This window comes from Dendronalium sp. ChiSLP03b (genome assembly GCF_034531165.2).
GTDB lineage: Bacteria > Cyanobacteriota > Cyanobacteriia > Cyanobacteriales > Nostocaceae > Dendronalium > Dendronalium minutum.
The window spans coordinates 57,672-157,782 of the sequence record NZ_JAVRBR020000122.1 but is presented as its reverse complement, the minus strand read 5'-3'; the positions used below and the strand labels follow the sequence as shown (position 1 = coordinate 157,782).

Annotated in this window: 77 protein-coding genes, 1 tRNA gene and 2 pseudogenes; 32 read left to right on the top strand and 48 right to left on the bottom strand. The window is 43.2% G+C overall.

Features of this window, described 5'->3' with window-relative positions; translation table 11 throughout:
- Positions 1-304: 304 nt before the first annotated feature.
- Positions 305-898: an ACP phosphodiesterase gene (locus tag RMY31_RS28150; RefSeq protein ID WP_322657539.1), complete on the bottom strand. Its 594-nt coding sequence runs from the start codon at positions 896-898 to the stop codon at positions 305-307.
- A gap of 164 nt (positions 899-1,062) precedes the next feature.
- Here RMY31_RS28150 and RMY31_RS28145 point away from each other — a divergent pair, with 164 nt between their 5' ends.
- Both RMY31_RS28145 and RMY31_RS28140 read left to right on the top strand, forming a co-directional pair.
- A complete protein-coding gene (locus RMY31_RS28145; protein WP_322657538.1) occupies positions 1,063-1,782 on the top strand; it encodes a rhomboid family intramembrane serine protease in 720 nt (239 codons plus the stop codon).
- Positions 1,783-1,909: 127 nt separating this feature from the next.
- A complete protein-coding gene (locus RMY31_RS28140) occupies positions 1,910-2,584 on the top strand; it encodes a rhomboid family intramembrane serine protease (RefSeq protein WP_322657537.1) in 675 nt (224 codons plus the stop codon).
- A gap of 62 nt (positions 2,585-2,646) precedes the next feature.
- On the opposite strand, the gene rsmG is transcribed toward RMY31_RS28140, so the two are convergent.
- The gene (gene rsmG / locus RMY31_RS28135) at positions 2,647-3,396 is read right to left on the bottom strand and encodes a 16S rRNA (guanine(527)-N(7))-methyltransferase RsmG (protein WP_322657536.1); all 750 of its coding nucleotides are present in this window, start codon (positions 3,394-3,396) and stop codon (positions 2,647-2,649) included.
- 84 nt (positions 3,397-3,480) lie between these two features.
- Positions 3,481-4,155 (bottom strand): ABC transporter ATP-binding protein, encoded by a 675-nt coding sequence (locus tag RMY31_RS28130; protein ID WP_322657535.1) that lies wholly within the window; start codon positions 4,153-4,155, stop codon positions 3,481-3,483.
- Between the two features lie 323 nt (positions 4,156-4,478).
- Here RMY31_RS28130 and RMY31_RS28125 point away from each other — a divergent pair, with 323 nt between their 5' ends.
- From RMY31_RS28125 to RMY31_RS28115, 3 genes are all read left to right on the top strand, one after another.
- Positions 4,479-5,420, top strand: coding sequence for a Sll0314/Alr1548 family TPR repeat-containing protein (locus tag RMY31_RS28125; RefSeq protein ID WP_322657534.1), 942 nt, complete (start codon positions 4,479-4,481; stop codon positions 5,418-5,420).
- Positions 5,421-5,543: 123 nt separating this feature from the next.
- Positions 5,544-5,996 (top strand): DUF3531 family protein, encoded by a 453-nt coding sequence (locus RMY31_RS28120; RefSeq protein ID WP_322657533.1) that lies wholly within the window; start codon positions 5,544-5,546, stop codon positions 5,994-5,996.
- 8 nt (positions 5,997-6,004) lie between these two features.
- Positions 6,005-6,436: an NUDIX hydrolase gene (locus RMY31_RS28115; protein WP_322657532.1), complete on the top strand. Its 432-nt coding sequence runs from the start codon at positions 6,005-6,007 to the stop codon at positions 6,434-6,436.
- A 38-nt stretch (positions 6,437-6,474) separates the two neighbouring features.
- Here RMY31_RS28115 and RMY31_RS28110 read toward each other — a convergent pair whose 3' ends face one another.
- On the bottom strand, positions 6,475-6,714 hold the full coding sequence (locus RMY31_RS28110) for a hypothetical protein (protein WP_322657531.1): 240 nt from the start codon (positions 6,712-6,714) through the stop codon (positions 6,475-6,477).
- Positions 6,715-6,909: 195 nt separating this feature from the next.
- On the opposite strand from RMY31_RS28110, the gene RMY31_RS28105 reads away from it, so the two are divergent.
- The gene (locus RMY31_RS28105; protein ID WP_322657530.1) at positions 6,910-8,364 is read left to right on the top strand and encodes a DUF3370 domain-containing protein; all 1,455 of its coding nucleotides are present in this window, start codon (positions 6,910-6,912) and stop codon (positions 8,362-8,364) included.
- A 60-nt stretch (positions 8,365-8,424) separates the two neighbouring features.
- Here the strand turns inward: RMY31_RS28105 and RMY31_RS28100 are convergent, their stop codons facing one another.
- From RMY31_RS28100 to RMY31_RS28075, 6 genes are all read right to left on the bottom strand, one after another.
- A complete protein-coding gene (locus tag RMY31_RS28100; protein WP_322657529.1) occupies positions 8,425-8,730 on the bottom strand; it encodes a DUF4090 family protein in 306 nt (101 codons plus the stop codon).
- A gap of 160 nt (positions 8,731-8,890) precedes the next feature.
- Positions 8,891-10,657 carry a sensor histidine kinase gene (locus RMY31_RS28095; RefSeq protein ID WP_322657528.1) on the bottom strand — a complete coding sequence of 589 codons (1,767 nt, stop codon included), beginning with the start codon at positions 10,655-10,657 and terminating at the stop codon, positions 8,891-8,893.
- A complete protein-coding gene (gene phnD / locus RMY31_RS28090) occupies positions 10,654-11,661 on the bottom strand; it encodes a phosphate/phosphite/phosphonate ABC transporter substrate-binding protein (RefSeq protein ID WP_322657527.1) in 1,008 nt (335 codons plus the stop codon). Before phnD ends, RMY31_RS28095 begins: the two co-directional genes overlap by 4 nt.
- Positions 11,662-11,954: 293 nt before the next feature.
- Entirely contained in the window at positions 11,955-14,666 is a 2,712-nt protein-coding gene (locus tag RMY31_RS28085) for a PAS domain S-box protein (protein WP_322657526.1), read from the bottom strand.
- 584 nt (positions 14,667-15,250) lie between these two features.
- Positions 15,251-16,438 (bottom strand): DNA double-strand break repair nuclease NurA, encoded by a 1,188-nt coding sequence (locus RMY31_RS28080; protein ID WP_322657525.1) that lies wholly within the window; start codon positions 16,436-16,438, stop codon positions 15,251-15,253.
- A 62-nt stretch (positions 16,439-16,500) separates the two neighbouring features.
- The gene (locus tag RMY31_RS28075) at positions 16,501-17,283 is read right to left on the bottom strand and encodes an HAD family hydrolase (RefSeq protein ID WP_322657524.1); all 783 of its coding nucleotides are present in this window, start codon (positions 17,281-17,283) and stop codon (positions 16,501-16,503) included.
- A gap of 134 nt (positions 17,284-17,417) precedes the next feature.
- Between RMY31_RS28075 and RMY31_RS28070 the strand changes: the two genes are divergently transcribed.
- Positions 17,418-17,921 carry a hypothetical protein gene (locus tag RMY31_RS28070; protein WP_322657523.1) on the top strand — a complete coding sequence of 168 codons (504 nt, stop codon included), beginning with the start codon at positions 17,418-17,420 and terminating at the stop codon, positions 17,919-17,921.
- A 7-nt stretch (positions 17,922-17,928) separates the two neighbouring features.
- On the opposite strand, the gene RMY31_RS28065 is transcribed toward RMY31_RS28070, so the two are convergent.
- A complete protein-coding gene (locus tag RMY31_RS28065; protein ID WP_322657522.1) occupies positions 17,929-18,774 on the bottom strand; it encodes a metal ABC transporter permease in 846 nt (281 codons plus the stop codon).
- A gap of 383 nt (positions 18,775-19,157) precedes the next feature.
- Positions 19,158-19,970, bottom strand: coding sequence for a metal ABC transporter ATP-binding protein (locus tag RMY31_RS28060; protein ID WP_322657521.1), 813 nt, complete (start codon positions 19,968-19,970; stop codon positions 19,158-19,160).
- Positions 19,971-20,068: 98 nt separating this feature from the next.
- Here RMY31_RS28060 and RMY31_RS28055 point away from each other — a divergent pair, with 98 nt between their 5' ends.
- From RMY31_RS28055 to RMY31_RS28040, 4 genes are all read left to right on the top strand, one after another.
- Positions 20,069-21,046 (top strand): metal ABC transporter substrate-binding protein, encoded by a 978-nt coding sequence (locus RMY31_RS28055; protein WP_322657520.1) that lies wholly within the window; start codon positions 20,069-20,071, stop codon positions 21,044-21,046.
- Positions 21,047-21,269: 223 nt separating this feature from the next.
- Positions 21,270-21,614: a hypothetical protein gene (locus RMY31_RS28050; protein ID WP_322657519.1), complete on the top strand. Its 345-nt coding sequence runs from the start codon at positions 21,270-21,272 to the stop codon at positions 21,612-21,614.
- 209 nt (positions 21,615-21,823) lie between these two features.
- Positions 21,824-22,564 carry a hypothetical protein gene (locus RMY31_RS28045; RefSeq protein ID WP_322657518.1) on the top strand — a complete coding sequence of 247 codons (741 nt, stop codon included), beginning with the start codon at positions 21,824-21,826 and terminating at the stop codon, positions 22,562-22,564.
- Positions 22,565-22,586: 22 nt separating this feature from the next.
- Positions 22,587-23,249: a prolyl oligopeptidase family serine peptidase gene (locus tag RMY31_RS28040; protein ID WP_322657516.1), complete on the top strand. Its 663-nt coding sequence runs from the start codon at positions 22,587-22,589 to the stop codon at positions 23,247-23,249.
- Positions 23,250-23,388: 139 nt separating this feature from the next.
- On the opposite strand, the gene RMY31_RS28035 is transcribed toward RMY31_RS28040, so the two are convergent.
- Positions 23,389-23,598, bottom strand: coding sequence for a hypothetical protein (locus tag RMY31_RS28035; RefSeq protein WP_322657515.1), 210 nt, complete (start codon positions 23,596-23,598; stop codon positions 23,389-23,391).
- Positions 23,599-23,867: 269 nt separating this feature from the next.
- Here RMY31_RS28035 and RMY31_RS28030 point away from each other — a divergent pair, with 269 nt between their 5' ends.
- The 3 genes from RMY31_RS28030 to RMY31_RS28020 are packed head-to-tail and all read left to right on the top strand — an operon-like array spanning position 23,868 to position 25,204.
- A complete protein-coding gene (locus RMY31_RS28030) occupies positions 23,868-24,740 on the top strand; it encodes an S-methyl-5'-thioadenosine phosphorylase (RefSeq protein WP_322657514.1) in 873 nt (290 codons plus the stop codon).
- 19 nt (positions 24,741-24,759) lie between these two features.
- The gene (locus RMY31_RS28025) at positions 24,760-24,999 is read left to right on the top strand and encodes a hypothetical protein (RefSeq protein ID WP_322657513.1); all 240 of its coding nucleotides are present in this window, start codon (positions 24,760-24,762) and stop codon (positions 24,997-24,999) included.
- A 13-nt stretch (positions 25,000-25,012) separates the two neighbouring features.
- Entirely contained in the window at positions 25,013-25,204 is a 192-nt protein-coding gene (locus tag RMY31_RS28020; protein WP_322657512.1) for a hypothetical protein, read from the top strand.
- Between the two features lie 36 nt (positions 25,205-25,240).
- Here the strand turns inward: RMY31_RS28020 and RMY31_RS28015 are convergent, their stop codons facing one another.
- Together RMY31_RS28015 and sat are read right to left on the bottom strand one after the other, a co-directional pair.
- Positions 25,241-27,391, bottom strand: a complete 2,151-nt coding sequence (locus RMY31_RS28015; RefSeq protein WP_322657511.1) for a caspase family protein — start codon at positions 27,389-27,391, stop codon at positions 25,241-25,243.
- A gap of 99 nt (positions 27,392-27,490) precedes the next feature.
- Positions 27,491-28,669 (bottom strand): sulfate adenylyltransferase, encoded by a 1,179-nt coding sequence (gene sat, locus RMY31_RS28010; RefSeq protein WP_322657510.1) that lies wholly within the window; start codon positions 28,667-28,669, stop codon positions 27,491-27,493.
- 948 nt (positions 28,670-29,617) lie between these two features.
- Here sat and RMY31_RS28005 point away from each other — a divergent pair.
- From RMY31_RS28005 to RMY31_RS27985, 5 genes are all read left to right on the top strand, one after another.
- On the top strand, positions 29,618-30,082 hold the full coding sequence (locus RMY31_RS28005; protein ID WP_322657509.1) for a hypothetical protein: 465 nt from the start codon (positions 29,618-29,620) through the stop codon (positions 30,080-30,082).
- A gap of 97 nt (positions 30,083-30,179) precedes the next feature.
- Positions 30,180-30,761 carry a thioredoxin family protein gene (locus RMY31_RS28000; RefSeq protein ID WP_322657508.1) on the top strand — a complete coding sequence of 194 codons (582 nt, stop codon included), beginning with the start codon at positions 30,180-30,182 and terminating at the stop codon, positions 30,759-30,761.
- Positions 30,762-30,882: 121 nt separating this feature from the next.
- Positions 30,883-31,095 (top strand): hypothetical protein, encoded by a 213-nt coding sequence (locus RMY31_RS27995; protein ID WP_322657507.1) that lies wholly within the window; start codon positions 30,883-30,885, stop codon positions 31,093-31,095.
- Between the two features lie 470 nt (positions 31,096-31,565).
- The gene (locus tag RMY31_RS27990; RefSeq protein ID WP_322657506.1) at positions 31,566-32,135 is read left to right on the top strand and encodes a retropepsin-like aspartic protease; all 570 of its coding nucleotides are present in this window, start codon (positions 31,566-31,568) and stop codon (positions 32,133-32,135) included.
- Positions 32,136-32,342: 207 nt separating this feature from the next.
- Entirely contained in the window at positions 32,343-33,671 is a 1,329-nt protein-coding gene (locus RMY31_RS27985; RefSeq protein WP_322657505.1) for an Nramp family divalent metal transporter, read from the top strand.
- A gap of 43 nt (positions 33,672-33,714) precedes the next feature.
- Here RMY31_RS27985 and RMY31_RS27980 read toward each other — a convergent pair whose 3' ends face one another.
- The 4 genes and pseudogenes from RMY31_RS27980 to RMY31_RS27965 form a co-directional block, all read right to left on the bottom strand.
- A complete protein-coding gene (locus RMY31_RS27980; protein ID WP_322657504.1) occupies positions 33,715-34,233 on the bottom strand; it encodes a low molecular weight protein-tyrosine-phosphatase in 519 nt (172 codons plus the stop codon).
- A 24-nt stretch (positions 34,234-34,257) separates the two neighbouring features.
- Positions 34,258-34,479: pseudogene (locus RMY31_RS27975) on the bottom strand (cupin domain-containing protein); the annotation flags it as partial.
- Positions 34,480-34,530: 51 nt separating this feature from the next.
- Positions 34,531-34,797, bottom strand: a pseudogene (locus RMY31_RS27970) (cupin domain-containing protein); the annotation flags it as partial.
- 23 nt (positions 34,798-34,820) lie between these two features.
- On the bottom strand, positions 34,821-35,393 hold the full coding sequence (locus tag RMY31_RS27965; protein WP_322657503.1) for a hypothetical protein: 573 nt from the start codon (positions 35,391-35,393) through the stop codon (positions 34,821-34,823).
- An 814-nt stretch (positions 35,394-36,207) separates the two neighbouring features.
- On the opposite strand from RMY31_RS27965, the gene RMY31_RS27960 reads away from it, so the two are divergent.
- The gene (locus RMY31_RS27960) at positions 36,208-36,675 is read left to right on the top strand and encodes a hypothetical protein (RefSeq protein ID WP_322657501.1); all 468 of its coding nucleotides are present in this window, start codon (positions 36,208-36,210) and stop codon (positions 36,673-36,675) included.
- Positions 36,676-36,770: 95 nt separating this feature from the next.
- On the opposite strand, the gene RMY31_RS27955 is transcribed toward RMY31_RS27960, so the two are convergent.
- The 4 genes from RMY31_RS27955 to RMY31_RS27940 all read right to left on the bottom strand — a co-directional run bounded on the left by RMY31_RS27955 (position 36,771) and on the right by RMY31_RS27940 (position 40,887).
- Entirely contained in the window at positions 36,771-37,868 is a 1,098-nt protein-coding gene (locus RMY31_RS27955) for a Gfo/Idh/MocA family oxidoreductase (RefSeq protein ID WP_322657500.1), read from the bottom strand.
- A gap of 60 nt (positions 37,869-37,928) precedes the next feature.
- Positions 37,929-38,393 (bottom strand): DUF4870 domain-containing protein, encoded by a 465-nt coding sequence (locus RMY31_RS27950; RefSeq protein WP_322657544.1) that lies wholly within the window; start codon positions 38,391-38,393, stop codon positions 37,929-37,931.
- 74 nt (positions 38,394-38,467) lie between these two features.
- Complete coding sequence (locus tag RMY31_RS27945) at positions 38,468-39,622, bottom strand: DUF1822 family protein (RefSeq protein ID WP_322657499.1); 1,155 nt, start codon at positions 39,620-39,622, stop codon at positions 38,468-38,470.
- 89 nt (positions 39,623-39,711) lie between these two features.
- Positions 39,712-40,887 carry a sigma-70 family RNA polymerase sigma factor gene (locus RMY31_RS27940; RefSeq protein ID WP_322657498.1) on the bottom strand — a complete coding sequence of 392 codons (1,176 nt, stop codon included), beginning with the start codon at positions 40,885-40,887 and terminating at the stop codon, positions 39,712-39,714.
- Positions 40,888-40,968: 81 nt separating this feature from the next.
- Here RMY31_RS27940 and RMY31_RS27935 point away from each other — a divergent pair, with 81 nt between their 5' ends.
- The 3 genes from RMY31_RS27935 (at position 40,969) to RMY31_RS27925 (ending at position 43,538) form a co-directional block, all read left to right on the top strand.
- Positions 40,969-41,760 (top strand): hypothetical protein, encoded by a 792-nt coding sequence (locus tag RMY31_RS27935; RefSeq protein ID WP_322657497.1) that lies wholly within the window; start codon positions 40,969-40,971, stop codon positions 41,758-41,760.
- Positions 41,761-42,070: 310 nt separating this feature from the next.
- On the top strand, positions 42,071-42,547 hold the full coding sequence (locus RMY31_RS27930) for a hypothetical protein (RefSeq protein ID WP_322657496.1): 477 nt from the start codon (positions 42,071-42,073) through the stop codon (positions 42,545-42,547).
- 178 nt (positions 42,548-42,725) lie between these two features.
- Positions 42,726-43,538 (top strand): TlyA family RNA methyltransferase, encoded by an 813-nt coding sequence (locus tag RMY31_RS27925; protein ID WP_322657495.1) that lies wholly within the window; start codon positions 42,726-42,728, stop codon positions 43,536-43,538.
- On the opposite strand, the gene RMY31_RS27920 is transcribed toward RMY31_RS27925, so the two are convergent.
- The 3 genes from RMY31_RS27920 to RMY31_RS27910 form a co-directional block, all read right to left on the bottom strand.
- Entirely contained in the window at positions 43,535-43,801 is a 267-nt protein-coding gene (locus RMY31_RS27920; protein WP_322657493.1) for a Calvin cycle protein CP12, read from the bottom strand. The genes RMY31_RS27925 and RMY31_RS27920 overlap by 4 nt on opposite strands.
- Before the next feature lie 285 nt (positions 43,802-44,086).
- Complete coding sequence (locus tag RMY31_RS27915; protein WP_322657492.1) at positions 44,087-45,442, bottom strand: GTP-binding protein; 1,356 nt, start codon at positions 45,440-45,442, stop codon at positions 44,087-44,089.
- 71 nt (positions 45,443-45,513) lie between these two features.
- The gene (locus RMY31_RS27910) at positions 45,514-46,854 is read right to left on the bottom strand and encodes an ATP-binding protein (protein WP_322657490.1); all 1,341 of its coding nucleotides are present in this window, start codon (positions 46,852-46,854) and stop codon (positions 45,514-45,516) included.
- 544 nt (positions 46,855-47,398) lie between these two features.
- On the opposite strand from RMY31_RS27910, the gene RMY31_RS27905 reads away from it, so the two are divergent.
- Entirely contained in the window at positions 47,399-47,932 is a 534-nt protein-coding gene (locus RMY31_RS27905) for a hypothetical protein (RefSeq protein WP_322657489.1), read from the top strand.
- A 513-nt stretch (positions 47,933-48,445) separates the two neighbouring features.
- Here the strand turns inward: RMY31_RS27905 and RMY31_RS27900 are convergent.
- Positions 48,446-49,234 (bottom strand): DUF4157 domain-containing protein, encoded by a 789-nt coding sequence (locus RMY31_RS27900; protein ID WP_322657488.1) that lies wholly within the window; start codon positions 49,232-49,234, stop codon positions 48,446-48,448.
- Positions 49,235-49,839: 605 nt separating this feature from the next.
- Between RMY31_RS27900 and RMY31_RS27895 the strand changes: the two genes are divergently transcribed.
- Complete coding sequence (locus RMY31_RS27895) at positions 49,840-50,244, top strand: hypothetical protein (RefSeq protein ID WP_322657487.1); 405 nt, start codon at positions 49,840-49,842, stop codon at positions 50,242-50,244.
- A 5-nt stretch (positions 50,245-50,249) separates the two neighbouring features.
- On the opposite strand, the gene RMY31_RS27890 is transcribed toward RMY31_RS27895, so the two are convergent.
- The 19 genes from RMY31_RS27890 to RMY31_RS27800 all read right to left on the bottom strand — a co-directional run bounded on the left by RMY31_RS27890 (position 50,250) and on the right by RMY31_RS27800 (position 82,514).
- Positions 50,250-51,338, bottom strand: coding sequence for a YbjN domain-containing protein (locus RMY31_RS27890; RefSeq protein WP_322657486.1), 1,089 nt, complete (start codon positions 51,336-51,338; stop codon positions 50,250-50,252).
- A 103-nt stretch (positions 51,339-51,441) separates the two neighbouring features.
- Complete coding sequence (locus RMY31_RS27885) at positions 51,442-54,942, bottom strand: DUF4157 domain-containing protein (protein WP_322657485.1); 3,501 nt, start codon at positions 54,940-54,942, stop codon at positions 51,442-51,444.
- Positions 54,943-55,092: 150 nt separating this feature from the next.
- Positions 55,093-56,694, bottom strand: a complete 1,602-nt coding sequence (locus RMY31_RS27880) for a DUF4157 domain-containing protein (RefSeq protein ID WP_322657484.1) — start codon at positions 56,692-56,694, stop codon at positions 55,093-55,095.
- A 48-nt stretch (positions 56,695-56,742) separates the two neighbouring features.
- On the bottom strand, positions 56,743-58,869 hold the full coding sequence (locus tag RMY31_RS27875; protein ID WP_322657483.1) for a contractile injection system tape measure protein: 2,127 nt from the start codon (positions 58,867-58,869) through the stop codon (positions 56,743-56,745).
- A 191-nt stretch (positions 58,870-59,060) separates the two neighbouring features.
- Positions 59,061-64,586, bottom strand: coding sequence for a hypothetical protein (locus RMY31_RS27870; protein ID WP_322657481.1), 5,526 nt, complete (start codon positions 64,584-64,586; stop codon positions 59,061-59,063).
- Positions 64,579-68,610, bottom strand: a complete 4,032-nt coding sequence (locus RMY31_RS27865) for a hypothetical protein (protein WP_322657480.1) — start codon at positions 68,608-68,610, stop codon at positions 64,579-64,581. Before RMY31_RS27865 ends, RMY31_RS27870 begins: the two co-directional genes overlap by 8 nt.
- A gap of 143 nt (positions 68,611-68,753) precedes the next feature.
- Positions 68,754-69,242, bottom strand: coding sequence for a carbohydrate-binding protein (locus tag RMY31_RS27860; protein WP_322657479.1), 489 nt, complete (start codon positions 69,240-69,242; stop codon positions 68,754-68,756).
- A 341-nt stretch (positions 69,243-69,583) separates the two neighbouring features.
- Complete coding sequence (locus RMY31_RS27855; protein WP_322657478.1) at positions 69,584-73,300, bottom strand: hypothetical protein; 3,717 nt, start codon at positions 73,298-73,300, stop codon at positions 69,584-69,586.
- Positions 73,301-73,473: 173 nt separating this feature from the next.
- Positions 73,474-73,926, bottom strand: a complete 453-nt coding sequence (locus tag RMY31_RS27850) for a GPW/gp25 family protein (protein ID WP_322657477.1) — start codon at positions 73,924-73,926, stop codon at positions 73,474-73,476.
- A gap of 1 nt (position 73,927) precedes the next feature.
- Positions 73,928-74,230 carry a PAAR domain-containing protein gene (locus tag RMY31_RS27845; RefSeq protein WP_322657476.1) on the bottom strand — a complete coding sequence of 101 codons (303 nt, stop codon included), beginning with the start codon at positions 74,228-74,230 and terminating at the stop codon, positions 73,928-73,930.
- A gap of 189 nt (positions 74,231-74,419) precedes the next feature.
- Positions 74,420-76,195 (bottom strand): type VI secretion system tip protein VgrG, encoded by a 1,776-nt coding sequence (gene vgrG / locus RMY31_RS27840; protein ID WP_322657475.1) that lies wholly within the window; start codon positions 76,193-76,195, stop codon positions 74,420-74,422.
- On the bottom strand, positions 76,192-76,899 hold the full coding sequence (locus RMY31_RS27835; protein ID WP_322657474.1) for a LysM peptidoglycan-binding domain-containing protein: 708 nt from the start codon (positions 76,897-76,899) through the stop codon (positions 76,192-76,194). Before RMY31_RS27835 ends, vgrG begins: the two co-directional genes overlap by 4 nt.
- Positions 76,900-76,902: 3 nt before the next feature.
- The gene (locus tag RMY31_RS27830; protein WP_322657473.1) at positions 76,903-77,070 is read right to left on the bottom strand and encodes a DUF5908 family protein; all 168 of its coding nucleotides are present in this window, start codon (positions 77,068-77,070) and stop codon (positions 76,903-76,905) included.
- Positions 77,071-77,277: 207 nt separating this feature from the next.
- On the bottom strand, positions 77,278-77,757 hold the full coding sequence (locus RMY31_RS27825) for a phage tail protein (RefSeq protein ID WP_322657472.1): 480 nt from the start codon (positions 77,755-77,757) through the stop codon (positions 77,278-77,280).
- 117 nt (positions 77,758-77,874) lie between these two features.
- On the bottom strand, positions 77,875-78,306 hold the full coding sequence (locus RMY31_RS27820; RefSeq protein ID WP_322657471.1) for a phage tail protein: 432 nt from the start codon (positions 78,304-78,306) through the stop codon (positions 77,875-77,877).
- A 182-nt stretch (positions 78,307-78,488) separates the two neighbouring features.
- Positions 78,489-79,958 (bottom strand): phage tail sheath family protein, encoded by a 1,470-nt coding sequence (locus tag RMY31_RS27815; protein WP_322657470.1) that lies wholly within the window; start codon positions 79,956-79,958, stop codon positions 78,489-78,491.
- A 28-nt stretch (positions 79,959-79,986) separates the two neighbouring features.
- Complete coding sequence (locus RMY31_RS27810) at positions 79,987-81,177, bottom strand: hypothetical protein (protein ID WP_322657469.1); 1,191 nt, start codon at positions 81,175-81,177, stop codon at positions 79,987-79,989.
- A 14-nt stretch (positions 81,178-81,191) separates the two neighbouring features.
- Positions 81,192-81,770 carry a DUF4255 domain-containing protein gene (locus RMY31_RS27805; protein WP_409878633.1) on the bottom strand — a complete coding sequence of 193 codons (579 nt, stop codon included), beginning with the start codon at positions 81,768-81,770 and terminating at the stop codon, positions 81,192-81,194.
- 670 nt (positions 81,771-82,440) lie between these two features.
- Positions 82,441-82,514: transfer RNA gene (locus RMY31_RS27800), tRNA-Pro, on the bottom strand.
- Positions 82,515-82,650: 136 nt separating this feature from the next.
- Between RMY31_RS27800 and lipA the strand changes: the two genes are divergently transcribed.
- The 5 genes from lipA to RMY31_RS27775 all read left to right on the top strand — a co-directional run bounded on the left by lipA (position 82,651) and on the right by RMY31_RS27775 (position 87,326).
- A complete protein-coding gene (lipA, locus tag RMY31_RS27795; protein WP_322657467.1) occupies positions 82,651-83,559 on the top strand; it encodes a lipoyl synthase in 909 nt (302 codons plus the stop codon).
- A gap of 32 nt (positions 83,560-83,591) precedes the next feature.
- A complete protein-coding gene (locus RMY31_RS27790; RefSeq protein ID WP_322657543.1) occupies positions 83,592-84,518 on the top strand; it encodes an NAD(P)H-dependent glycerol-3-phosphate dehydrogenase in 927 nt (308 codons plus the stop codon).
- A 690-nt stretch (positions 84,519-85,208) separates the two neighbouring features.
- Positions 85,209-86,459: an RNA polymerase sigma factor SigC gene (gene sigC / locus RMY31_RS27785; protein WP_322657466.1), complete on the top strand. Its 1,251-nt coding sequence runs from the start codon at positions 85,209-85,211 to the stop codon at positions 86,457-86,459.
- A 2-nt stretch (positions 86,460-86,461) separates the two neighbouring features.
- The gene (locus tag RMY31_RS27780; RefSeq protein WP_322657465.1) at positions 86,462-86,584 is read left to right on the top strand and encodes a hypothetical protein; all 123 of its coding nucleotides are present in this window, start codon (positions 86,462-86,464) and stop codon (positions 86,582-86,584) included.
- 286 nt (positions 86,585-86,870) lie between these two features.
- A complete protein-coding gene (locus RMY31_RS27775) occupies positions 86,871-87,326 on the top strand; it encodes a Fur family transcriptional regulator (RefSeq protein ID WP_322657464.1) in 456 nt (151 codons plus the stop codon).
- A gap of 125 nt (positions 87,327-87,451) precedes the next feature.
- On the opposite strand, the gene RMY31_RS27770 is transcribed toward RMY31_RS27775, so the two are convergent.
- Positions 87,452-88,636, bottom strand: coding sequence for a peptidoglycan-binding protein (locus RMY31_RS27770; RefSeq protein WP_322657463.1), 1,185 nt, complete (start codon positions 88,634-88,636; stop codon positions 87,452-87,454).
- A gap of 22 nt (positions 88,637-88,658) precedes the next feature.
- The gene (gene cobN / locus RMY31_RS27765) at positions 88,659-92,672 is read right to left on the bottom strand and encodes a cobaltochelatase subunit CobN (protein WP_322657462.1); all 4,014 of its coding nucleotides are present in this window, start codon (positions 92,670-92,672) and stop codon (positions 88,659-88,661) included.
- Between the two features lie 136 nt (positions 92,673-92,808).
- Here cobN and RMY31_RS27760 point away from each other — a divergent pair, with 136 nt between their 5' ends.
- Positions 92,809-94,818: a GAF domain-containing sensor histidine kinase gene (locus RMY31_RS27760; RefSeq protein WP_322657461.1), complete on the top strand. Its 2,010-nt coding sequence runs from the start codon at positions 92,809-92,811 to the stop codon at positions 94,816-94,818.
- A gap of 212 nt (positions 94,819-95,030) precedes the next feature.
- Entirely contained in the window at positions 95,031-97,439 is a 2,409-nt protein-coding gene (locus tag RMY31_RS27755) for a GH116 family glycosyl hydrolase (RefSeq protein ID WP_322657460.1), read from the top strand.
- The last annotated feature ends 2,672 nt before the right edge of the window (positions 97,440-100,111 follow it).

Sequence of the window (100,111 nt, the reverse complement as noted above, 5' to 3'; positions counted from 1 at the left end):
CACCATATATTTTGGTCTTGTTCTCTACAATAAATATCTCAAACCCTTATTTGCTCATATAGACTAGTTGATTCGCAATGCTTGCATTTGCACCCTAAAAGCTAGTCACATAAAGGCTTTGATAGTTATTGGAAATGTCTATTAGTTTTAGATGGTGATACAGAACTACCCTCTAACAAGATAGCTCGTGTTCTGTTTTAGATTCACTCCTGTGTTCGCAGACTCACATCTTGCACCTATACAACTAAACCAAAAACAAGCTTACTCATAGCACATAAATCTAAGATTAAAAGAGGAAGATTAACTAGGCGAGATACCAATTATGCACATGAGAAAATAATTCTGGAAAGAATTCTTGAAAATCATCTTCAAGCGCATCATAGTGGGTTATTAGTTCACTGACAGCCTCGGTTAGTGTGAAAGACCTGTTCAATTTTTTTGATAGCCGCTTTGATATCCTTCCTAAAGTATTTTCTACACCTATCACATTACGATAAGAACCCAACCAGTCTTCAGTTGCCACGCGATTAATTACTTCACTAACGATCGCGGGTATCTGGCCTTGATAAGCTTGAAACGACTCGTAAATCTCTGCTGTAAATTCATCAAGAGTCACATTAGAATAATCAGACCAATTCTTCGCCAGGAAGTGGTCGTAAAAAACATCTACTAGTACTCCAGAAAATCGCCTGTAGTTTAAGTCAATGCGCTCTTTAGAGCGTTGCACAATTATGTGAGCGTCTGTAAATCGATCAATTACTTGATGGCATTCAATTCCTCGCTGGAGATGAGAATTTAATGTCCGGCGAGCTGATCCCTTAACAATGTCGGCTAGGAGATTACCTAACCTACTCTCAACATTAGGTTCAGACAAAAACAAGTGGGCGAGCCAGTTCATTGGTTAAATACAAAATTACCTGGAGCTTTGTCTATAACTTAGTAAAGCGATCGCACATCTTAAGTACCATTGGAATGAACCCAAATCTATCCACGAGGTAGAAGTAAATACTAGCAGAATTCAGTACTTTGGGGCTGGAGTCTTAAAAATCAGGAAAAACGCCCGTGGTTCCAATTAGAGATGATAATCCCATCACAATCACGCCTTATGTGACCTATGGACTGATTGCTGCTAATGTCCTAGCTTTTATTTATGAAGCAAGTCTTCCCCCGCAAGCATTGAATGGGTTTTTACATCTTACAGCTGTAGTCCCCCGAGAACTCAGCCTCAGCTTTGCTGGTGTTTCTATTAATCAACCAGTACCAGAGTGGGCAACATTAATTACCTCCCAATTTTTGCACGGTGGTTTGTTGCACCTAGCTGGTAACATGTTGTTTCTCTGGATTTTTGGTAACAACGTTGAAGATAAGTTAGGTCATGCCAAATTTTTGCTTTTCTATTTGAGTTGTGGTGTTTTGGCATCTTTAACCCAATGGTACTTTGCCCAAAATTCTAACATTCCTTCCTTGGGGGCGAGTGGTGCGATCGCTGGTGTCATGGGAGCATATATTCTCCGTTTTCCTTTAGCTGAAATTCTCGGTGTAGTACCTTTGGGGATCTTCTTCCCTACTTTCCGCGTCCCCGCATATTTCTTTCTAGGGTTTTGGTTTCTCCAGCAGGCTTTTTACGGAGTTGCTAGTCTAGAAACACCTACTAATATCGGTATGGAAAGCGGTGGTATCGCTTACTGGGCACATGCAGGCGGCTTCCTTTTTGGAGCGATTCTTGGACCGTTGTTGGGTTTATTTAGCGATAAAACTCAAGAAGAATCTTGGTATAAATAATTTTTTGGGGTATCACGAGAGCTTGCCTGATAGCTGTTTGATTTCAAGAGTGAATTGACGTAAAACTCATTAGCTACCAGCCACACAAGCTATATTGCAGTTAGTGGATAATTAGCAAAAAACACCTGTGTTTCCCCTTTACGACGAAAACCCGACGCGAATCACCCCGTATTTCACTTACGGGTTGATTGGAATGAACATTCTAGTTTTTCTTCATGAAGTTAGTCTGTCAAATAGACAGTTAGAGCAGTTTTTCCAGCTTTATGCGGTAGTACCAGAACAGTTAACCACTAACTTAGCCGGCGAGTGGACAACATTATTTACATCGCAATTTTTACATGGCGGTTGGTGGCATTTAATATCGAATATGGTATTTCTCTGGGTCTTTGGCAACAATATTGAAGAACGCTTGGGTCATTTCAAATATTTGATTTTTTATTTAGCGTGTGGTGCTTTAGCGGCCTTGTGCCAGTGGTTTATTGGTATGTATTCGGAAATTCCTTCTTTAGGTGCGAGTGGTGCGATTTCTGGAGTTTTGGGTGCGTATATTATTCGCTTCCCTCACGCCAGAATCACGACCCTAATTTTCTTGGGTTTTTTCGCAACTACAATCAGCGTTCCGGCAATGTTAATGATCGGGATTTTCTTTGTCCAGAATGTTATATCCGGTCTAGCCAGCCTGCAAGCAGCCGCCAATATGAGTGTGGAAGCAGGTGGAGTAGCTTACTGGGCACATATAGGTGGTTTTGTTTTTGGGATGATTCTCGCTCCTTTGTTTGGGTTGTTTAGGCGCGACTATTAGAAAAGGGACAAGGGGGGATAAAGAGAATAACTACTGACTCCAAACTCCAAACTCCCCTTTTGTCACAGTGGCTTTTGAGTGGGTATCCCAGCAGGACGGGGAAACTTAGCGGGGGTAATTTCTACCTTACGTAAGTACAAACAGTGACGGATGCTTGTGCTTAGAGGAGTGCTGAATCTTTCGATTGATTCAACAACGCCACCTAGCTGAGTAACAGCATTTTGTAAAGAAGTTGTTTCCTCTTCTGTCCAATTACCACGGTAGATGACAGCTAAACCACCTTGTTTGAGTAATGGTAGGGCATATTCTGCACATACAGAAGCTGCTCCGACAGCGCGGATGAGAGCAAGGTCGTAGGTTTGTCGGCACTGGGATTGCTGTCCTATTTCTTCGGCTCTACCAACAATAGTTTTTGCATTGGTTAAAGCAAGTTCAGTTAATACTTTTTCCAGAAAAGTAATTTTTTTCTTAGTTGAATCCATCAGTGTAATTTTGCAATTGGGTACAACAATTCCTACTGGAACACCTGGAAAACCTGCACCTGTGCCAATATCAATTGCAGACGCACCCTCTTGAAGAGACGGGATAAATTGCCCCTGTGGCGCAATTCCTCGTAAAGAATCCCAAAGATGTTTTTCCCAAAACTCTTGTGGGTCAGTGATGCGAGTTAAATTCAACTGACGATTCCCTTTTAGGATTAACTCATAAAGCTGCTGGAATTGTACCTGTTGTTGGCTATTTGGTTGCCAATTTAGAGTTTGTTGCCATATTTCTGCCATTTCCGGCAGTAGGGGAGTGGTGAAGTTAGTCATAAGTGAGGAGTCAGAAGTCAGTTGTCAGTAGTTAATACTTATTTCTCTTATTCTCCGCGTCATTGCGTCTCCCCTGCTCCCCTCTCATACTGCCGGTTGCGGTTCTTTAACTTTAGCTACTAGTAATGCTGGATCGACTGATTTTAATTCTCCATGATTGAGTGTCCAGCAACTATCTGCGATCGCCAATAAATCCCCAGCATCGTGTGTCACCACCAACAGCGTCCAATCTTGTTTCAGTTTCGCCAATAAGCTTACTAGTTGCCGGCGCATTGACCAATCTAATCCGGCTGTCGGTTCATCCAATAGCAATAAATTGGGCTGGCGAATCAATTGCACTGCCAAGGCTAAACGTCGCTGCTGACCACCACTCAAAGCATAAGGTGCTGCCGAGAGAGATAAATGTTCTAATCCCACTTCAGTTAGTGCCTGTCTGACTCGTTCTGACCCTAACTCAGGATGCCCCAAACGCAATTCTTCTAAAATCGTACCACCGCAAAAGTGCCGTTCTGGAAACTGAAACACCAACCCAGCTAATTGTTGTAGCTGCTCGGCGATGAGTGCTTGTTCTCGCCAGAAGACTCCACCAGAGGTTGGTTCGGCTAATCCAGATAAAATTTCTAGTAAGGTACTTTTGCCAGAACCACTAGGGCCAATAATTAGGCCCAGTTGTTGGGGTGCTAGTTCCAGATTAATTGATTTGAGAATTGCTGTTGGGCAGGCTGTCGGATGATAAATCAGATTTCTGAGATAGAGCATTTGTTAAGATTACCAAATAATTGGCGAAGAACTGAATTAACTACTATTAACTACACTGAGAGCAACTTGGAAATTCTGCAAAGATTTACAGCGCATTATCTGCGTTCAAACCTTAATCTAGCACCAAGAATTATCCTTCTTTTTCCATTGTGGCAGACTACCCTTTAACAATAGCTACAACAATTATGGGAACTTGAAAAAATTACTGAAGTCAACCTGTATAGAATATTTTGGCTAGAACCAACACAAGTTAGACTTAACCATTTTTTGCATTTTAAGTAACGCATACAACTATTACAACCGCAATTATTCTGAGGGTAACAATGTCTAAATGGTTTTCTAATCCTCAATCAATGGTGTTTACCAGACTTGCTGGAAAGGTTGGTCAGGCAACTTTTGCAGTTGCGATCGCACTGAATTTATCGGTAAATCCATCTCTGGCTGGCGATCCGTTTCGGACTAGCGAACCTCATCAAATTGGTGACAAGACAGAAGCAGCTTTTAAGGCAATTTTTGAACAAGGGGATTATCCAGCAGCAGAGCGTTATCTCAAAGAAGCATTATCCCGCGAACCAGATGAACCTCTAGCCTATGCTATGAGGGCATCCTTGGCATATATGAAAAAAGATATGCCTGCATTAGACAATTACAGCAAGAAAACCCTAGAAACCGGACAAAAGCTGATTGCTAGTGACGAATTGCGTGGAAATTTATACACTGCTGTCGGTTATTTTTTTGAGGGAGCGGTAATTCTCACTCGTGAAGGTACAGTCAAAGGTGCGCCACAAGCTTTAAGTCGGCTACGGCAAGTCTATCAATATTTAGATAAAGCAGAAGCAATTTCTCCTAAAGATCCAGAATTGAATTTACTCAAGGGTTATATGGATTTGATGCTAGCTGTCAGTCTACCTTTTGCTAATCCTGATGAAGCGATCGCACGCTTAGAGACAAATGCTGCTCCTCAATATTTAGCGAATCGAGGTATTGCTATTGCTTATCGAGATTTAAAACAGTACTCTCAAGCGTTAGATTATACCAACCGTGCTTTACAGGCAACATCTAATAACCCAGAACTTTATTATCTCAAGGCTCAAATCCTCAAAGAACAAGGGCAAAAAGAAAATAGCCAGCAACTAATTCAAGAAGCGATCGCTAATTTTGACAAAGCCTTGAGTAAAAAATCCCAACTCCCATCTGGTTTGGTAAAACAAATACAGAGTGAACGCGGCGGTGCTGTTAATCGCCTTGCTGAGGTGGGAAGGTAGGGGATTAGGGATTGGGGATTGGGGACTGGGTATTGCTTATCCCCCTTGTCCCCCTCATCTACCTCATGCCCTTACTACTCTAAAATTGGTTGTAAGCAACACAAACTTTCATATTTGACTGCAATGCACATTCAGTTCCGTGAGTTTAATCCTTTTGATGTCTGGATTTGGGTGAAGTTCAGTACTGTTCCTTCTGGACGTGAAAAGCAATATGTAGAAGAGGTTTTTAATTCCTGGTTTTATCTGGGCAAGTTGGGTGCATTTAATGCTGAAAATCTCCAAGTGCAGGAAACCGGACTCGATATCAGCTACATGGATTATGACCCCCAAGGATATGATAAAAGCTTGCTTGCGCTGATGCACAACATGGGTGAGTTTGAATATGAGGGACAGTGGGCGCGTTGTTGGTTTGACTTGGGAACCAGTGATGCGATCGCCCTTGATATTCTAATCAACGCCTTGACTCAGATCGGTGAGGAATATGTCACTATTGAAGATTTGTACATTGGCGGCGAAAATGAAGATTGGCCTGTCGAGGACAGTGACAGTCGGTCTTACTCTATTTACGATAATTAGTTTTAACAATGAACAAACCAGGCGAAATTCGAGTGTTAGTCTTGGGCCTGATTCGGGATGGCGATCGGATTTTTGTTTCTGAAGGGTACGACCCAGTAAAGCAAGATACTTTTTATCGGGCTTTAGGTGGTGGCGTTGACTTTGGCGAAACCAGCCGCGACGCTTTAGCAAGAGAATTCCAAGAAGAGATTCAGGCAGACTTAACGAATATTCGCTATTTGGGTTGTATCGAAAATCTGTTTATATTCAATGGTAGGCAAGGTCACGAAATTATTCAACTTTATCAATGCGACTTTGCCGAACCCAAGTTTTATCAATTGGAAAGCTTAATGTTTTCTGAGTCTGTAAACCATCACCATAAAGCATTGTGGATAAATATTTCTCGCTTTAAATCTGGGGAATTAAGATTAGTACCAGAAGTTTTTTTTGAATATTTGTAAATTTATGATTGTAAATTTATTATTACAAATTAGTTAAACTACTCATATCTATTCTTTTTAGATTTAATTACTTTAACAACAACATCATCATGTTCTTGACCTTCTATAATATCTTTTAAATAAATTTGCCTTTCACTGTATTGAAGATGGATTCTCCATCCGGATATTTTATCTATATCGGCGCGGTATATTGCTTGTTTAATACCTGTCACTTTATGAAGTCTTGTTTTAGGGAAAGTTCTGGTTTCGTGGCACTCATTATCTTCTAATTCAGCCACAGATTTAGTCATTTTCAGAAATATAATTATAGCCTTAGGGTAAGCCAATTTGAGTACATCAATTAGTTACTACAAGAATGGCAATATCAGCAGATAGAAAGCGCTCGCTCCACGATCAATCTGCAATTTACTTCTATGAAATTGTAGTTATAATGGGTCAACTTTGACACTAAAGCTTCCTTAAAAATTAAATTTATGTCAGCTAAACTAGCATCGCCTGTATTCATACTTTTATTAGGACTTGCTATTACCCAAAGCATTGGATGCACAAGTTTCAACTCACATCGTCCTAGTGATAATTCAGCAGTTGCCCAAACTTCACCGAAGCCAGCACCCCAAGAGATTGTGCAACCTGGGGAAGTACGCGCTTTACCTGGAAAGTTGGATACCATACCTGTTTTCAACAGCAACAGTCCAGAATGGATAAAAACTGAGGGTATTCTACTTTCTACCTTTCCGCCAAATGGTAAAAAATTTCCAGCAGCGCACCTCAATTTTGCTTTTCAAGGACGCTTTGACTTATTTGCCCACCACTATACCCACACTCCTAAAGATTTACAAACACTTTACTTAGGTGTAATTCTGCAAAACCCTGGTAAAAAACCTGTGACAGTAGATGTGTTACAAGCGGCGAGTTATTTGATGCAAGATGCACCCTTTGTCACCTTACCTCCTTATATTGAAAATAATGATGGTAAGACTTACTCAGGGCCAGGCGATCGCGCTGCTGGCGATGTACTTAGAGGTGTCCGTCAAGCTGATTTTCCGGCAAAGCTAGTAATTCCCGCCGGACAAAGCCGTATGTTACTAAATCATCCGATTCCAGTGCGAAATCTGGAAAAGCCAGTAAATGGTCGGTCTAGCTTTATACGGTTGCGTAGTAGCGGCAAAGTTTACACAGCTAGTTTGGCAATGTTTGCTAAGAAAAATCCTAATGGTAGCGAGATGCCGGACGGCACGCTTCGCGATCGCGCTCCCACTCTTGCAGAATGGCAAGCTTTACTGAATACTGGCAACTTCGCCGGGCCGCGAGATAAAACGCCAACACCGCCAAACGCTACTAGTGGGGCATTAATTTATGGACGTGTAGCTGGTGTTTCTCAAGGTTCTCAATGGCAAGCAACGCTGGTGGATAACTCTAAAGCCACAATAACAATTCCTCAGCGTGGCAAAGGTATTTCTTATACTTTAGATACTTTGCGGGGTGGTCAATTGGGTACTGAACAAATCCAGACGGCGAAGATGTTGGTACGCTATGCCGATACAGCATACGAAGCCCACGGTAACTATGGTGTAGAATACGATCTCAGCCTACCTTTAAGCAATCCTACCAACCAAACCCAAACTGTTACCGTTACCCTAGAAACACCTCTGAAGGAAAATAAGTTATCTCAAGGTGGTGTACGTTTTCGTAAACCATCCCTCGATTTTCCATTTTTCCGAGGCACAGTACGGTTACGTTATATTAACGACCAAGGACAACAAAAGACTCGCTACGTGCATTTATGGCACAGAACTGGTCAAGTTTTAGACCCTTTGTTGCAGGTTGTAATGCCACCCTCAACTCAGCGTCAGGTGCAGGTAGATTTTATTTATCCACCAGATTCCACACCACCTCAAGTCCTGACTGTCAGAACTTTGGAAAAGTGAATAATAAAACGTTAGGAGTAGAGACGCGATTAATCGTGTCTCTACTCCTGACTTCTAACTTTATTTGCCGCTGTAAAAAAAGGCTATTTCTTTGTCTTTGAGGGGTGCAAAACCTGCTTCTTCCAGCAGTTTATCGAGTTCTGGTTGGGGAATGTGCTTTGCACCAATTCGCACAATACGCGATCGCATAGTATTGGAAACACCGCTGCGTTGTCTATTTGCTTCCAATGCCATGACTCTGTTATATAACTCTAGCTTTGCAGATGGAATTGGAGTACCATCAAAATCTATTCCTTGGGCGATCGCTTCATCAATAGCATCAGCACCTTTAGTTGTGGAATCTACTTGGTTCGTTTCAGCAGGCATGGCAATTTTCTCTTATGTGCTACAGGTAAATTTTACCAGTTCCTCTTTCATGCATATTGCTTAGTTAGCCGCCGTCTTGAAGCTTTTCATCGATAGCGCAGTGAAGCGCGAGTCCTCACGCCAAGGGTAAATTTTTCATTGGGGCTGCCTTCTACTGAGTTTAGGCGATCGCCCGTAGCTTTTCCGATGCAGTTTTAAATACTACCTGTTTTTGCTCCTGTCGCAAGGGAATCTCAATCCAAAATTCAGATCCTTTTCCCAATTCTGACTCACACCGCAGTACTCCGCAGTGTTTCTGCACAACAATCTGATAGCTAACCGACAAACCTAGCCCTGTTCCCTGACCGACAGGTTTAGTAGTAAAGAAAGGGTCAAATAACTTCTGCTTAACCTCTTCGGTCATACCAGGGCCATTGTCAGCGATTCGCACTACTACTCGATTATTGCTAGCAACTTGGGTATGAATCAGAATCTGCGGTTTAGCCAAGAGTCGATAGTCGATAGTCGATAGTTCAGAATTGTTGACTTTTGACTGTTCTAAGATATCAATCGCATTATTAATAATGTTCAGAAACACTTGATTTAACTGCCCTGGATAGCACTCTACCAAAGGCAGCTGGCCATACTCTTTAATAATTTCAATATTGGAACACTCTGGTTTTACTTTCAGTCGATTCTGCAAAATTAATAGCGTACTATCAATGCCCTCATGAATATTTACCTCTTTCATGTCTGCTTCATCCAGACGAGAGAAACTGCGTAAAGACAAAACAATCTGCTGAATTCGCACAGATCCGATTTTCATGGAACTGAGGATTTTCGGTAGATCGTCCAACAGAAACTCCAAGTCAATGTCCTCCAACTTTTCTTCAATCTTCTCTCCGGGATTGGGGAATTGTTCTTGGTATAAGTGTACTAGCTCTAGCAGTTCTTGGGTATATTTATGGGTGTGAGTGATATTACCGTGGATAAAATTTATAGGATTATTAATTTCATGTGCTATCCCCGCCACCAGTTGACCCAAGCTAGACATTTTCTCGGTTTGAATCAGTTGAGCTTGAGTGCTTTGGAGTTCTTTAAAAGTTTTTTGTAGTTCTGCCTCTGCCTGTTTGCGTTCAGAAATTTCCACCTCCAGACGTTGGTTCATCTGTGTTAATTCAGTGTTCTTCAGCAATGTTTCACGAGATTGGGCTAGTTTTACTGCCATGTGGTTAAATGCTTGAGCAAGGTCTTCAACTTCATCCCCCGTCCGAATATCGAGACGATAGTCTAAGTTTCCTGCGGCAATTTCTGCGGTTCCTACCTGTAAGTTCTGCAAAGACTTGAGCATTGGCCGCCAAATCACCATAAACTTACCAATAAATAAAATTAAAATTATTTGCACAACTATAAAAGAGATAATTCTCTGCACCTGATAGAGACTTTGCAACTGATCTTCAATCACGAGGCGCTGTTGATTATTACGTTCAATCAGCTTGTTGAGGAACAACTCAATATCTCTACTAAACGAATTTATGGCTCTGAAAGACTGTTGAGAATCTTCTAGATAGGTTTTACTAGAATTCAAGTTGGTTAGTTGAGTTGCTATCTGGCTCAGAAACTCGTGACGGCGACGAATCACCGAAATTTCTGGAGCTTCTGGGAGCAAATGTTCTAACTGATTAAGCGAGTCTAGAAACTGTTTTGTAGAGTTGACCCTACCTGCATCCTCACTCTTAAGTAGGACAGCATCTTTAAGTTCAATAATTTCAGACTTCAAAGCATTTTCTGCTGCTAGAGCAACTTTGACAGTTTCAGTGCTTTGATTGACTTTCTCACGAATAATCTGTCTAATCTGCTGAACAACTACAGTATTGCCAATGAGAACAGCTACTATGAGTCCGACAGATACAGTCGCACCTGTGAAAAACTTTGTAGATATTTTCATTGTGACGTAATAGAACTTAATTTGATATTTTTGCGGAGTCGCTGAATAGGAGCGTAATCTGAAGGGATAACCAGGGTGTACCCTGTTGACTCGATTCCCATAATATCCTCAATGCCATCTGGGCTACTAATAAAAGCCTGCTTCAACTCTAGGATGACTTCAGGAGGTAGTTTCTGAGATACTACTATTGGGGAATTAGGTATGGGAGCAGATTCCCACAAAACTCTGGAGTTTTCAGGTGTTAGCTTGCCGCTTTTTTGCCGCTTCAGGTAAGAGGAAACATTAGTCGCCGCAGCATCAACGATCCCATCTTCTAGTGCTGCCAAACTCTTGCTATGGCTGCCAGCATAGAGGACTTGAGCAAAATCCTGCTGGGAATCAATACCAATTTGATTGAAAGTCGCCACTGGCATTAAATACCCGGAGGTTGATGATTTGTCCACAAAAGCTATGCGTCTGCCTTTAAGGTCTTTCAAGGTTTTGATAGGACTGTCTTGTTTAACGATAATGCAGGCCCGATACCAAGGTTGTCGCGTATCTATATCGATCGCAGCAACTAATGGTTCAACTTTAGCACCCCGGTCTACCGCCTCAAGATAGGCCAAAGGCGACAAATAAGCCATATCGAGCTTACCCTTTACTAGCCAGTCAATGATTTCCTCGTAATCCTTGGCAATCTGGAAATCAAAAGAAGTTACGCTCATCGATTGTACTCTCTGTGTTCCCGAAGTTCGCCCGGAGGGAATCCCTCCTTGTCTCTCTTGCCTTCCTTGTCCCCCCAAGATATTTGGTGGCGATTCGTTATCAATGCGTTGCCCAAAAGACCTCTCCAAGTATTCTTTTAGAGGTTTAATCATCTGTTCTTGCTCTGTTAGAGTTTGCGTAGGTAGCACGCCAATTTTTAAAGTAGATAAACGATATTTGCTACTAGTCGAGGTACTATCTGCAAGAGTCTGAGAATGACCAGCTACCTTTCCAGTGCAGCCTGTGCCCACCAATACCATAACCACTGCTAAATACAAAACTCTGTTTTTACTGAATGAGCAATGTTTAGGGATCAACCTCTGTGTGTCTACGCATTTATCCATAAAATTATGCAAATTATAGATAGCCCAAAAATACCGAGTCTATAGACTCGGTTAAATATATATTTCCCAAAAAAATGTGAAGGTAACAGTTGCAAGTGTAAATACAACTTTTTAGGTAATTTCAAGGTTTGAATAAGAATTCAGTAGTCAGAATCAAGAGCGTGGAGGATTTAGATTTAGTCCCACGAATTCTGTATTTTTATTTAATTTCATTTTACTGGAATCTTAATAAAAAATTCTGTACCTTTTCCTATTTCTGATAGACATTTCAAAGTGCCACTGTGTTTTTCTACGATAATTTGATAGCTAATTGAGAGTCCTAAACCTGTTCCTTTACCCACGGGCTTAGTGGTGAAAAATGGGTCGAATAAACGCGTTATAACTTCTTCTGTCATCCCATAACCGTTATCAGCAATCCGAATTAAGACAAAATTGTTATCTAATTCAGTACTAATCCGAATTTGGGGTTTATCAATTGTCAATTGTTTGTTATCTATTTTTTTATTGAACGTTGACTCTTCTAAAGCGTCAATTGCATTAGTCAGAATATTCATAAATACCTGATTAAGCTGCCCAGGATAACAATCGACTAAAGGTAAGTTTCCGTATTCTTTAATGAAAGATATACCAATTCCATGCCCGTTATCTTTCCATCGATGATGCAAAATCAGCAAAGTATTCTCAATTCCTTCGTGAATGTTAACTAACTTTTTCTCTGCTTCATCAAGGCGAGAAAAGTTTCGCAGACTAAGAACAATTTCACGAATACGATTAGTACCCATCTTCATTGATGACAGAATTTTCGATAAGTCATCAATAATAAAATCTAAGTCAATTCCTTCAGAAAATTCTTGAATTTTTATTGTTGGATTAGGGTAGTCTTCTTGATAGAGTTGTACAAGGTTTAGCAATTCTTGAAAATATTCGTTAGCATAAGTTAAGTTGCCATGAATAAAGTTAACTGGATTGTTGATTTCATGGGCAACTCCAGCTACTAATTGTCCTAAACTAGACATTTTTTCGTGCTGAATCAGTTGAGATTGAGTTTGCTGTAACTTATACAATGCTTCAGTGAGTTTTTCTGCGTGGGTTTGAGCGGCTAGCGTTGCAGCACGACTTTGAGTATAAAGTTGGGCATGATCGATCGCGATCGCCAGTTGATCGCTAACAGCTTGCAGTAGTCCAATGTCACTGTTACTCCAAATTCGTTCGCCACTGCAATGACTGCAAACAATTGCCCCAAATTCCTCAGAATGGCTTTTAACTGGAAGTAACAGCCAAGAAGTAATGTCAAATTCACTTAGGAGTGCTTGCATATTTTGATCGATCTGGGACTCCCTGTTAATATCATCAATACAAACTAGCTCTTGACTAACAAGGGTTTCTCTCAAAAAATCATTGTTTTGCAGCGGAATATTACCTAACATAGTGGGTAAATTATGTTTCCGTGCTTCATGAGTGATAGCAAGGCGGGGTTGAGATGAATGGGGCAAGTACTGAAGGAAATAGCAGCGGTCAACTTGCAATAGGCTGCGGATTTCATTGACGGCAGTTTCCAAGATAGTATCGAGGTCAAGGGAACTGCGAATTTGGCTTGCTAAACCCAGTAATAAAGCTTCTCGACGGCTGAGGAGTTCTTCTCTGGCCCAGATGCGGTCGATGGCAACGGCAATATTGTTAGCAATCCAGTTTAATAAGTTATGAGTCGGTTCGGTAAATAATTGTTTGCTAAACAAAGCTACAATGCCGATTAATTGTTGCTCTACAATCAATGGATAGGCAGAAAACAAAAAATTTGAGAATGTGGCATTGAGTAATTCTTGTGGATTATTAATTCTGACTTCTTCATTTAAAATAGCTTGATGATTGTTAGTCATCACACCAATAAATTTGTTGGCTAAAACCATGTGATGAGGGAAATCTTGAGTATTACTCAAAGCATTACAAGTTACATCCGTGCAATGAACGCCAGCTTGCAATTGTAGCTGATTTGTTTGTCGCTCGAAAGTCCAAATACAAACAAAAGCAACCTCCAAGTACTGCGATATAGTATTTGTACAATGTTGGAGAATTTCTGGCAGCGTACCACTTTGAGATAAAGCTAAACTGACTTCTGCACTCAAGATTGATAGGCGCGATCGCTCTAATAAAGCTAACTCTGAAAGCTTACGCTGAGTAATATCTGTACGAATTGCTACATATTGTTCGGGTTTTCCATTGGAACCCAACAGTGGGGTAATGAGAGTGTCCACCCAATAAAAAGAACCGTCTTTAGCTTTATTTTTTATTTCTCCTTTCCAGATTTTTCCTTGAGCAATAGTTTGCCACAATTTTCTAAAAAATTCTTGGGAATGATAACCAGAATTAATAATACGATGATCTTGCCCTAAAAGTTCTTCTCTTGAATATTGAGAAACTTCACAAAAGAGGTCATTAGCATAGGTTATCCTCCCTTTTATATCAGTTATAGCTACTAGTGAATGAGCATTTAAAGCAAATTTAAAAGCTTCTAAGTCACGGATAGAATTTTGTAATGTTATCTCATTTTCTTTCTTTAAAGTGATATCACGAGCTACTGCATAAAATAACTTCTCTTCAAGAAACGGAGTCGCATTCCATGATAACCATTTGTAGGAGCCATCCCGACAAAGATAGCGGTTTTCAAAACAAATCGCATCTATAGAATTTGTCACGTTTTGGGCTGCTAAAAGAGTAGCTTCGCGGTCTTCGGGATGAACAAATTCGATAAATAGTTTGCCAATCAATTCTTGAGTTGACCAACCTAGTATTTTTGTCCATGCAGGGTTCAAATCTAGAAAATAACCATCAAAATTAGCTATAAAAAGCAAATCTAGGGAAAGTGAGAAAAATCGAGAGTATTTTTCTTCCACTTGCTTGTACTCATCAATAGCTTGTTTCATAAATTTTTGGTTTACCAAACCTTTTTGATAGGTGTTAGCGGTATACGTTAAAATGTCTTCGCCGCTCGAACAAGCATCCCCATAAAATTATCTCAAGCTCAATATCCAGCCAATCTACTTTCACGGTCTGTTCGGGATACGAATAAATACGTAATTACCTGAATATATAGAGATGAGAAATATTGTTGGTTTACTCAATTCTCTACATAATCTACATAAATATAGATTTCCCTAAAAAACTGTAAAGTAAACGTTTATCTTGAAAATTTAAGATAAGAAGTGTTACATAAAATGAATTATTAGAGAGTTTTACTAATTCACTGTCTTATTCAGTGAAAGTGCTTACTTAAAAAATTTAGTGATTATTAAAATATATGTATACTTAAAGTTGAGACTATATGTTTTAGCTGTAATTTAGATAAAAATTCATCATTTAATAAATATCACTAAATGAAATTTGAAAATTTATATATAGCAGTCTTATTGCAGTTATGAAAAAAATGATTGGTAGCTGTTGACTGTAACTATTAACAGTTAACAACCTGAATACAAGATTTCACAGTTCATTTAGAACTACAGTTTATTTAAGCAATACTCCCCCGCTTCCGGGCTTCCTTATAGGAAGTTCCCACATTTCTCAAACCTGCTTTAATCATTTGTCTTTCCAAGAGAGCAAAGAAACGCGCTTTATCTCCACCTCTCACTACTGCTTGATTATGCGCTTCCGCGATCGCTACAGGATAGCCATATCCTTTTTGTACCTGTGCTAGCATTAGTCCCATTGCGCTATCGAACATCGCTGCATTCTCAGCTACCCATGCAGGAACTTCTATGCGGGCAATTTCGGTACCAACGTGGACATAGCAAAAGTAGATGGTTTGATCGCCATAGAGTTCCAAAATTCGGGCATTACTGCGCCATAGAGGGCCGCGTTGTCCTGGTTTGAGTTGGGTTGCCCAAAGGGCAGTATCTCGCAAAGGTTCAAAAACTTTACAAGGAACTTTTTCTAGCTGATTCGGGCAAAAACTCAGACAGTCTGGTACTGGATGGGTACAAGCTAATAGACGTAAAAAGTTCATGCCTTCAACGTTGCGGGAAGCGCTAAGATAGCCCATCAAAGGAATTTGAGCATCACGCATCTGCTGCCAAGCTTCCAGAACAGGGGGTAAGATGCGATCGCGTGCATCAATAGGTAACTGTTCTAAAAACCAGTAAATTAAAGAACCATCCACCATTGCCAGGGTGGGGATATCTTTCTCGGAGGGGGAAAAGGAAGAACATGCAAGTTCTGCTAACACCGTTGCTTCACTGGCGGTACGCCGGAAACTCATCCATTCTTCAGTTCTAATTCCCCACTGCCGAGACATGTATAAATCTTCTGGGCGATAAAATACTTCTGGCAAACTATCGAGTAAGGGGTGGCGATTTTGTCCGTAGTGTAAGACGACTCTGCCAATGTTCAGGAGATAACAGTAAGCAATTTCGTGGTGATTGGGGGCAATTTGCGAACCGTCGGTAGCGATGACGGTATGTATTTTAGGGGGAACTGGAATCTCAATGCAGGTTTCTAGTGGCTCAATGGGGGTAGCATTGGCAAAGAGAATGCGATCGCGCCATTTTTCCTGGCGATCGATTAAATCTTGTTGAGATTTGTAAGCATTTTTTAGATGTTGTTGCGCCAATTCTAAACGCTGGCGACTGGCAGCAGCTTCTAAAGTAAGATGCTGACTTAAACCTTGCATTTGTCGCGCTAGTTTTGTCAGGTCAAGCATATATATGAGTGCTGAGTTAACAGTGAGGAGTTATTTTATTTAACTCCTCATGCCTTAGTCAATTAAAGCCAAGCAGAAAAGTTTTTGGCAAACTGAGAAAGTGTTAATAGCTGAATTCGTGGGTCATTTTGGGCAGCTTTCCTTTCTGCTTGGGTATTATAGCCCCAATCTGCCAGAAATAGTTTTACGTCTTCAAGGTCTGTTTGCTGTTGGACTAACTGCAATGTTTTGAGTCTATCTTCTACAAACCATAAACTTACAGGGTTTTCTGCTGCCTGGATTAATTCTCGCAGAATTTCGTATTTGGGGCGCTTGACTTCTTTACCAAAGATTGCTGCTGGTGGTAAATTAACTCCTTCTTGTTGTAATAACTGTTCCACAAACCGCCCCTCTTTAGTCGTGATAATGTATAACTTGATTTCACTATCAATAGTCGCCTTAATTTTTTCCACCACTCCTGGATAAAATCTATGCAGACTTAGCCAACCATCTAAATCTGTGGTAATCCATTTGTCCCTCAGGTTATCTAGTTTTGCAGCAATTTCTCTTGCCTGTAATTTATTGTCTAACAAAATTTGTGGGGCAATAGTTACCCATTCCTGAAGAATCTTTTCGTCAGGAATTCCATCTACTAACGCTTCGATCAAAACGGGCATTTCCCAACCTGTTTCAATTACAGGTCGCAAGCGATAGAATCTCAAAGCTAAATCATCTGGTGGGGTGTCGTTAGCAGGCGACCAAATTTGACAGTAGGCGCGCCATGCTACCTCAAAATATTCAATTAGTCCGTCGCAAATCACTCCATCAAAGTCTAGGGCTAAAATTCTGGGACTACTTGCTATCATTGTTTTGAGGATGAAAACTGCTTTTGTCAGCTTACTCGATACTAGAATTAATTTTTGTATAAAAATATATTAACATGTCAGTTTTAGGAATAAATATTATGAGCTATATTTTGAAAAATCTCATTTAGAGTAATATGCGATCGCAACACGAACCACAGGTTTTTTCTGCTGTAATTAAACATTCACAGATGGAAGGAGAATTTCTCCATGAAATGTCGAATAATTATCTGATAAATAAAACTTCTTTGAAGGATATCACTTGGGAAAATCTTTGTATTCCAGAAATGTTAATTTATGGAATGAGGATTACAGGTTTTCCTAGTTTGCAAAAAGAGACTTACGAGAATTGGATCTCGATGAACAATCAAACTTATTTATTAACTCCATTTATTACAAATCCTCAAGTAACTCTGATTTCTGAGGAAGAGTTTGACAAACTTGGAGACAAGTCTGGTTATGGATGGTCTATTTTTTATACTTTGAGTCGCCCAGGCTTTTCTCAGGATTTTTCCCAGGCATTAATTCAAATAACTGCCCATTGCCCAGCAGGGCCACCCCAATATGGGAGTTTGCTATATTTGGAAAGCACTGGCGAACAATGGGAAGTCAAGTCATCTTATGGGTTGTACAATCAATAGAAAAAATCTATTTCTGATTTACACTTGGAATCAAAACTCCATGTTTGGGACTAAATAGTAATGCCAGCAAAAATAATCCCGATACAACTAACACGATCGCAGGGCCAGAGGGCAAATTATAAAAGTAGCTGAGGTACATACCACTGATACTAGAGAAAACGCCAATTACTGCACCTAAAATCATGACTTGGTGCAAGCGTTTAACTAATAGATAAGCAGTTGCTCCTGGTGTAATTAAAAGTGATAATACAAGGATGACACCTACAGCTTTCATGCTGGCAACAATCGTTAAAGCAATCAGTAACATTAATCCAAAGTTAAGGCGATTAACCGGCAAACCCGCAGCTTGAGCGCCCAAAGGGTCAAAGGTGTAAAATAAAAGCTCTTTGTATATTAAAACAACGACTATTAAAACAACAGCAGCAATGATGGCGGTGTCGCGCACTTCGTCAACGGTAACGCCGAGAATATTGCCGAAAAGAAAGTGATTCAGGTCTATTTTGTTATCCTTTTGAATAACAGTAATGAGAGTAATACCAAGGGCAAAGAATGCTGAGAAAACTATGCCCATTGCTGCATCTTCTTTAATTGGCGATCGCGTTCTAATCCAAGCGATCGCCATTGTACTGAAAACCCCTGCAATAAATGCCCCAACAAAGATATTCGCCCCCAGCATAAAGGCGATCGCTAATCCTGGTAAAACCGAGTGACTAATAGCATCACCTAGCAATGCTAGTCGCTGCACCATCAAATAGCTGCCCACAACTGCACACAACAAACCGACTAAAATCGCAATCACAAGCGATCGCTGCATGAAACCGTACTGCAACGGTTCAATTAATGCTTGGAACATAAGGATTTATTTATACGAACCGCGAAGGAAGATGAGGGAGACGCAGAGACACGAAGAGAAGTTGCGTGCAAAGAGAAATCGCCATAGCGTAGCATTAGCGAGTCTTCTCCCAAGGGAAGACGCTACGCTTTCCGAGCGTCGGAGGGTTTCCCTCCAAGCGAACTTCTCCTATGGTCGACGCTGCGCGAACGGAGGACGCGGGGACACGGTGAGACAGCGCTGCGAGAGGGTTTCCCTCCGGAGCCACTTCTGTGCGGGGGTTCCCCCCGTTGAAGAAAGTGGCATCAGGCGACTGCGTTAGCGAGCTTGCGAGTGTCACCCGAAGACACGGGGAATAGCCATTCACTCTTGCCTATTGCCTTCTAGCAACTGACAACTGACTCTTACGCCGCATCAGAATAGTACATTACTTTACCACTATAAGCAGAATACAAGTTCTGTTCTGTGAGTACTTGTTGCCGCGAACCTGTAGCAATTAATTCGCGATTTAGTAATATTAAATCATCAAAGTGGGTAATTGATTCGCCTAAATCGTGGTTAACAACTAGCACGATTTTGTTGTCGGCGGCGAGTTCATGGAAAACTTCAAAAATCACTGATTGGGTTTTCTGATCGATGCCCACTAATGGTTCATCAAAGCAGAAAATTTCTGCTTGCTGCGCTAAAGCACGGGCTAAAAATACCCGTTGTTGCTGTCCTCCTGAAAGTTGTCCGATGGGGCGATCGCGATATTCTATCATTCCCACCCTTTCTAAGGCGTTTTTTGCTACCTGGCGGCTAACTCCTGAGAAGCTACGCAACCAACCTGTTTTCTTTACCCGTCCCATCATCACCACATCCCAGACTGTGGCGGGGTATGTCCAGTCAATTTGGCTGCGCTGTGGTACGTAGGCAACTTTCTCTAGTTGCTGCATCAAAGGTTTTCCCTGGTATAGCACATTACCGCTACTAAGGGGAACCAAGCCTAGCATCGCTTTCATCAGCGTACTTTTACCAGCACCATTGGGGCCAAAAATACCGATTAGTCGTCCTGGGTTGACGATACAGTTAACGTCCCTTAAGGCTTCTTGTGTACGATAGTGTACCCCTACATGGGCAATATTAATGCTTGCAGTTGTTGCTACTGGGCTGTCTCTGTGAGGATAAACCCGATCCAAGCTGGAATTCGCTTCTAAGGAAAAGTTAACGGCTCTCATGGTGCTATTTGTGGGAGGACAAGGTAAATAATGAAAAGAATATGAGAATAATGTACCCTAAAAAATGAGAAAAATATGAAAATAACTGTAACAAGTCTATGAGAGGAATTACTCAGTCAAAAGCTAGATATAGCTGGCAGGCTTTGGTTGTAGTTTTATTAGGACTTTGGATAGGTGGATGTACTAAAGTAGACTCTAACAGTACCTCTCGGGCGAGGGATGGCAAGCCGCGAGTAGTTGCAACTAGCACCATCCTTGCTGATTTGACTGAAGAGGTAGGGGGAGACGAAATTCAGGTAATTGGAATTCTCAAACCTGGAACCGATCCCCATGTTTACGAACCTGTACCAGCAGACAGTCGGGTTTTGGAAGAAGCCAACTTGATTTTGTATAACGGCTACAATTTGGAACCGGGAATAATTAAGTTAATGAAAGCCTCTGGTGGAAAGGCGCGGCAGTTAGCAATAGGGGAAGTAGTTAAACCTTTGCAACTTGATAAAGGCAAAGGCGAAGTGGTGCCAGATCCGCACGTTTGGGGTAGTGCAGAAAATGCGATCGCCATGGTAAATGCGATACGAGATGCTTTGATTGAGTTATCACCTGAAGATAAAGAGGAATTTACCCAAAAAGCATTGCAACTTACTAAAGAATTAAAACAGTTGCATAGCTGGACTATTCAACAAATTCAAACTATTCCCGCAGATAAACGCAAACTTGTGACAACGCACGATGCCTTTCAATATTATGGACGAGCTTACGGGATAGCGATCGCAGGTACTTTAATTGGCATCAGTACCGAAGAACAACCCAGCGCGCAAACAGTACAGCGATTGGTAGAGTCAATTAAAAAAATAGGAGTTCCGGCAATTTTTGCTGAAACTACAATTAACCCAGCTTTAATTAAAACTGTTGCCCAAGAAGCAGGGGTAACATTAGCACCACGTCAACTATACTCTGATTCAATTGGTGCAAAGGGGAGTGATGGAGATTCTTATATCAAAATGATAGAGGCAAACACCCGCACCATTGTAGAAGCATTAGGGGGTAAATATACACCGTTTCAACCAAATAAATAAATCCCGTCTCAGCCTTAGTGAATGATAGATTTATTGTTTATTAGACCATATTAGTTATTTCTCAGGAAAGAGGTTGTATGGAAATTTTCTAAATTAATATATAACTTTAGGCATGGAAATTGTATTTTAATCGCAAACTACCTCCAGAGAAAGAACGCTTTGCAGCTTGAATTTTCTAGATTGGAGGTTAGTAAATGCATAGATTTTAATTTCTGGAATAGCCATGACTAAAGAAATAGAAAAACAAAATAATCAACCAGACACTCATCAACCAGTCAGTAAAGATTGGGATTCCCAAGATGAGCCAAATGTTAAAGAGAGAAACTTAACAGCAAATCCAGGCGATCGCATTCACGAGAAATCAGAATCTGTCGAAGAAAAAGCTAAACAAGTTGCTGTAGATTCACCAGACATTACAGGCGACCACATTACAGTGCCAACTTACTTCGTCGTGGATGAACCCGATGGTGAAAAGAAAGCATTACACCATGTCAAAGATGCTGAAGAGATTTCTGATGTAATTCGGGAAGCACGAGTTGACGAAAATGGCAACCGGATTTGGTGGTAGTTTCTGCACTAGTGCAAGCAGGCAGAAAGACAGAAAGGTGAGAATATCAGCCTTTGCATAATTTATAGCCGCATAAGTACTTTTGCTATGCTTGCGCTAGTTAAGTAGAGACGTAATGGATTGCGTCTCTACATTGATACCCTCAGTTCCATTTGCTGAAAACTAAATATCCTGGCAATAAATTTAGTCAACTAATTTGAGGGTACATAATGATAGTAAATATCACCGCCGCCAAAGACTTAGGTGATTGGAATACACAAGAAATTAAAAATAAAATTTTAGAGATAGTTACAGGACGAAATGTAGAATCCCTAAAAGATAAAGTACATTTTTATCAAACCGAATTAGCACTATATTTTAAAGAATTAACTCGACGCAACCCCTTTCCAAATGTTCGCGAACAACTGCCAATTGTCGTTGGAGTTTGGATACCAATATGGTCTACCATACCTTTTCAGGATATTGTGCCAGGGAGGTTACAAGAGCAGTCTTACCAAATCTTTCATGACGATGGTTACTATGCCAATATTGCCCGCTATGCACCAGGACATCAGTCTGCTGTATGGCGAAGGTTTGCATCGAAACTACCAGCTTTCGACCTAATGGTGATGCAAAAATATTCTATTCGAGATGAGAATTGGTACATTCAGAATGTAGGCATATTTCAAGCATTGGTAAACAGAGAAAAAGCACTGACAATTGATGAGGCTGACGAGTGGTTTACAGCCATAGTCAAATCTAAATTTCAGCAACATGAGGAAAAAATAGACCTCAAGAGAGAACTCCAATTAAACAAGATAGACAGAAATACTGCCAAAAAATTTGAAAAAGCCTATTTAAACACCCCTGTTCTAGAGCATCTATATATAGATAATGACTTTCGATTAGTCAAGAGTCAACGCGAAGTTAAACAGCGACCGAGTTATACAATTGCTGTTCGCAAACGTTGAACTCACAAAATTTGTTAACATTATGCACTCAACACAAGAAAAAGTTACTAGTACTGGTACTTACAATTACTTGCTGTTTTTACCCGATGTCTTACGACAAGACACTTCGTATCAACACATCGAAGCAAAACAGCAGCTTTTACCAGCGATCGTATTTTTACACGGTGCTGGTGAGCGTGGCTCGAACTTAGAAGACGTGAAACGGCAGGGTCTCGCCAAGATTGCAGAGGAACAGCCAAATTTTCCTTTTATTGTCATCTCTCCTCAATGTCCACTAAGTCAGTCTTGGTCAGTAGAACGGTTGAGTCCGCTTTTAGATGAGGCGATCGCTTCTTATCCTATCGATCGCGATCGCATTTACCTGACAGGCTTAAGTATGGGTGGATACGGAACATGGCGTTGGGCAGCAGCTGAACCAGAACGCTTTGCAGCGATCGCGCCTATCTGCGGTGGTGACAATCCAATGAAAGCACGTAACTTGCAAAATCTTCCTGTGTGGGCATTCCACGGAGCACAAGATCGGGTTGTCCCCTTAAGAGAATCTGAAATTATGGTTTCCGCACTAAAAGATTGTGGCGGTAACGTGAAGTTTACAGTTTACCCTGAAGCTGGTCACGATTCATGGACGCAGACATACAATAATCCAGAGTTGTATGAATGGTTTTTACAGCATCGGCGGCAGTAGACTGTGGGTTAAAATATTTTTCTTTATTGGAATCGCACTAATTTACATCAGAATCTTTAGCTGTATTAGCGTTTATTTCATTCTGCATTTTTGCAATTTCATTGCTTATCTCCTCTAGTGAAAATTCTGTATTACCTGTTCATTGCCTAAGCCTTTGATATGCCTCATCTAGTGGATAATGCCTTACTTCCATTTTTCCATCTGAACCACTGAGTCCATTGATTTTGTCAGTAAATAACACGGTTTTCAACTCAGCTTCTAACTGCTCGATAGTTGGCAAATTTCCTTGTAATGGCTCTGGTAAAGTATCTTTTAACTGATATGCCGAAACACCGATTGGCTTATTCATATCTCGCAAACAAACAGTAAATTCGTATCAGAGTTTGTTGATACTAAATCTATGTTAAAAAGGCTCAACGCGAGATTTGCATTCCTTCCTGTTTCTCTTGTAACAGTTGCGATCGTAAGTTTGATAGAACCAGCCATGGCTGTTAATTTAGGAGCCGCCCAAAATTAGCGAATTCCTTCATGCAACACCAATATCAGATTCTGACGTTGCATATACTCTCCTTTTCGGTAAAATAACTTGGCAACTCAGAAAGGAACAGATTCAGGCTCATGGCTCAAGCTAATATTGGGATTATTGGTGGCAGTGGTCTATACAAAATGGATGCCCTCAAAGATATAGAAGCGGTGCAAGTCCAGACACCTTTTGGTATGCCTTCTGATGCTTTGATTTTGGGGACTTTAGATGGGACACGAGTAGCTTTTTTAGCACGTCATGGTCGCAATCATACTTTATTGCCTTCTGAGTTACCATTTCGTGCCAACATTTATGCGATGAAGCAACTAGGTGTGGAGTATTTAATCTCAGCTAGTGCTGTGGGTTCCTTGAAGGAAGAAGCTAAACCACTAGATATGGTGGTGCCAGATCAATTTATTGACAGGACGAAAAATCGAGTTTCGACCTTTTTCGGTGAAGGAATTGTAGCTCACATCGCTTTTGGCGAACCGATTTGTAAAAATTTGTCTGGAGTGCTTGCAGATGCGATCGCTTCTCTCAATTTACCAGAAGTTACTCTGCATCGCGGTGGCACATATGTGTGCATGGAAGGCCCAGCATTTTCCACTAAGGCGGAATCAAATCTTTACCGCAGTTGGGGTGCAACGATTATTGGCATGACGAATTTACCAGAGGCAAAGCTGGCTAGGGAAGCAGAAATTGCCTATGCAACTTTAGCACTGGTGACTGATTACGATTGCTGGCATCCCGACCACGATAGTGTCACGGTAGAGATGGTGATTGGTAATTTGCAGCGAAATGCAGTTAATGCTCAAAAGGTAATTCAAGAAACTGTGCGGCGGTTGAGTGAAAATCCACCGCACAGTGATGCTCATTCGGCGTTGAATTATGCAATTTTGACGCAGTTGGATAAAGCACCAGCCGCCACGAAGGAGAAGCTGGGGTTGTTGTTGCAGAAGTATTTGTAGACTTGCTCATAACTAGGCGATGAGCGAGTACATTACACCCAACGGTAGAATACCGACAAGACACGCAAAAGAAAGCCTTCTGCGTCATGGTTTTCAAGAGCTATTTGACCTTGTTGACGACATTATTGAAAATTATTCACGCAGGACTACTCAAAGTGATGGTGCTACAGTTTACATCCAGCGCACAAGAGGAAAAACAACAGAGTATAACATTGTGATTGAGGGGGAAGAAGGAATAGTTACTGGACTGTTGAAGTAGACACGCTAGTGGCTTGTCGCAAACATTGCCTCACGATGGAGAATTTAGCATTAGGTTTATGGTCAATGTTGGTCAAACCAATGTTGAAGTTAGTCGAACCTATGTTGGTGGTGAATCAGTGGTGACACTAGAAAATATTCAAAGTTTTATTTCATCACTTCAGGGGGTATTGAGAGAATTAGGTTGTAGTCAGGCTGTATTTTAAAAGGTAAATCAAAGCGGATTCCTATAAATTCTGTTTTTACATCACTTGAAAACTAAAGCTGAGACTTGCCCAATTATTCACATCTAATACATAAGATTCAGCTACTGTGCCGTTCATTTCAACTTTGGCTGCACTGACGTTATCCAAGTCTTGCAGCAAAGCTTGGGCAATTTCTAAGGGGTTTACTAAAGGCCCAATGGGCTGTTGTTCTCCTGTAGGATATTTAGCAGTTTCTAAGGCTTTGAGAGTTTCGCTAAAAGGGGAGGTGCTGAAGATGAGTTGGTGTTCGCAGTCATAAGCTGGGCCTGAAATCATCCATTCAGATCCAGTAATACTTTGTGGTAAGGTGAGGGTTTCACCGGGGGCGATAACTACTTGTTTGAGTAAAGGTTTAGTTTCTGAATTGTTTGGCTCTTGGGGAGTCTGCCAAGGGTAAAAGGCGATCGCTGTCCTGTTGTTCTTCAATCCCACCAAGATTAAATATACTGGGCGATCGCCATTATTCTGCACTCGATACTGCATCCGACTACCGATAGGCAGAATCGGAGTGCTGAGTGATTTTTGAGATTTTTTAGTTGTAGTTCCAGCGTCAAGAGTTCGCAATGTTTCGCGTTGTATCACCACACGAGGCGATATGCCGCTAATTATCTCTAGGGTTCCTTTGACTTGCAAGTGGGAAGAACCTTCATTCTCTGTGAGTCCCCATAACTTTGCTGCTAACAGGCTGGGAAATTTTGGCGCTAACCGCTGTACTGCCACTTTCACTGCTTCTCCAACCTCCCCAGCAGTATTAAAAATTAGCTCACCGCTCAAAGTAAACAAACCATAGCGACTAGGAGTTTGTGGTAGTTTGCCAAACACGTAATCAGCGGATTGTTCTTTCGCTACTACAGTAGAAACGCGGGCAATTCCAGCAAAAGCACTTGTTGCGTCTACCCGCTCAATTCTTTCGAGTCCAGTGTCTAGGGCAACTATTAAATTAATATTTCTGGGTAACACCCGAACTGCTTCTTGGCATTGTCCAATCTGTGGGGGACTTGCACCTTCAACTCTGGAAATTTCGGCTTTCGCTGTTAACCCAGTACGCGATCGCAATACTAACTGCTCTCCTGTCAATAAAGTAAGTCGAGAATTAACTCCATAGTATTCCAGCACTTTTGGAGGTAGTCCTCCCAACCACAGATTAGCTGTTCTTCCTTCTTCTTCAATTGCTATTACCGCTCCTTCTGAGCCAACGCCGTTGTCTAAGAATAGGGAGGTTACAGGTAATGTCTCTACTTCCTGTTGATTTTTCTTAGTAGTTAATAAACCTGGCTGCTGTTTGCTACCCAGCTTGTACATCGAACTTCCCACATGGGATAGGCTAACTTGAATTGTCGTTGCTGGGGTGGTTTCCCAAAGATATTGCGTTAAGGCGTAGGTAAATAATCCGGCACTAAAACCCGAAAATAGTACTTCCCTGGCGAACTGCTTCGATTTTGAAGTAGCGTATAGCACAAGAGGAGTGTTGAGGAAATTCTGAGTTTTGAGTTGTTGGAGAAAATCGAGTTCTGTTGCTGTTAGCTGAACTGCTAGAAGTTCTGGACGGGCACGAATTTTCAATCCTGTTAGCTGGACTGTGCTAAGAGCATGATAGCTGGTATCTAATATTGCTGTAATGCGGTCAGTGGAGAGCGATCGCAACAAGAGCAGTAGAGTTTCTTCTAATAAATAATTGACTATGTTCTCGTCTTGATTTTCATTGGCTGGAATCAAAGCGTTTTGCAGCGTATCTGGCGATTTTTCTAGCTGGATGCGAGTACCGTAGCCGCTGAAGTGGAAGACAACTACATCACCAGATTTAGCTTGCTTGCCCAGATGATCCAAAAAAGCCGCCTCAATGAATTCCCTACTAGCTTGTTCCTCGGTTAAGGTCAGGATATCTGAGGCTTGGAAGCCAAACCGATGAATCAACAGTTCTCTTTGTAGTTCTACATCGGTTAGACAGCCACTCAAAGATGGACTTTTTTGGTATTGATTGATGCCTACTAGTAATGCTAATTTGCGCGGGCTGGGTTGTGCTAAAGCTTGGTAATAGCGTAGGCTTTGCCCGCCGAAGGCATCGCCCAAAGTCAACCATTCAGCCTCAGTTACACCCAACACCGCGAGGATCGAGCCAATCCGTTGTAAAAAAGTCCGACGCTTCATAATTAGCCATCAGTTCTCAGCCCATCAGCTAACAGCTTAAAGGGCTGAAGTCTGTAGTGTAAAGTTAAAATTTATACTTTTTGCAATTAACAAGTTACCTTAGGCCAAGACTGGTATTTGCATTGCCCGCGCCAGTTCTGCCGCCACTTCCGGACGGGAAAATTCTGGTGGAGGTAACTCACCACGACGCAGCATTTCTCTAACTTTTGTTCCTGACAGGTGAATGCGCTCCTCTGGTTTGCTGGGACTCGTTTTAGTTGTCGCCATTTGTTTAGTGCGCGTGCAGTAGAAAGCGTGTTCAAATTTCATCGGCACGATCCCTAATTCAGCAGGCTCAAACTCATCAAAGATGTATTGAGCATCGTAAGTGCCGTAGTAGTTACCAACGCCAGCATGATCGCGTCCGACAATAAAGTGAGTACAACCGTAATTCTTGCGGACTAAAGCATGAAAAATTGCCTCACGAGGCCCAGCATAACGCATTGCCGAGGGATTAATTGCCAAAATCACCCGGTCATGGGGATAGTAGTGTTCCAGCAAAATTTCATAGCAGCGCATCCGTACATCGGCGGGAATGTCATCATCTTTCGTAGCCCCTACTAATGGGTGCAAAAATAAAGCATCCACTGTTTCCAAAGCGCACTTTTGGATATATTCATGGGCGCGATGGATGGGGTTACGAGTTTGGAAACCAACAATGGTTTTCCAGCCATTTTCGCGAAATATCTGCCGTGAGGCAGCTGGATCTATTTGGTAAGCAGGAAACTGAGGATGGGGATTGCGTTGCAATAACCAGATATCACCAGCAAGGTGTACAGAACCTTGGTTATAAACTACTTGCACGCCAGGATGGTTAGCGTCATCGGTGCGGTAGACATTGATTGCTTCGCGAGTCTTGTCGTAGTGATACTTTTGCGTGAGTTGTAAAACTCCAATAAACCGACCTGTGGGGTTATCTAGACGGATCGAGCCGCCTTCCTTGAGGGAGGAAGCTACTTCTTCTGCTACCGAAAGTGTAATCGGAATTGACCACACAAGACCGTTAGCCAACCGCATTTCTGTAACCACGCGATCGTAGTCTGCTTGGTTCATAAAACCCGTGAGTGGACTAAAACCGCCGATCGCAATCATTTCTAAATCAGAAACCGCTCGCTCATCAAGTTGCAGTCGTGGCAAAAAATCGGCTTTTGAGAGAAATTCTTCCCTTTGTTCGGGCGTGGCGATGCGATTAACTAACTGTCCACCGTGCGGTGCAATGGCATCTAGATGGTGACTCAACGTAATCCCCTCTTCTGTTTGCGTTAACTGCTATTGTTTCAGACTATGTACTAACTTATCAAAATGCTGGTACGGAGAGAAAAAATAGTTTGAAAAATAGTGTCAATTCAACCTACCACAATATTTACCTAAGAACTGCTTTCAGTGCTTTGTAATTCTAGATCTACTAATTGGGAAGAATAATGAGTTCAAAAGCTAACTTTTGGAGGTTGCAAGTGCTATCTTATCTACGTGTGCTAGCTTCAGGTTTACTGATACCACTGAGAGGATGTTTGAAAAGTCCTTTTGTTGGTAGCAAAACGTTTTAGATCCCTCTAAATCCACGACACTTGCTTCAACGCGGGCAACCCGCGCAACGCAGTGTCTCCCATTAAAAAGGGGGACTTTAAGAAGCTTTCCCCCCTTTTTAAGGGAGGCTAGGGGGGATCGACACGTGCCTAAAATCACAGCCAACCACTTTTCAAACAACCTCTGAGAGCAATTCGTCAATTAGTCAAGTTTTCGATCGAACAGCAATGCCAAGTAGACGGATTAAGACATTCTAAATATTAGACTTAACTTATACAACCAAGGGCTGTGTTGTGATACTTTAGAACAATTCAATCAAGCTCTATCTTATTTTTAAATAATTCAAGACTTGAAACAGTAAGGGACTATTATCAGTAGTAGTATGAGTATTTTGCATTGTATTGTTCAATATTAAAATGCTTTATCAGATTATCAAAAAATGCTCTTTATTTATATTCAATTTGTAGCTCATAAAATATCATTTATTTACAGACATAATGCGACAGCTTCAGAATGCTATAAAGAAGCATTATGTATAGTGAATAAAGCTGGCGATCGCTGTTCCAAAAATATAGATTTAACAGAGTAAAAATCTGACTAGCTATTTATTTAAAGATTAACAAAACTAGTTCATGATTCATTTACACCTTCACCCCAAGCATGTTTAATCCCATAGATTACGCTGATGAACAAATGGACTCAAAACAGGAAAATGAGTTACTGAAGTGGGTTCGTCAACTTGATGACGAGCATAAATTTACCTTTGTTTGGCGCGTGTTAAACGCAAATCCTTGGAAAGGATGCGAATTAGCCAAGCGATCGCAACTCAAACCCATTTTTTTGGAAGCGATCCTTGAAAAAGGACTTGTTTACGGTGATGCAAGTTCAGTGGAATGGTGGATTAAAGCAGTTTTGCCCGGTTTAGGCCATAGACGAGTACTTGAGATTATCAAAGCTCATATAGACGTTGCTCCATTGTGTCTATATAAAACGCTGTATTGGTTACCTTGGTTATACCGTAATCAATCGAAACAACTTAAAAATGAGATACTGGCGCCTCAAGTAGAATTCAATAAAAAATACCCAAACTATCAACCACGTAGAAGTATAGGAACTCATGCCTAAGACATCAAAGTTACGTTAATTTATGGAAATTTTAGTGATATGTTGAAAATATACAGATAACAAAAATCGTTTTCGGAGTCAACATATAGGGTGAATCATGGCTTTAACAACTTCAACTATGTTGCCGTTAGGCACTAAAGCACCAGATTTTAATCTACCAGAAGTAGTATCTGGAAAGACAACTTCACTTGCTACTTTTGCAGATAAAAAAGCACTATTGGTAATGTTCATTTGTCGGCATTGCCCATTTGTAAAGCACGTCCAACAAGAATTAGTGCATCTAGGAAAAGATTATTTCACAAGTGATTTAGCGATCGTTGCCATCAGTGCTAATGATGCCAAGAATTACCCAGATGATGCGCCAGAGTCGTTAAAGGCATTTGCCACAGAACTAGGGTTTACTTTTACCTTATGCTATGACGAAACTCAGGAGACAGCAAAAGCTTACACAGCAGCTTGCACTCCTGATTTTTTTGTATTTAATGAGGAACGAAAACTCGTCTATCGCGGACAATTGGATGATAGTCGTCCTAGTAATGGTAAACCCGTAACGGGTGCAGATTTACGCGCTGCTATTGACGCAGTTTTGGCGGATAAACCCGTGACAGATGAACAAAAGCCGAGTGTTGGTTGCAATATTAAGTGGAAACCAGAGAACGCACCCAGTTATTTTGGTTGATATTATATCTGTTTTGAAATGGGTGTAGGGGTGTGGGGGTGTGAGGGTATCAGGGTAAGACATTTTCATGCCCTCGTTGTAGGCAATCCCCATTGGTGTCGGGAGCATCCCACTTTTTTGTATGTCATTGCGAGCGTTAGCGTCTCGTACCCCTGCGGCAAAGCAAGCTACGCGCAGCGTCTGCAACACGAAAAGCGAAGTAATCGCCAAATCCTCCAACTACGAGCGAGTCTATGCGATTGCTACTCTGCGAGAAGGCTCTGCTTACGTCGTTTCTCCTCTCTACGAGACGCTACGCGAACGCAATGACAGCTATTCTCTCATTGCAAAATAAAAACTGGAATGTACCAATTGGTGTCTAGCTTGAAAAAGTTCTGAGTGCTTAGGAATTAGCACTTTTAAGGCAGATTGGAAAGGTTACAACAGAATTTCGAGAATCTTTGCAAGCTGTTAGGTAGTTTCCTCATATCTTTACCCAATCTTCAATTTATCAATTGGTGATTACAGTTAGTATGTATTCAGTAAGACGTAATTTTATAATATGAAATTAGCTAAAAGCATAATAAACATCTATTAGTAAATATATTAAGAAGACAAAAGCTCGATAGATAGATTATCCACAATAAAGATATAAATAAGATTTACCGCATTATCAATGGGGGCACTTGAACATTTATCTGGTGAATAGTAAGTCTATTAATATTTATGTTTTTATCTTATTAATGTGAGTTAGTATCCCGTTTTAATACCAGTTAGGTTAATTTTTCCTTATCAACATTAATAAATTTTGGAGAACAACAAAACATGATAGATGCTTGGAGGCGTTGGATTACGATCGGTAATTTAGGTTTGATAGCGGTAATACCAACGCTGATATTTTTAGCATTTCCCCATCGGGCAAATGCTGAAGATCCAGGAGCATGTTTCATGGTAACCTCCTCTGGTAGAACCATTGAATTGCCAAAGCTTTGTGGTGTTACAAAGATATCTTCAGAACCTTCAGATAAGACAGTTTTTCGGGTTCCAATCAAACGCCGCCTTGGTAGAACTCCTGTAATTGATGTCACCTTCAATGATAAAAAAACCTTTGAGATGATTGTAGATACAGGTGCAACTGGCACTGTCATTACTCAGATTATGGCAAATACGCTTGAACTCCAAGCAACAGGTATAATGAAAGCCCAAATTGCTGATGGTAGTCAAGTACAATTTCTTACTGCTAATATAAAATCTATGGCAGCGGGCGGAGTTGTAGCCAATAATCTGCAAGTGGGAATTGCCCCAAAAGCAGCTATTGGATTACTAGGTCACGATTTTTTTGGCAACTACAACATCACAATTCTAGAAACAGAAGTGGAATTTCACCATCGCTAGATTTTGACTTTATCCAGCAATAAATTTGCAGTTTCTCAAGATTGAATCTTGTATATTTAGGTAGTATTAGAGACGCACCATGGTGCGTCTCTAATAGTTTATTTAACTGGATTTTCACAGACATCAAATTTAAGGTTTGCTGAGGATGAGAATAATATGAAAAAATAAATTATGAAAAAAATATGAAAGTATTAAACGGCAAAACAAATGACTCCCCCAGAAAACAGACCTAGCTTACCAGAGGTTCACCGCAGTATTAGAATTCCCAATAGCAGCAGCTTTTGGCGCAAGATGCTGGCTTATGCAGGACCAGGGTATTTGGTTTCAGTTGGATACATGGACCCTGGAAACTGGGCAACAGATATCGCTGGAGGGTCAAAGTTTGGATACACCCTGTTAACAGTAATCTTGCTGTCGAACTTGATGGCAATATTACTGCAATCTTTGTGTGTACGTTTGGGAGTTGCTACAGGGCGAGATTTAGCGCAGGCTTGTCAGGACTATTTCAGCCGAAGAGTAAGCTTTTGTTTGTGGGTACTGTGTGAGATTGCGATCGCAGCTTGTGACTTGGCAGAACTACTGGGAAGTGCGATCGCCCTACAACTTTTATTCGGTATTCCCTTGATATGGGGTGTGTGTATCACTGCGCTAGATGTCCTGCTATTGCTATTCCTGCAAAATAAAGGCTTTCGTTATACAGAAGCCTTGGTAACAATGCTAGTGGCAACTGTAGGCATCTGTTTTACAGCAGAAATTCTGTTTTCTCGACCTGATATGGGGGGGATTTTGTTGGGATATCTGCCCAAAAGAGAAATTTTACAGAATCCAGAAATGCTCTACATCGCTATCGGCATTTTAGGGGCAACAGTGATGCCTCACAACTTATATTTACATTCATCTATTGTGCAAACCCGTGATTGGCAACCTAATACTGAAAAAAGATGGGAAGCAATTAAGTTTGGCACAATTGATTCAACTTTTGCTTTGTCATTAGCACTGTTTATCAACTCAGCGATTTTAATTGTGTCTGCTGCAACATTTCATTTTTCTGGCAATCAGAATGTTGCAGAAATTCAAGATGCTTATAAATTACTTTCACCATTGTTAGGAGTTAGTGCTGCTAGTGCTATTTTTGGCATCGCCTTACTTGCTTCTGGGCAAAGTTCAACACTGACTGCGACTTTGGCAGGACAAATTGTTATGGAAGGTTTTTTGCAATTTCGCCTTCCTTCTTGGTTACGCCGTTTAGTAACGCGTCTGCTTGCCATCATCCCAGCGTTGATTACAATCATTCTTTTTGGTGAAAATAGTACAAGCAGCCTCATAATTCTCAGTCAAGTTATCCTCAGCTTACAGTTACCTTTTGCAGTGATTCCATTGGTGATATTTACGAGTAATCGTCGCTTGATGGGTGAGTTTGTTAATCCCGTGTGGTTAAAATTTTTAGCTTGGTTAGTTGCTATTGTTATTGTTGGCTTAAATGCTTGGTTACTATTACAAAGTCTTTTGGGATGGCTGTTACAAGTTCACAGTTAAAATGCAGGAACAGATTCTTGGCAATCCAACTTCGTGTTGCAAGTTATGAAGAGGTGAAACTATGAACCATCTCAAACGAACTAAGAACTTGTTGTTCGATAATATGTTTTAACAACCCCGCAGATGCATCGATTAACAAATCGATGACTAAATTAAATCCTTCTGAACCACCGTAATAAGGATCTGGAACTTCTTCAACAGTAAATTTTGATGTAAATTCACACATCAATCGAACTTTATGATGGTATTGTCCTGTCGTATCTAAACTTAAGATATCATCGTAATTTTCTTTATCCATTGCTAATATCAAGTCAAAGTTCTCAAAATCCAATGAATGGAACTGACGAGAACATCCTTGTAAAGACATGTTTAACTTTTCCATAGCAGCGGAATTCATGCGTTGGTCAGGTGGTTCACCAACATGGTCGCTACACGTACCAGCAGAGTCACAAATAATTTGGTCGCTCAAATTATTTCGCTCAATCAAATATCTCATAATATTCTCTGCTGAGGGTGAACGGCATATGTTTCCTAAGCACACGAACAACAACTTATAAGTCATAAATATTGTTTGAATATTGTTTGATTAATCGGAGTAGCAGTAGTGGATTTTTACATTACTCTTTACTTGCCAAGTGCAAGCTACACCAGCATGAAATGTAACCAAATCGCCTTTGTGAATGTGTACTGGTTCTCCCCAAATAGGATTTACCAAAACTTCGCCTTCAAGAAAGTAACAGAGTTTATCTGCATCGTATATTTGTGCCAACTCAGATACTTCTGTTGTCCAAATAGGATAGTTAAAAATATCTAAATCTTTGAGTTCATCCTCACTTGGTTTCTGATTTACTTGAATTGCATAACAATAATGCTTTTTAATATCGCTTTTTACATACCAAGTACAAGATAAACCAGCAGCAAAAGTTACTAAATCACCTGCTCCAATCGTGACTGGAGCGCCTGAATCTGGAGTGACGATCACCTCTCCTTCCAGAAAATAGCACATTTCAGCTACTTCATAAAATGCTGGAAACTTTGATGGCTCTTTCATCCAAATAGGCCATCTATATACATCTAATTTATCAAGTTCTGTTTGAGTAGCTTGACGCTCAACTTTAATCTCCATACTCTCTTTCCCTTATCCAAAAATTATTCCTTTACACCATTTGTTCCATTGCTTGAAAAAACTACTTGTTTGACTGGTAGTTCGTATCTTTCTTCTCGGTCAAATTGTGTACTCTTATCCCAGATGTTAGTTTTACATTCCCAGTCGAACTGCAACATCAAACGTTTTAAAGGAAAATAGACCGGACAAATATCAGGCTTAAATATGGAGTCAGTGTTGCAAGCACAGCAAACAAACAAAAGCGATTCACGCTTGAAAGCATAATCCAAAAGAATGTTACATACATTCTTAAAATTGTTTCCGCTCATGCAACCGCTATCTGCAATAATGAGTCTCGAATATCTATCTAATATATCTTGACTAATTTCTAATTTAAATTCACTAACAAGAGGTATTTTGACAACCTCGATTGGTAAAGGTTTCCCTTTCCTCGACAACTTGTGTGACAAGTTAACTGCTAATATACCTGAGTATTCAGCACTTAACTGCAATATCCCTGTATTATCATTAATAAAATTTTTCTCTCTAATCTCAGCAATTATCCAATCTATAATCGCCTCTTCCCATTCTCTTGAAATTCTGAGTTGATTTGACATTACTGACACTTGTATCATTTATCTTTTTTTAAGATTCTAAAAATCATCCTAAATTTAATCTATTCCTAAAGATATCTATCTTAAGAGGTATTCGGTTATTACTGAGCATTTTATATTACATTCGTAGATGGTATAAAAAAACTCAAGTTCAAAGCATAATATAATAATTTTTTTATGCGCTTATATCTATAACATTGCGTATTGACTCTAATAAATTATCAAAGTTAATATTTACTACGAATATTTACGTAAATATTATGTATTTTATTTTTTTAATTACTTACGAAAAGGAAAAGTAGTTAATCATAACTTTATATGTACTGATGTAAAATATACATAGTTTATGTTTTGTTTTGTAACATTTTCCATATCTAAGTTATAGATGTAAACTCTTAGCTCAACTTTATCTCAATCATTTTTGCTGACTACGAATTATTAAAGGTTTTCCACGATCATCAGCAGCACTTTTTGCAATGTTGGTAATTTCACCGATATTTAAAAAGTTGAGAGCCTTTAAATACAAGGGTTGTAGAGCTTGATCTAACACTCAAATAAAAGACAAAACCCCACGTATAAGGTGGGGTCGATTAATTAGGGTCTCTTATTTAATACAATTGTACTATAGATATTCGTGGATGGCAAGCGATCGCCCGTATTATCTCGTAAGTGTTTACTCGGTTCTTGCCAAGATGAAGAATGCGTACAATTAACCTTAGCTTTAAAGTAAAGTGGCTAAAATTGCGACAACAGTCCTGTGAAATAATTGAGTTACGAATATTACAGTCAGGTCAAACTAGCAACCACTTTTTGAGATATGCTAACAAAAAACTTAGTTTCATCATTAACACTAGGTATAGCATTAACAGCAATACCTGTAGTGCCATCTTATGGCTTGGAAACGAACGCGCCGAACTTGTATCAGCTGCAAGGGCAGAATGTTAACGTCACTTACTCAACAACAAGCTTTGATGGTACGCCTCGCTTCAACTATCAAGATCAGCAACGGACATTGCAATTTGTGGGAGATCAGATCCGTACTACGGATTCAGAAATTGGGACGCTGGTAACGGTGACTCTTTATAAGACAAGAGATAATGGCTATGTCACCTTTAGCTTGCTCTTACCCCCTGTGAATCTTGAACAAAGCAACGAGTCCAAAATTGTAACTAAAGGCATTACAACTTTGAACCGTTTTTCTAAGATTTATGAATCTAACCAAGGCCAAACAAAGTTTTACACAGTAACTCCTTTAGCTGGTACAGCTCAAGCCGTAGCTTTTTAAGCACCAAATGATTCAATAGTGCTGAGTTCTGTTTTACTCAGTACTCATTGCTCAGCACTGCAATGACTACTGCCTCCTGACTCCCTTTTCTGCTACTAGCTTTCAAGGTAAGAGTCCAAGCTGGGTACATCTACCCAACTGGTGGTTTCGTGGGATTTATGGGATAAATCCATCAATAGCTGAGAATAAACTCCTTGTTGCAACGATGGTACTGTTTGTTGCTGGCTTTCAATTCCCTTTACCCATTGGTCTATTACACGGATAAATGCAGAAATACGTCCGTCAGTATAATGTTGGGGAAACATCAATCGATTGGGTATTTCAATTTCTGTCAGCGGTTTACCTAGCTGGGAACCCCAAACACGAAATCCATGTATGTAATCTTTTTGATTTTCACTGCCTAAAACTAAAGTACCGCGATCGCCATACACTTCTACCCAGTGCGTCCTAGATGCCTGAACAACAGCGCTGATGGTAACTTGACAAGGTGTTCCGTCTGCCAATTCCAGCGACAGCAGACAGTTGTCATCAGTATCCACTGGTTTTAATTCGCCGCTAGCAGGATCGACTCGTGCAGAGATAGCAGTACTCAAATAAGCGTTTAATCTGCGTACTGGTCCGAATAGCCAGTAAATGTAATCAAAGGCGTGGGAACCCAACGAACCCAATGCACCGCCTCCCTTATCTTGGGAAGAATACCAGTTCCAAGGACGGGAAGTATCTGCGCGCGAAGAACCTAACCAATCAATTCTAATTAGACGCAATTTTCCCACATAGTCTGCTGACAAAAGTTCCGAAAATAATTGCCATCCTGGCACAAAACGAAATTCAAAATCTACAGTGGCGATCGCACCTTTATCTTTCGCTAATTGATACAGTTCTTTAGCCTCACATGCATTGAGAGTTACGGGTTTTTCTAGTAATAAATGTTTGCCAGCTTGCAGCACTGTTTTTGCCATTTCATAGTGCAAAAATGGTGGTGTAGAAATGCTGACTGCTTGTACTTCTGGTATGCTAACAATATCTGCAATTGTGTCGCGGGCGTAGAGAATATTATTAGCTGCTGCTATTGCCTTGGCTTTATTGATATCTCGATGATAAACCGCAACTACCTCGGTCAGAGGATGTGCTTGAAATCCAGGAATATGGACTTTTTGACCAAATCCCGTGCCAGCGATCGCCACACCAATCATATCATTTTTACTCCTGTACTGATTGTAATTATTACCTTACCCAAAAAAGTTAATTGTTTTTTATGACAAAAATCGTATTGTCAAAGGATAACGATAATGTTCTCCTTTGTACGCCTTTTTAGCAGCAAAAATTCCTAACAATGATTGGAATAACATTAATATTACAATTAGCCACATCCAAACTAATAATAAACTATTTAGAATTGTTTTTATATCTACTGCACCATTAGTAATCACTGCGATACCAAAGCTAGCTAAAACTATTACTAAAGATATAACTATTAGAATTAAAATATAAAAAGTCAATGAGATTTGAAAATTTAAAGATTCTTTGCCTTGAAAATCAATCCAGGGATATTTAGATTTTTTGAATCGCCAAATCAACAGTGGTGCTATAATATTCAGCGGCAAATACAGAGGAATACCAAGAAATACCAAAGAAAACAACAATATCCACGCTAATAAAGCCGAGATATGACACAACATTGCCCATATACGCATTTGTTGTTTGTGTTTTTTTCTCATGACTTTTATTTTGCGGTGGATTTCATAGAATGGTTCCTTAACCACACTATATGTAAACCAGATAAATACAAAGCTTAAAATTTGAGAATTTCTCGGTCATAATTCTCCGGAAGAGGTTCTATTTCCCAGACTATGCCTTCTCCTGCTTCTAAGGCAACTTCTACGTAAAGTTGTTCTACAGCAGTTGTGGCGATATCTTCGTTGTTAGGGAAAGGCTGTAAATCTTCGGTGAGTAGTCTTAGTTTAAAACCACCAGGAATGGCTGCACCTACAGTAGTGTTATGCAACTCAAAGCGCCAATATCGTGCGTCTGGGTTACCTTGTGGTGTAATTAGCAGTTCGTATGATTGACCTGCGATCGCCAACTGTCGTGATAGAGTTACCCCTGGTTGTATTTCTTCTACACTCCGCGCCCCAGCAGCACTCAATTGCAGATTCAATCGTCCCCAACCGATAGCTTCCGCAATTCCAGAAACACCACTTTGCAACCATTCAATAACCGATCGCTGTTCTGGTAATCCCAAACGTCGTTCGTATAAGCTTTGCCGCCAGCCGCCATGTTCGATTAATCCCCCCCACAATTGAAAAGGGATAGCCAAGCGAGGGCTAATGATTTCCGACTTTCCCAGGCGGACAATTAGGTTTTGTGCTTGTTCTTGTGGTAGTCTCGGCATCTGGGGAATTGTGGCGCGTGTAGGTTCATCGGTACAAAATTCCCGTGCCACAGCTAACACACTGATGTCAGCGATAAGATCGGTAGCATCCAGGGAATAAGTGCGATCGCCTGCATCATAATTGCCCTTAGTTTTAAGTTGTGCGTGGGTACAGTAGCCCCAAACCCTGACATAGCCTTCATCTGGTTCTACTTGCACTGCTAAGTAATAATCGCCAGCCCAACTAGATAAATCTACCCATTCTTGGGGGACGCGTAATTCACTTAAATCAATAGTTTCACTGGGAACCAAGATAAATCTAGTTGCGTCTAGTGTGATTGCGGTTCCACTCACCAGTTCCCAAAAACTGGGTAAAGCAGTGGTAGTCGGCCAAACCTTTGCTTGGGGTGTGAAATCCTCTTTTAACCAAGGCAAAACAGCACTCAGGCAAAGTTCATTTAAATAAGCTTGATAAGTAGAAGTGGGATTAGAAAAAGATTGACTTTGGTTTTGTGTAGCTGCGGGGATTTCTAAAATCAAGTTTGTTGCAGCAAAACTAAGTATGGTGTTAATCATAGGGGTTACTCCGGGGAATTCTGTTTTTGGGGCAACCAGGGACTTCTATTCCCCGGCAAAACAGACGCGAACATCTGTTCTAGCATACGTTAGTGAGGAGATACACTATAGTAATTGTGCAGCCATTCCTCCATCACAGTACTCATACTTGTAAGTAGGTCTGATGTAACTGCAATATGCAGAGTGTCTTGACTCCAAGTAGCTAAAGATTTTAGTAAAGTTTCCCTGGCTTTTGTGAGTCGCCGCGAAACAGTATATTGTTTCATGTCTAATTGGTTGGCAATTGAGTCCTGATTTAAATTTTGAGTATAGTAAAGTTGCAAAATTTGTTGTACTTGCGGTTCTAATTGGGCGATCGCAGCAGCTAAGATTTTGTTAATATCAGCTTGTTGAGTGGTTCTGGTTTGTTCTTCTTCTTGGGCGACAATTTCATGAATCAGGGATTGTTGTTCTGTTCCTGGTAGATTATCTAGTAACTCCCAAGAATCATCTCCACCTTTAGACACATTTAAAGAATCTGGGCTGGGATAAAGATACTTGCGTATAGCTTTAGCCGCATTTAGCAGCCACTTTTCTAAAATTTGGGGATTAGTTGGCTGAGGGCTTTGGGAATTGTAAGCTTTCGCGATCGCTTCCCAAGTCTCACTGTCTGGCCCTGAAAGTTGGCGAGAGTTACTAACTTTGGTTGGCACATATAAGGTTTTGAAACAGTTCCAAGCAATAACGTAAGCATTAATAGTGTCTGACGATAAGCCAGTATCCTCTAAAGACTCTATCAAACGTTTCCCAGAGATTTTCCGCAACAGACTCCAATCAGTACAGATATCAACTTCGTGACGTTGGCGTAAAGTTTCACGAATAACACTCCCAAAAATGATGCTGGCGTAGTTTTTTAAGCTACTGCCTTGATTGGGATTAAAACCTTTGAGGACTTTATCAACTTGGGCGATCGCGATTTGAAAACAGTCTGATAGCTTGTACTGCGTACTCACGAAGCTAGAAACAGTTTTTTGAGATGTCCAATAGCAGGATTCTTGCAGATAAGCGGCAAGATGTTGCTTAGCCAGGAATTTATTTTCAGGAGTTAGCCAAAACTTATACCAGTATAATGCCCAAAAAGATTCAGAAGTTTCTTTTGGCGTGTGATTGAGACAACTTTGGATACTGCGCCGCAATCTCGATTCCGTCGCCCAATAGCCGAAGCGATCGCTATCAAATTGTACAAAAGTGGAAAAAATTTCAATAATGTTTTGCCGAGGTTGCATAAAAAATAAAAAGCCAACTTATAGGGAAAGTACAGGCATTTTTAAACGCCTGCACAAACTTTACTACAAGGAATGAGAACCATGCTTCGGCTAACAATGAAATCTTTCACACTAGGGAGTATGGTAGCCTTATCTACTGCAACTAGTGTTTTTGCCCAAGTACCCGTACTCCAAAATTTGCAGTTGGTACAAGCACCAAGTTTTAACTGTGGACCACATGTGCGTACTTATGTTGTCAAACCGCTTGATAACCGTAGAGGATTTGGTATCCGTTGCGTCAAATTCAGTGAAGGTAGACCGGGACAAACTAGGATTCCCAGATTAGCATGGTACGGCGAAGGCAACTGGGGCGGTGCAACCTACCGCCATGTTGGTCAGGCTATTTACAGAGGTTCTAACCTCGTCGGTTTCGCTTCTGATATTCATGGTAACGGCGAAGACATTAACAATAACTTCCCCGGAAATCTGAAGATACAAGTTCTCGGTTCAAAAATTCGTGTGACTGGTGCATGGAATGAAGAATGGCAATTAGTGAACGCGACTAACTATAATCCTTTGCCTAGACCGCGGACTTGTGGTGGATATTTCGATGAATACAAAGTTTCTGACCTCACAGGAAGTCGTAGAGGCAATGGCTTACGTTGCGTTCTGACTGTTGGGCCAAAAAACACCACTTGGTTTGGCAATGGTAACTGGGAAGGTTCCACGTATTCTCACATAGGAACCCGTTCTTTTAATGGTTACGGTGCCGGCGATGTTTGTGGCGCTGGTTTCGGCCCCATTTGTAACACATTTGGTTGGGGTTCATTGAAGTTAAATTCTGTTCCTGGTGGGTTTGATGTGACAGGTGCTTGGAGTGAAAAGTGGCGTTGAGCAGAAGGTGATACCAATTCGTAATTCGTAATTCGTAATTCGTAATTAAGAAAGTCCCATTTAGTCTAAGTTTCTGGGTTTGGATCTGTATCATTATTTTTGGGAAATGGTATGAGTCCAGCGCTGCGGGAGGGTTTCCCTCCGCAGGTGACTGGCGAACCCGAAGGGCAGAAGGCTTTTTTGTTAAGCACTATCAAAGCAGACTAATACAGTTATCGATTTTTCAAAAAATATCAGGGATTCACTTACTAAGTATTTAATTAACAACTACAAAGCCAAAAACAATTACTACTAATGGAGTGTTACTAAAATGTTGAAACGTTCTTTGACTCTTGCTGCTGCTAGTGCAGCTTTAACTGCCGCTTTAGTTAGTCCTGCTATGGCTGCACCCGCTGATTTTATTGGTACTTGGGTGAATAAAGATGCCAATACTCGTGGTGTAACTCGTTTGGTAATCACCTCCGCTGGTGGCAATAAATTAAATATTCAAGTATTTGGTCAATGCCATCCTACAGATTGTGATTGGGGAACCACATCATTAGTTACCTATGGTCTTAATGTCCAAGACTCTAACCATAAATATGCAACAGCTAACTACAATAAAAGTTTCGCCAATTCTTTCTTAACATTTTCCAGCACTGGCACAGAAGTAATGTTGCAAGGTTATACCCAGTTTGTAGATAATAGCGGGCGGCAAAATTACTACTCTCGTGAATACTTTCAACGGACACCAAGAGTGAGAGTACCTGCGGATATTCGTACATTGCCTATTAGCCCAATTAGATAAAACGGAACAGAAGAGTAATTTATCGCAAGCTGGATGCAACTAAATATAAAATATACTCTGAGTTTGTAGTTAGAGCTTTAGCCCTTTTTTTTAGCGCTAAAACGCTCACTACAAACTTTCATTTATTTACGTAACATTAAAAACAGGAAAATAGATTAATATAATGGCTGGTTAATTAGTGAAACAACGACTCGATACACTCTTGGTAGAATTAAATTTATGTTCTTCTCGCGCCTTGGCACAACGACTGATTCAAGCGGGAGAAGTAATAGTTAATCAACAGGTAATTGATAAACCTGGTACAGAAGTTGATATTTCAGCTCAAATAAATATTAAGGAGCGATCGCCTTTTGTTTCTCGAGGCGGTGAGAAACTCTCCAAAGCGTTAAAATTCTTCGCTATTCCCACAGCCGGACGCATCTGCTTAGATGGCGGCATTTCTACTGGTGGCTTTACCGATTGTTTGCTGCAAGCTGGGGTAAAGCTAGTTTATGGTATTGATGTTGGTTACGGACAAGTTGACTGGCGGTTGCGAAACGATCCGCGTGTAGTTTTGCGAGAACGTACCAATTTACGCCATCTCACACCCGATGATTTGTATAGTGAGAGCGATCCTATTCCCGATCTGGCGGTGGTGGATGTATCGTTTATTTCCTTAACCAAGATTTTGCCTGCTTTATGGCATCTAACTCAAGCTAACCGAGAAGCAGTGTTGCTAGTCAAACCACAGTTTGAAGTAGGCAAATCTCGTGTAGGCAAAAAAGGTGTTGTGCGCGACCCTAACGACCAAGCTGATACCATTTTCCAGGTGTTGCAAACTGCTTGCGAATTAGGATGGAAATACAAAGGCTTAACTTGGTCGCCAATTACTGGCCCTGCCGGTAATATTGAATATCTCTTGTGGTTAGGAATGGAAAGTGAAACACCACCGCCAGATTTGGAGATGATTCAACAAATCACAAAATCAGCAATTGCTGATTTGCGAGATTAAACGTCGTAGATTAGGCACTCTACTGCTTCTGGATGCATTGTACAATAGTTATCTAAAGAAGTTTTGTGTTGTGTTGCTTGCTTTTTATGTGATTTTTCAGCTTGCAATTCTTCTACGATATCCCAAGCTACAGCGCAACCAGCAGAATTACTACCATTGATATCGCAGGTTTCACGAGCTTCAGCGATCGCTTCAACGATCGCTTCCTCGATAGTTTTAGTCCCGGAGTTAACAGCAGCTTGAACTAAGTCTAGGGTTGTCATGAGATTTTGGCCTTTGTTTTACATTGATTCTGAGCTTCTAAAACTTGAGAAAGCTCACTCTTTATTAGTGTAGATACGCTTCTCAAAAGAGCGTGGTGGTGAACACCGTCCACTTTAATGATGAAGTCCGAAGTCTGAAATTTTAACCTCTAGCCTTCATCTTTATATCCTTTCCTCAATGTTGCATCTCAAACCAGGAATGTAGGGCAATTATCAGGAGAATTTGATAGAAATTGATAAACTCTCACGAACAGTAACAATGAGGAAAACAATTTTTATTTATTCTCAATACTTTATTCCTAATTCTTGTTGCAACCGATACAGAATTGTATTTCGATCGACCTGAGAGAGAATTTCAGCAATCACGGTACTAGCACCTAATTGTCCCCAAGTGCAGCCTTTTTCTAGATAAACTTGGGCGGCTTTACCTACAGAGTACGCCCCATAACCTGCGATACCTGCTTGAGCGATCGCACTGCCAGCGTAAGCAGTAATATTAGTAGGATTTTCACCACTGACTAAAGCAACTGTACTTTTGCCCAAACCTAACAGGAAACTACTACCTAATTCTCCCAGCAGTAAGCCACCGGAACTCAATAAAATTGTTTTTAAAATCTTACTGGCTTCATAGCTAGTCATAGGCAACCCATACAACCTTGCCAAAGAACGAATTAAAGCTAAATCCGCCACAGTTCCACCGAGGATATCTAAGAAAGCAACGGGATTTAGCCCTACTGCCAAAGCTTTGTATTTAGTAAATTGCCAGATGATGTCTTCGGCTTCTTGTTCGCGTAGATCGATGGTTTTTTGCGCGATCGCCGCCTCTGCTTCCCGCGCTTGGATGAGTGCATTTAAGGCAAGAAGCGATCGCCCCTCCCGATTGAGAATATTTAAAATTGTTTGCTGGAGTTCGTCTATTTGGGTGGGTGGCGTTTCCCATTCGTAACTAACACGACCATCAGGCCACTCAACCCGCACTTCCATTGGCGCTGGTTCCGCCGCCACCATAACTATTTCATCAGGTAGCAGGGGTTTTGCTTGAGGATGCACTGCACCTAATTGTTGCAGATTTTGATAAATCGCTGCTCGATCTATATCTGGGTATAAATCTATCTTGTTAAACACCAGAATTAGGGGTTTTTGTGCCTGCCGTAACTCCAGCAGTGCTTGATATTCAGTACGCGTAATATCGCCAGACACGACAAACAAAATTAAATCCGCCTGACGCGCTACTTCTCGCGCCATTTGTGCCCGTGACTCCCCCTCAATTTCATCTAATCCGGGAGTATCAATTAACTCTACCTGTACCTTACCCCCTGGTTGCCACCGCACGGAACGCGGCCATTGGGTAACACCATTTAGAGGCCCTGTTTGCAGAATCTTGTCACCCAGCAAAGCATTTAACACCGCTGACTTACCCCGACTCACCAAACCAAAAGCCGCAATTCTAATTACGTTAGAGTCTAATTTGTTGAGTGTAGAGTTCAAAGCTTCTAATTCTGGTTTCAGCAAACCCGATAATTCTGGGTTAGATGAAAGATGGCCAGATTTGCGAAGATACCCATACCAAGACAGCGCTTGTCTGAGGCTGGCACGGGCACGGTTTAAGTGAGTTTCTTGCAGATTACGATAAACCGACATGATATCAATACTTTTAGTGATTATACTTTCTAAAACGCTCGTTTCCGATATTTGCAATACAACCGAAATAGTTACATAATCTTTCCTGCTTTGCTTAATTCCCGCTTGATAGCGTGGAGCAAATCCTCTTGATAAATGGTTGCATCGCCTCGCTGTAGCGCCTGTAGGCAGCAGTACTGTATTACATTCAGTATGTCAGATCCACTCAATTCATAACCAGCCGAAAGCTTTGGGAGATCTACTGTTTCAGCCAGCTTAACTTGGAATGGGAAAGCCATCTGCCACAGTTGCAACCGCTCTTTGGAATTGGGCATGGGGAATTGAATAATTGACTGAAAGCGACGGATGAAAGCTTCGTCGATATTGCTTTTGAAGTTGGAGGACAGGATAACTAGCCCATCGTAGTTTTCTATCCGTTGCAGCAGGTAGCTCACCTCCTGGTTAGCATACTTGTCGTGTGCATCACGGACATTGGTACGTTTGCCAAACAGAGCATCAGCTTCATCAAAAAACAAGATCCAATCCTTACTTTCGGCTCGTGCGAAGAGGTTAGCCAGGTTCTTTTCCGTTTCACCGATAAATTTTGATACCACCATAGAAATATCTATTTTATAAACATCTTTGCCAGTGTATTTGCCTAAAAGACTGGCTGTGAGAGTTTTACCTGTACCAGGGGGGCCGTAAAATAATGCTCGGTAGCCTAATTTCAGCTTCTTTTTCATATTCCAGTCATAAAGAATGGTAGGTCCATAAGTAATCCAAGCTTTTAGATCGTGAATTTGTTGTAAAGTCTGAGCATTAAGGACTAGATCCTCCCACTCCATCTCCGTGGTGATGCGTTGAGCAGGAAAGTTGATGCTAAAGTGAGGGCGAGAAAAGTGCCCTTGGGTAAATAAATCGATATAGTCTGGAACCATAACTAGCTTACCGCTCATCAAAGGTTCACCATCGGTTGGTGAATCGAGGTAGAGTACGCGATCGCGGGCAAAGAGATGCTCTTCGCTGAAGAGTTGTTGCAGACGCAGGCGTTCGGCAAACTGGTTACCACCTAGCATGAACAGCACCGTTTCACCCGTCGGGAGAAAGCCCCGATGAGCCTTACCTCGCCAGCCACCAATTTGGGGATAGTCACCAGCTTGAGGTAAATTGGCTGTAATCAAGCAATCAAAAAAATCAGGTTGCAAATGAGGAGCAAGTGCCATCAGTAAGGTTAGTTGCTCGGCAGTATTTAATTGGTGTTTGTGAATAAAGCGAGTTAGGGGTGTTTCGCCAGTCAGCCATCCGTCTGGTGAACTGGGCATTGGTACTTTGTGCCCATTGCTACTGAAGTGATAGTCCATACGCCACTTAATTACCTGAGCCAGGTAATTAAGTCCTTGTTCTAGAGTTTGAACATCAGGCAAATACTTCATACTATGTGCAGTTTAGAAGACTGATACTAATTCGTAATTAAGATATATAAAAAAAGGCTTTGTACAGGCTGTTTTTCACCCGCTACCCTCCATTTGAAGGAATACATCAAATCCCAATTTGGTATGACCCATCCAATCTGATAATAAGCTCAACGGTTTTGAGCCACTATGGCGATCGCGAGGTTAATTAATCTTAGATGAGTGCAGAAGATTGCTCGATTGAGATGACTAAAACATGGCCAAATCCACTTAAGCCATACAGATCAAAACAGATTCAATTTCACATTATGCCTATTCTGGTGATACTAGAAGTAAAACTGTTGAGAAACATGGTTGTCGAGATATTTTAGTTTTTAATTTATATATCAATTTTATTTTTTAGAATAACATTTCATAATAAATTAGATTTATTGCGAAATAACGATCAAAATCACTCAAACCCTAGTTCGTTGTAGTCCAAGTTAATCTAACGCTACGCTAATACTACGGCGCTGTCTCTCCAACGCACTACCTCCTTTATCAAACTAAGAGGTTGACTAAATTTATGCCAGAAACTGAGGTTCAACAAAGTCAAAAATCCTTTAATAGCCTTCCAGTTCTCTATACAAGGGATGATTCTCAGCCTATACAGTACAATCCTATTCAAGAAATAACACAATTATGGAAAACTCTCTCAGAAGAAGATACTTCATCTGTCTACCAGCAAGCTGCGCTAAAAACCTGGAATATTTTTAAGAAAGCAATTACCCTTGTTGTCTTTTTATTTCTTTTATTAGCTGCCCTCATTATCTGGGTATGGGGCATTGGGTTTAGAAGTGGCCTTCACTTTCGGACGTGGATAGAAACTAAACAACCTACACTCGATGAACTCTTCCTTGCCTTTCTGAAAATTCTTTTGTGGCCTTTTGAACGTATATTCGACTGGGCTAACTCATTCATTAAAGATTTCTTTGGGTGGGAAATTAAATTTGACTCGCCGGAACCGGAATCGACATCGACAACTGGGGAGGTTGTAACCGTTCCTGCGTCTGCTTCATCAGAAAGTTCGCTAACTACTGAATCAGGTAAATCGATCTAATAACACCCAATCGAATAAAGGAGCATCCCACTTTTTTGCATGTCATTGCGAACGCTTCGCTCGCAATGACAGCTATTCTCTCATTGCAAAATAAAAACTGAGATGCACCCAGCGAATAATTCGTAATTGTATGGGTAACAACTAACTTTGAGTTAGTTCAGCAAAAAGTTTTATTTCTGAATTTTTAGATCGCAGCTTTCTTCTATTAGCTAATAATTACGAATTACGCATTATCGATTACGAATTATTTTGACAGTTTTTGCTTCATTTCAGGATGAATAAAGTGAATTTGATGATTTTTGCGATTCTTTATTTGAATTGAAAATCTCACTTATACCATAGCTCATAAATCCGAGAATAAACGCAAACACGAACGGAAAAACAATTAACCAAAATAAGGTTTCTAGCATACAACACCTCTTTGAAATATTAACTTGCTGATTTGACCCTAAATATTATAAAAAATTAACTATCTCATTGTTGCAAAATTAATTGCTTGGCAACATTGACTGACTACAAATTCTTGTTCTGTTGCACCACATGCGTCAGTTCATGCGCTAAAAGATGTTTGCCTGTAACCGATTCCGGATCAAATTTTCCTTGGTTAAAATATATGTCCTTTCCCTGAGTGAATGCCTGGGCTTTTAATTCCCGATTCATTTGGACAGACTCCTGGTTGGTGTGGATATGAACATCGCTAAAGTCTGTACCAAAAGCAGATGCCATCTCGATCTGGGTTTTAGCCGGCAGGGGATGACCACGCCCTTTGCTGCTTTGGAGACGAGAAGAGAGGGAGGGGTTTGCAGTTTGAGTACCCGCCTCAGGCTTTGTCTGGACTTCTTCTTTCGGTTCTTCTTGTAGTTGCACGTCTGGTTTTGTCTGGACTTCTTCCTGTTTTGGTTCTTCCATCAATTGCAATTCCGGCTTCGTTTGCACTTCCTCTTTTTTGGGTTCCTCCTGTCTCTGAATTCGGGAGTTTGCCGTATCCTCTTGGCGCTGCGCGATCGCATTTGACGCAGGATTTTGGGAATTGCGTAGACGCGTTCGCGAAGCGTCTCGAAGAGAAGCGTCTTGTCGCCAGACATCGCTATCTGAATGATTCACTACAGCATTAGCAACCGCATCGGCCTCCTGCTCAAAAGCATCACCAGTCTTGCCAACAGTAAGTTTGGTCTGGACGCTATTTTCTTTTGTGCTAGAGAAAAAATGACTGTCACGACTTCCTGGTTTCTTAAAGAAAGGTTCGTGGTTTTCTTGAGAAGCAGGTGCTTTGTGGGAGCGTTTGAATTGGAAGGCTAGCATATTGAGATTATTTAAGGTAAACGAGAATTGTTTAATTTAATAGTCTTCTAGGTATAGGAAAAATTTAGGTTTCAGCAGAAATATCCTTTCCACAGCAATATTTTGGCTAATCAATGTGGCTGCTCGAAAACTATCCCAAAATGGCAGAAGTAATTATATTTTATCGTCGATCGACATTAGTACAAAATCGCTACTGAGTTCAATTTAAAAAGATGTCACATTAAAGGTAATTTATCAACTCACTCTTAAGATATCTACATTCCTTATAAATCAACGATTTGAAGCTAAAAATGAGCAATGACTACTCTGAATTTTCTTAAATACTGTAAGAATCTTGAAGCAATACTTTTGCCTGATGTAAATCCTTGTTTATAAATCAGTTATGAGCTTGCTAATGATTTATTATTTAGATTGCCAGTCATTAGCAGCTACTAGATTGAGCAAATTTTAATTTATTAGGAGATATTGAGATTTGTAATGTTAGTCAAAAAAACTAGCATTAGATAACTCTGCAAAATCATTTTTTGAGTGTTTTGCATTGAGTTAAAACGAACATTAAAGGTTATGAATTCTACGTTCTCACGTATCAGGAGAAGAAAATAACTATGGCAAAAGTTAATGTAACGCTAACGGTGCAGGTAGTAGGGGGGCCTACGATTAATGAAGCTAAGGAATTAGTTGTAGAAGCCTATGACAAAATCGATGTCGTGATTGAACCAGACAAAGAAAAGTCTATTGAAGTTCAGCCGTCAGAGGGTAAACGGATCGGTTTTTTGGTGATTAAATCAAGTGTATACAGCGACAGCACCAAAAACATTAAGATCACATACGGTATCGACGATGCAGGGAAGATAGAACTGGATCAACCTCATTTGTATCTAGGTTCGGGAGTAGTTTCTTTATTAGGTAACGAACCAAAAATCCTCAAGTTTAAGAATGCATCTGAGAATAAACCAGAAAACAAGGCTGAACTAGAAATTCTAGTCGGGCGTGACGCTACGCCTGAATAAACTTCCTAGCGATCGCCTTCACTCTCTAAATCAGCATTACTTTCCACGAAGGCGATCGCTTCGGTTGGCGATAGTCTGCCTTCGATTACAGCCAAGATGCCTGGTAGATATTGGTCTATCGTGATAACATTCGCGTACACCAATCGTTTGATTAGAGCAGAAGTGAGGCGATCGCTTTCAACATCGATGCTAGTTTTGTAGAGAATTTCGCCACTGCTGAAGTTGAGTTCAAAATTGCCGATGACAATACCGTTGTTGGCGCGGGCAATGAATTCTGCGATCGCCAGTCGTCTTTCTTCTGGGGCGATGGTAGGGCAAATGGAATAAAACGCGAATTGTTGCGGGGCTTCGTTAGCTCTGGCATAGCAAAGCCATTGCCCGTTCTTCCCTTGATAACCCATTTGCAGAATCGGTTTACCCTGGATTTTGGTAAACGTCCAATCATCGTTGGTGAAAAATGCGATCGTAGCGTTGGTAATCGGATTGTCACCAGGGTTGGTGTTATCTACTTTAAATGGATTTGCAAAATCGCTAAAAAGTTCTTGAATAAAGTGGTCAGCGGCTTTGGTAAGCTGATTTTCTGTGAGATTGGTAAGAAATTGACTCAGCGATTGGGTTAGTTCCTCTTCAGTAATGTTTCCAGCCGCCAATTTACTGGGGTTAAGGGTTTTCCAAAGGGTAGTATACCCAAGTTCACCTTGATGAGCAGAGAGGACAAACCAGTTGTCCAAGTTCAACAGAGAATGATCGGGTTGGGTTTTACTGAGTTGTTGCAAGTACTGAAGCGCGGTTTCAGAAGTGGTGGCATGTTCACCAAAATCGGGGAGGCAATCGGGGTGGAGAGTAGCTTTGAGGGTAATCTCAGTGTTGGGCGAGAAAGTGATGGATTGGTTGCACAACTCTGGTTTGAAGTTAAAGAGACTGTTTTTCTCAATAGTTTGATAAAGTTCTAGAGGCAGTTGGCAAATCAAACAGCATTCCACGAGTTTGCCATCTTGGTGGTTAGGTGAAATAATGGCGTGCTTGAGGATGGCAGGTGCGATCGCCATTGAAAATGCTGGAGTCTGTGGTTCAAGGTGAGTTTGATCCTGCATTGGTTGAATTTTGACTAATTATGACTGATATTGAAACTCAGAATCAGGCTTAGTATGTGGTCTCAACACTGGTGTATTTGGAGCTTAGCTTAGTAAAGTAATATTATTCATCTTTGTAGCCTTCTTTCAGATAAGCGGTAATGTCTACTTCACCACTTATTGTCTTAAACTCAAATCCCCCACCTTCATCTTTTGGTTTTGGTTTACGAATGAAAAGTGTGAGAACTTCAGCATCAACTGACTCTGTTGTTTCAAGTAATTGGGTATCTTGCACTCCTTGAGTTGAGGTGAATTTCTGTTTAACCTTCTCAGGAGAAAAGGTAAGTTCAACCTCTATAACAAAGCTAGCCTTTCTGGTTTGATCGCCCCCATGCATAAAGCCTTGAGCGAAACTTCCTCTAGCAAGGAAGATTTTTTGATCGCCTGGAATCATTTTTTTGAGTCCGATAATTCCTAAAATTTTATTGCCATCAGCACCATGGAATGCCCGTATCACACGTTTTTCTACTTTTCCCTTCTCTGCTTGACCCTTGTGATCGCCATTACTTGCAATATAGTGGTAATTCCACTTGGTATCTCCATCGGTAACTGTGATTGCCTTAAAAATTGGATGATTAGCTTTTACAGTAGTCGCAACTTTCTCAGCATCTTCTCTTGAAATTTTGCCTTCTTTCAAATACTTCTGTTCTTCTCGATCAATTGCATCTAGACCAACTTCAACCTTCTTGTCATGCTCTGGATCGGTTACTCCTGCCTCACCCTCTTTATCTTTGCCAATTCCAAACAGGCTCTTAACTTTGCTGATAATAAAATTCGCCAGTTTGGTAATTGCTCCCCAAACCTTATCTTGGATACTCTTAATAGTCTTCTGAATCGGTTCCGCCACGTTACCCAAACCAATGAAGCGAGCTAAGAAGCCAAGGATTACCGGAATTGCCTTGGCCATCGACAGTTCTACAAAGTTGGCAGCCGTCCCGATCGCACCTGCGGCAATGCTACCAATTGATTTAGTTACCGCTGCGACAAGCATGGAAATCTGCTGTGCCCGTTCCATGAAGAAGGCGACAGTGTTATAGACAGAAATAATTGCCTGAATCACGGCTCCTACTGGGTTGAACATGCTAATCAACTTGGTAACAGCAGCTGTGACAATCCTAGACTTAACCCAGTCTTGAATCGCACCAATCACCATGTCTTTTAGGGAACCAATGAATTCCACTAATTTTTCCCAGGCTGCTGCAAGACCTTTGGTGGCGATCGTTACTAGAAAATCAAAGACTTTCTCAATTCTCGCTACTGCCTTTTCACCAATTAAACCCACCAGTACGCCACGCAGACGAGCATAGGTTGCGCCCAAGACTTGCAGTACTAGGGAGACAATTCCCTCTAGGTCAAATTTTTGGGGTAAGGTAATTCCCGCAGTAGCCAGCGCCCCAAATAGCCAACCCATTAACCCAGTTTTCAAATGTGTCGTAATATTGCTGGAAAACTGCTGGAATCCCTGCTTCACTGCTTTAATTAGGTTACCTGCAAAGCCAATGGGATTCTGAATAATCTGAGAAAAGACATTGCCTGCTTGTCTCACAGCTCCCATAATCGCCCCAGCAAACGGGCCTGCGAGTTTGAGTACTCCTTCAAAGACGAATTCTAGGACTTTCTTTCCAACAGCGATCGCAAATTCCCCAATTCGTTTAATCGGCGGCCCAAAGATATTCTGAATCTTTCCAAATGCCTTCAACGGGCTGGTAATGTCGTTGATTGAGAGGACATCCCACGCCTGCTGGAAAAGTGCTTTAATCCCTTCCCAAGTCAGGTTAAGGCGCTTAATTTCTTGCTCCAGCCAGGTAGTGGCGCGCTCAATAGCACCTGATTCCTGCAAGTTCTTGAAGGTTTCTTTACCACCGGGCACAAGTTCTAGAAAACCACCAATGAAGTTTGTCGCATTGCGCTCGACTGGTTCACCTGTTACTGGGTCTTTCCCAAGAATGACTGTCAACAGTTTGTAACCCGGAACCTTTTCTTTCACAAATTGCCCAACAGGTTGAAGAATTGCCTCCTTAATGAATTCCACCACTTTACCAACTACAGATAAGGCAAAGTTCAAGATCCGGCGCACGGTTGGGGCAAAGATGCCTTTAATTTTTTCGTAGGCACCCTCGAACCCATCAGTAATCCCGACCTCATCCCAAGCTCGGCTAAAGAAGGCTTTGATGCCATCCCAAGTGATGTTGAGCTGTTGAACCTGGGCATTTAACCAAGTAAAGGCACGGTCAAGGGCACCAGATTCTTGGAGGGTTTTAAAGATTAACTCACCACCGGGAACCAGTCCCATCAAACCACGTACCAGATTGACGGCACTGCGTTCAACAGACCTGTTATTGATTGGGTTGCGTCCCAATAGCACGGTTAACAACGTAAACCCCGGAATATTGGCGGCTTTATCTGCTACCCAATTGAGAATGCTATCAAGTCCAAATCGCTGCACTTGAGGAGTGGCAGAACTAATGGCTAATGGCTGGCGCTGGGCGATCGCATTTGGTTGGGCAGATGCAGATATCCCCGACTTAGTTGTATGAATGGGGGCAGTTTGGTGTGGCTGTACGCTAGCGGGAGAACTGGAAACTGGGGGTCGCGGTTGTTGCTGAACAGTATGAGTTAACTCGTGGGCTAATAGCCATTTACCTTGGCTAGTTTGGGGTTCATAGCGTCCAGCATTGAAGAAAATGTCTTGCCCGACTGTGAAAGCTTGGGCATTCAGATTGCTAGCAGTTGCACTAGCATTGGTATCTGTATGAACGCGGACACCGCCAAAATTGTAGCCAAAGCGAGATTCAAAAAATGTACGCGTGGGGTCAGTGAGGGGCTGTCCACCCCCACGCATGGCTTGAATATCACCCTCTAAGTTAGAGCTAACTTCAGGGGTTGCTATTTGTTCGTCTTTGTTTTCCTCAACTGCTTGCCGTTGCAGCATCTGCGCTTGTTCGTCTTGCTTTTCTGCCATCTGCCGTTGGAGAGTCTGAACTGGCTCGTCCTTTTGCTCCTCAGTGGCTTGACGTTGCAGCATTTGCACAGGCTCGTCCTTCTCTTGGACTTGCCGCTGCACTAATGGCGTAATACCCACCAGAGGCTTCATTTGAGCAGTTTCTTCTTTTTTGTCCTCTTGGTTTTGGACGGGCGGATCGGGCATTCGCATGACGGTATTGGCGACGCGATCGGCTTCTTGTTCGTAAACATCATTCGGTTTACCAACCGTCAGCTTTGCCTGAATCATCTGCGTAACTACCCGATTGCCGAGTTGCCGTTGCAGTTGCAAAAGGGGATGTTCCCTATGTGCTTGCACCTGGTTGTTTTCACTTTCAAAGGCAGGTAGGCGCTGCACCGTTGATGTTTCTGTCTCCTCCAATCCTTCCTGTTTTAGTTCTTCATCACTGTTGACATTGAGTTGAACGGCTGACGGCGAGGATGCCTTTGGTTGGAAAAAGTGTGTAGGCTGTGCCCTTTCTGCCCCAAAGAATGCCCGCTCCGACGTTGCCCCGAAAAAAGGCTTTTCAGATTCGGCTGCTTGTTGATGGTGAGTGCTTTTTTGGGTTTCGCTGGTTTTCATGGCTTATCCCTTGTGCAGAAAAGTAGGAGGAGGGTGCATTAGACAGACGGCTTATTTATTCCTTCGTGTCCTTCGTGTCTACCCTTCGGGAACGCTAAGAGCGAACGTGGTTCGTTTTTCCGTTACCCGTTGTCTGGACTTTTGGTAGTTCTAGAACTGCCATCCGACAATTTTGAGCGTGTTTACAGCGGCTCCGGGTTGCGTTATGACTTGTTGTGCGTGGGCGGGTGGGGCCCATGCTGGCATACCTCCTATTGCATGTATGAACGCAGGTGTCACATGTGCGATATTCCAAAAAGCCACATTCACTACGCCACCTCCGCCTTGTGGTACGCCCATACCAGCCCCAAATGGATTCCATGCTGGGGGTACTCCTACAGGGGTTTGATTCGAGATGGAGCTAACAGTGTGAGTTTGCCATGGTGTCCAGAGCGGTGCAGCACCAGGTGCTGGAGGCATCGCTTGAGGGAGTTGATTACGCCACGAGCATTGATAATTGACATCCGGTTGCCACGAGTTTAAAGCAGGGTTTAGAGGTTGAGCAACTATGTTGTACTCGACATATCCCGCATTTGCCAGTTGATAATTCCCTCCAGGTTGATTATAAAGCAAACGCTTTACAGGCTGTTCAACAACCCACAATTGGTGCATATTCGCGTCGTGTGTGATCGGAGCTAAGTTGCTTGCGATTCCTAAGCCGCCTAAGTTGGCGTTGAGCAAATGCCCTTGTACCCAGTTAATACCTGGGTAATTTGCACTCAGACTCGCCATTAAAGCTGCTGGAATTAACCCTCCTACCCCTGAACCCTGAACTGGATCGTTTAGATCCAATTCTGCGTGGACGCTTCGACCAACAGGAGTTTGAGCATTAATCGCGGGGAAATGCCCTACACCAGCTAAGCCAGCGGCTGGATCGTGATAGCTGAAATTTTGCGGGGGATCGTATTCGATACGTGTCCTTTTTTGAATCACGTCCTTACTTACTTCTTTTTGCACTGGTTGGTTCCACAACGGCATCGGGCTTTCTTCTCGTCGGTTAAACGCACCTAATCGACTCGTCTTTGCTGTGTGGTCTTGTTTCCTCTGGAAAGCTTTATCTCCCATCGCATCCGCTTCGCGTTCCAAGGCCATATCATCATTAATCGCCACACCCTTAGCCTGCAACGTGGGTTTCACTCTTCCCTGCTTCTGCTGCACCACATGCCATGCCTCATGGGGCAAGTGCTTTTCCTGCCCTGGTGCTACATGGATATCTGTCCCCTGCGTATACGCCAACGCTTGCACTTGGGCAGGTTTGGCTGAATTGTAGTAGACTTTCACATCATCCATCGAGATGCCGGAGAGGTTTTCAATCCCGCCTTTGAGGTTATCGGGCAGTCCGGTGTTGTTTGGCTGCTGCATCTGGGATGAGGTGACTTCGGCAGGCTGGTTACCATCCACTTTTGTTTGGATAGGCTTCTCTTCCTGCACCTGTCGTTGCACGGATTCTTTGTCTTGCAGTTCGCTTCCCATGTCAGTTTGGCGTTGCACAAGGGCTGCTCCGTTGGAATTGACTTCGCTCTCAAACGCTGGCATCCGCTGCACCGCTGGCGTTGCCTGTTGCTGGTTGAAGTTCTCTGCTGGGAAAAAGGGTGTAGACTGGGCCTTTTCTGTTGCAAAGAATACCCGATCCGCCGCTGCCCCGAAAAAAGGCTTTAGCGATCGCGTCGCTGGCTGATGATGTGTGCTTTTTTGGGTTTCGCGGCGTTTCATGGGGTTTTCCTTGGGCAGAAAAGTAGTCGTTTTTGGCTGTGTTGTCGGCTAATGCCATTCCACAATCAGAATATCTTCCATCCAGGGTAACTTCACCATGCTCATTCCCCAAGGGAGACGACTCAGCAAGATATCAATTGGCTGTTGCTCTACCTGAACTTTCCAGTTGCCATCATTGCTGCGGGTAAGTTTGCCTGCACGCTGTAAAAAGCCTTCACGCAGACCGTCGGGGCTGGCGCTTTTCAAGGCTTGCCAATAGTCAATTACTGTTTGCAGTAGGTATTCCCCTTCTATTAGGGCGGTTGCGGGTAAATCTAGCCCGCGGGACATTGGCTCGTTTAGCGACCAGCCACAGAGCAATTTGGGCAGCACCAATTCGTATTCTGGCACATCGGTTTGCTTGGTAGCTAAGTAATGCAACAGGTAAATCGCCGTTTGCTGTGCCGATTCATCACGAAAAGATTCGCCATTCAACAGCCCAACTTCGTCAAAATAGGTGCGTAAAAACGGATGCAACAGCACCAGTCCAGCTTGGTTGACAAACAATCCCGCGGTCTCCTCTTCTGGAGATATTTCGTTTATCGGCGAGGTTGCAGCTTCCCTCAGTTCTAGCGATCGCTTGGTCGTATCAGCCGATAGCACTTGGTTGAGTGCCGTCAACCATGGGGGGCTTTCAGCAATTGGTAATGCTTCGATGATAGTACGTAGGTGTTGGCGATCGGAGGTTTCCTGGGAATCAGAATGTCTGTTCTGTATCGGTTCTGCTTCTTCAACGGGGCGAGAAGTTTCAGTTAACAGATTAAACATATCCGGTGCTTGTAATTGCCAAATTTGCACTAGTTGGGTTAGCCAGTTGCGAGTCCAGCTAGCGACCGGGAAGGTTTGTCCTGACGCGTTATCTAAACCGATTTCAGCTAAAAGCAGTAACCAAGCCTGCTGCTGTAATTGCTCGCAGGTGTCATTATTCAGGCTCAGAGATTGCATTATTCTTCGGGCTTGGGTCATTAAGATGTGCCAAATCGTCCAGGCTGGCTGTAACTGCAATACTAGCTGATGCCGGAAAGCTTCCGGTAACTGAGCGATTAATCGCTGTCGCGCTGCTGGGTTGGTCGTGAGTAATTCTCGTAAAGGTTGCTGCCAGTGGGTTTCAGACTGCATAATAGCTTCCCAGCGGGGTAACCAGGTTAGCAAGTCCTCAGATGGCTGTCCTCCAGGCAGACGACCATAAGATAAAAAGTACAGCAATACTTCCCAATCCGTCCTAGGGCGATCGCGGCTCAGGTTTTCAGAGTCCTGAGTTGGTGTCAAATTTGGCACTTGGTCGAGCGCAGTCAGCCAAAGGGATCTTTGGGCAATTGGTAGTGCTTCGATACTGGTGCGTAGACGTTGCTCTTCAATCAGTGCTTCTTGTTGCCAAGTTTGCACTAGTTGGGCTAGCCAGTTACGGCTCCAGGTAGCGGCTGGGAAGGGTCTTTCTTGTGCGTTATCTGGGGCAATTTCACTCAAAAGTAACAGCCAAGCTTGCCTATCCAAATACCGGACGGCACTACTGCTCAGTTCTAGGGACTGTATCAGCTGCTGAGCTTGCGCCAGTAGGGTAGCCCAGAGCGTCCAAGCGGGCTGCACCTGCAATATTAATTGGTGTCGGAAAAATTCTGGCAACTGCTCCACTAGGCGTTGCCGCACTCCCTGGTTGGTCGCCAGCAATTCCTGCAAAGGTGTCCGCCAAGCAGTTTCAGTCTGCATCACGGCTTCCCAGCGGGGGAACCAAGCCTGCCAGTCCCCAGATGATACCCACCAGGGCAGGCGACCATACTGTAAAAAATACAGCAATACTTCCCAATCTGCGCCAGTGCGATCGCGAGTGATAGTTTCAGTATCTAGTAGCAGATTTGCGAGGCGATCGCTTAGATTTTGGTGCAGAGTCGCCAGCAGGTTTTGTACAAATTCATCTGCCAAAAAGCGGCGATCGACTGAGCCTACTTCCACAACTACCCGATCCAGCCGGACGACGCGATCGTCCCCCACCAGTTGGTCGAACAGGCGCTCCATTTCGGGCACGATTTGCTGCTGGAGCAAGCGGCTTACGTCTTGTTGTAAGCTCCAGACATCTGCCAAATTCCCAGTATCAAGCTCTAGTACAGTTCGGCCGATGATGTGTCGTTGTTTACTCATATATAAGTTTTAGTGTTTTGTTAGCAGCAGCAGGCAGAAGGCAGAGAAGAGTTAGAACTTGAAATATTGGCTAGGAGGTTCGTTCGCTAATCTCGGAGGTTCATTCGCTAATCTCAGAGGTTCAAACTCCCTAGTCTCCATTTCTTTCTACCTCCTCCTGCCTTATGCCCCTGCGCTTCTTCGGCCAAAGCCTAATTCATCAATTCACTTGAGGTTATGGGTTTCGACGGTGGCGCTGAGTTCATTTGGTTCCTAGGCTGTCTTGATGATGAGTAACCCCACCCCAGTAGAAAAAGGAGAGCGATCGCACTCATAGCCATTACCTGGGTCAGTTTAAGTTTGTACTCATTACTCGCACGGTGGTAGAAGTTAACCAAGGATTTATTAGCTTTGGCTATAGTAATCTCCTTGCCAGTCGGTAAAATCAAGCGCAGGCGGTTGAGCAGTGTAGGCGATTCTGGGTTGGTTGGGGTGTCTGTGTTAGGCTCACTGTCATTGATGCGAAAAATCACGGTGGCATCTGTGCCTTCCACACGAACACCGTTTACTTCCTTGAAAGCTTGAACCTTAATCTTGTGGATACCAACCAACGGTTGCCAGCGATCGGGCATTTGGTAGGGTGTAGTATTTACCGCTGGCAGTACGCGTTCATTATTAGCAGGGTCGGTATAAGTGAAAACTACACTACCTATCGTTTCTGGCACAGTCAGCGCTTCAAAGCTGTACTGATTGTTCGGGTTGAAATCTGAGAGTTTAAAGGTGCGTAGGCGTAGCCCGTCGAAGACATCGCGCTCTACCAGGGTGCGATTAATGACTACATTATTACTAATGGTTAGCAAATTAACTCCCAACACACCGCCAAAGGGGATGGCAATACGTTTAGTGATTGGCTCACTGCTACAGCTACCCAAGGAGGCTGGTGTGTCAATCCGTAAGGTGATGGGCACTTCGTCATCAGTCACCCATCTGTCAAAATCATAACTATAGTTAATGATGAACTCACTGCTGCCAGAAATACTTTCTTTGCTGCCACCAGGATGTTCCCAAACGAAGTTGAAAGACGTTTCCCCCGTTGGTTGAATGTCAAAGACGCGCACTGAGAATCCTTGGGTGTGGATATTGGCAATCTCTGCTTGAAAGTCACCTACAGGCACACGATGCACGGTGAGGATTTGAATGCTTTGGTTGATGTCGCCGTTGTCGTTGCTAATGGTGTACTCAATAGCGATCTGCAACTGCTCGGCATCGCCCAGTGGCACTGCATTTAAAATTAACTGTGGTGGTTCGGATTGGGTATTAAGTGCAGCGGCAGAAATATCCTGTTCTCCAACCAGTATTCGGAAGTTGCCACCCGCTTGCTTGGGTGTTAAAGATATCGGCGGCTCATTAGCACAGAAGATGGTTTTATTAGGCACACCGCTAACTTGGAAATCTGCATTTGGTAAAGCGAAAATAGTGATTTGCTGCTGCGATCGGTTGGTGCGGTTGTCGTCGGTAATGGTGTACTCAATGGTGACTTGCAACTGTTCGGCATTGCCCAAGTTCACGGCACTGGGAATCAACTGTGGCGGATGGGATTGAGTATTGAGTGCATGGGCAATGTCCTGTTCCCCAGCTAGCACTCGGAAATTGCCACCCGCTTGCTTGGGTGTTAAAGATATCGGCGCGGCGTTGGCAGCGAAGGTTGTTTGATTTGGCACACTGGCAAATTGAAAATCCGCATCTGGAAGAGCGAAAATGGTGATTTGCTGCTGTGCCCGATTAGTAAAGCCTTTGTCGTTGGTAATGGTGTACTCAATGGTGACTTGCAACTGTTTGGCATCGCCCAGATTCACCGCACTGGGAATCAACTGTGAATGGGATTGGGTATCGAGTGCATCAGCAGAAATATCCCGTTCACCAACCAGCGCTCGGAAATTGCCACCAGCTTGCTTGGGCGTTAAGGATATCGGTGGATCGTTGGCAGCGAAGGTGGTTTGATTTGACTCATCGCCAACTTGGAAGTCCGCATCTGGTAGGGCGAAAATAGTAACCTGCTGCTGGGACTGATTGGTGCAGCCTTTGTCACTGGTAATGGTGTACTGAATGGTGACTTGTAGCTGTTCGGCATCACCCAAATCCACGCCACTGGGAACGAACTGGGGTGGATGGGATTCGGTATCGAGTGCATCAGCAGAAATATCCCGTTCCCCAACCAACGCTCGGAAGTTGCCACCCGCCTGCTTGGGTATTAAGGATACAGGCGGATCGTTAGCAGCAAAGGTCGTTGGATTTGACTCATCGCCAATTTGGAAGTTTGCATCTGGGAGAGCGAAAATCATCACCTGCTGCTGCAATCGGTTGGTGCAGCCATTTTCGTTAGTAATGGTGTACTCAATAATGACTTGCAACTGTTCAGCATCGCCCAGTTGTATTGCACTTAAAATTAACTGTGGCACATTAGATTGGGTATCGAGTGCATCGGCAGAAATATCCTGTTCCCCAACCAGCACTCGGAAACTGCCACCTGCTTGCTTGGGCGTTAAGGATACGGGGGCATCGTCGGCACAGAGGGTGGTTTGGTTTGACTCGTCGCCAATTTGGAAACCCGCATCTGGTAGGGGATAGATGGTCACCGTTAAAGTATCGAAGGTGTCGTCTACCGCGTAGGTGAAAGTGATGGCAACTTCGGAATCTATTTCTTGAGTGATGTTACTGGGTTTGAAGTAATGTTTGCGTCCCTTAAAGAAAATTCCTTCTCCCTTGAGCGTGCCACCTTCCGGTTCTAGGATGAATTCGTATTCTTTAGTATCACCTTCACAGAAGTCTGTTTGTTCTAGTAAAACGATGGGGCGCGGTCGGGCTAATACGTAACTAACTGCGGCGGTGTCGCTGCTACAGCGGTAAGGTAGACAAAAATCTGCCACAACAATATCTTTGCGCTTCTGCAATTCCTTTAACAGCAATTCCCAACTGTTGATTGATTCTTCCGGCGCAGCTGGCGGTAAGGAAGCACCTTTTTGAATGGCCGCAGTCCGTAAAGTTTGCAATTGATAGATGGTAGAGTTTTTATCGGCAGCTAAAAGGTCTTCAACTTCTTGTCCATCTACATAAACTAAGATGAAAGTGCCGCCTTTGGGAACTCCGCCCAAGTGTTCCATACCAGGATGCTGTTGGGCAAATTTGTGGAACAAATGCAACTCCATTAGTCGCTTGAGTCGTTGCCGGTAGGTTTCTATCAAATCCTTCAGTTCAAAATAGCCTAAACTATCAGCGGCAAGGCGATCGCCCATCTTAAAATTGAGATTGTTCTCACTGGCGTAGTTTTCAGGTACATCCCGCAGTAAGCTATAGAGGGTTTCAAAGTCCTGAAACTCCGACTGATTAATAATTGGCAGATTGTTCTCCAAAGTAACGCTAAAGTAATTTAGCGAAATTAACTCAATTGCAGCTTTGCCTCGTGGTTCGTTTGTGGCTGCATTGATGGGCAAATCGAGTTCGTCTGTTACAGATAGCCGCACCTGGTAACTCATCGGGTTACTCGGTGATTGGCGCTCAACACCATAAGTAACTGTCCCTAGTGTCAGGTAGGCAGACAGGTCTTGAATAATCCGCTGTTGCTCTTGGGTGATTTGCTCGGCTGTCAACCCTGAAAAGTCGAGGAATTCGATGGGATTACCAGCTTCGTTTTGGAAAACATAACGGGCAATACGGATACCTGCATTATTCTTTAAGAAGAGGTGATATCTGCTAGGCGGATTGCTCCCGTCCGTTTGCGCCTCGAATTCATAGGCTGGCATTGACTGAGTCAATTCTAAAATGGGATTGACTAACTGAGTGTCAGCGATCGCAGCCAGATGCGGTTGGTCAAAGAATACTCGCTTGAGTGTGTTCAGAAAGACATTTTGCGACCATTCCTGATTTCTGTTCCAAAGCTTTTGGAATTTATCTTTGAGCCGCCCGAATTCAGTTTCTAGGTCATCAATTTGACCAGAAACATTCAGATCCTGAAAACTCGACAGACTGCCGCATTTAAGAGTGATGACATCAAAGGGCAAATTATATTGCTGTTGATATTCCTGAATTCGTTTGAGGGCATTGCTGGTAGCTTTGCCGATATGCCCCTCAATTCTGTAAAAATTATAGCCATCTAAGCGGTAAACCAGCTTGTTACGCGGCAGAACATTGTTGGGTAAAAAATAAGCAGGATGCTGGTCACTGCGTCCTTTACGATAGGCATCGTAGCTCCAGTAACGATAGACTTTCGGGTAGTTCAGGTAATAAGGGATAGCCTGCTGGCTGAGTGTTGCCGAGCGGTCTTTACTAGGCGTGATTTTCAGCGGTGTGTTGTAAAACGGCAGCAAGTAGAAACTGTCTGGTTGACACAAATTGAGCAGGCGTTCATAAAGGTGACGCACCTGCTTGAGGCGCAGCTGATTAGCGTTGTAAATTGGGGGTTGGGTGAACTGGCTGCGATAGGCGGAAGTTGCCGCATATCCTTGAATTCCTTGGTTGGGGTTGGGAATTGTCCCCAACAGCAAAAATTTGGGAAACCGCCTGGTGTCAGGCGTACAGTCATCCATCAAGTCAAAGGCTGCCTCAGCTAATTCATAATAAGCAGCCACTAATTGACTGAGGTAATCGTAAAAATATTGCAGCGTATATGGAGCCTCTGGAACCTCGACCTTTTCCAGCGACACCGTTGTTTCCTGATTCTGAAAGCTTGCTAGCAGCTTTTCGAGATGTTGCTTGAGTTGAGCAAAGTCGTTATTGGAAGCGGGGTGAAAGGAAGAGAAAAAAGGCGAGAACAATTGAAAAAGTTTTGGGAAAGCATTGTCGATCGCCGCGATCGCATTGGTACAAACTAAATAGTAGTTCTCCCGAAAAGTCGTGTAGTCACTAATTTTCGTCAGGTCTACCTTCTGTTCGGCTGCGACATAACCAAATCGCTGAACCTTGGGAGCAAAATCTTTAAAGTTCTTAATCTCTAAGTCAAACTCTTGGAGAAAGTGGCTACTTGTTTCAAAAACTGCCGGAGTTCCATATTGATTGACAAACTGCTTCCAGGGTTCCGGAAATTGCTCTATCTGATACCCTCTGGCAAGTAGAGTATTAGCACTAATAAAGTCTTTCTCAGTATCCGGCCCAGAGCGGGGTAGCAGAAAAAAGCGGAGATTGAAGCTACGCTCTTTGCTTAGTTTATCGAAGTCAAGCAGGCAAGAGTCGTACTGCACATCCTGAATCTCAGATACCACAACCAATACCTGGTTACTCAGAAAATTCTGGAACGCCGTTGCATCTCGCGTAGTACCGTCCGGTGCTTGATGCAGACCTACTCGATAATTGCCACTTTGCTCAAATAGTTCTATGACTTTGTAATTTTGAGGTGGTGTAGCGCTGACTTCATCTGACTTGGGAGTCGCTGCAAACAAAGCATCCGAGACAAGCTGGTCAATTTGATAATGAGTGAGTGTTGTCGCTGAAACAGAGATAATATATCCTTCCGAGGTGATGCCACATCCTGCCGAAATCTGGATTTGAGCCTGCGCTGTTTGATAGGTGCTGCTCAACTCCATGCCACAAACAATTCCTGTACCAATCAGGTAGGCACGGGTGAATCGGTTCTGCTCATCGAGATAATTGACGAGCTGATTCAAGTCATCCTTTGTCAACACCTGGTTAGGCGTGAAGATGGGGTAGCTGATATTGTTGGTGATGGTGTTCATAGCCTTAATCATTGGCAGTTCCTAGCGCAGTCTGGTTGAGGATAATCGGATTCTCTTTCGAGCCGCTTTCCTGGGAGTCAAGCAGAATCCCCTTGGGATAAACACTCCGAAGTTTGGGTAAAATGGCCAGCAGACGGTTGAGCGCCCCAGTCAAATCGCAAGCTGCATCCTCGCAGATCTCTAAGGAAAGTTGCTCTAGCCATTGACGATAAGCTGCTTCAAACTCCCGCATTTGGCGCACATCCAACCAGGCAATCTTCAGGGCGACATGAGCCGGTGCTTCCAGTCGCAGGGTTTGTTCGACAAATCGGCGGAAGTTGATATCACGAAACCGTTCTGGCCAGTAAGGTAAAATCACAGTCACCCAGAACGAGTAAGGGTCTTGCCAGGTTAAACAAGATTGTCCCGCTTGGGTTTTGGCATCGTCCGCAGTAACGATGATGGGCAAAAAGTCGTCTGAAATCGCAGCAGGCTGTTTTGTTTTGGGACGTAGGAGAATATGCTCCAACACATGAAATCCTTCATCATTGTTGCGTGCCTGTAACGCTGCGATCGCTTGGTTTCGCTCATCTAAACTACTGTAATAGTGGCTGGCCAGGATTTGGTCTTTGCTTTCGTTGGTCAGTTCCCATCCATAAACACCATTGTCACTATCAACCAAGCGAAAATTATCCTGCTCTTGAGCAAGTTCTACCAAGAAGTTGCTTTCTTTCCAGGCAGCGTCCTCCGTGTCATGGCGCTGCGTACCCTCTAGGATAATATGCTTTTCTTGGTCGCAAACCTGACCGATAAAGGCAGGCGATTGTTGTTCTATGCTGATACTCAGGCGAGCAGTGCGTACTAGCAAAAATAGACCATTGACCGCAGCATCCCGCTCTTGTTCTGAAGTATAGGTGTGTGGGTGAATAGCAACTTCACTTTTGCGATCGCCTGGTTTACTCAACACCCGAAATCCAAAACCGTCGTTGGTAGCTGTGGGATAAATTGCGCCTGGCTCAAATAGGATGCCTAACACATCACAGTAAAAGCGATCGCGGGCAGTGTTTTCATTCTCGAATACTTGTATGCTTTGCAGTACGATATCGCCATTGCGGTTTAGTAATCGGTAGGAATAGCTAGTTGCTATCGGCTGATTCTCATTCTCAATTCGCAAAAACTGCTCTACTGAGTTCAATTGTTGAAAAATTTCTCTAGGATTGCGATCTGTTTCCGCCACAGCTAGCAGGTTGCCATCTTTATCTTTGATTCCTAATCCATGGCTTTGACCTGCTGGATCTCTGGCTGGACTAACGTAGCGGTTTAAGTAACGCAGGTTTTCCGCAAAATCTCCGGCGGCTTGCCAAGCTGCATCTACTGTAGAATAGGAGTTCAGGCTCCGCAGCAGGGTTTGATTGTCAGTATTATTTTTAATTACAAAACAATAGTTCTTACCCGTGGTTTCTACATCCAATTTAAATTGATTTTGGTTCGCTTGGATGCTGCTGAACCAACGTTTCAGCGCTATCTCGCGTTCTTCGGTTTTCAACCAACGCCCAGCGTCAGACAAAACTTGCCCTTCGTTATCTATCAAGGCATACCCGTAGTAGGTGAATCGTTTGGCTATATCGTCATCACCCAGTCGGCTTTGACGATAATTTTGTTGTTGCCTAATCTGCTGCAAGCTAGCGATCGCAGCTTCCTGGGTTGCAATGCGAGAAAAGTAGCGTTGCACTCCAGTAAAGGTAATCATTTCACCTGTCGCGGGCGAGATTGGCGGAATTTCTAAGCGAAAATAATACAGATCTTCTCCATCCAACTCTATGCTGATGAAATTTTCAAAAGAGACGGCACTTGGTGCGATCGCAGTAGTTTGAGCCAGGCGAACGGATAACTCTTGTAGCAACACAGGTAAAGCGGCTAGGCGTTCTGCTTGGGAGGGAAAGTAGCGATTGTAGTTGACTAAAACGCTTTTACTTGCATCTACCACTTTCCAGCCGTAGTGGTAAAAATAACGATAAGAAAGGCGCTTGTAAAAATCAGCATGTAGGGCAAATAATAAAAACTTCTCTAATGCAGCCTCAGCCTCTTTCTGGGTGGAGTAATGCTGACTTTTTAACCGATCCTCCAAGCCACAGTTCACAGCAAAGGTAAAACTACCAGCATCATGCTTAACTCTATAATGGCAGAGATCCCGTCGCCGCACATCGTCGATGCCCAGCAGGCGAGAAACCCGCTTTTTGAAGCCCGATACATTGTCGGTGTCCCAGACTTCTTCGCAGTTGCAATAATTGAAAGCACGGAAGCGATCGCGGCTCAACGCTGGATAATCTTGTAAAAAGCGCGCTTTGTCCTGTAAAGTCTCGGTTTCATGCTTTACCTTATCCTGGTGAGTCTCAAATATGCGGTAATTAAGCAGCACATAGTCAGTAAAGGACTCGGCAAAACGGGCCAGTAAATGGTCGAGAAAACGATTGCGCCGTTCGCGGTAAGTTTCTCTAGTGGGATTGTCCACATCCTCGCCGATGGAAGTGAGATACTCTTTATTGCCGAGGATCTCCTCCCATCCTGGAAAATTCAAACCTTCCGTGAAGTAAGTATACTGTCGCTCTGGCGATCGCATAGCATAGCCTTGCTCTCCCTCGACTGCATCAATTTCCCAGGAAAAGAGGTCGCGCACATGGGCAAGTCGGGCTAAGTAGTTCGCCAATAATTGATCGAAAAAGACTAGATAACCTTTTAATTGACGGGCTTGGGCTTTACGCAACGCCGAAGCAGTTTCGGGTAGCCCTTCTTCACTGATGCCGTAGGTTAACGGAAAATCGTGCTGGATCGAATAGTGATCGGCCAAGTTGTAATAACTGCCCTGCGGTACAGGCAAATCCAGTTCATGCTTGTCGCGCGGTGTTTTGATGCGTGCAGCTTGTTGCTCATTGTAGCGACGCTGAACCTCTTCGCCATTAACTCCAATGGGCAGGTTGCCCTTAAACAAGTTGACCTTCGAGTATTTAACCCCCAGCACCGGACGGTGTTTCTCGGTCAGTTGAAGATACCAAGGGTGCTGCGACTGAGGTAGACCATTGATATAGTTGATGATGCTCAGTTTTCTGATTGCCGCGACACCTGGCACTTTGAGAATTTCTTGGTATAAATCTGAGGTATGGAGGATTGGCGGCGGAGTCAACGCTGCTAGTTCGTCGGTGTCAATGAAACCATGACTGGCATAAGGTTCATCATGGAGAGTCGAAGGTCTACCAGCAAAGATTTCGGCGGGACTTTTGCCTTTATCTAGCAACTCTTGCAGGGTGTAGAACCGCAAGTGGGGCGACAGAAATGCCTGTACCTGTACATATATGTTTACCAGCACATCCTCGGCATCAGCATCAGCCGCCAATTCGATATCAGTACACAGCGCAATTTCTTCCTCACCGAAAATGACGACATCGCGAACGTCTTCGCAGAGGTTGCGGTATCTGCACAACACGCTTTTGACATCATCGAGGACATCAGACCAGGAACGGTAAATTTGCCCACAGGCGTTCTTACTGTATTCAGGGTCGAGGTCAATACAAACAGTGTAAAGTCCACGGGGATGCAGACACAAAGCTTTGTCTTCTGGCTGAACATCTGGAGGGGTGTATTGCAGACTGCTAGTAGCAAAGTTTACATAAATGTCTGGCTTATAGGTTGTCACCTTTTCCAGTTTGGCATTACGCACGCCTGGAATGTCGATCAGACGCTTGCACAGATCCAGTTCTGTTACCGGATTGCAAGTTAGTACTTCATCGAGGGTGAAAAAGTTGTTCTCTTGACTGTTAGAATCGCTTGGATTCAGTGCCAACAGATCCTTGATATCTAGATTGTTGCGGTAGCCCAGATCCGTGACGGCGTAACTTAGTACCTCCAGGATAGTCACACCAGGATCGTGCAGGTTGTAGTCTGTCCACAGTTTACCGGACAAGTCCTGCAAGTGTTTGATCCCGATATCCCTTAAGGTTTGAAAATTCAAATATTCGGGAAATTGGGGCTTGCGCTTCGATATGCTTGGGTATTCCAGCATGGAATTCAGGTGCGTTCGGGTGGTGGGCAGAGGAGCGGAGGGGCAGGGGGGCAGAGGAGCTGAGGGGCTGAGGGGAGAGAAGAAAAACTTGCATTAAATTCTTGCACCTTATCTCCTTTGCTCCCCATCTCCGTTGCCTCTTCTCAATTCGTCCCGGTGAAAATGTGATGGGTAGACCCAACCAGCAGCCAGACAAAAGCGATCGCTAATCCCAAGGTCAGTAATGTAATATACCTGACTAATTGGCGCAGATGTAATTTCATTTGCTCTTGATACTCAGTAAATGCCTTGGTCAAAGCTGCTAAATCGTGCTGAAGTTGGTTTACTTTCTGTTCTAGTTCTTTGAGCAGCGATTTCCATTGGGAACCTGTGCCTGGTGCTTCATCTTCATTAGCGCAGATTTCTGTTTCTGCTTGCATTTCCCAGAGTGCCCCCTGGTAATAGACGACATCGCCTTTGCGGTAGGTTCGTCCTTCCTGCCACAGCCCATGAAATCGATCGTCTTGTTTGTTCAGCATTGAGTTGATTAACTCAGCAAAATGGGTTTCGGATAGGCGACTTTTATTTTTGAATAAACTCTTCAGTTCGTTGCGATTTCGCAGAACATTTGCATCATTAGATATTGTAAACATAACTAAAAATCCTGTTGATGAGTTTTGATTTTTAAGAGTTCGGTTGAGAACATAAGACTCATATTTGATTTTTGAAAAAACTCAGTACACCTCTAACTCTGTTCTCTCCTGTTCCTGTTCCCTCTCTACGCAAATAATTTCAGAAATAAAAGTAGATTCCTATATTTGCTACTTAAGGATTGTATTTTTAAGTTTAAGCAGAGGATTAGGATAGACTTGTCTGTTTAGCAATTCATATTGACTGCTATGCAATACTCATCTCTTCCTTTGTGTCCTCTGTGTCTCTGTGGTTCGTTTCATAAAGATTAAGTTGACATCTGTAAATGTATGAATATAGTTTTTTACTCATTAATTTCAAACAATTCCAAATTATCTAGAGATTCATAACCCAGGACACCAGACTCAAGTTTGGGATTGGGAACAGCTGTTGTTTCCTGAAATTCCTGAATAATGTGGTTTTGACCTGTGGTTTTTAACGAGACTGAAGTTAGCACCGATCGCGCAGTTGAGGCGATCGCTTCTTGAATATCCCGCTGATTGTTTTGGTGCATCTTAAAATCAACAACATAATCAATGTAGTCCTGCTTTTCGATAAAGTTGACAATGGCAGAGCGGTAGAGTTTACCGCCAAACTGAATTTCAGCTCGCGTATCAGTTGTCCAAGGCGCAAGAAAATAGGTAATTGCTTGCTCTAGTTGTCGGCGATAATAGCCAAAGTTGGCATTATAGGGAGACTTAAACTTCACCTGAAACTCCACCTGGATATGTTCGTATGCAGGATTAACCACCTGTATCGCCACCCAAGGAGAACTGATTCCAGCTAAATATTTCTCGATTTGTTGTAAAAGGTTAATGTTAACCTTGGGTTCTAAATCCTTGGCGATCTGCCGTGACAAATCGGGGATCGCGGCCAAAGTAATCGCCCCAGGTGTCAATTCTTCCAATTTGCCGCTTTGTTCGTTAACCTGTCCGTGATTGATGCAGCGGACTTTGTAAATTTCGGGAAACTTTTCCAGCACCAGCCGTTCGTAGTCAAAGATGGTAACTGCCCGTCCTTTGTGGCGCAAATGTTCGCTGATACGGGTATAAAAATGAGCAGGCTGTTCTTTAATTTGTCCGCCAAAGGAGTCATAGGGTTGCTCCACTATTTTGACTTCAGGGTCTGGGTTGACTTGTTTAGCGATGCTGCCAGCTGGCAAGGGAGTAGCTAGATAATTGGGATCGTTGCCTTCGTCGGTAAAAGTCACCCGTGCAGCTTGGGTATGAACGCCGAGGATTTGGCAAATGGCCCCACTCCGCGCTGGCACACTGGCCTTAATCCAGTACAAGCTGGGATCGAGAATCGTGGTTTTTGCCTGACTAATGTCTTCGGGAATAGCAAGATTGATGATACCAGAAGCAATCAGACCGTTAGTATTGTCGCTGACAATGCGATCGCTAAGGGATTGCCAGGTGTTGTCTTTCAGGTAGTACCACTGGACATCGGCTTTTTTCAAAGCTGTGTCGGCGCTGTCTTCTGCCACCTGGAAAAGTAAAGGTAATCCTGTAGGAGGATCGATGTTCTGCAATCCGATGAGCAATTCGCCTTCATGAGTAAACTGGGGCAAAAAGTCGGGGTTTTCTCCTTCCAACTCAGCAAAACCTCCAAACGGGTAAAGATGGAAAAGTGTGCAATCCTGTTTAGGGGCGACGGCGGTGTAGTCCAGAGAAAGCGACTGGATGACCGGCGTGTAAGGTGTGTTAATGGTAATTGGCGCTACCTTTCCTTTAGTTAAGGAAACCCCTGGTCGCCATCGCTTCAGGCTTTTATCTTCTTGTTCGTAGACAGCTTCGTTGACATATTTCTCATCGGCAAAATCTTTAGCTGAAGCCAATGTTTGCACAGCATATTTTTTCAAGAACTCTTCGTGTAAGAAATCTTGATTGAGGACGAAGCGTAAGAAACCACTACTAGTTTGATTGTTAAAGGTTGTTAAGTTATCAATCTCTTCCCCATGTAGTGGCGTTTGCGGAGGTGGTCTATCTACAAGGGTGCGATCGCCTAGGGGATTAAAAAGATTGTAAGTATTGCTCACCAAGCCTGTTGACGACCAAGTACGTTTGGTCAGCCGCTCTACTTTTGCAGAAAAATTGTTAAAGTCCGGCGGTGGGGGATTGGTATCGTCGCTCAAATAGTAACCGCGATAATAGTCTGCTAGTGAACTGGGTAATCCTTTCCATTCAATCTTGATTTTGAGAGCCGAGAGGTTTTTCTGAAAAATTTCTTTACTGCCCACATAAAATGTTGACCCCACTACTGGTCTGGGGCCAAAGGGCTGGAAAGGTTTGCTGGTATCCAAGACCCCCAAGTCGTTTTGAATCGCCAAATTGCGGACTTCTTTTACCCGCGTACTGAGTGCAAGTTTCTCCAGTTTGGCATCACGGAAATAGTGGTAAGCCGGGAGATTATCGACGAGAACCTGAGTTTTTAATTCTAAGCGAACCACTGGCATTAGTCGCTGAAGTTTGAGAGGGAAGTTAGGGATGTCAGGGTCATAGGGAATTGGAGAATCCGGGCGATAAGGAAAGACGGGGGGAATATCGGCAGCTAGTACGATCGCCAAAGACAGGTCAGAACCATTCCACCCTGTTTTTTCTGTACCACCTTCAGGTACGCGATCGCCAGATTTCAAAATGCTGGCTTCGATCCATCCTTTTTCACCACTGAAATAAACTTCAAAAACTTCATGAAGCTTATCTTCAGCCAGCTTTGTCACCGAACCGCTTAGGGAGAACGTGAATTGAATCACGCGCTGACCTTCCTGCAACAACAAGACATCTGAAGCGATCGCTAGACCTAACTTTGTCGGTTCGCGTTGGTCATTACCAAACGGCAGCCAAGTTTTGACGGTTTGTTCTTTGGGAAAAGCTGCTCCTTTGCCATCAAAAGAGTTCGCCACCGACGAGGCATACAAACCGGGATATCGCTGCGGTTTTTCCTCAATGACTGCTTGTAAGTCTAAAAACAAACCTTTGAGACTGGTAATTTGGGCTTTGTGAATGACGATTTCTGCATCAAGGCTGTAAAATAGCTCCTTGCCACTGGCATCTTTACCAGCCTTGAAGCGAGTCCCAGCAGCTAGCTTGTATTCGATTTGAGACTTGACTAGTTCAAAGATTAGGTGAGCGCGATCCGCCTGGGCTAGGCGATCGGGCAAACGCAGCACCTCACGGTAAAAAAAGTCGAGATGCCGCTGTGTCATCAGGTTGAGGTCATCTCTGGCCGGCTTCATCACCTCCAGAAAAGCGAAATAAAGGGCTAGGTAGGGTTGATAATCCTGTCTGGCTTGCAGGCTGCTATTCAAGTATTGCGGTGCTTGTTGAATAATTTGAGAGTAGTTTTGAAATAAAACTTGAAATACAGCGTCCAGTTCGGTTCGCGCTTTCGAGGACGTAGCGTTGAAAGGTGTGCGATCGCCTACTGGGGCACTGAGCTTTAGATCGAAGTCATCATTGAACTTTGCATAAAATTTTGCTAAATTTACCTCCTTTCCGGTAGCTGCCACATAGGCTTGTTCAAAAGCCCAGATCCGTAATAGAGGTTCACGCAGATTGGTTTTGACCAATCCTTTAATGACGGACTTCAGTGGAGTGTAGGATTCTAAACTTTTATACCACTCGAGGATTTGGTTCAACACCTTAACCCAAGTAGCAAGCAAAGGCGCAAACTTCTCAAATTTCTTGTCTGACTGCGGGGTTTCGCTTGATAATTCGTCTAGAAAATCCTGTAACTGCTGGCTATACTGGTCTTTGACTGTTTGAGGGCGGGTTTTGCCGATCAGCGCGATTTGTATGGGTGTACTGCCAGTAAAAAAGGCTTGCCAGTCACCATCAGCCTGATTGTCAGCTTTGTAATAGATAACCTGCTTGCTCAACCGATACGCAAAGACCAGAAAATCTGCCAAGTCGTTTTCATCGACATTTACATAGTCGGGTGACAAGGCCGGAACCTGACGCTGGCGCTGGCTCACCCCATCGCGAATTAATGGATTTTTAAGTTTTTCGGGGCGGATGTTCATGACTTTGAAAGCTACCAACGTAAAGCAAGACAACGCAAATAGAGTCGAGTTTAAGAGTTATACCAATTCTTTAAAATCAGGCTACAGATTGAAACCAGGAAACCCAGATGAAATCTGACTTTGTTTAATTTTTGGGAGAAGACAGCAAGTGCTTCACCGGACTGCCTCACGAATTACGAATTAGCCAATTGTGCTGTTCCAACTGCAACCGAAAATAAGTTGGTAATGCCTTCTTGTAGATAGAAAGGATAAACAAAGTTGAAGCGAGAATTGGTGCTGATAATGGTGTAGTCCACCGTAATGTTGACGACACCTTTCAACTGCTCATCGAGATTGAGACCCAAGCGATCGAGACGGATGCGAGGCTCGTGATAAAGGATGGCAATGCGTACTAGTTCTTTAATACTGCTGGCAACAGTCGGACTAAGGGGTTCAAACAGTAAATCGTCCAGGTTACAGCCATAGGTCGGCTGCATCACCCGTTCACCCAGGCTAGTGGTCAAGAGAATTTGTAGGCTTTCGTTAATATCCTCCTCAGCACTCACAAGTCGCACACTATGAGACGCTTTATCAAAGGTGGGGGGAAATCCCCAGCCAGTGCCTAGAAAGGCTTTGTCGTCATCCATGTCAGTCTCCAATTAATACAGTGAAGTCTCCTAAAACAATCGAGCCTCCGTGAGCCGTGGAATCGCCCAAGCGAGCAGCAGGTTTCCCTCCAATCATCACGGTTGCCGATCCCAAGACAATAGTGTCGGGCGGGCCGGTGCAAACACAGGTATCGCCGATAACTGCGGCTGGCAGTCCGCCGATTAAGACATTTACGCTTCCGGGGCCGATGATGGGGCCTCCAACATGGGGAATCGGGGGTAAGCCTGGGGTTTGCATCGGGCAAACGTGCATATCGTTAAAGCGGGCAGCGGGTTTTCCCATAAAGTAAATTGAGTGAGCTTTGAAATTGAAACGCAAAGGTACACTGAGGTAAGCGCAAAGGGTCGCAGAGGTGTTTATACATGTCTTTTTTTGGCTAAGAATTTGTAAAATTATGTAGTTATTAGACCTATGCAAAAACTCTGTCGAACTCTTATTCCTTTGCGCCTTTGCGGTTCGTTTTTCCTAACATTAGTTAATTTGCACTAACGAGCCTTTCAGGATGGCGATCGCACTTGTGGAAACCTCGGCCCCAGTACTGCCTTGGGCTTTGAACTGGGCACTGGCTTTGGCATTCACGTTCAAACCCTCGATGTTGGTATCCTGGGAGGCTTTGAGTGTGAGTTTGCCAGTGGCTTCTAAGGTGATGTCTTTAGGACTCTTGATGTTGATGCCACTATCGTTCATGGTGAGAATATTGCCATTTTGGTCTGCTAAAGTTATTCCTTTGTCGGCATCAGAGATGATAATTTTGTTACCGCCTGGCGTTTCGAGGGCGATCGCTTTGTTTTCGTCGTCGAAGGTAACTTTGATTTGCGAACGAGTGAAAAAGCCTTTGTGATGATTGGTGTCAGCGGTTGGCAGCGGTGCTGGTTTGGCGCTGCTGTTGAGCATTCCCAGCACAATCGGGTCGCGCGGATCGTCGTTGAGAAAGCCCAGTACCACTTCGTCGCCGATTTCGGGGCGAAAGTAGGAACCACGATTGTTGCCAGCATCAAGGGTGGCGATTCGCGTCCAAATTCCCTCAGCTTTAGGGTTGAGGGTAGGGACTTTGACAAGGATGCGGTCTTCGCTGTTGGGGTCGCCTTGCAACTGCACTACCACCCCAATCTGCAAGCCGTTGACCCCAGGAAGCATTCCTGATGCTGGTCTATCTACGATTTCTGCTTCTTGGTAAAACCATTGAGATCCCAAACCCAGCTGCATATGGGTAAACCAGGCTCCATCAATAAGTTCGTGACGAATGCCAGAAACATAGGCTAAACCGTTAAAACGCTTACCCACGCCTTCAAGCTTAATTAAGGCATCAGGTCGAGCATCGGGGTAGCCTCTGGTTTTCACTCGCCCTTGAATCTTGGACAATCGGCTTTTGAGCAGTTGGGCATCAGCCCAGGCTTGGAGTTCCTGGTCTTGTAGCCAACCGCTGTGGCGTAGTTCCCATGCCTGTAGGGCGATTACCCCAGCTAACTGCTGTCCTGAGAGATTGCCCTGCTCGTTGAGCGTTGGTTCCTTGCCCTCAACCTCAAGCAATGCCTGATCGGCATAGCTCCAAGCCTGTGCCTTGACTGCTTTGTACTGCGATCGCGCGTCCATTTCGGCTTCAAACTCTAGCAGGTTGGTGCCATAGGTAAGGGCGATGAGTGGGTTACCCTTGGTCGTGGGAGGTTTGACCTTGAACTTGCCGTTTTCCACCAAGATTATCTGTCCGTTCATTTCCGCCCGCGACAAGATAAAGTCCCAGTCTGTAGCGTAGTATTGTACGATTTCCGGATACTTAATTTTGGTGTCGGCAATTTCTACTCCCGATAAGCCGCTGTAGCTGCCGATAATTTCTGCGATCGCATCACTATCTTTGATATCGCTGAAATAGCGGCTGTGGCGACCAACGGTCAACTTCGTGGCGGCATCCTTACAGTCGAGGATCAGCATTGAACTGCCATTAGCACCAGCCTTCAGGGCATGTTTGACAATCAACCCTTTGAAGACGAGGCGATCTATGCCATCGTAGCCTATGCTAATTTCCAGTTCTTTGCCTGGAATTAGGTCAGGCCCCTCGCTGCTGGCAAAAGTTTCTTGGGCAGCGTCACCATCACGCAACACGATGCGAGCTGTCGGCACCCGATTGACTACCCGATTTACCGTCAGGGATAACACCGCATAATTGTTTGTGATGTCCTGGCCATCGGAAAGCAACTTGTAAGTCACGACATCAGAGGTCGAATTTGTGGGAATAATGCGATCGCTCATGATTCCGTTTTCTCAAGCGGTGGAAATCTTAAATCAGTGTTGCTAGCCAGACGGCGAAAATTAACTAGACCGTTGACTTTGGCGATTTGTAGGTAATAAGATGGGTCGCCGTAAATGCGGTAAGTCATTAAGGGTAGCGTATCACTGGCTGTCACCTTGCGTTGATGGGTGACATCGGGCGATTTTTTCCCTTCTTCGCGTACCCGGCGTTCCTGCTCGATGTAGTTGACAAAGCTAGCACCTATCCTGGCCCGCAGGGGCTGACCATCCGGGGAAAAAAGAGTGTAGTTGATCTGTAAGTCTTTGAGGATGCAGTCGAAGCCGTTTTTGCTGCCAAAAGAAAAGTTTCCCCACAGCAAGCGTAGAAAATTGGGCTTGTGGGTTCTGCCGTCCATGGTATAAACCACGTTGAGAAACTCCTGTACTTGCCCAGCTACGTTCTGATGAAATTTGTTAGGTTTGCCTTTGATTGGCACTACATTCGTCCCATCGAAGGTAAAGTCGAGCTTCAATTCTTCGGGGCGAGTGAATTTAAATTGCGGATCGTTGCCTTGGGAGCCTTGGGCCTGGGCAAAATCGTATTCCACCTTAAAGGCTTGGGAAAACTGCTCTGGATTTATGGGCAGATCGAATTCTCCCAACTTATTCTCAAACCGCTTGTCCTTGTAGGCCAGGATTTTAATTTTGGTGAGTTCGCCTGTCATGGTTTATCGCTCTGACTTTTCTTTGAGGATGGCTAGTACCTGCTCCACACAGGCAGCAATGATGGCGGCTTGGTCGCTAGCATCACTCCCTGCTGTTCCTGAAGTTGTTTGACCCTCTCCCCCATCATTAATCGAGGTCTTGATTACGAGTTCTCTAATTTCTAGTGGCATAGATTTGTCCTCATGTGTTGAAAAAGGCAGGAGGGCGGAGGGACCGAGAGGCGGAGTAAGGGGTTTGAGCTTTTAAGGTTGGGGTTTGAGCCTTTGAGGCGGAGGTTTGAACCTTTGAGGTTGGAGTTTGAGCTTTTAAGCTTTCCTAATCTCTCCCTGCTTCTTCCGCTCCTCTGCCCCTCCTGCTCCCTTTTCAGTTCATAAGAGCTACTTAAGTGTCTCGAAATAGCTGTAGTTCAACTCCAGCGATTCGATCGCGATGGAGTTTTGCTCGGCATTGAATTCCGAAACTGACCACTTTTTGGGCCAAGCATTAATGACTTTCCAAGTAACCAACGGTTCAATGGCTTCAGGAGGCTGGTTGAAGTTAGAGCGTTTGACATGGAGCAGACGCACTAGCAAGTTCATGGGGCGGATGTCAAAGTTGAGAATGGCATCCATACACCACTTCACCATTTCTGAGTTTTGGACTAGGCCGCGCTTGAGTACCAACGGATTGTATTTGGTACGCACTGGCAGGATATGCTCAAAGCGGTTTTCACCACCTTCTTTTAGTGTCTCGGTCTGCATGTCTACACTCAGACCAGTAACACTCTGAAAGCGTGTTTCCACTACGTTTTTGTCCAGGTTGTCGCCCTGAAAAATCACATCAAAAAAGAAACCGACCGGGGGATAAGTGCGTACCATAACTTATACCAACTCGTAATTCGTAATTGAGTAGAGCGACGTGGATAAACAAAACTATGTTAAGAAAAATGAAATAGACTCAAACCCTCTTCCCTCCTACCTCCTGCTTCCTACTTATTACCCGTTTTGAATTGTCAGACCTTCGTGGGCAATCTCAATAGTTTCGATCGCTACTTCGTTGCCATCGCTTTTGAGATCGCTAGACTGTACTTTGGTGGGCCAGGCATGTTTGACTTTCCAGACTACGACTGGCTCATGTTTTTCGTTGAGCAAGCTGATGGTCAGATCGCGTCGCTCAATGGTGTTGAGGGCAACTGTATTCCACCACTTATAGAAATCGTTGTCTGCCTTGAAGGTGCCCCGCTTCATGGTGATTTTGCTCAATTTCTGCATACCGGGCATATTGAGTTTGTGATATTCGGGCATGTTTCCTTCTCGGTATTCGATCGTGTCAGTTTCCACGTTCAAGCCGGAAACTTCGGTGAATCCCAGGCGAGAGCCACCCCACTCTACCTGGAAGTGAAATTTAGGTAAAGGATAATCAGCCATAACTGCTTAGTATATTGATGGGTTAATTTGTGAAGTTGATAATTAGCGATCGCCAGCATTAATACCTTTTCTCTTTAAGACGGCTACAGATCATGGATGACGCGGGGATGCGGGGACAAGGGAGACGCGGGGATTCATGTGTAGCTGGATTTTGAAGAATTGGTATAATTGCTCAATTAGACTCAGCTTTCTTGCATCTTGTGAGAGAACTTCAAGATAATGAACTCAGCGGGACGCACCACAGCCATACCAATCTCGATAATCATCCGACCTTCGAGGATGTCGAGTGCGGTCATGGTTTCGTTGAGTCCCACCCTGACATAAAAGGCTTGCTCTGGCTTGGCTCCAGCTAGTGCCCCAGCCCGCCATTGCAAGATGAGAAAGTTTTCGATCATCGCCCGCACTTTCACCCAGGTGTTGGCATCGTTAGGCTCGAAGACAAATGCTTCAGTGGCTTTCTTAATCGATTCTTCGGCCATGTTAAAGAAGCGGCGTACTGGCACATAGCGCCATTCGTTATCATTACCTGCCAGAGTTCGAGCGCCCCAAATCAAAGTTCCTTTGCCGGTAAAGGCTCGAATTGCATTGATAGATTTGCCAGTGGTATGGACGTTAAGATTCTCTTGTTGAGCGTTCGTGATTTTGATGGTTGGCTTAATCACTGAACTGAGGGCGACATTAGCAGGAGCCTTGAAGACACCACGAGTACTATCGACTGCGGCATACTGACCCGCCACTAAGGGACTGGGAGGAAGTACCAAAGGAATAGCCTCCACCGCAGCTTTGACTAAGTTAAACAAAATTGCATTGCCCACAGTGGCATCTGTTGTACTGGTTGCCAAAGCAGACATCTTTTGACCGTTAAAGGAACCAGCAGTCCTGGTGCTATCAGGAGCTATCCGCTGATGGTTTAAGGTTACAGTACTTGGCTCGTACTGATAATTGAAAATAGTTTCAATATTGGGTGTATATACAGCACCGTACTTGAGGTTATCTAAAGATAGACTGAGGTCGCGAAAGTTTCCTGCTGCGGCTTCGATGTCTTGTCCAGTTGCTGGTAACTGCATATCCATAATCACGAATCGGTCTTTCAGTAAGCCAGATTGATTGAGGGCATCACCGAAAACACCTGCTCTATCGGCAGCACTGAGAGCTTGCGATTCAGGGAATACAAACAAGGTAACTTCGTCTTCTTTGGCTACTTCTGCGATACCAGCCTGTAAAGCTGAAGCTGAAATCACACCGCCAGTTGCTTTTGTACTACCTACCGAAACGATGTAGCCAGGCCCACCACCATTTTTAAAGTACGCTTGTAGAGCATAGTACATGTTATGAGGAGAAGCTTGATTGATGCTTCCAGTTACTTTCCGCTCAATAACATTGGGTGGAGTTTCGCCATCAACTTGTTCTTCAATGGTGATGATAATACCTTCCTCTGGTTCGGCAGTTCCGAAGTATTGTTCGTATTCCAAAAGAGAAGTAATTCGTTTTGGTTCAATGACTGAGGCGGCATGTAAGTCCCGACCATCGATAATTGCTTTTTGGGTATATCCAATAAAAGCAGGAATGGCGGTTGCGACTTCTGCAATCGAAGGTGGAAACTTTGAGATTTCCTCGATGTAAACCCCTGGAGTTTTGTAGGTGCTTGGCATAGTTCTAATTAGGTAATTAAGTTAGGCGTTATAAATGGATATCAGAATAAATCGTTAGACCGGCTTGTAGATCGCTTTCCGGTTTAATCAGCGTGACTCCTGGCGCGGGGAGCAAGCGATCGTTGCCGTCGGCGAGCAAACTATCGGGTCGCAGGCGCAAACCCAGTGGTCGTTTGGTGGCATAAGTTTTAGGATCTATCAATTCAAAGTCAGGTAATTCGTTGGCTGTGAAACCATGAGGCTGTTCATAACGATAGCGCCAGTAAGTTGCCCGATTTTTAAAGCGAATGACGTAGGTTCGTGGTTGAATCAAGGTCTGACCAGCGTTGGATTGCAATAGGGAGAAAGCCTGTGGCACTATTTGATTCAGAGCGATTTCGACTAGGGCAAATGCATCCCCAGCAGCAAGAGGGTCAAAGAGTACAAACTCTTCAACCTGGGTATCATTCAGGAATAGTTGATAGCGACCAGGGATTTGTCCAGCAAAATTTAAGTTAACAGCGAGCGCTTCACCAGGAGTATGGTTATCTGGGGCGGTGACTTCCAAGGCGTAAGCTTCCTGCTGATTCACATCTACTAACGCCAAGCGAAAGCGATCGCCAGGATTAGCGCTGGCGATGGTATATCTGCGAGATAGCCCCTGTCGAGGTAGCAGGTCTAATTCTGACACATACTGGCTACCAGGTAAGATATCCCAATCACTAGCATTAGGGATAGCACTGGCAGCAGTTTGGTAACGCAACGCTTCTAGAGTTTTACCTTGGTGGCTCACTAATTGCCCTAGACGATATTCAGTGTTGGCTGTGTAAACCAACAAAGGTTGAGTCAGGAATAAAGCGTGCCCCTGATTTCCTGAAAGATTGGAGAAATAATAAAGCTGCTGGCGGGTTGCGGTGAGGGAAAGATTCGTGAAATTGGCGAAGTAGCGATCGCGTACCACTAGCCAAAACGTCAGGCGTAACGGTCGATCGATTGCGAGCAAAGTCCTAAAGGCATCAGGGGAGGTTTGAACGACTTGGGCAAAAATGCTCGCCCCGCGTGGCTGTGGACGAAATACCCAACGGAAATTGCGAAGCACCCGCAAACAATCCGGAGTGGGAACCACAGTCAACATGCTTGAGATGTCATAATTCCTCGGCGGTGACTCTGGAGGATCGGGTTGACCTAGGTAAAAGTCGTGCCAGAGATCCAAATTGAGGATTTTTTTGTATAAATTCATGGCCGACTACCCCTTCACTCATTGATATAGATTCCAGAGATGACTTCGCTTTCAGCCTGCCGTTTTTGTGCCTCAACAGCTATCAGGCGGGCACGATAGAGTACAAAGGGCACTTGTTTCCCACCTAGGGAACCCCAAAGGTGGTTAAGTTGCTCGAAGGTGAGGGAATAAAGGTCTGGCACTATCCGGACATCACGCGAACTGCTACCAGTTCCAGGCGTAGTGGTATACGAGATTTCCGTTTGTGATTGAAAAAACTCCACCACCCGTGACAAGAGTCTGAGGGCTGTATCGTACTGATTGTGTAGTACGGAAAAGAGAATAAACAGGTTGAGGTTAATCGGTGGGTTTTGGTAAACCGTGCGACCATTATCCAACCTATAGTGATTACCATTTTTGAGGGTAGTCTCCTCCTGGAGATTTACCAGGCTCATTATCACATGCCCACTCAGCTGATTATTTGAACCACCAAGTTCTTCAGCCATGGCAATGTTATCCATGATTACAATCTGACCGGGGCCAAGTTCTGGCTCAACCTCAAGGATGTAGCGCTGCAAAGCAACCTGTATCAACCTCATTGCATCAGATATCATAAGAAGTCGGTAAGTGAATCAGCCAGATGCCTAGATATTTGCTCTATGACAGAGAATCGCAGTAGTAAGGGGCAAGATCGAGCAATTCAAAGAATATACCTAATCTTTTACTTACCTCTCCATTAAAGACACTAGCTTTTTTCGTCTTATGTTTTGTTGAATGCAATAATTATTTTCAATCTATGTATTTTTACTAGATGTAGGCGATCGCCAGTGCAAATTCAAGAGAGCATAGCGTTCTGCTTAAGACACCGACCTCAGGCAGTGTATTATATCAAACCCACGTAATCACTTTTTATTAAAATCTCTCCCTTGTCGCTGCATCTCTACCTCAGTCTCAACCATATATTGCTTATGGTTTTGCGAAACATTTAAGAGATGCTCTACAACGACCATCCCGGCTAAAGGTGGGTTGAAAGTTTGGCTGAACAATAAAAACTGTGTCGACGGGATAGAAATATGTTTCAACGACCATCCCGGCTAGGGATGTGTTGAAAAAAGATTTTTATGTTACTAGGTGAGATATTTGTTTAAATTACGAGGGTTGAAAGGCGCACTTCGTTTAGGACAATTCCGACGCAGTATATAGTGAGATTAATACGAATTCAATTAAGAAAGTCATCTCTAGTTGAATGAGTATGACAAATAATTTGTCGCTCTACAATATCAATCGGGATGACTGGATTCGAACCAGCGGCCCCTTCGTCCCGAACGAAGTGCGCTACCAAGCTGCGCTACATCCCGCCATAAATATGGCATCGTAGACTAAAGATATCACAACCTGTGCTAAATGACAAAACTACATCTAGATATAATGACTTCACTCAAGGCTTTGCTTGCTACGATTAGATGTGTATAACTTCAGTGGTAAAAGCAGATTGTGACTGTAAAACCAGACTGGTTGCGGGTAAAAGCACCTCAGTGGGAGCGCGTCGGTAACGTTAAAGAAGTTTTGCGGGATTTAGCGCTCAATACGGTTTGTGAGGAAGCATCCTGTCCGAATATTGGTGAGTGCTTCCAAGCTGGCACTGCGACCTTTTTGATTATGGGCCCAGCTTGTACGCGAGCCTGTCCCTATTGTGATATTGACTTTGAGAAAAAACCCAAGCCTTTAGACCCTACGGAACCAGAACGACTGGCAGAAGCTGTTCGCCGCATGAAACTTAATCATGTGGTAATCACTTCTGTCAACCGAGATGATTTGCCAGATGGTGGTGCATCTCAGTTTGTGCAGTGTATTGCAGCAGTTCGCAACCTCTCACCCCACACCACAATTGAGGTACTAATCCCTGATTTGTGTGGTAACTGGAATGCTTTAGAAATAATTCTGCAAGCTGCACCAGATGTTTTAAACCACAATACAGAAACTGTTCCACGCCTGTATCGACGAGTGCGCCCCCAAGGAAACTACGATCGCACGCTTGAATTACTCAAGCGAACTTCTTTCAGAAGAGCTTCGCTAACGTGCCAAATTGCTCCTTGGACATACACTAAATCCGGGATCATGGTTGGACTTGGCGAATCTGATGCCGAAATCCGCCAAGTTATGCAAGATTTGCGAGCGGTAGATTGTGATATCTTGACGATTGGACAATACCTCCAACCCAGTCAAAAACACTTGCAAGTCAATGAATTTATCCACCCAGAACAATTTGACACTTGGAAGGCATTTGGGGAAGAACTAGGATTTTTACAAGTTGTTTCCTCACCATTGACTAGAAGCTCATATCATGCTGAGCAAGTGAGAGAATTGATGAAATGCTATCCCCGAAAGTCGAGTGCTGAGTGAGAAGTTATGAGTTCTGAGTGGTATTGATAGCGGTGCAAGAAACTACCATAGCAATTTTGGGTGCAGGTGCTTGGGGCGCATCTCTAGCAAATCTAGCAATAGCAAATGGTTATACAGTGCGTTTGTGGTCGCGTCGGGGATCGGAAACTCTCAAAGCAGTTCTACAAGATGCCCAAATAATCGTATCTGCTATATCGATGAAAGGTGTAAGAGACGTTGTATCTCACGTACAGTCCTTTCCCTCATCTCCAGAGACAATTTTTGTCACAGCGACAAAAGGCTTAGATCCTCAAACTACTCGTACACCTTCGCAAATTTGGCAAACAGCATTCCCTAGCCATGCAGTAGTGGTATTGTCTGGCCCAAATTTATCTCAAGAAATTCAACAATCATTGCCAGCTGCAACAGTAGTTGCCAGCAGTATAGCTACTGCTGCTGAACAAGCGCAATTGGTATTTTCTTCGCCTCGTTTCCGGGTATATACGAATCCCGATCCTGTAGGAGTAGAACTGGGAGGAACACTGAAGAACGTAATAGCGATCGCAGCTGGTGTATGTGATGGCTTACAATTGGGAACCAATGCCAAAGCCGCTTTAGTCACTCGTGGACTCACAGAAATAATTCGCATCGGCAACTTCTGGGGCGCAAAGACGGAAACATTTTATGGTTTATCGGGTCTAGGAGATTTGTTAGCAACCTGCAATAGTCCCCTAAGTCGTAATTACCAAGTCGGCTACCAGATGGCTGGCGGTAAGACACTGACAGAAATTTTGGCTAATTTGCCAGGAACCGCCGAGGGAGTTAACACTTGTGAGGTTTTGGTGCAACTGGCTAAACAACAAAATATTACTATGCCGATTACCGAGCAGGTTTATCGATTACTTCAGGGTGAAGTGACACCCCGACAAGCACTTGATGAACTAATGCTACGAGACATCAAGCCAGAGTACAACTATTAACAGCCATCAATTAACCCTTTGTGCGTAAGCGCTAACTTATCACTTAAAACCTATTGCCTCTTATCATTCCCAAATAATCCTTAGAAAAAAATTAGTAAATCTTCAGGATATTACTTCTAGCTTCATGTAGATATGACTATGCCAACGATAAACATAATTTTACTGGAATATGTTTATACAAGTTACAAACGTAACATTTAATATCTACAAAGTTGAAATACTGACTAGGTAGCCATCACGAACTGCTTACACCAGATGAAAAAGGAAGTAGGGAGTACGGAAAATTAAATTTTTACTTTCAACCTTCTGCCTTCTAGCTTTTTCCCGTCAGTTCGGAATTTCAAGCCTATCTATAGATTTGAATAGCTATTGGTTCAATCAGACGCTCAACAGCCGAATGCGTTCAGTATTCATGTTGGGAAAATAACCAGTACAGTTTTTTTGAAAAAAACTGGACTTCAACCTTCAACCGTGTTAGTTCATCTTGAATCACGGGAACAATAGCAACAGTTGATTAGCTGACCCCTCGGGCGACGCTCCTAACGTCGCTAACGCTACGCTAACGCAGTCGCCTACGGAGGAGCCAGCACAGTCTTGGGGGTTTCCCCCATGAGTGACTGGCGTTGGAAACCCTCCTGCAGCGCTGACTCACCGTAATCTATTGTTACCTGGAGCCATTGAGACGATTTTATGCCAGCAACATCCTTTTACGCAGATGCCGCCTACAATACCCAAAAATCCCGCCAGGTTTTGGACTCGGATCTCACAGTTGATGTCAGTGAGTTGTCGGTAGAAGATTTACAGGAGCTGGAGATAGCTGCTGTCGATCCTGCTAACTTTGCTGCTAATACTAACCGTCGCAGTACAGATCTGGTACGTCTATATCTTCAGGAAATTGGTCGAGTTCGGTTGTTGGGGCGCGATGAAGAAGTTTCAGAAGCGCAAAAAGTTCAGCGCTACTTACGGATGCGGATAGTACTTGCTAACGCAGCAAAGCAAGGGGATGAAGTGGTTTCGCCCTATCTGCGGTTAATTGAAGTTCAAGAGCGTCTAGCATCTGAACTAGGACATCGCCCCTCTTTAGAAAGATGGGCTACCACTGCTGGTGTAAATGTGTCCGATCTCAAACCGATTTTGTCAGATGGCAAACGTCGGTGGGCGGAAATTGCCAAGATGACAGTGGAAGAACTAGAGCAAATTCAAGCTCAAGGACTTCAAGCAAAAGAACACATGATTAAGGCTAATCTACGCCTAGTGGTGTCTGTTGCTAAGAAGTATCAAAATCGCGGTTTGGAATTACTAGATTTAGTGCAAGAAGGCACACTAGGTTTAGAGCGAGCCGTAGAAAAATTTGACCCAACCAAGGGATATCGCTTTAGCACCTACGCTTACTGGTGGATTCGTCAAGGAATTACACGGGCGATCGCTACTTCTAGTCGCACGATTCGCCTACCTGTCCATATTACAGAAAAGTTAAACAAAATTAAAAAAGCTCAACGTAAAATTGCTCAAGAAAAAGGTCGCACTCCTACCCTAGAAGACCTAGCTATTGAGTTAGACATGACTCCTACCCAAGTACGGGAAGTTTTGTTAAGAGTGCCGCGTTCTGTTTCTCTCGAAACTAAAGTAGGGAAGGATAAAGACACTGAATTAGGCGAATTACTCGAAACTGACAGTGTAACTCCTGAGGAAATGTTAATGCGAGAATCTTTACAAAGAGACTTGCAAAATCTGTTGGCTGATTTAACTACCCGCGAACGAGATGTAATTCTGATGCGGTTTGGTTTAGCAGATGGTCATCCTTACTCGTTAGCAGAAATTGGACGCGCTTTAGACTTATCGCGGGAACGGGTACGTCAAATTGAATCCAAAGCTTTGCAAAAGCTACGCCAACCCAAGAGACGCAACCTCATCCGTGACTATTTAGAGTCTCTTAGTTAGTCATGAATCAGTTGTCAGTTGTAAGGCAGTCCGGTCTTGGTGGTTTCCCCAAAGAAGAACTGCCGTTAGCGCAAGCAGTAGCGACGCAAAGCCTTGTGCCTGTGCAGTTGCCAGTAGTTTATTAGCACTGGCAACTGACTACCGACCATTAGTCATTGAACCATTTGAACTCTGTGTCTACAGCTTTTTAGAAGCTTATAGGAAATTATTTGCATTTAGTTAAACGGAAACATTCCCAGCTTTGTTCTGAATACCTTGAAGGCTGGGATCGCTATTACTTGATTTCCGATCGAGATTTTATAAATAAGTCTTGAGCATTTTATAAAGATTCTCAATAAGCAATGATTGTTGCAAATTGCTCCGAACATTTGTTATATTCTCAACTAAAGAGCTTTGTTGAGAAAAATTAGTATGACTGTCTACACAACTACTTCACTTAAGGCAGAACTAAATGAAAGAGGCTGGCGCTTAACTCCCCAGCGCGAAACAATTCTACACATTTTTCAAGAACTTCCGCAAGGGGAACATCTCAGTGCCGAGGATCTTTATCATCGACTAGAGGGCGAAGGCGAAGGCATCAGTCTCTCGACTATCTATCGAACTTTGAAGTTGATGGCACGGATGGGAATCTTACGGGAACTAGAACTGGGAGAAGGACATAAGCATTACGAGATCAACCAGCCCTACCCCCATCATCACCACCACCTGATTTGTGTGCGGTGCAACGCGACCATTGAGTTTAAAAACGACTCTATTCTTAAAATCGGCGCAAAAACTGCTCAAAAAGAAGGATATCACCTACTAGACTGTCAAATGACAATCCATGCAGTATGTCCCAAGTGCCAAAGGGCACTGATGCCGCTGTAGCACTTGAGTGGGATAACAAAGCGAAGTTACTCAAGTCAATTAAATAATTTGAGCAATTTCCTATTCATTGTTACCGGAGGCAAGCAATTAGTTGGGGACTCGTACTGACCAAGCCTAAGCGGATGCTAAAAGCGTCCGCTTCTAATATCGCTTAGACTAATGCCGTAGTATTCCTGGGCTTGCTTAATCGCTTTTTTCGTGTCATCTGCCATTACACCTGTCAGTTGACCTTTGTAAAAGCCTTTTTCTTGTAGCCTTCTTTGGATTTCCAAGACACTAAACTCACTCTTGGAAGCAGTCTTAACTGAGTTATGTAACTTACCTCTAGTAGTGGGACCAGCAATACCACTGGCTGCCAAGTAATTAGCTGCCTGGAATCGGCGTACAGCATCTGCTGTATAGGGGCCAAAGTATCCGTTTGGTTCTCCCTCTAAATATCCTGCTTTGATTAATTGTTCTTGGAGAATTCTCACGGCTTCGCCGCGATCGCCTAGGCGGAGTTTATCTCGATCTACCACTGGTTTGGTAGGAGAATCTTCTCCATAGCCAACTCCCTGTTGCGGTAATCTTCTTTTTGTTGCTGGTCCGACAATCCCATCAACGTCTAATTTGTAAGCATCTTGGAAGCGCTTGACAGCTTCTTCGGTAATTGGACCAAATATCCCTGTGGTATTACCGTAATAAAAACCTGCAATCCGCAACTGTTCTTGCAAAACCCTAACATCTTCACCTTCATCGCCTTTGGCCAGTAAGTTAGGATTATTGCGCTTACTGGTTACTGAACTAGCAGTAGTAGTTGTTCTAACTTGTGTACTTGCAAGAGTAGTTTTTCTGGCTTGTGTACTCGCAGTACTCGTTTTTTTAACTGCTGTACTCGTAGCACTAGGTTTCTTGGTCTGGTTACTCGCAGTCGCTACCCGCCAGTTGTCTAATTTTTGTATGGTGCTTACTCCAACAATGCCGTCAACTGGTAAATTGGCAGCTTTCTGGAAGCGCCGAACAGCATCTTCTGTGGGAAAGTCATATATTTGAGTAATAGGAGCTTGATAAAAGCCTGATTGTTGCAGCTTTTGTTGCAAATTTCTCACAGAGGGACCTTGATCGCCTCTTTCCAGTGCCATAGCGCTGCTGACAGCACTGAAAATAGATAAGGTGAGAGCAAGGGGCAACATATGCTTCCATGCCTTACTAGAAAGCCGTTTCCAGTCTGGTGCAGCTGCTTTGTTTAAAAAAGAGCTTAGAGATACCAATTCACTGGATTCGTTGTCTTCGTAGGCGAAAGCTAGGTGCAAATACGCAAGGTTGTCCATATTTGTTTCCTACACCACTGTTTTATTCGATAGCTGCTTCAGCTTGATGTACTAAGTTTCGTAAACTTTCTATTGTTTGTATATTTACATCCTGCCATAAACCGCGCTGAGATGCTTCTAATAATTTTTCAGCAATATCACGCAGAGCATAAGGATTATTGTACAGAATAAATTCTGACACAAGGGGATCAAGCAAATAAGCTTTTAATATACCTTGATACATGTAGTCTTCCACACATTTTGCTGTAGCATCATAGGCGAATAGATAATCTACTGTTGCTGCCATTTCAAATGCGCCTTTATAACCATGGCGCATCATTCCTGCAATCCATTTGGGATTAACTACGCGAGAACGAAACACCCGTGCGATTTCTTCTCTGAGTTTGCGGACACGTGGTTGGGCAGGAATAGAATTATCACCAAAATAGGTTTGGGGATTTTTTCCTTGGAGAGAACGTACCGCAGCTGTTAAACCACCCTGAAATTGGTAATAATCATCAGAATCGAGCAAATCGTGTTCGCGATTATCTTGGTTATGCAAAACAATTTGCATTTGTGCTAAGCGTTGCTTAAATGCTTCGGGATTGGGGACTGGGGACTGGGGACTGGGAAGAATTTCTCCCCCTGCTCCCCTGCTCCCCTGCTCCCCTGCTCCCCTGCTTCCTGAATAGGCGTAGCAACTCCAGTTTATGTAGGCACGAGCTAAATCTTGGTCATCTGTCCAATTTTGGGAAGCAATTAGGCCTTGGAGTCCTGTACCGTAAGCACCTGGTTGTGAACCGAAGATGCGATCGCGCGATCGCACTAAAGCTGTTTCTCTTGTTAGACCTTGTTGCGTCCAAAAATCTGTATCTTGGCGTACTTGCGCTGCTAAAGGGTTTTGTTCTGGCGGTTCATCCAATGCTGCTATTGCTTGTACTGCCGAGTCAAATAAGTCAATGAGGTTGGGAAAAGCATCCCGGAAAAATCCAGAAATTCTTAAGGTTACATCTACACGGGGACGCTGCAAGATGGCTAGTGGCAAAATTTCAAAATCTACTACGCGCCGTGCTGCACCATCCCACACAGGTCGCACACCTAATAGAGCTAACGCTTCGGCGATGTCATCACCACCAGTTCGCATCGTAGCGGTTCCCCATAAGGATAATCCTAGTGTTTTTGGATACTCACCATGTTCTTGTGTGTAGTATTCAATCAGGTTTTCAGCAGCTTTTCTACCTACATCCCAAGCAGTTTCTGTGGGAATGGCGCGGATATCAACTGAATAAAAGTTTCTACCAGTTGGTAGCACTTCTGGACGACCGCGCGTAGGTGCGCCAGCAGGTGCGCTTGGAACATATCTACCATCAAGCCCATGTAGCAAATTAGTCATTTCTAGCTGGGTTTGTTGGATAGCAGGGAGGAGGCGATCGCGTATCCAGTCTAAAGTAGTGCTGAGTGCTGAGTTAGGAATGGAGACGTGATTAATCGCGTCTGTACAAGAGTTAGCAGTAGAGACGCGATTAATCGCGTCTGTACAAGAGTTAGGAATTAGGAGCTGTTCTACAAGTGAGGCAGCGTGTTCTTCTAGGAGTTCAACAATATCGCCAATAGTGCGACAGTTTTTGCCCTTGACAACTGACCATTGACCACTGACGGTTGACATATCTGTGGTAAGGGGATTGAAGTCTAGTCCCCAATGTTGAGCTAAAGCGCGGGTAATACCTACAGAATAGCGATTGGGAATACGGGCGATCGCTACTATTAAATCCCGTAGTTGTCGTCCTTTTGGACATTGCCCAAAAATATGTAAGCCATCGCGAATTTGGGCTTCTTTCAATTCGCAAAGATAGCCACCGATAAAATTTAAAATTAAAGATTCAAATTTCAAAATGTCATTTTCATTTTGAATCCCTAAATCCTGATGCAGATTTTCTTGGATAATCAATTCCCGGATGCGATCGCGAATCGCTGATAAACGGGAAGGATCTAAACTTTCAGCTTCATAATATTCATCAATTAAATTTTCTAACTGCTGTAAAGCGCCATAGAGTTCTGCACGGGTCATGGGGGGCGTAAGGTGATCTATAATCACTGCCTGAGCGCGGCGTTTGGCTTGTGAACCTTCACCGGGGTCATTGACAATAAACGGGTACAGGTGGGGAAGCGGCCCCAGTGCTACTTCTGGATAACAATTACTGGATAAAGCCAAACTCTTACCGGGTAGCCATTCTAAGTTTCCATGTTTTCCCACATGGACAACAGCATCAGCACCAAAACATTCCCTTACCCAATAGTAAAAAGCTAAATAAGCATGAGTTGGTGCTAAATCCGGCGCATGATAATTTAAGCTAGGGTCAATATCGTAGCCCCTTGCTGGCTGAATTCCCACGAAGATGTTGCCGAGTTGAATTCCAGGAACGGGAATGGAGGCAGAGGGGCAGAGGGGCAGAGGCGCAGAGGAGAAGATTTCTTTATTGCTCTCCTGCTGCAAATCTCCCCAACGTTCACAAATACCTTGCTGCACCACTATTGGTAAAGAAGCAAAATACTTTTGATACTCTGTACTAGACAAACTTTGCAGCACTGGGCGCAATTCCCTACCCTCTGGGTCATTGGTCGCGCCAGCAGTGAGACGTTGAATCAACTCATCTGCTTGAGTGGGTAGATTTTCTACTAGATACCCAGCAACCTGTAAAGCTTTGAGAATTTCCACACAACTGGCGGGTGTGTCTAATCCCACACCATTAGCAAGGCGACCATCGCGGTTGGGGTAATTTGCCAAAATTAGAGCAATTCTCCGTTCTTGGGGTGGCTTGGAGCGTAGGCGTACCCAATTAGCTGCTAGTTGGGTTACGAATTCAATGCGATCGCTGACTGGTTCATAAACTACCACATCTGTTTCTAAGTCGGGGTTTCGCGTTTGCAGCGTCTTAAAAGACACAGCGCGACTAATAATCCGCCCATCCACCTCTGGTAGCGCCACATTCATGGCGATATCGCGAGGAGAAAGCCCTTGCGACTGCAATTCCCACTGCTCAACATCTCCACCGCTGAGGATTACCTGCAACACTGGCACGTCCAATTTTTGCCACAGGTCAGTTTGGGGTGTTTCTGTTTCTAACCGCGCTAGCGAAAAACTGGTAGTATTCAGCAGTAGTCCAATTTGCTCTGAGTCTTTAGGCTGGAAAAACTCGCTCAACTCTGCTTGGACATCGGGGTCACGCAATGAAGAAACAAACACTGGCATTGGTTGTAAGTTTTTCTTCACCAAAGCAGCACACAGAGCATCAATTACTTTGGTATTTCCTCCCAGATAATGGGCGCGGTAGAAGAGAATGCCAACTTTAGGCAGAGGGGAGGACACTTCCGTGTGGGGGTTCCCCCCGTTGAGGAAAGTGTCCGTTGCAGAGGGGCAGAGGGGCAGAGGAGAAGAATTATCTACCTTGCCTTCCTCATGTGCAGTCCCCATTACTCCTAATCCCCCAAGAGAACTCGGAGTTCCCCAGTCCCCTAGATACAAACCTACACGAGGAATCGGCTGAGGTGGTAAGGGATGAAACGAAGTCGACAGGCAATTATCAGCGATAAATTTGAGAGCGTTAACAATATTTTCCACTCCGCCTTCCCTGAAATACTGCCATACTTGGTTAACAGTACCCAAAGGCACGGTAGACTGAGAAATTAATTGGGGATCGAGACCATCGTCTCCTGGGATTACAATTAAGGTTGTACCATTACGTTGGACAATTTCCTGCACTACTTCTAAACCATAAGCCCAATAGGAACGTCCTCCTAACAGGCGCAGAATTATTACTTGGGCAAATTCCAAAACTTGCTCTCCGTAAGAATCTATACTTATTTGTTGCTGCAACTGCAACAAGTTGGCGACTCTTAATGCAGGAAATGTTTCAGGTAATCTGGGGACGGCAACTGCCAAAGTTTGAATGTCGGTATCAGCAGCCGTAATAAACACAAAAGGAGCTGGAGTTTGTTCTAAAAAAACTAAACCTTCTGACTGACTCCATCCTCCGGATGTGGCGCTTATACGATGCATAATCCTGTATTACCGTCTTAAACTGTTGATTAAAGTACAATCACAAAACATTTCAGCCTAGCAACACCAGTTGCTGCAAGTCGGAAAACCCAACCACCGCACTGGCTCCTCAACCCTTCTTACCAGACCATTGAAAATGCTTAGTTCCCCTGATTTGAGCTTTTCTCGAAACTTGCCTTTAGTTGTATTTAATCAACTTGGAGAATTGTTGCAGCAGATGGCTCAAGGGGTGGGAAATAATACTCTGATACTTACAGAGGCTGTACTAGCACGGATTCGTATACCTGTAGAGTGGCAATATCAAAGGTTTACGCTGGTGATTTCTGAGGGGTTTAGTGCGCTCTTGGTAGGCAATCAAGAGGAGGAGAGCAGGGGAGCAGAGGAGCAGGGGAGCCAGTGCGTTGCGGAGGTTCCCTCCGTTGTAGCAACTGGCGCGAGCAGAGGAGCAGGAACAGACCTCCTAACTCTTCACTCAGCACTCTATGCTAGCCTGACATTTAATTTCGAGGCGATCGCTTCCTTTATTGCGAAATTGAGAGATTTGTTTGAGTCTGATTCACATACTCACCAAAATCTCGAACGCTATCGGCAACTTGTTGGTATTAATGATGCTACGCTCCAAAGTAAATTTACATTGTTGTTATTGGAATATCTTCTGCCACTGCAAAATCAGGAATTGACAGAACCTTCAAGTGTAACTAAGCCGGAGATTTATGTTTGTCAACCAGTAGAAGATGCCTTGAAAAAACAGGTTTCCCAAGAGCGGTTGTTAAATCAAGTTACAACCCAAATCCGCAAAAGTTTAGATTTGCCAGTCATTATGGCAACGGCAATTGCTCAAGTACGTGAGTTTTTAGAATTAGACAGATTAGTAATATATAAATTTGAGGGTTCAAGAGTCAACCAACACGCAACGCTTAACGGTCAAATCTCGCTCCAAACCCCGATACAAAACTGGCAGGATTATGGGGGTTGTATTGTCTATGAAGCGCGTGCCACAGATGCTATCCCATCAGTATTGCATTACACGGAAAAAAATTGCTTTGTGAGAACTTCTCCATGTTGGGAGAAATATCGGCAAGGATTTACCTTAGCTGTGGATGATGTCGAAAAAGCTTATGCGCTAGAAGAGTGTTTGTTGAATTTTTTAAGAGAAAGCCAAGTTCGGGCAAAGCTAGCAGCACCAATTATATTTGAAGAGAAACTCTGGGGACTGCTAATTGGTCATCAGTGTGATGATTCACGCCAGTGGACTGAGAGTGAAAAAAGTTTGCTGACTTCCATCGCAGAACAATTAGCGATCGCTATTCATCAAGCTGAGTTAATGCGATCGCTGACTCAAGAAAAACAAACTCTCGAACAAAGAGTAATTGAGCGCACAATGGCATTACGCGATGCCCTACTCGCCGCCGAAGCTGCTAGCCGCCTGCGAAGCGAATTTTTAGCTACCATTAGCCATGAATTGCTCACACCTTTGACTTATGTAATCGGCATGTCTTCTACTTTGTTACGCTGGCCATTAGGTGAGTTGAGTCAACGACAGCGGGATTATTTACAAACAATCCATGACAGTGGCGAACATTTATTAGAAATGATTAATGACATCCTCGATTTATCGCAAATAGAGGCTGGCAAGGCAGTGTTAAATATTACTGAATTTTCCCTAGTAAATATAGCAGAAAATACTTTAGAGTCACTGTCAGAAAAAGCAATCAGCGAACAAGTTAATCTGAAACTTGATTTGCAAATAGATCCTCGGCGCGATCGCTTTACCGCTGATGTAGGGCGAATCGAACAAATTCTCTGGAATTTATTGACTAATGCCATTAAATTTACCCCCGAAGGTGGCAGTGTTACCTTACGTCTGTGGGTAGAAGATGACACTGCCATTTTTCAAGTGGAAGATACGGGAATTGGTATTCCCCAAGAACAATTACCACTGATGTTTGAGAAATTTCAACAACTCGATACACCCTATCGCCGCCGCTACGAAGGTACAGGACTTGGTTTAGCTTTAACCAAACAACTTGTGCAACTCCATCGCGGTCGAATTGAAGTAGAATCCACAGTTGGTATTGGTTCAATTTTTACTATCTGGATACCACCCCAGCCTATGAAAGTACTGAGTGCTGAGAGATGCGATTAATCGCGTCTGTACAAGAGTTAGTAGTGAATCATTCTTCCCCTGCCCCTCTGCACCCCAGCGATTAGATATTGATTTGGAAATCCCTAAGGACACAAGTTGAAGTTCAACGCCTGAGAGTTGTAGATAAAATACTTGGCTGAACAAATTGCTTGAGAAAAATTACACATCGCGTTAAGCTTCCTTAGCGTAACTGCACGCTGTGACATCAGGTGATGATAAATCAAACCTCCCCGCAAATTCCCTCTTACACTTGGAATCGTCCCATCGGTTTAGGTTGGGATAAACCATATACTGTCCGCTACGCAAGTAATATTGATGATGGCCCTTGGCATGGTATGCCCTTGGGTGGCTTTGGTGCAGGTTGCATCGGTCGTTCTTCGCGGGGAGACTTTAACCTGTGGCACATTGACGGCGGTGAGCATATCTTCAAAAATGTACCCGCATGTCAATTTAGCGTATTTGAGTCTCATAGCAAATCTTCTCAAGCTTATGCTTTGTGTACTCAACCTCCAGAGGATGGCATTCTTCAAGCATGGCAATGGTATCCAGCACCTTCTATAAGAGAGAGAACAGGTACATATCACGCGCTATACCCGCGCAGCTGGTTTGTCTACGAAAACGTATTTCAAGCAAAGTTAACCTGCGAGCAGTTTTCGCCTATCTGGGCAGGAAATTACCAAGAGACTAGCTATCCTGTGGCAGTGTTTCGCTGGAATGCCCACAACCCCACAGATGCACCTATTACACTCAGTATCATGCTGACTTGGCAAAATATGGTGGGCTGGTTTACTAACGCCCTCAAGTCTCCTGAAGTACGAGTACGCGATGATGGTAGTCCGGTTTACGAGTATCAGCCACGCTGGGGCGAAAGTAAAGGTAACTATAACCAGATAGTTGAAAATACACAATACTTTGGTTGTGTGTTAGGTAGGGTTGGTAGCGACGAATCTTTACAGGAAGGGGACGGAACTTGGTGCATTGCCACGCTGAAACATCCTCAGTTCGAAGTATTTCACCATACCCGGTGGAATCCTGTAGGTACGGGTGAGGATGTGTGGCACAACTTTGGTGCAAATGGCTCTTTACCCAATCTTATTGACACAACGACCGCAGCAGAAAATACACAGTTAGGGGCTGCGATCGCTCTCCGTTTCACTCTCCAACCAGGGGAAACTTTGGAAATCCCCTTTGTTCTCGCTTGGGATTTACCTGTAACAGAATTTGCAGCGGGAGTTAATTATTACCGCAGATATACAAACTTTTTTGGTAACACTGGTCAAAATGCTTGGGCGATCGCTTCTACTGCTTTAGAACAATACCAAATTTGGCAACAACAAATTCAAAACTGGCAACAACCGATTCTTGACCGAGAAGATTTACCTGCTTGGTTCAAAATGGCTCTATTTAATGAGCTTTATGACCTTACTAGCGGCGGTACTCTCTGGAGTGCTGCATCAGAACGCGATCCCATCGGTCAGTTCGCGGTCTTAGAGTGCTTAGATTACCGCTGGTACGAAAGTCTAGATGTGCGGTTGTATGGTTCTTTTGGACTGCTGCTATTGTTTCCAGAGCTCGAAAAATCAGTAATGCGTGCTTTTGCAAGGGCAATTCCTGATAGTGAGAATACCCCCCGTGTGATTGGTTATTACTACACAATTAAGGCGGAAAGTCCAATCGCTGTCCGCAAAGTTGCAGGTGCAACACCCCATGATTTAGGCGCACCCAACGAACATGTCTGGGAGAAAACCAACTATACCAGTTATCAGGATTGCAATTTGTGGAAGGATTTGGGCTGTGACTTTGTTTTGCAAGTGTACAGAGATTTTCTTTTCACAGGCGCTGATGATGTGGAATTTTTAGCAGACTGCTGGAATGCAATTGTTGAAACCCTCAACTACCTGAAAACTTTTGACCTGGATAACGATGGTATTCCGGAAAACTCTGGCGCACCTGACCAAACCTTTGATGATTGGCGATTACAAGGTGTAAGCGCTTATTGTGGTGGATTATGGTTGGCAGCTTTAGAAGCTGCGATCGCTATCAGCGAAATTTTATTAAATCACAACCTTGGCAATGTTAGTGTCTTGGCGGTTCAAAAATCCACTTATGAGACTTGGCTAGCACAATCTCGCCCCATCTACCAAGAAAAACTTTGGAATGGGCAATATTACCGCCTGGATAGTGAGAGTGGTTCTGATGTGGTGATGGCAGATCAGTTATGCGGACAATTCTACGCCCGTCTACTAGGATTACCGGATATTGTACCGAGCGATCGCGCCCTCTCTGCCTTAAAAACTGTCTATGATGCTTGTTTCCTCAAATTCTATGACGGACAGTTTGGTGCAGCTAATGGTGTTCGTCCCGATGGTTCACCAGAAAATCCCAAAGCTACTCACCCTCTAGAAGTTTGGACAGGTATCAATTTTGGGCTGGCAGCTTTTTTAGTACAGATGGGAATGAAGGATGAAGGATTAAAGTTGACACAAGCTGTGGTGCGGCAAATTTATGACAATGGACTGCAATTCCGCACTCCTGAAGCTATTACCGCTGCTGGTACTTTCCGTGCCTGTACTTATTTACGGGCAATGGCTATTTGGGCAATTTACCTAGCGATCGGTTAGTACAAATAAAGGAACTAAAAGCCTACCAATATTTCACAGCAATACTCTTAAAAAGAAAATAGACCGCTTGTGGAGAAAGAGTAAAAAATGAAGGCTGTAGACGCAAAGCGGTGAGGGAGTCGCAGTCCTGACGGTTTCGGTCGGTTGCGTTAGCGAGTCTTCTCCCAAGGGGAGCCACTGACGGATACGCAGGGGTTTCCCCAAGTGGAGCAAGTGGCGTAAGACGCTACGCGATAGCGAGGCACGAGCGTCACCCGAAGGGTAGCCACGTAGGAGCATCACTGCCGAAACCGTTCGACGAAGTCGTTCTCGTTCGCCATTGGCGTTCCCGTTCGCGTCAGCGTCTCGAAGAGAAAGGTAGAGTAGGGCTTGCCGTAAACCCTTGGCGTTCCTGAAAGGTAGGCTGGGATAAAGTATAAAATTTTGTCCTTCAGCCTTTACAAAGCAGTAACCAAAGATACATAACGATCTATATAGATGTTTTATTATCTATTGTTTGGACGGTATCTTGTCTAAATATAAAACAGTAAAAATCTACAATTTTTAATTTTATTTTCCGGTTGTTTTATGAACACAAGGAAAAAGTAAGTAGGGTTAAGAAAGATTTTAGATTCACCAATTCAGACTGCTTTGTTAAAAAATCAACACTACAGGTTGAAGTATTAAGTGTTAATAAGATTACCAAGCTCATGTACAAAACTGACAATTTTATCTGCAAAAATATTGATTTTCCAGTTTTTTGGGCAAAGGTAATATTTATTATGTATCGTATGTTTTTTATAAACAAATATTTAACCTTACTGAATCACTATCAAGTTTTTGACAAATTGTTAAATTTATTTATGAATAAAAATAGCCTCAACACAATTTTAATAAATACTGCTTAAAAAGTCAAATTATTTTTTATAAATTATATCCATATTGTTTGGAATTACTAGTTAAATCTTTATTATAAACATTAGTAAGTGATTAATATACTAATGTCAACCCAGGTTAAATTTTACTGGTATAATTCTACATTCAAAACTTTTACATAGAAAAAGCAACTAATACTAATTTGCATTCAGAAGCTTAATTGAGAGATTTCTATTCTTGACTCCCTACTCCCGCAAAATGAGAGCTAAAGTAAGATGCGCGGATTGGGATGAAATCGAAACGCTGCTTTCAACAAAATTCAGCAACGGATAAGTTAGTATCATATCATTTTTATCATCTCTCATCGTCTCTCCAACGTTTGCCATGCCGCTCGAATTCTCATCTCATGCCAAATTATTCTTGTTGAGCAAGGCAACCATCAATAATTAATGGAATTATTGGTCTAAAGTACCACTTATCCAAGTACAGTTCCATCTGTAGTTTTAGTTAGTATTTCAACGGTTTTCAACCAATTGAACTACATCAATCCCAAGTACGGGTGCAAGACCTTGCACCTTTACTCTTTATACCTGCAAATTATTTCTGAATAAATTTAGCAACATCTTATATAAATTCACTATTTCAAAGTTACTGAATTACATAAATAATGTTCAGGCTGAACTTGTAGCATCTATTTTTAACACTTATAAGAAGATGTTTTGCTATGTGCTATTTACAAGGCTAAAATAGGTTATAAACTTGTACCACAAAATGTCAGCTTTAGAAATTAACGTGATTGCTTCCTAAGTATATAGCCAGATTTACGATAAAATTTTATCCAAAGTTACCAGATACACTATGACTATAAACCTTGCCAATCAAGAGATTCAGATAATGTAGATGAAAATCTTACTTTGGCAAATTATAAAAATGTTTTCAATAACATATTAATAGTATATTTTAGATTTTTTTAATAATATTTTTGTTGCTACATTGATTAGTTGTTTGTAAACGTAATTAATGGTTATTTTTCTTGGTATACTGAGAAAAAATCAAGGCTAAAATGATTATCTTACGAGGGGTTACACCCCTCATGATGTAACAAATATGGGACAAAATACAAAGTTGCACAAGACACAAGTAAATCTCGAAATGCATTCAGTAAATTTGACTGATAAACCTGCTAAAATGGTAAATGACATTAACTACAAAAATAGTATAAGTACTAATATTGTTCTTAATGTTCAAGGACAAATAGTTTTTCTTCTAAAGCATAAATATACTGATTCTTCACAAATATGCTCAAAATTTTAGAGCGAAAAATTATACAATAAAATTATCAGGGGCAAGAAATTAGGCTATCAGTTTAGACATTGAAAGGGTACAAAGCTACATCTACCAAAAGCCAAGTGGAGATTTTTTATTGCCACTTATATCACATGACAAAAGGTAAATTTTTACCTTTCTATCCCTCCTAGGCAAAAGTTACAACGGAACAGTAAGCAGTAGTACCTTTTCTTCATTAATACTAGGAAGAATCGATAAAATTACGGCAAAGCAGTAAACACACTTGATTACAAACAGTCAAGTTTACGATTGAAGGTTTGCTCATGGAAAGAATCATCAGGTCAAATACAGTTGAAACCTCAAGTCAAAGGGGCAGTTTTGAGATGAAGCTATGTAATTTGTATCCCCATTACAATTTAGCTGCCAAAAGAGCATTAACTTATAGCATTATTGTCACCTTATTAACAGCAAACTTAACAGAAACAATCATAAATGCTGAAACATTAATATGTTAGTTGCACTAATTTAAT

Bases quoted from the DNA above. Each gene is read 5' to 3' on its own strand.
- RMY31_RS28150 (WP_322657539.1), bottom strand. From the start codon at position 898: ATGAACTGGCTCGCCCACTTGTTTTTGTCTGAACCTAATGTTGAGAGT.
- rsmG (WP_322657536.1), bottom strand. From the start codon at position 3,396: ATGACTAACTTCACCACTCCCCTACTGCCGGAAATGGCAGAAATATGG.
- RMY31_RS28130 (WP_322657535.1), bottom strand. From the start codon at position 4,155: ATGCTCTATCTCAGAAATCTGATTTATCATCCGACAGCCTGCCCAACA.
- RMY31_RS28125 (WP_322657534.1), top strand. From the start codon at position 4,479: ATGTCTAAATGGTTTTCTAATCCTCAATCAATGGTGTTTACCAGACTT.
- RMY31_RS28120 (WP_322657533.1), top strand. From the start codon at position 5,544: ATGCACATTCAGTTCCGTGAGTTTAATCCTTTTGATGTCTGGATTTGG.
- RMY31_RS28115 (WP_322657532.1), top strand. From the start codon at position 6,005: ATGAACAAACCAGGCGAAATTCGAGTGTTAGTCTTGGGCCTGATTCGG.
- RMY31_RS28105 (WP_322657530.1), top strand. From the start codon at position 6,910: ATGTCAGCTAAACTAGCATCGCCTGTATTCATACTTTTATTAGGACTT.
- RMY31_RS28100 (WP_322657529.1), bottom strand. From the start codon at position 8,730: ATGCCTGCTGAAACGAACCAAGTAGATTCCACAACTAAAGGTGCTGAT.
- RMY31_RS28095 (WP_322657528.1), bottom strand. From the start codon at position 10,657: ATGAAAATATCTACAAAGTTTTTCACAGGTGCGACTGTATCTGTCGGA.
- phnD (WP_322657527.1), bottom strand. From the start codon at position 11,661: ATGGTATTGGTGGGCACAGGCTGCACTGGAAAGGTAGCTGGTCATTCT.
- RMY31_RS28085 (WP_322657526.1), bottom strand. From the start codon at position 14,666: ATGAAACAAGCTATTGATGAGTACAAGCAAGTGGAAGAAAAATACTCT.
- RMY31_RS28080 (WP_322657525.1), bottom strand. From the start codon at position 16,438: ATGCTTGACCTGACAAAACTAGCGCGACAAATGCAAGGTTTAAGTCAG.
- RMY31_RS28075 (WP_322657524.1), bottom strand. From the start codon at position 17,283: ATGATAGCAAGTAGTCCCAGAATTTTAGCCCTAGACTTTGATGGAGTG.
- RMY31_RS28070 (WP_322657523.1), top strand. From the start codon at position 17,418: ATGCGATCGCAACACGAACCACAGGTTTTTTCTGCTGTAATTAAACAT.
- RMY31_RS28065 (WP_322657522.1), bottom strand. From the start codon at position 18,774: ATGTTCCAAGCATTAATTGAACCGTTGCAGTACGGTTTCATGCAGCGA.
- RMY31_RS28060 (WP_322657521.1), bottom strand. From the start codon at position 19,970: ATGAGAGCCGTTAACTTTTCCTTAGAAGCGAATTCCAGCTTGGATCGG.
- RMY31_RS28055 (WP_322657520.1), top strand. From the start codon at position 20,069: ATGAGAGGAATTACTCAGTCAAAAGCTAGATATAGCTGGCAGGCTTTG.
- RMY31_RS28050 (WP_322657519.1), top strand. From the start codon at position 21,270: ATGACTAAAGAAATAGAAAAACAAAATAATCAACCAGACACTCATCAA.
- RMY31_RS28045 (WP_322657518.1), top strand. From the start codon at position 21,824: ATGATAGTAAATATCACCGCCGCCAAAGACTTAGGTGATTGGAATACA.
- RMY31_RS28040 (WP_322657516.1), top strand. From the start codon at position 22,587: ATGCACTCAACACAAGAAAAAGTTACTAGTACTGGTACTTACAATTAC.
- RMY31_RS28035 (WP_322657515.1), bottom strand. From the start codon at position 23,598: ATGAATAAGCCAATCGGTGTTTCGGCATATCAGTTAAAAGATACTTTA.
- RMY31_RS28030 (WP_322657514.1), top strand. From the start codon at position 23,868: ATGGCTCAAGCTAATATTGGGATTATTGGTGGCAGTGGTCTATACAAA.
- RMY31_RS28025 (WP_322657513.1), top strand. From the start codon at position 24,760: ATGAGCGAGTACATTACACCCAACGGTAGAATACCGACAAGACACGCA.
- RMY31_RS28015 (WP_322657511.1), bottom strand. From the start codon at position 27,391: ATGAAGCGTCGGACTTTTTTACAACGGATTGGCTCGATCCTCGCGGTG.
- RMY31_RS28005 (WP_322657509.1), top strand. From the start codon at position 29,618: ATGTTTAATCCCATAGATTACGCTGATGAACAAATGGACTCAAAACAG.
- RMY31_RS28000 (WP_322657508.1), top strand. From the start codon at position 30,180: ATGGCTTTAACAACTTCAACTATGTTGCCGTTAGGCACTAAAGCACCA.
- RMY31_RS27995 (WP_322657507.1), top strand. From the start codon at position 30,883: ATGTCATTGCGAGCGTTAGCGTCTCGTACCCCTGCGGCAAAGCAAGCT.
- RMY31_RS27990 (WP_322657506.1), top strand. From the start codon at position 31,566: ATGATAGATGCTTGGAGGCGTTGGATTACGATCGGTAATTTAGGTTTG.
- RMY31_RS27985 (WP_322657505.1), top strand. From the start codon at position 32,343: ATGACTCCCCCAGAAAACAGACCTAGCTTACCAGAGGTTCACCGCAGT.
- RMY31_RS27980 (WP_322657504.1), bottom strand. From the start codon at position 34,233: ATGACTTATAAGTTGTTGTTCGTGTGCTTAGGAAACATATGCCGTTCA.
- RMY31_RS27965 (WP_322657503.1), bottom strand. From the start codon at position 35,393: ATGTCAAATCAACTCAGAATTTCAAGAGAATGGGAAGAGGCGATTATA.
- RMY31_RS27960 (WP_322657501.1), top strand. From the start codon at position 36,208: ATGCTAACAAAAAACTTAGTTTCATCATTAACACTAGGTATAGCATTA.
- RMY31_RS27955 (WP_322657500.1), bottom strand. From the start codon at position 37,868: ATGATTGGTGTGGCGATCGCTGGCACGGGATTTGGTCAAAAAGTCCAT.
- RMY31_RS27950 (WP_322657544.1), bottom strand. From the start codon at position 38,393: ATGAGAAAAAAACACAAACAACAAATGCGTATATGGGCAATGTTGTGT.
- RMY31_RS27945 (WP_322657499.1), bottom strand. From the start codon at position 39,622: ATGATTAACACCATACTTAGTTTTGCTGCAACAAACTTGATTTTAGAA.
- RMY31_RS27940 (WP_322657498.1), bottom strand. From the start codon at position 40,887: ATGCAACCTCGGCAAAACATTATTGAAATTTTTTCCACTTTTGTACAA.
- RMY31_RS27935 (WP_322657497.1), top strand. From the start codon at position 40,969: ATGCTTCGGCTAACAATGAAATCTTTCACACTAGGGAGTATGGTAGCC.
- RMY31_RS27930 (WP_322657496.1), top strand. From the start codon at position 42,071: ATGTTGAAACGTTCTTTGACTCTTGCTGCTGCTAGTGCAGCTTTAACT.
- RMY31_RS27920 (WP_322657493.1), bottom strand. From the start codon at position 43,801: ATGACAACCCTAGACTTAGTTCAAGCTGCTGTTAACTCCGGGACTAAA.
- RMY31_RS27915 (WP_322657492.1), bottom strand. From the start codon at position 45,442: ATGTCGGTTTATCGTAATCTGCAAGAAACTCACTTAAACCGTGCCCGT.
- RMY31_RS27910 (WP_322657490.1), bottom strand. From the start codon at position 46,854: ATGAAGTATTTGCCTGATGTTCAAACTCTAGAACAAGGACTTAATTAC.
- RMY31_RS27905 (WP_322657489.1), top strand. From the start codon at position 47,399: ATGCCAGAAACTGAGGTTCAACAAAGTCAAAAATCCTTTAATAGCCTT.
- RMY31_RS27900 (WP_322657488.1), bottom strand. From the start codon at position 49,234: ATGCTAGCCTTCCAATTCAAACGCTCCCACAAAGCACCTGCTTCTCAA.
- RMY31_RS27895 (WP_322657487.1), top strand. From the start codon at position 49,840: ATGGCAAAAGTTAATGTAACGCTAACGGTGCAGGTAGTAGGGGGGCCT.
- RMY31_RS27890 (WP_322657486.1), bottom strand. From the start codon at position 51,338: ATGCAGGATCAAACTCACCTTGAACCACAGACTCCAGCATTTTCAATG.
- RMY31_RS27885 (WP_322657485.1), bottom strand. From the start codon at position 54,942: ATGAAAACCAGCGAAACCCAAAAAAGCACTCACCATCAACAAGCAGCC.
- RMY31_RS27880 (WP_322657484.1), bottom strand. From the start codon at position 56,694: ATGAAACGCCGCGAAACCCAAAAAAGCACACATCATCAGCCAGCGACG.
- RMY31_RS27875 (WP_322657483.1), bottom strand. From the start codon at position 58,869: ATGAGTAAACAACGACACATCATCGGCCGAACTGTACTAGAGCTTGAT.
- RMY31_RS27870 (WP_322657481.1), bottom strand. From the start codon at position 64,586: ATGATTAAGGCTATGAACACCATCACCAACAATATCAGCTACCCCATC.
- RMY31_RS27865 (WP_322657480.1), bottom strand. From the start codon at position 68,610: ATGCTGGAATACCCAAGCATATCGAAGCGCAAGCCCCAATTTCCCGAA.
- RMY31_RS27860 (WP_322657479.1), bottom strand. From the start codon at position 69,242: ATGTTTACAATATCTAATGATGCAAATGTTCTGCGAAATCGCAACGAA.
- RMY31_RS27855 (WP_322657478.1), bottom strand. From the start codon at position 73,300: ATGAACATCCGCCCCGAAAAACTTAAAAATCCATTAATTCGCGATGGG.
- RMY31_RS27850 (WP_322657477.1), bottom strand. From the start codon at position 73,926: ATGGATGACGACAAAGCCTTTCTAGGCACTGGCTGGGGATTTCCCCCC.
- RMY31_RS27845 (WP_322657476.1), bottom strand. From the start codon at position 74,230: ATGGGAAAACCCGCTGCCCGCTTTAACGATATGCACGTTTGCCCGATG.
- vgrG (WP_322657475.1), bottom strand. From the start codon at position 76,195: ATGAGCGATCGCATTATTCCCACAAATTCGACCTCTGATGTCGTGACT.
- RMY31_RS27835 (WP_322657474.1), bottom strand. From the start codon at position 76,899: ATGACAGGCGAACTCACCAAAATTAAAATCCTGGCCTACAAGGACAAG.
- RMY31_RS27830 (WP_322657473.1), bottom strand. From the start codon at position 77,070: ATGCCACTAGAAATTAGAGAACTCGTAATCAAGACCTCGATTAATGAT.
- RMY31_RS27825 (WP_322657472.1), bottom strand. From the start codon at position 77,757: ATGGTACGCACTTATCCCCCGGTCGGTTTCTTTTTTGATGTGATTTTT.
- RMY31_RS27820 (WP_322657471.1), bottom strand. From the start codon at position 78,306: ATGGCTGATTATCCTTTACCTAAATTTCACTTCCAGGTAGAGTGGGGT.
- RMY31_RS27815 (WP_322657470.1), bottom strand. From the start codon at position 79,958: ATGCCAAGCACCTACAAAACTCCAGGGGTTTACATCGAGGAAATCTCA.
- RMY31_RS27810 (WP_322657469.1), bottom strand. From the start codon at position 81,177: ATGAATTTATACAAAAAAATCCTCAATTTGGATCTCTGGCACGACTTT.
- RMY31_RS27805 (WP_409878633.1), bottom strand. From the start codon at position 81,770: ATGATATCTGATGCAATGAGGTTGATACAGGTTGCTTTGCAGCGCTAC.
- sigC (WP_322657466.1), top strand. From the start codon at position 85,209: ATGCCAGCAACATCCTTTTACGCAGATGCCGCCTACAATACCCAAAAA.
- RMY31_RS27780 (WP_322657465.1), top strand. From the start codon at position 86,462: ATGAATCAGTTGTCAGTTGTAAGGCAGTCCGGTCTTGGTGGTTTCCCC.
- RMY31_RS27775 (WP_322657464.1), top strand. From the start codon at position 86,871: ATGACTGTCTACACAACTACTTCACTTAAGGCAGAACTAAATGAAAGA.
- RMY31_RS27770 (WP_322657463.1), bottom strand. From the start codon at position 88,636: ATGGACAACCTTGCGTATTTGCACCTAGCTTTCGCCTACGAAGACAAC.
- cobN (WP_322657462.1), bottom strand. From the start codon at position 92,672: ATGCATCGTATAAGCGCCACATCCGGAGGATGGAGTCAGTCAGAAGGT.
- RMY31_RS27760 (WP_322657461.1), top strand. From the start codon at position 92,809: ATGCTTAGTTCCCCTGATTTGAGCTTTTCTCGAAACTTGCCTTTAGTT.
- RMY31_RS27755 (WP_322657460.1), top strand. From the start codon at position 95,031: ATGATAAATCAAACCTCCCCGCAAATTCCCTCTTACACTTGGAATCGT.